The sequence below is a fragment of the Streptomyces sp. NPDC002138 genome, from assembly GCF_040296485.1.
Classification (GTDB): Bacteria; Actinomycetota; Actinomycetes; order Streptomycetales; family Streptomycetaceae; genus Streptomyces.
The window spans coordinates 56,837-169,894 of sequence record NZ_JBEOXE010000007.1; the positions used below are offsets into that span (position 1 = coordinate 56,837).

103 protein-coding genes, 1 tRNA gene and 4 pseudogenes (2 of these 108 only partly in view) are annotated in these 113,058 nt (G+C 72.8%); 40 read left to right on the plus strand and 68 right to left on the minus strand.

What is annotated here, in order from left to right; all coding sequences use genetic code 11:
- Nucleotides 1-757: the 3' portion of an ABC transporter ATP-binding protein gene (locus tag ABT084_RS06440; protein ID WP_351038686.1), read on the plus strand. The gene continues 128 nt to the left of window position 1, outside the view; only the last 757 of its 885 coding nucleotides appear in the window; its start codon lies off the left edge, out of view; the stop codon is at nt 755-757.
- Complete coding sequence (locus tag ABT084_RS06445; RefSeq protein WP_351038688.1) at nt 754-1,470, plus strand: ABC transporter ATP-binding protein; 717 nt, start codon at nt 754-756, stop codon at nt 1,468-1,470. Before ABT084_RS06440 ends, ABT084_RS06445 begins: the two co-directional genes overlap by 4 nt.
- Before the next feature lie 100 nt (nt 1,471-1,570).
- Here ABT084_RS06445 and ABT084_RS06450 read toward each other — a convergent pair whose 3' ends face one another.
- On the minus strand, nt 1,571-2,260 hold the full coding sequence (locus ABT084_RS06450) for an ANTAR domain-containing response regulator (RefSeq protein ID WP_351038690.1): 690 nt from the start codon (nt 2,258-2,260) through the stop codon (nt 1,571-1,573).
- 74 nt (nt 2,261-2,334) lie between these two features.
- On the opposite strand from ABT084_RS06450, the gene ABT084_RS06455 reads away from it, so the two are divergent.
- Nucleotides 2,335-2,409 (plus strand) — tRNA-Leu (locus ABT084_RS06455).
- A gap of 74 nt (nt 2,410-2,483) precedes the next feature.
- Here the strand turns inward: ABT084_RS06455 and ABT084_RS06460 are convergent.
- From ABT084_RS06460 to ABT084_RS06470, 3 genes are all read right to left on the minus strand, one after another.
- Entirely contained in the window at nt 2,484-3,119 is a 636-nt protein-coding gene (locus tag ABT084_RS06460) for a TetR/AcrR family transcriptional regulator (RefSeq protein ID WP_351038692.1), read from the minus strand.
- 578 nt (nt 3,120-3,697) lie between these two features.
- A complete protein-coding gene (locus ABT084_RS06465) occupies nt 3,698-6,238 on the minus strand; it encodes an MDR family MFS transporter (RefSeq protein ID WP_351038694.1) in 2,541 nt (846 codons plus the stop codon).
- Nucleotides 6,239-6,293: 55 nt separating this feature from the next.
- A complete protein-coding gene (locus ABT084_RS06470; protein ID WP_351038696.1) occupies nt 6,294-7,241 on the minus strand; it encodes an AraC family transcriptional regulator in 948 nt (315 codons plus the stop codon).
- A gap of 89 nt (nt 7,242-7,330) precedes the next feature.
- On the opposite strand from ABT084_RS06470, the gene ABT084_RS06475 reads away from it, so the two are divergent.
- Complete coding sequence (locus tag ABT084_RS06475; RefSeq protein ID WP_351038698.1) at nt 7,331-8,263, plus strand: NADP-dependent oxidoreductase; 933 nt, start codon at nt 7,331-7,333, stop codon at nt 8,261-8,263.
- Between the two features lie 80 nt (nt 8,264-8,343).
- Here the strand turns inward: ABT084_RS06475 and pyk are convergent, their stop codons facing one another.
- Together pyk and ABT084_RS06485 are read right to left on the minus strand one after the other, a co-directional pair.
- Nucleotides 8,344-9,771 carry a pyruvate kinase gene (gene pyk / locus ABT084_RS06480; RefSeq protein WP_351038700.1) on the minus strand — a complete coding sequence of 476 codons (1,428 nt, stop codon included), beginning with the start codon at nt 9,769-9,771 and terminating at the stop codon, nt 8,344-8,346.
- 145 nt (nt 9,772-9,916) lie between these two features.
- Nucleotides 9,917-10,675 carry an SIMPL domain-containing protein gene (locus ABT084_RS06485; RefSeq protein WP_351038702.1) on the minus strand — a complete coding sequence of 253 codons (759 nt, stop codon included), beginning with the start codon at nt 10,673-10,675 and terminating at the stop codon, nt 9,917-9,919.
- 140 nt (nt 10,676-10,815) lie between these two features.
- Between ABT084_RS06485 and ABT084_RS06490 the strand changes: the two genes are divergently transcribed.
- The gene (locus tag ABT084_RS06490; RefSeq protein WP_351038703.1) at nt 10,816-12,606 is read left to right on the plus strand and encodes a bifunctional metallophosphatase/5'-nucleotidase; all 1,791 of its coding nucleotides are present in this window, start codon (nt 10,816-10,818) and stop codon (nt 12,604-12,606) included.
- Between the two features lie 61 nt (nt 12,607-12,667).
- Here the strand turns inward: ABT084_RS06490 and ABT084_RS06495 are convergent, their stop codons facing one another.
- The 7 genes from ABT084_RS06495 to ABT084_RS06525 all read right to left on the minus strand — a co-directional run bounded on the left by ABT084_RS06495 (nt 12,668) and on the right by ABT084_RS06525 (nt 22,097).
- Entirely contained in the window at nt 12,668-14,080 is a 1,413-nt protein-coding gene (locus ABT084_RS06495) for a lysine N(6)-hydroxylase/L-ornithine N(5)-oxygenase family protein (protein ID WP_351038705.1), read from the minus strand.
- Complete coding sequence (locus tag ABT084_RS06500; protein ID WP_351038707.1) at nt 14,077-15,495, minus strand: pyridoxal phosphate-dependent decarboxylase family protein; 1,419 nt, start codon at nt 15,493-15,495, stop codon at nt 14,077-14,079. The genes ABT084_RS06495 and ABT084_RS06500 overlap by 4 nt, the downstream gene beginning before the upstream one ends.
- Before the next feature lie 118 nt (nt 15,496-15,613).
- Nucleotides 15,614-18,121: an aminopeptidase N gene (gene pepN / locus ABT084_RS06505; RefSeq protein WP_351038709.1), complete on the minus strand. Its 2,508-nt coding sequence runs from the start codon at nt 18,119-18,121 to the stop codon at nt 15,614-15,616.
- Between the two features lie 108 nt (nt 18,122-18,229).
- Nucleotides 18,230-18,550, minus strand: coding sequence for a chorismate mutase (locus tag ABT084_RS06510; protein WP_351038711.1), 321 nt, complete (start codon nt 18,548-18,550; stop codon nt 18,230-18,232).
- Between the two features lie 11 nt (nt 18,551-18,561).
- Entirely contained in the window at nt 18,562-19,758 is a 1,197-nt protein-coding gene (locus tag ABT084_RS06515; RefSeq protein WP_351038713.1) for a sensor histidine kinase, read from the minus strand.
- A 625-nt stretch (nt 19,759-20,383) separates the two neighbouring features.
- Nucleotides 20,384-21,055, minus strand: coding sequence for a response regulator (locus ABT084_RS06520; protein WP_351038714.1), 672 nt, complete (start codon nt 21,053-21,055; stop codon nt 20,384-20,386).
- A gap of 250 nt (nt 21,056-21,305) precedes the next feature.
- On the minus strand, nt 21,306-22,097 hold the full coding sequence (locus ABT084_RS06525; protein WP_502968848.1) for a serine protease: 792 nt from the start codon (nt 22,095-22,097) through the stop codon (nt 21,306-21,308).
- A gap of 218 nt (nt 22,098-22,315) precedes the next feature.
- Between ABT084_RS06525 and ABT084_RS06530 the strand changes: the two genes are divergently transcribed.
- The gene (locus tag ABT084_RS06530; protein ID WP_351038716.1) at nt 22,316-23,215 is read left to right on the plus strand and encodes a hypothetical protein; all 900 of its coding nucleotides are present in this window, start codon (nt 22,316-22,318) and stop codon (nt 23,213-23,215) included.
- A gap of 66 nt (nt 23,216-23,281) precedes the next feature.
- Here the strand turns inward: ABT084_RS06530 and ABT084_RS06535 are convergent, their stop codons facing one another.
- Together ABT084_RS06535 and ABT084_RS06540 are read right to left on the minus strand one after the other, a co-directional pair.
- On the minus strand, nt 23,282-23,455 hold the full coding sequence (locus ABT084_RS06535; RefSeq protein ID WP_351038717.1) for a hypothetical protein: 174 nt from the start codon (nt 23,453-23,455) through the stop codon (nt 23,282-23,284).
- A 57-nt stretch (nt 23,456-23,512) separates the two neighbouring features.
- Complete coding sequence (locus ABT084_RS06540; protein WP_351038719.1) at nt 23,513-24,226, minus strand: VOC family protein; 714 nt, start codon at nt 24,224-24,226, stop codon at nt 23,513-23,515.
- Between ABT084_RS06540 and ABT084_RS06545 the strand changes: the two genes are divergently transcribed.
- The gene (locus ABT084_RS06545) at nt 24,128-24,508 is read left to right on the plus strand and encodes an IclR family transcriptional regulator domain-containing protein (RefSeq protein ID WP_351038902.1); all 381 of its coding nucleotides are present in this window, start codon (nt 24,128-24,130) and stop codon (nt 24,506-24,508) included. The two genes, ABT084_RS06540 and ABT084_RS06545, sit on opposite strands and share 99 nt — an antisense overlap.
- Before the next feature lie 129 nt (nt 24,509-24,637).
- On the opposite strand, the gene ABT084_RS06550 is transcribed toward ABT084_RS06545, so the two are convergent.
- Nucleotides 24,638-24,901 (minus strand): 2Fe-2S iron-sulfur cluster-binding protein, encoded by a 264-nt coding sequence (locus ABT084_RS06550; protein ID WP_351038720.1) that lies wholly within the window; start codon nt 24,899-24,901, stop codon nt 24,638-24,640.
- 79 nt (nt 24,902-24,980) lie between these two features.
- Nucleotides 24,981-25,115, minus strand: a pseudogene (locus ABT084_RS06555) (hypothetical protein); the annotation flags it as partial.
- Between the two features lie 230 nt (nt 25,116-25,345).
- Here ABT084_RS06555 and ABT084_RS06560 point away from each other — a divergent pair.
- Nucleotides 25,346-25,738, plus strand: coding sequence for a VOC family protein (locus ABT084_RS06560; RefSeq protein WP_351038722.1), 393 nt, complete (start codon nt 25,346-25,348; stop codon nt 25,736-25,738).
- Between the two features lie 31 nt (nt 25,739-25,769).
- On the opposite strand, the gene ABT084_RS06565 is transcribed toward ABT084_RS06560, so the two are convergent.
- From ABT084_RS06565 to ABT084_RS06590, 6 genes are all read right to left on the minus strand, one after another.
- Nucleotides 25,770-26,030: a DUF397 domain-containing protein gene (locus ABT084_RS06565; protein WP_351038724.1), complete on the minus strand. Its 261-nt coding sequence runs from the start codon at nt 26,028-26,030 to the stop codon at nt 25,770-25,772.
- Nucleotides 25,990-26,838 carry a helix-turn-helix domain-containing protein gene (locus ABT084_RS06570; protein WP_351038726.1) on the minus strand — a complete coding sequence of 283 codons (849 nt, stop codon included), beginning with the start codon at nt 26,836-26,838 and terminating at the stop codon, nt 25,990-25,992. Before ABT084_RS06570 ends, ABT084_RS06565 begins: the two co-directional genes overlap by 41 nt.
- Nucleotides 26,839-26,949: 111 nt before the next feature.
- Complete coding sequence (locus ABT084_RS06575; protein ID WP_502968849.1) at nt 26,950-27,609, minus strand: DUF4360 domain-containing protein; 660 nt, start codon at nt 27,607-27,609, stop codon at nt 26,950-26,952.
- A gap of 40 nt (nt 27,610-27,649) precedes the next feature.
- Nucleotides 27,650-28,303, minus strand: a complete 654-nt coding sequence (locus tag ABT084_RS06580; protein WP_351038728.1) for a DUF4360 domain-containing protein — start codon at nt 28,301-28,303, stop codon at nt 27,650-27,652.
- An 817-nt stretch (nt 28,304-29,120) separates the two neighbouring features.
- Entirely contained in the window at nt 29,121-30,041 is a 921-nt protein-coding gene (locus ABT084_RS06585) for an SDR family oxidoreductase (protein WP_351038730.1), read from the minus strand.
- Nucleotide 30,042: 1 nt separating this feature from the next.
- A complete protein-coding gene (locus ABT084_RS06590) occupies nt 30,043-30,879 on the minus strand; it encodes an SDR family oxidoreductase (protein WP_351038731.1) in 837 nt (278 codons plus the stop codon).
- A gap of 56 nt (nt 30,880-30,935) precedes the next feature.
- On the opposite strand from ABT084_RS06590, the gene ABT084_RS06595 reads away from it, so the two are divergent.
- The 5 genes from ABT084_RS06595 to ABT084_RS06615 are packed head-to-tail and all read left to right on the plus strand — an operon-like array spanning nt 30,936 to nt 35,345.
- On the plus strand, nt 30,936-31,694 hold the full coding sequence (locus ABT084_RS06595) for an enoyl-CoA hydratase family protein (RefSeq protein ID WP_351038733.1): 759 nt from the start codon (nt 30,936-30,938) through the stop codon (nt 31,692-31,694).
- A complete protein-coding gene (locus ABT084_RS06600; RefSeq protein WP_351038735.1) occupies nt 31,691-32,554 on the plus strand; it encodes a CoA transferase subunit A in 864 nt (287 codons plus the stop codon). Before ABT084_RS06595 ends, ABT084_RS06600 begins: the two co-directional genes overlap by 4 nt.
- Nucleotides 32,551-33,321, plus strand: a complete 771-nt coding sequence (locus tag ABT084_RS06605) for a CoA-transferase subunit beta (protein ID WP_351038737.1) — start codon at nt 32,551-32,553, stop codon at nt 33,319-33,321. The genes ABT084_RS06600 and ABT084_RS06605 overlap by 4 nt, the downstream gene beginning before the upstream one ends.
- Nucleotides 33,321-34,370, plus strand: coding sequence for an NAD(P)H-dependent flavin oxidoreductase (locus tag ABT084_RS06610; RefSeq protein ID WP_351038739.1), 1,050 nt, complete (start codon nt 33,321-33,323; stop codon nt 34,368-34,370). The genes ABT084_RS06605 and ABT084_RS06610 overlap by 1 nt, the downstream gene beginning before the upstream one ends.
- A 30-nt stretch (nt 34,371-34,400) precedes the next feature.
- Nucleotides 34,401-35,345 (plus strand): tyrosine-protein phosphatase, encoded by a 945-nt coding sequence (locus ABT084_RS06615; protein ID WP_351038741.1) that lies wholly within the window; start codon nt 34,401-34,403, stop codon nt 35,343-35,345.
- Nucleotides 35,346-35,415: 70 nt separating this feature from the next.
- Here the strand turns inward: ABT084_RS06615 and ABT084_RS06620 are convergent, their stop codons facing one another.
- The 5 genes from ABT084_RS06620 to ABT084_RS06640 form a co-directional block, all read right to left on the minus strand.
- On the minus strand, nt 35,416-37,095 hold the full coding sequence (locus ABT084_RS06620) for a DEAD/DEAH box helicase (RefSeq protein WP_502968850.1): 1,680 nt from the start codon (nt 37,093-37,095) through the stop codon (nt 35,416-35,418).
- Nucleotides 37,096-37,195: 100 nt separating this feature from the next.
- Complete coding sequence (locus ABT084_RS06625) at nt 37,196-37,399, minus strand: cold-shock protein (protein WP_351038745.1); 204 nt, start codon at nt 37,397-37,399, stop codon at nt 37,196-37,198.
- 198 nt (nt 37,400-37,597) lie between these two features.
- The gene (locus tag ABT084_RS06630; RefSeq protein ID WP_351038747.1) at nt 37,598-38,755 is read right to left on the minus strand and encodes an acetyl-CoA C-acetyltransferase; all 1,158 of its coding nucleotides are present in this window, start codon (nt 38,753-38,755) and stop codon (nt 37,598-37,600) included.
- Nucleotides 38,756-38,775: 20 nt separating this feature from the next.
- Nucleotides 38,776-39,390, minus strand: a complete 615-nt coding sequence (locus tag ABT084_RS06635; protein WP_351038749.1) for a TetR/AcrR family transcriptional regulator — start codon at nt 39,388-39,390, stop codon at nt 38,776-38,778.
- A gap of 33 nt (nt 39,391-39,423) precedes the next feature.
- A complete protein-coding gene (locus ABT084_RS06640) occupies nt 39,424-40,212 on the minus strand; it encodes an SDR family oxidoreductase (protein ID WP_351038750.1) in 789 nt (262 codons plus the stop codon).
- 235 nt (nt 40,213-40,447) lie between these two features.
- Between ABT084_RS06640 and ABT084_RS06645 the strand changes: the two are divergent.
- From ABT084_RS06645 to ABT084_RS06655, 3 genes and pseudogenes are all read left to right on the plus strand, one after another.
- A pseudogene (locus ABT084_RS06645) lies at nt 40,448-40,699 on the plus strand (enoyl-CoA hydratase-related protein); the annotation flags it as partial.
- 92 nt (nt 40,700-40,791) lie between these two features.
- Nucleotides 40,792-41,937 (plus strand): acyl-CoA dehydrogenase family protein, encoded by a 1,146-nt coding sequence (locus ABT084_RS06650; RefSeq protein WP_351038752.1) that lies wholly within the window; start codon nt 40,792-40,794, stop codon nt 41,935-41,937.
- Complete coding sequence (locus tag ABT084_RS06655; RefSeq protein ID WP_351038754.1) at nt 41,937-42,926, plus strand: acyl-CoA dehydrogenase family protein; 990 nt, start codon at nt 41,937-41,939, stop codon at nt 42,924-42,926. Before ABT084_RS06650 ends, ABT084_RS06655 begins: the two co-directional genes overlap by 1 nt.
- Nucleotides 42,927-43,239: 313 nt before the next feature.
- Here the strand turns inward: ABT084_RS06655 and ABT084_RS06660 are convergent, their stop codons facing one another.
- The 6 genes and pseudogenes from ABT084_RS06660 to ABT084_RS06685 form a co-directional block, all read right to left on the minus strand.
- Entirely contained in the window at nt 43,240-43,611 is a 372-nt protein-coding gene (locus ABT084_RS06660; RefSeq protein WP_351038756.1) for a YrdB family protein, read from the minus strand.
- Nucleotides 43,612-43,633: 22 nt separating this feature from the next.
- Complete coding sequence (locus ABT084_RS06665; protein WP_351038758.1) at nt 43,634-44,380, minus strand: class I SAM-dependent methyltransferase; 747 nt, start codon at nt 44,378-44,380, stop codon at nt 43,634-43,636.
- Nucleotides 44,381-44,411: 31 nt separating this feature from the next.
- On the minus strand, nt 44,412-44,765 hold the full coding sequence (locus tag ABT084_RS06670; RefSeq protein ID WP_351038760.1) for a hypothetical protein: 354 nt from the start codon (nt 44,763-44,765) through the stop codon (nt 44,412-44,414).
- Nucleotides 44,762-45,370, minus strand: a pseudogene (locus ABT084_RS06675) (alpha/beta hydrolase). Before ABT084_RS06675 ends, ABT084_RS06670 begins: the two are co-directional and overlap by 4 nt.
- Nucleotides 45,371-45,544: 174 nt before the next feature.
- Complete coding sequence (locus ABT084_RS06680) at nt 45,545-46,273, minus strand: SDR family NAD(P)-dependent oxidoreductase (RefSeq protein ID WP_351038906.1); 729 nt, start codon at nt 46,271-46,273, stop codon at nt 45,545-45,547.
- Between the two features lie 12 nt (nt 46,274-46,285).
- A pseudogene (locus ABT084_RS06685) lies at nt 46,286-46,912 on the minus strand (LLM class flavin-dependent oxidoreductase); the annotation flags it as partial.
- Between the two features lie 21 nt (nt 46,913-46,933).
- Between ABT084_RS06685 and ABT084_RS06690 the strand changes: the two are divergent.
- From ABT084_RS06690 to ABT084_RS06700, 3 genes are all read left to right on the plus strand, one after another.
- Nucleotides 46,934-47,563, plus strand: coding sequence for a PadR family transcriptional regulator (locus ABT084_RS06690; RefSeq protein WP_351038762.1), 630 nt, complete (start codon nt 46,934-46,936; stop codon nt 47,561-47,563).
- A gap of 267 nt (nt 47,564-47,830) precedes the next feature.
- Nucleotides 47,831-48,559 carry a VWA domain-containing protein gene (locus ABT084_RS06695; RefSeq protein ID WP_351038763.1) on the plus strand — a complete coding sequence of 243 codons (729 nt, stop codon included), beginning with the start codon at nt 47,831-47,833 and terminating at the stop codon, nt 48,557-48,559.
- A 36-nt stretch (nt 48,560-48,595) separates the two neighbouring features.
- On the plus strand, nt 48,596-49,099 hold the full coding sequence (locus tag ABT084_RS06700) for a pyridoxamine 5'-phosphate oxidase family protein (RefSeq protein WP_351038765.1): 504 nt from the start codon (nt 48,596-48,598) through the stop codon (nt 49,097-49,099).
- On the opposite strand, the gene ABT084_RS06705 is transcribed toward ABT084_RS06700, so the two are convergent.
- Together ABT084_RS06705 and ABT084_RS06710 are read right to left on the minus strand one after the other, a co-directional pair.
- Complete coding sequence (locus tag ABT084_RS06705; protein WP_351038766.1) at nt 49,040-50,659, minus strand: DUF1906 domain-containing protein; 1,620 nt, start codon at nt 50,657-50,659, stop codon at nt 49,040-49,042. The genes ABT084_RS06700 and ABT084_RS06705 overlap by 60 nt on opposite strands.
- Nucleotides 50,660-51,119: 460 nt before the next feature.
- On the minus strand, nt 51,120-52,676 hold the full coding sequence (locus ABT084_RS06710) for an MDR family MFS transporter (protein ID WP_351038768.1): 1,557 nt from the start codon (nt 52,674-52,676) through the stop codon (nt 51,120-51,122).
- Between the two features lie 126 nt (nt 52,677-52,802).
- On the opposite strand from ABT084_RS06710, the gene ABT084_RS06715 reads away from it, so the two are divergent.
- Nucleotides 52,803-53,402 (plus strand): TetR/AcrR family transcriptional regulator, encoded by a 600-nt coding sequence (locus tag ABT084_RS06715; protein WP_351038769.1) that lies wholly within the window; start codon nt 52,803-52,805, stop codon nt 53,400-53,402.
- Nucleotides 53,403-53,962: 560 nt separating this feature from the next.
- On the opposite strand, the gene ABT084_RS06720 is transcribed toward ABT084_RS06715, so the two are convergent.
- The 3 genes from ABT084_RS06720 to ABT084_RS06730 all read right to left on the minus strand — a co-directional run bounded on the left by ABT084_RS06720 (nt 53,963) and on the right by ABT084_RS06730 (nt 61,069).
- The gene (locus tag ABT084_RS06720; protein ID WP_351038771.1) at nt 53,963-55,423 is read right to left on the minus strand and encodes a glutamate synthase subunit beta; all 1,461 of its coding nucleotides are present in this window, start codon (nt 55,421-55,423) and stop codon (nt 53,963-53,965) included.
- On the minus strand, nt 55,416-59,963 hold the full coding sequence (gene gltB / locus ABT084_RS06725) for a glutamate synthase large subunit (protein WP_351038908.1): 4,548 nt from the start codon (nt 59,961-59,963) through the stop codon (nt 55,416-55,418). Before gltB ends, ABT084_RS06720 begins: the two co-directional genes overlap by 8 nt.
- A 374-nt stretch (nt 59,964-60,337) precedes the next feature.
- Nucleotides 60,338-61,069 (minus strand): VIT1/CCC1 transporter family protein, encoded by a 732-nt coding sequence (locus ABT084_RS06730; RefSeq protein WP_351038772.1) that lies wholly within the window; start codon nt 61,067-61,069, stop codon nt 60,338-60,340.
- Nucleotides 61,070-61,349: 280 nt separating this feature from the next.
- On the opposite strand from ABT084_RS06730, the gene ABT084_RS06735 reads away from it, so the two are divergent.
- The 7 genes from ABT084_RS06735 (at nt 61,350) to ABT084_RS06765 (ending at nt 71,777) form a co-directional block, all read left to right on the plus strand.
- Entirely contained in the window at nt 61,350-62,360 is a 1,011-nt protein-coding gene (locus tag ABT084_RS06735) for an ADP-ribosylglycohydrolase family protein (RefSeq protein ID WP_351038774.1), read from the plus strand.
- Between the two features lie 2,069 nt (nt 62,361-64,429).
- The gene (locus tag ABT084_RS06740; RefSeq protein WP_502968854.1) at nt 64,430-65,554 is read left to right on the plus strand and encodes an ADP-ribosylglycohydrolase family protein; all 1,125 of its coding nucleotides are present in this window, start codon (nt 64,430-64,432) and stop codon (nt 65,552-65,554) included.
- Nucleotides 65,551-66,732, plus strand: coding sequence for an ADP-ribosylglycohydrolase family protein (locus ABT084_RS06745; protein ID WP_351038778.1), 1,182 nt, complete (start codon nt 65,551-65,553; stop codon nt 66,730-66,732). The genes ABT084_RS06740 and ABT084_RS06745 overlap by 4 nt, the downstream gene beginning before the upstream one ends.
- A 440-nt stretch (nt 66,733-67,172) precedes the next feature.
- Nucleotides 67,173-68,696 (plus strand): ADP-ribosylglycohydrolase family protein, encoded by a 1,524-nt coding sequence (locus tag ABT084_RS06750; protein WP_351038780.1) that lies wholly within the window; start codon nt 67,173-67,175, stop codon nt 68,694-68,696.
- Nucleotides 68,693-69,598 (plus strand): ribokinase, encoded by a 906-nt coding sequence (rbsK, locus tag ABT084_RS06755; protein WP_351038781.1) that lies wholly within the window; start codon nt 68,693-68,695, stop codon nt 69,596-69,598. The genes ABT084_RS06750 and rbsK overlap by 4 nt, the downstream gene beginning before the upstream one ends.
- Before the next feature lie 194 nt (nt 69,599-69,792).
- Nucleotides 69,793-70,959 (plus strand): CaiB/BaiF CoA transferase family protein, encoded by a 1,167-nt coding sequence (locus tag ABT084_RS06760; protein WP_351038910.1) that lies wholly within the window; start codon nt 69,793-69,795, stop codon nt 70,957-70,959.
- Nucleotides 70,956-71,777 carry an HpcH/HpaI aldolase/citrate lyase family protein gene (locus ABT084_RS06765; protein ID WP_351038783.1) on the plus strand — a complete coding sequence of 274 codons (822 nt, stop codon included), beginning with the start codon at nt 70,956-70,958 and terminating at the stop codon, nt 71,775-71,777. Before ABT084_RS06760 ends, ABT084_RS06765 begins: the two co-directional genes overlap by 4 nt.
- A gap of 78 nt (nt 71,778-71,855) precedes the next feature.
- Here ABT084_RS06765 and lgt read toward each other — a convergent pair whose 3' ends face one another.
- The 11 genes from lgt to hisI all read right to left on the minus strand — a co-directional run bounded on the left by lgt (nt 71,856) and on the right by hisI (nt 80,995).
- Nucleotides 71,856-72,896 (minus strand): prolipoprotein diacylglyceryl transferase, encoded by a 1,041-nt coding sequence (gene lgt, locus ABT084_RS06770; protein ID WP_351038785.1) that lies wholly within the window; start codon nt 72,894-72,896, stop codon nt 71,856-71,858.
- Between the two features lie 233 nt (nt 72,897-73,129).
- The gene (locus tag ABT084_RS06775; RefSeq protein WP_351038787.1) at nt 73,130-74,059 is read right to left on the minus strand and encodes a DsbA family protein; all 930 of its coding nucleotides are present in this window, start codon (nt 74,057-74,059) and stop codon (nt 73,130-73,132) included.
- Between the two features lie 96 nt (nt 74,060-74,155).
- The gene (trpA, locus tag ABT084_RS06780) at nt 74,156-74,986 is read right to left on the minus strand and encodes a tryptophan synthase subunit alpha (protein ID WP_351038789.1); all 831 of its coding nucleotides are present in this window, start codon (nt 74,984-74,986) and stop codon (nt 74,156-74,158) included.
- A complete protein-coding gene (gene trpB / locus ABT084_RS06785; protein ID WP_351038791.1) occupies nt 74,983-76,230 on the minus strand; it encodes a tryptophan synthase subunit beta in 1,248 nt (415 codons plus the stop codon). The genes trpA and trpB overlap by 4 nt, the downstream gene beginning before the upstream one ends.
- A 123-nt stretch (nt 76,231-76,353) precedes the next feature.
- Nucleotides 76,354-76,563 (minus strand): tryptophan biosynthesis modulator TrpM, encoded by a 210-nt coding sequence (gene trpM / locus ABT084_RS37955; RefSeq protein WP_502968855.1) that lies wholly within the window; start codon nt 76,561-76,563, stop codon nt 76,354-76,356.
- 10 nt (nt 76,564-76,573) lie between these two features.
- A complete protein-coding gene (gene trpC / locus ABT084_RS06790; protein ID WP_351038793.1) occupies nt 76,574-77,383 on the minus strand; it encodes an indole-3-glycerol phosphate synthase TrpC in 810 nt (269 codons plus the stop codon).
- Nucleotides 77,384-77,532: 149 nt separating this feature from the next.
- Entirely contained in the window at nt 77,533-78,021 is a 489-nt protein-coding gene (locus ABT084_RS06795; RefSeq protein WP_351038795.1) for a DUF2752 domain-containing protein, read from the minus strand.
- A gap of 52 nt (nt 78,022-78,073) precedes the next feature.
- Nucleotides 78,074-78,322, minus strand: coding sequence for an HGxxPAAW family protein (locus tag ABT084_RS06800; protein ID WP_351038797.1), 249 nt, complete (start codon nt 78,320-78,322; stop codon nt 78,074-78,076).
- A 112-nt stretch (nt 78,323-78,434) separates the two neighbouring features.
- A complete protein-coding gene (locus tag ABT084_RS06805; RefSeq protein WP_351038799.1) occupies nt 78,435-79,106 on the minus strand; it encodes a TIGR02234 family membrane protein in 672 nt (223 codons plus the stop codon).
- Between the two features lie 14 nt (nt 79,107-79,120).
- On the minus strand, nt 79,121-80,611 hold the full coding sequence (locus ABT084_RS06810) for an anthranilate synthase component I (protein WP_351038801.1): 1,491 nt from the start codon (nt 80,609-80,611) through the stop codon (nt 79,121-79,123).
- 15 nt (nt 80,612-80,626) lie between these two features.
- The gene (hisI, locus tag ABT084_RS06815; protein ID WP_351038803.1) at nt 80,627-80,995 is read right to left on the minus strand and encodes a phosphoribosyl-AMP cyclohydrolase; all 369 of its coding nucleotides are present in this window, start codon (nt 80,993-80,995) and stop codon (nt 80,627-80,629) included.
- A gap of 83 nt (nt 80,996-81,078) precedes the next feature.
- On the opposite strand from hisI, the gene ABT084_RS06820 reads away from it, so the two are divergent.
- Nucleotides 81,079-81,711 (plus strand): TIGR03085 family metal-binding protein, encoded by a 633-nt coding sequence (locus ABT084_RS06820; protein WP_351038805.1) that lies wholly within the window; start codon nt 81,079-81,081, stop codon nt 81,709-81,711.
- 153 nt (nt 81,712-81,864) lie between these two features.
- Here ABT084_RS06820 and ABT084_RS06825 read toward each other — a convergent pair whose 3' ends face one another.
- From ABT084_RS06825 to hisD, 9 genes are read right to left on the minus strand one after another with little or no spacing between them, the layout of a single operon-like run.
- Complete coding sequence (locus tag ABT084_RS06825) at nt 81,865-83,106, minus strand: MFS transporter (protein WP_351038807.1); 1,242 nt, start codon at nt 83,104-83,106, stop codon at nt 81,865-81,867.
- 29 nt (nt 83,107-83,135) lie between these two features.
- Complete coding sequence (hisF, locus tag ABT084_RS06830; protein WP_351038809.1) at nt 83,136-83,891, minus strand: imidazole glycerol phosphate synthase subunit HisF; 756 nt, start codon at nt 83,889-83,891, stop codon at nt 83,136-83,138.
- Nucleotides 83,888-84,283, minus strand: coding sequence for a RidA family protein (locus tag ABT084_RS06835; RefSeq protein ID WP_351038811.1), 396 nt, complete (start codon nt 84,281-84,283; stop codon nt 83,888-83,890). Before ABT084_RS06835 ends, hisF begins: the two co-directional genes overlap by 4 nt.
- The gene (gene priA / locus ABT084_RS06840; RefSeq protein WP_351038812.1) at nt 84,280-85,050 is read right to left on the minus strand and encodes a bifunctional 1-(5-phosphoribosyl)-5-((5-phosphoribosylamino)methylideneamino)imidazole-4-carboxamide isomerase/phosphoribosylanthranilate isomerase PriA; all 771 of its coding nucleotides are present in this window, start codon (nt 85,048-85,050) and stop codon (nt 84,280-84,282) included. The genes ABT084_RS06835 and priA overlap by 4 nt, the downstream gene beginning before the upstream one ends.
- A 20-nt stretch (nt 85,051-85,070) precedes the next feature.
- Complete coding sequence (gene hisH / locus ABT084_RS06845; protein WP_351038814.1) at nt 85,071-85,718, minus strand: imidazole glycerol phosphate synthase subunit HisH; 648 nt, start codon at nt 85,716-85,718, stop codon at nt 85,071-85,073.
- The gene (locus tag ABT084_RS06850; RefSeq protein WP_351038815.1) at nt 85,715-85,882 is read right to left on the minus strand and encodes a CG2302 family histidine operon protein; all 168 of its coding nucleotides are present in this window, start codon (nt 85,880-85,882) and stop codon (nt 85,715-85,717) included. The genes hisH and ABT084_RS06850 overlap by 4 nt, the downstream gene beginning before the upstream one ends.
- A gap of 2 nt (nt 85,883-85,884) precedes the next feature.
- A complete protein-coding gene (gene hisB / locus ABT084_RS06855) occupies nt 85,885-86,478 on the minus strand; it encodes an imidazoleglycerol-phosphate dehydratase HisB (protein WP_328298154.1) in 594 nt (197 codons plus the stop codon).
- On the minus strand, nt 86,475-87,590 hold the full coding sequence (locus ABT084_RS06860) for a histidinol-phosphate transaminase (protein WP_351038911.1): 1,116 nt from the start codon (nt 87,588-87,590) through the stop codon (nt 86,475-86,477). Before ABT084_RS06860 ends, hisB begins: the two co-directional genes overlap by 4 nt.
- Before the next feature lie 5 nt (nt 87,591-87,595).
- The gene (hisD, locus tag ABT084_RS06865; protein WP_351038818.1) at nt 87,596-88,927 is read right to left on the minus strand and encodes a histidinol dehydrogenase; all 1,332 of its coding nucleotides are present in this window, start codon (nt 88,925-88,927) and stop codon (nt 87,596-87,598) included.
- Nucleotides 88,928-89,084: 157 nt separating this feature from the next.
- On the opposite strand from hisD, the gene ABT084_RS06870 reads away from it, so the two are divergent.
- From ABT084_RS06870 to ybaK, 3 genes are all read left to right on the plus strand, one after another.
- A complete protein-coding gene (locus ABT084_RS06870) occupies nt 89,085-90,683 on the plus strand; it encodes an oxidoreductase (RefSeq protein WP_351038819.1) in 1,599 nt (532 codons plus the stop codon).
- A 64-nt stretch (nt 90,684-90,747) separates the two neighbouring features.
- Nucleotides 90,748-91,485, plus strand: a complete 738-nt coding sequence (locus ABT084_RS06875; protein WP_351038821.1) for an LON peptidase substrate-binding domain-containing protein — start codon at nt 90,748-90,750, stop codon at nt 91,483-91,485.
- 17 nt (nt 91,486-91,502) lie between these two features.
- Nucleotides 91,503-92,009, plus strand: coding sequence for a Cys-tRNA(Pro) deacylase (gene ybaK, locus ABT084_RS06880; protein WP_351038823.1), 507 nt, complete (start codon nt 91,503-91,505; stop codon nt 92,007-92,009).
- A 377-nt stretch (nt 92,010-92,386) separates the two neighbouring features.
- On the opposite strand, the gene ABT084_RS06885 is transcribed toward ybaK, so the two are convergent.
- The 4 genes from ABT084_RS06885 to ABT084_RS06900 all read right to left on the minus strand — a co-directional run bounded on the left by ABT084_RS06885 (nt 92,387) and on the right by ABT084_RS06900 (nt 96,371).
- Nucleotides 92,387-93,043, minus strand: coding sequence for a hypothetical protein (locus ABT084_RS06885; RefSeq protein ID WP_351038825.1), 657 nt, complete (start codon nt 93,041-93,043; stop codon nt 92,387-92,389).
- 34 nt (nt 93,044-93,077) lie between these two features.
- Nucleotides 93,078-93,887, minus strand: a complete 810-nt coding sequence (locus tag ABT084_RS06890; RefSeq protein ID WP_351038913.1) for an ABC transporter permease — start codon at nt 93,885-93,887, stop codon at nt 93,078-93,080.
- Nucleotides 93,888-93,895: 8 nt separating this feature from the next.
- Nucleotides 93,896-94,930 (minus strand): ABC transporter ATP-binding protein, encoded by a 1,035-nt coding sequence (locus ABT084_RS06895; RefSeq protein ID WP_502968851.1) that lies wholly within the window; start codon nt 94,928-94,930, stop codon nt 93,896-93,898.
- Between the two features lie 91 nt (nt 94,931-95,021).
- On the minus strand, nt 95,022-96,371 hold the full coding sequence (locus ABT084_RS06900) for an NYN domain-containing protein (protein ID WP_351038829.1): 1,350 nt from the start codon (nt 96,369-96,371) through the stop codon (nt 95,022-95,024).
- A 241-nt stretch (nt 96,372-96,612) separates the two neighbouring features.
- On the opposite strand from ABT084_RS06900, the gene ABT084_RS06905 reads away from it, so the two are divergent.
- Complete coding sequence (locus ABT084_RS06905) at nt 96,613-96,783, plus strand: hypothetical protein (RefSeq protein ID WP_351038831.1); 171 nt, start codon at nt 96,613-96,615, stop codon at nt 96,781-96,783.
- Between the two features lie 121 nt (nt 96,784-96,904).
- Here ABT084_RS06905 and dnaE read toward each other — a convergent pair whose 3' ends face one another.
- Nucleotides 96,905-100,447 (minus strand): DNA polymerase III subunit alpha, encoded by a 3,543-nt coding sequence (gene dnaE, locus ABT084_RS06910; protein WP_351038833.1) that lies wholly within the window; start codon nt 100,445-100,447, stop codon nt 96,905-96,907.
- Nucleotides 100,448-100,613: 166 nt separating this feature from the next.
- Here dnaE and ABT084_RS06915 point away from each other — a divergent pair, with 166 nt between their 5' ends.
- The 5 genes from ABT084_RS06915 to ABT084_RS06935 all read left to right on the plus strand — a co-directional run bounded on the left by ABT084_RS06915 (nt 100,614) and on the right by ABT084_RS06935 (nt 106,530).
- Nucleotides 100,614-101,939: a DUF2252 domain-containing protein gene (locus ABT084_RS06915; RefSeq protein WP_351038834.1), complete on the plus strand. Its 1,326-nt coding sequence runs from the start codon at nt 100,614-100,616 to the stop codon at nt 101,937-101,939.
- A 66-nt stretch (nt 101,940-102,005) separates the two neighbouring features.
- A complete protein-coding gene (locus ABT084_RS06920) occupies nt 102,006-102,695 on the plus strand; it encodes a hypothetical protein (RefSeq protein ID WP_351038836.1) in 690 nt (229 codons plus the stop codon).
- A 46-nt stretch (nt 102,696-102,741) separates the two neighbouring features.
- A complete protein-coding gene (locus ABT084_RS06925) occupies nt 102,742-103,536 on the plus strand; it encodes a DsbA family protein (RefSeq protein ID WP_351038838.1) in 795 nt (264 codons plus the stop codon).
- A gap of 140 nt (nt 103,537-103,676) precedes the next feature.
- On the plus strand, nt 103,677-105,338 hold the full coding sequence (locus tag ABT084_RS06930; RefSeq protein WP_351038839.1) for an alkaline phosphatase D family protein: 1,662 nt from the start codon (nt 103,677-103,679) through the stop codon (nt 105,336-105,338).
- A gap of 220 nt (nt 105,339-105,558) precedes the next feature.
- Entirely contained in the window at nt 105,559-106,530 is a 972-nt protein-coding gene (locus ABT084_RS06935; RefSeq protein ID WP_351038915.1) for a zinc metalloprotease, read from the plus strand.
- Between the two features lie 116 nt (nt 106,531-106,646).
- On the opposite strand, the gene ABT084_RS06940 is transcribed toward ABT084_RS06935, so the two are convergent.
- A complete protein-coding gene (locus ABT084_RS06940; protein ID WP_351038841.1) occupies nt 106,647-107,216 on the minus strand; it encodes a dienelactone hydrolase family protein in 570 nt (189 codons plus the stop codon).
- 68 nt (nt 107,217-107,284) lie between these two features.
- Here ABT084_RS06940 and ABT084_RS06945 point away from each other — a divergent pair, with 68 nt between their 5' ends.
- Nucleotides 107,285-108,331 carry a mechanosensitive ion channel family protein gene (locus ABT084_RS06945; protein ID WP_351038843.1) on the plus strand — a complete coding sequence of 349 codons (1,047 nt, stop codon included), beginning with the start codon at nt 107,285-107,287 and terminating at the stop codon, nt 108,329-108,331.
- Here ABT084_RS06945 and ABT084_RS06950 read toward each other — a convergent pair.
- Both ABT084_RS06950 and ABT084_RS06955 read right to left on the minus strand, forming a co-directional pair.
- Nucleotides 108,299-109,753, minus strand: coding sequence for a sensor histidine kinase (locus ABT084_RS06950; RefSeq protein ID WP_351038845.1), 1,455 nt, complete (start codon nt 109,751-109,753; stop codon nt 108,299-108,301). The two genes, ABT084_RS06945 and ABT084_RS06950, sit on opposite strands and share 33 nt — an antisense overlap.
- On the minus strand, nt 109,750-110,454 hold the full coding sequence (locus tag ABT084_RS06955) for a response regulator transcription factor (protein ID WP_351038847.1): 705 nt from the start codon (nt 110,452-110,454) through the stop codon (nt 109,750-109,752). Before ABT084_RS06955 ends, ABT084_RS06950 begins: the two co-directional genes overlap by 4 nt.
- A gap of 273 nt (nt 110,455-110,727) precedes the next feature.
- Here ABT084_RS06955 and ABT084_RS06960 point away from each other — a divergent pair, with 273 nt between their 5' ends.
- Nucleotides 110,728-111,597, plus strand: coding sequence for an IS5 family transposase (locus ABT084_RS06960; RefSeq protein WP_351038849.1), 870 nt, complete (start codon nt 110,728-110,730; stop codon nt 111,595-111,597).
- 64 nt (nt 111,598-111,661) lie between these two features.
- On the opposite strand, the gene ABT084_RS06965 is transcribed toward ABT084_RS06960, so the two are convergent.
- Nucleotides 111,662-112,507 (minus strand): IS5 family transposase, encoded by an 846-nt coding sequence (locus ABT084_RS06965; protein WP_351038851.1) that lies wholly within the window; start codon nt 112,505-112,507, stop codon nt 111,662-111,664.
- A gap of 469 nt (nt 112,508-112,976) precedes the next feature.
- Between ABT084_RS06965 and ABT084_RS06970 the strand changes: the two genes are divergently transcribed.
- Nucleotides 112,977-113,058, plus strand: the beginning of a protein-coding gene (locus ABT084_RS06970) for an IS5 family transposase (RefSeq protein WP_351038849.1). 788 nt of this gene lie beyond the right edge of the window; 82 of the gene's 870 nt are visible here — the first part of the coding sequence; its start codon is at nt 112,977-112,979; its stop codon lies off the right edge, out of view.

Sequence of the window (113,058 nt, forward strand, 5' to 3'; positions counted from 1 at the left end):
CGAGATCGTCGGCCTCATCGGCCCCAACGGCGCGGGCAAGACCACGTTCTTCAACTGCCTGACCGGCCTCTACATCCCCACCGAGGGTGAGGTCCGGTACAAGGGCACGGTCCTGCCGCCCAAGTCGTACAAGGTCACCGCGGCCGGGATCGCCCGTACGTTCCAGAACATCCGGCTCTTCAACAACATGACGGTGCTGGAGAACGTACTGGTCGGCCGGCACACCCGCACCAAGCAGGGACTGTGGTCCTCGCTGCTGCGGCTGCCCGCCTTCCACCGCGAGGAAGCGGCCACCCGCGAGAAGGCCCTGGAACTCCTGGAGTTCATCGGCCTCGCCCACAAGGCCGAGCACCTGGCGCGCAACCTGCCCTACGGCGAGCAGCGCAAGCTGGAGATCGCCCGCGCGCTCGCCAGCGACCCCGGTCTCATCCTGCTGGACGAGCCCACCGCGGGCATGAACCCGCAGGAGACCCGGGCGGCCGAAGAGCTGATCTTCGCCATCAGGGACCAGGGCATCGCCGTACTCGTCATCGAGCACGACATGCGCTTCATCTTCAACCTCTGCGACCGCGTCGCCTGCCTCGTCCAGGGCGAGAAGCTCATCGAGGGCACCGCGGCCGAGGTCCAGGGTGACGAGCGCGTCGTCGCCGCCTACCTCGGCGAGCCCTTCGAAGGCGCCCCCGGCGCCGAAGAGGTCGCGGAGGTCGAGGCGGCCGAGACGCACAGCACCACCAGCACGGACGGAGAAGCCAAGTGACCGCACTCCTCGAGGTCGAGGACCTCCGGGTCGCCTACGGCAAGATCGAAGCCGTCAAGGGCATCTCGTTCAGCGTCGAGGCCGGCCAGATCGTCACCCTCATCGGCACCAACGGTGCGGGCAAGACGACCACGCTGCGGACCCTGTCCGGCCTGATCAAGCCGCGCGGCGGCCAGATCCGCTTCAACGGCAAGTCGCTGAAGAAGACGCCCGCGCACGACATCGTCGCGCTCGGGCTCGCCCACTCCCCCGAGGGGCGGCACATCTTCCCGCGCATGACGATCGAGGACAATCTCCTCCTCGGTGCCTTCCTGAGCAAGGACAAGGCGGCGATCCAGAAGGACGTCCAGCGCGCCTACGAGCTGTTCCCGATCCTGGGAGAGCGTCGCAAGCAGGCCGCGGGCACCCTCTCGGGCGGCGAGCAGCAGATGCTGGCGATGGGCCGCGCGCTCATGTGCCGGCCGAAGCTGCTGATGCTGGACGAGCCGTCCATGGGCCTCTCGCCGATCATGATGCAGAAGATCATGGCGACCATCGCCGAACTCAAGGCGGGCGGCACCACGATCCTGCTGGTCGAGCAGAACGCGCAGGCCGCGCTCTCGCTCGCCGACCAGGGCCACGTCATGGAGATCGGCAAGATCGTCCTGTCCGGCCCGGGCCGCGAGCTGCTCGTCAACGAGGACGTCCGCAAGGCGTACCTCGGCGAGGACTGACCGACCCGGCACACCACGCGTGAGGCCCGCCCCGGATGTCCGGGGCGGGCCTCACGCGTTGCACGGCTGCGGCTGCGGTTGCGGCTGCCGGGGGGGCTGTTTACTCCTTGGCCGCCTCGGCGGCGTTCTTCTTCTCCTCGGCGTCCTCGATGACCGCCTCGGCGACCTGCTGCATCGACATGCGGCGGTCCATGGAGGTCTTCTGGATCCACCGGAAGGCGGCGGGTTCGGTCAGGCCGTACTGCGTCTGCAGGATGCTCTTGGCGCGGTCGACGAGCTTGCGGGTCTCCAGGCGGAGCGAGAGGTCGGCGACCTCCTTCTCCAGAGCGCGCAGTTCCGCGAAGCGGGACACGGCCATCTCGATGGCCGGGACCACGTCGCTCTTGCTGAACGGCTTGACCAGGTACGCCATGGCACCCGCGTCCCGGGCCCGCTCGACGAGGTCGCGCTGCGAGAACGCCGTGAGCATCAGCACCGGGGCGATGGACTCCTCGGCGATCATCTCGGCGGCGGAGATCCCGTCCAGGACGGGCATCTTCACGTCCAGGATGACGAGGTCGGGCCGGTGCTCGCGGGCCAGCTCCACGGCCCGCCGGCCGTCCCCGGCCTCGCCGACGACGGCGTAGCCCTCTTCCTCCAGCATCTCTTTCAGGTCGAGCCGGATGAGCGCCTCGTCCTCGGCGATGACGACGCGGGTCGTCAGCGGCGGGACATGCGACTGGTCGGCGTCGACGGGCGTGGGCGACGACTCGTGCTCGGCGGTCACGGAGGGCTCCTCGTTGCGGGGCATAACAGCTCCCCTGAGCCTACCTAGCTCCTGTAAGGTGGTGTCGCGCAGGGTTCGTTGAGTCCTTCGTTTCGTAGGCCCCAGTACTCCAACTGGTCAGAGAGGCCGCTCTCAAACAGCGGACAGTGTGGGTTCGAATCCCACCTGGGGCACTTTCCTTACATTCCATGGTCGCGCGATCTTCGCGGACCTTAGCTCAAACGAGCGAATCCGGCCGAGCTGCCGGTCACCCTGGGCTGTCGATTCGCCCACCCGTGAGTCCGTGGAGCACCGAGGCGACGTCCGCTCCGGCGTCGGCGGCGGCCGGGGCGGCCCCCGTGACGAGGAGCCGGTACCAGAACGGGCCGAGGACGAGGTCCGCGGCGCGGTCGAGGCCGGCTTCGGTGACCGGGGAGATCTCTTCGCGAGACGCGGCGCGGGCGAACAGCGCGCGGACGAGGTCGTGGCGGGTCCGGGCCCAGGCCTCGAACGGCGCCGCGGAGGCCGGGGCGAGCCGGGCCTCGGCCGCGAGGCCGCCGAGGGCGCGGGCACTGACGGGATCGCCTGCGGTGGCGTAGAGGCCGGCCAGGAACGCGGTGAGGTCGCCCGCGAGGGTGCCCGTGTCGGGTCCGGGTTCCGGGGTGTGGGTGAAGGCGTCCATGACGAGTTCGGGCTTGGTCTTCCACCAGCGGTAGACCGTGCTCTTGGCGACGTTCGCCCGCTTGGCGATGCCTTCGATGGTGAGCGCGCCGTAGCCGTTCTCCAGGAGGAGGGCGGCGGTGGCCTCGATGACGGACCGGTGGGCCTCCTCGTTGCGGAGGCGGCCACCGGTACGGGGTGCGGACTTGACGGACTTGGCGGGCTTGGCGGGAGTGGTTGACACGGCTTCACGATAGCCGCTACCGTTTATCGAAACGCTGCGTAGCGTTTCGATAGAAGCGTTTCGATGAGCAGACAGGGCTGAAGGACAGACACGGGGGGCTGAGCCATGGACGGAATCGTGATCGCGCGGGAGCGGGCACGGGAGCAAGAGCGTGCGCGGTGGCACTGGTACGGGGACACGGGCGAGGAGTTCGCCGACGCGGGGCTCGAGGTGCGGATCCCGAACTTCCCCGCGCCGTTCGCGCCGGACGCCGAGGGTGAGGCGGAGGCCGAGACGGAAGCGTGGCGGGAGGGCGCGGAGGCGGGGCCGCGACCGCACGGGTTACGGCGACTGCGGGCGGTCCAGGGGCAGGACACCTCGGCCGAGCGGGCGTTCGCGGGGGTGACGTCGGGCGCGGCCGGTGCGGTGGCCTCGGGCGAGGCGGGGTGCGGGGCGCCGAGACCGGCGTTCTGGCCGGCGCCGCGCGGGGAACAGGGGCTGCGGGCCGCTCGGGGGTCGCGGTCGCGGTGCCTCAGCGGCCGGAGTGAGGGACCACGTCGCCCTCCCGTGGCGCGGGGTCGGCCCACGCCACGGGAGGGTCAGGACAGACCGGAGTAGGACGGGGCGCGGTCCTCGGCGGACTTGGCCGTGATCAGCACGGCGGCGACCAAGGCCGCGAGCGCGGTGCTGCCGCAGGCCCACCAGAGGGTGCCGGTGTAGCCGCGCAGTACCTCTTGGCCGATCTGCGAGGGCAGGGTCGCCGCGGCGCGAGCGCCGTCCACCCGAATCGCGATCAGGGTGCTCAGCACTCCGGCGCCGATCGCCACGCCCAGCTGCTGCGCCGCGGAGACGGCTCCCGCCGCCCCGCCGGAGTGCTGGTCGGCGCCGTCGGTCGCGAGGGCCAGGAGCGCCGTGACGGCCAGGCCGGAGCCGAGGCCGACCAGGAGGATGCCCGGCAGGACCAGCGTCAGGTAGCCGCTGTCGGTGGTCAGACGGGCCAGGAGCAGCTGACCGACCGCCATGAGCACCAGGCCCGCCACGGTCAGGACCCGGGGTGTGGTGCGGTGCAGGAGACGGGCGGTGATCTGGGTGGAAGCGATGGCGTTCCCCGCGAACAGGGGAAGGAGGGACGCACCGGCCATGAGGGGGGCGTAGCCGTGGACGTACTGCAGGTAGAAGGTGACGACCGAGAGGAGGGCGAAGAGGCCGACACCGGCCAGGGCCATGGCGAGGAAGGCGCCGACGCGGTTGCGGTCCGGCGGGAGCACCGGGTTCGGGGTCCGGGCCTGCCACCCCACGAAGGCCACGAGCAGGAGGACGCCTCCCACGATCAGGAGCAGGATCCGGCGGGCGCCCCAGCCGTCCGGCGGGGCCTCGGCCAGGCCGTAGGTCAGGGCGGTGAGGCCGCCGGCGCCGAGGATGACGCCGAGCGGATCGGGGCGGGCTCCTGCGCCGCTCGGGCGGTCGTGCACCAGGGCGAGCGCGCCGATCACGGTGATCACGGCGAGGGGGACGGCGGCGAAGAAGGTCCAGCGCCAGGACATGTACTCGATGAGCCAGCCACCCGCGCACAGCCCGAGGACCGAACCGCTGCCGGCGACCGCGCCGTAGATGCCGAAGGCCCGACCGCGTTCCTTCGGATCGGGGAAGCCGTTGGCCACCAGAGACAGGGCGGAGGACATCAGCAGCGCGGCGAAGACGCCCTGCAGGGCGCGCGCCCAGACCAGCATGTCGGCATCGGCGGCGGCGCCGCCGATGGCGGAGGCCACCGCGAATCCGACCATGCCGACGATCAGCATCCGCCTGCGGCCGACGAGGTCCGCGAGGTGTCCGCCGATCAGCAACAACCCGCCGAAGGCCAGGGCGTAGGAGGTGCCCATCCCGCCCAGGTCCTTGGCCGGAAGGTTGAGCGCGGCCTGGAGGGACGGGAGGGCGAGGCCGAAGCTCGCCACCTGGAGCAGCACCATCAGCTGCGCCAGGACGAGGACGGCCAGGCCCCACCAGCGCTTGGGATGCGGGGGCGCCGGCTTGTCGAGGGAGAGCGGGGAGGGCGGGGACCAGGTGCCGGGGACCGGGGCCGGGGGCGGGCCGAAGCCCTGCCCGGGGATCAGGGGCGAGGGGGTGTGCGGAGCGTAGGCGGGCGGCGGGGGCAGCGGTTGCCCCTGCGGCTGGGCGGACGGGACCCGGGGGTCCGTGCCCGCCGAGGGCGTTTCCGCGGGGGGCGCCTCCGCGGGCGCCATGGCGGGGGCGAAGTCCAGCAGCTCGGCGGCGTGGCGGCCCAGTTGTGCCAGGACCGCGCCGGGCAGCCACTCCCCCGGCTGGTCGGTCGCCGTGCGCGCGGCCACCTGATCGGGGGTGGGCCGCCGGGCCGGATCCTTGTGCAGGCACGCGCGGACGAGGTCGACGAGCGACTCCGGTACACCGGTCAGGTCGGCCTCCTCCTCCGCGATCCGGAAGAGGTGGGCGTTCAGCCCGGTGTCGGTCGCGCCGAAGAGCAGCCGTCCGGTCGCCGCGTAGACGAGGACCGCGCCCAGGCAGAAGACATCGCTGGCGGGGGTGAGTTCCAGGCCGCGGACCTGTTCCGGCGACATGAAGCCCGGGGACCCGATCAGCATGCCGGTGTGGGTGTGCAGGCTGTCCCCGGTCAGGCTGTCCATCGCCCGCGCGATGCCGAAGTCGATGACGCGCGGGGCGTCGACGGTGATGAGGACGTTGGACGGCTTGAGGTCGCGGTGGATCAGACCCGCGTCGTGCACGGCCCGCAGGGCGAGGGCGAGGCGGTTGGCGAGGGTGTTGACCGAGTGCTCGGGCAGCGGTCCGAAGTCCTTGGCGACCACGGTCTGCAGGTCGGGGCCCGGGATGTACTGGGTGGCCACCCACGGGATCGCGGCCTCGGGGTCGGCGTCGAGCACGGCCGCCGTCCAACTGCCGCCCACCCGCCGCGCGGCGGCCACTTCGCGGGCGAAACGCTTGCGGAATTCGGGGTGCCCGGCGAATTCGGCCTGCACGACCTTCACGGCCACGGTCCGGCCGCCCTCGGAGCGCCCCAAATAGACCAGCCCCATGCCGCCCGCGCCCAGTCGGGCGATCAGTCGGTAGGGGCCTATGCGGGTCGGGTCTCCGGTGATCAGCTGGTCCACGGAAGAAAGATAGTCCAACTCTTCGACAGGACAACAGGATTGAGGGCGACAGGGCCTAGAGGCCCTGCCGTCGGTAGGCTCCGGGCGGGATGCCGTGCGCGCGTTTGAACGCGTTGGCGAAGGCGAATTCGGACGTGTAGCCCACGTGTGCGGAAACCGTTCTCAGCGGTGCGTCCGATGTCCGGAGCAGTCGCGCTGCCGTGGTCATCCGCCACCAGGTCAGGTAGGTCAGGGGTGGCTGGCCGACCAGCCGGGCGAAGCGCTTGGCGAAGGGCGCCCGGGAGAGCCCGGCTTCCGCGGCGAGCTTCACCACGGTCCACGGGGCCGCCAGGTCGCGGTGGATGGCATGGAGGGCAGCGGTGACCGGCGGGTCGTTCAGCGCGGCGGCCCATCCGGTGGTGTGGTCCCCGCGCAGGGGCCGTTCGTCGAACCAGATGCGCAGGATGTAGAGCAGCAGCGCGTCGAGGAGGGCGGGGACGGCCGCGTCCGTGCCCAGGCTCGGGGTCTCCAGCTCGGCGGCGAGCAGGTGCACCGCCGAGCCCAGTTCAGGACGGCGGCCCGGGTGCGCGGGCAGGTGGATCAGATCCGGGAGGGACAGCAGCAGCGGGTGGGCGCGGGACGGATCGAGTTGGTAGGCCCCGCAGAGCAACACGGTGACCGGACCCCCGTCTCCGCTTCTGTCGACGCTGTCCGAGGCGTAGGCGGCGTACGGCTCCGGTTGATCCGGGCCGCAGGCCGGGGCCGGGGCCACCGCCGGGGTCTCCGGGCTGTCGGTGAGGATGTGCCCCGTGCCGTGAGGGAGGAACACCACGTCCCCCGTGCCCAGCCGGACGGGTTCCGTGTCCGCGGGCAGCAGCCAGCAGGAGCCCCGCAGGACCACCTGGAAGCCCGCCGCCCCCGGTACGGAGGAGAACTCCTGTCCCCAGGGGGCATGCCATCGCACAAGCGCCGCCCGGGGTCGGCCGGTCCGCGTCACCGCGACCACATCGCTGAGCACGTCCATGCCCCGAGCCTACGGGTGCGAGACGATCGCGTAGGAACAGGGCCGCCTCACGCATGGATCGTCCTCAACCGTGCTCGTAGATTCGCCGCATGACGACGATGAAGAGCGCACGCATCCACGAGTTCGGCGATCCCTCCGTGATCCGCCACGACGCTGTTCCGCGCCCACGGCCCGACGTCGGTGAGGTGCTCATCCACGTCGCCGCGACCTCCTTCAACCCCACCGAGGCCGCGTTGCGGGCCGGTCTCCTGCGGGCGTTCCTTCCGGTGGACCTGCCGTACACGACCGGCTGGGACGTCGCCGGGACCGTGGCCGAGATCGGCGCGGGGGTGGAGGGGTTCGCCGTGGGCGACGGTGTCATCGGACGGCTCGACGGCGGGGGTGCGGCTGCCGAGTACGTCCGGGCGCCCGCCGCCGCGCTGACCGCGGCACCGGGGTCCGTCCCGCTCGCCCACGCCGCGGCGCTTCCCGTCGCCGGTCTGACGGCCTGGCAGGCGGTGTTCGAGCACGGGAGGGTAGCCGCCGGCCAGCGGGTGCTGGTCAACGGCGCGGGTGGCGGGGTGGGAGGCTTCGTGACGCAGCTCGCAAAGTACGCGGGGGCCGAGGTGATCGCCACGGCCGGTCCTCGGAGTACCGAGGCGGTGCTGCGGCAGGGCGCGGACCACGTCATCGACTACACCGCCCGGCCGGTGAGCGCCGCACTCGACGGCCCGGTGGACGTCCTGCTCAACCTGGTGCCGCTCGGCCCGCGGGACGCCGCGGCTCTGGCGTCGCTGGTGCGGCGGGGCGGGCGGATCGTGTCGATCGCCACCCCGATCGAGCAGCCCGTGGGCGCGGCGGTGAGCGCGACGCACATGGTCGCCCGCAACGACGTCGTGGACCTGGCGGCGCTCGTGGAACTCGTCGACGCGGGAACGGTCGGCATCGACATCAGCTCCGTACGCCCCCTGGCCGAGCTCGCTGACGTCCACCGCCTCGGCCAAGCCGGCAAGATCCGGGGCAAGGTCGTCCTCGTCCCGTGAGTCCAGATCGTCCCGTGAGTCCAGGACCCGCCGCCCGCCACGCGTGCGCGTGGCGGGTGGTGAGGCAGAGGCACGTCGGCCTAGCGGACGGCGGCGCCGATGTGGTGGATGCGGACGAGGTTGGTCGAGCCGGCGATCCCCGGGGGCGATCCGGCGGTGATGACGACCACGTCGCCGGGGACGCAGCGGCCGATGCGCAGGAGTTCCTCGTCGACCTGGGCGACCATCGCGTCGGTGGAGTCGACGTGCGGGCCGAGGAAGGTCTCCACGCCCCAGGTGAGGTTGAGCTGCGAGCGGGTGGCCTGGTCGGGGGTGAAGGCCAGCAGCGGGATGGGCGAGCGGTAGCGGGAGAGCCTGCGGACGGTGTCCCCGCTCTGGGTGAAGGCGACGAGGAACTTCGCGCCGAGGAAGTCGCCCATCTCGGCGGCCGCGCGGGCGACGGCGCCGCCCTGGGTGCGGGGCTTGTTCCGGTCGGTGAGCGGAGGCAGGCCCTTGGCGAGGATGTCCTCCTCGGCGGCCTCGACGATGCGGGCCATGGTGCGAACCGTCTCGATCGGGTACTTCCCGACGCTGGTCTCGCCGGAGAGCATGACGGCGTCGGTGCCGTCGATGACGGCGTTGGCGACGTCGGAGGCTTCCGCGCGGGTCGGGCGGGAGTTGTCGATCATCGAGTCGAGCATCTGCGTCGCGACGATGACGGGCTTGGCGTTGCGCTTCGCGAGCTTCACCGCGCGCTTCTGGACGATCGGGACCTGCTCCAGGGGCATTTCGACGCCGAGGTCGCCGCGCGCGACCATGATGCCGTCGAAGGCGGCGACGATGTCGTCGATGTTCTCGACGGCCTGGGGCTTCTCGATCTTGGCGATGACGGGGAGGCGCCGGCCTTCCTCGTCCATGATGCGGTGGACGTCCTCGATGTCGCGGCCGCTGCGGACGAAGGACAGCGCGATGACGTCGGCGCCGATGCGCAGCGCCCAGCGGAGGTCGTCGATGTCCTTCTCGGACAGGGCGGGTACGGAGACGGCGACGCCGGGGAGGTTCAGCCCCTTGTGGTCGGAGACCATTCCGCCCTCGACGACGAGGGTGTGCACGCGCGGTCCGTCGACCCCGGTGACCTCGAGGGTGACACGGCCGTCGTCGACGAGGATGCGCTCGCCGGTGGTGACGTCGTGGGCGAGGCCCTTGTAGGTCGTCCCGCAGGTGTGGCGGTCGCCCTCGTGGTCCTCGACGGTGATCGTGAACTCGTCTCCGCGTTCAAGGAGTACGGGTCCTTCGTGGAAGCGGCCGAGGCGAATCTTCGGACCTTGAAGGTCGGCGAGGATTCCGACGCTGCGGCCGGTTTCGTCGGAGGCCTTGCGCACCCGGTGGTAGCGCTCCTCGTGTTCGGCGTAGGTGCCGTGACTGAGGTTGAAGCGGGCAATGTCCATTCCGGCTTCGACCAGGGCTTTGATCTGGTCGTATGAGTCGGTGGCGGGGCCCAGGGTACATACGATTTTCGCTCGGCGCATGAGCTGAGCGTATGCCCCTACCGGGGAGTAGAGAATTGGTATCGGGTGTCCACTCAACAACCTTTGGGTAAAAGCTTGTTGACAATTATTGAATGTGCGCGGGGGTGCTCTGATGAGCACCCCCGGAGGCCCCTGCGGAGGCGTTCTAGAGCTGCGGAGGGGTCATCGTGAACCGGGCGTTCACCTGGGCGAAGACCGTCTGCCGCTGCGGTTCGAGATCGAGTGCGGGAGCGTGCTCCTCGGGGGCCGCGCCGTAGCCCATCGAGCGCATGGCGCCGGCCGGGGCGGCCATCAGGCGGGGGCCCGCGTCCTCGGCGCCGAGGTCCGCGAGTTCGACGAGGGCGGCGAGGCGGGCGCCGAGGGCCTCGGCGTATTCGCGGGCACGCTTGACCGCTTCGAGTACGGCCTGGCGGCGGGCCTGGCCGTGGGCCGGCGAGTCGGGGCGCAGGGCCCACCAGGGTCCGTCCACCCGGGTGAGGTCGAGGTCGGCGAGGCGGGTGGTCAGTTCGCCGAGGGCCGTGAAGTCTGCTAGTTCGGCAGTGATGAGGACCCGGCCGTGGTAGGCGCGGACGCGTTCGCCGCGGCCCTGCCGGGTGAGTTCGGGCGTGATCGAGAAGGCGCCGGTCTCGAGCTTCTCCACGGCGTCGCCGTAGCTCTTGACCAGGTCGAGGACCGCGTTGTTGCGCCGGGTGAGGTCTTCGAGGGCGCCCCGGCGGTCGCCGCCGCGGGCGCTGACCGTGATGCCGACGCGGGCGATCTCGGGGTCGACCTCGATGCGGGCCTCGCCGCGGACGGCGACCCGGGGGACGTCGGGGGTTCCGTAGGGCTGGTGGGCTCCGGAGGACTGGTGGGTGCCGTAGGGCTCGGAGGTTCCGTGCGTCTGGGGCGTTGCGTCGTCGCTCATGCTTTCACTCTCGCACTGTCACCCGTTCGGGGCTGGTCATCGGATCGAAACCTGACAGGGGTGTTGCGGTCGCTTCCGACGCGTCAGAATCTACGCGCGTTATCTACGCGCGTTGTTCACGCCTCACAAGGGGAGATGGCATGGCGTTCGACCGCAGGACTTTTCTGGGAACCACGGCCGCGACAGGGGCCGCGGTGGCGTTGACGGGGACCACGAGCACCCCGGCCGCGGCCGCGCAGGAGTCCCGGCCGCGTACCTACGCGTTCACGGTGATGGGGACCACCGACCTGCACGGAAACGTCTTCAACTGGGACTACTTCACGGACAAGGAGTTCGACGACAAGGCGCACAACGACGTCGGTCTGGCGAAGATCTCCACGCTGGTGAACCAGGTGCGCAAGGAGAAGGGCCGCCACAACACGCTGCTGATAGACGCGGGCGACACGATCCAGGGCACCCAGCTGTCGTACTACTACGCCAAGGTGGACCCGATCACGGCCCGTCGCGGTCCGGTGCACCCGATGGCGCAGGCGATGAACGCGATCGGTTATGACGCGGCGGCGATCGGCAATCACGAGTTCAATTACGGCATTCCGGTGCTGCGCAAGTTCGAGGAGCAGTGCGACTTCCCGCTCCTGGGGGCGAACGCGCTGGACGCGAAGACGCTGCGTCCCGCCTTCGCGCCGTACAGCATGCACCGGTTGTGTACCCCGCACGGTCCGGACGTGAAGGTGGCGGTGCTGGGTCTGACCAACCCGGGGATCGCGATCTGGGACAAGGCCAACGTGCAGGGGAAGATGACCTTCCCCGGCCTGGAGGAGCAGGCGGCGAAGTACGTGCCGCGGCTGCGCTCGCTGGGTGCGGACGTGGTGATCGTCTCGGCGCATTCGGGGTCGAGCGGCACGTCGAGCTACGGCGACCAGCTGCCGTACATCGAGAACGCGGCGGGTCTGGTGGCCGAGCAGGTGCCCGGCATCGACGCGATCCTGGTCGGCCACGCGCACACGGAGATCCCCGAGTACCGGGTGAAGAACAAGGCGACCGGTAAGGACGTCGTGCTGTCCGAGCCGCTCAAGTGGGGCCAGCGCCTGACCCTGTTCGACTTCGAGCTGTCGTGGTCGAAGGGCCGCTGGTCGGTGGAGAAGGTCGCGGCGCGGGTGCTGAACTCCAACACCGCGGCGGAGGACCCGAAGATCGTCCGGATGCTGTCGGACGAGCACCGCAAGGTGGTGTCGTACGTCAACCAGGTCATCGGCACCTCGCTGCAGGCGATGTCCTCGGCGGAGGGCCCGTTCAAGGACGTCGCGATCATCGACCTGATCAGCCACGTGCAGGCGGAGACGGTCAAGACGGCGCTGGCGGGCACGGAGTGGGCGGCGCTGCCGGTCCTCTCCCAGGCCTCCTGCTTCTCGCGGACCGCGGCGATCCCCGCCGGCCAGGTGACGATCAAGGACGCGGCGGGCCTGTACCCGTTCGAGAACACGCTGGAAGCGCGGCTGCTGACCGGCGCGCAGCTGAAGGACTACCTGGAGTTCTCGGCGCGGTACTACGCGCGGACGGCTCCGGCCGACCCGGTGGACCTGGCGAAGCTGACGAACGCGGAGAGCATCCCGGACTACAACTACGACGCGGTGTACGGCGTGACGTACGACATCGACATCGCGCAGCCCGCCGGTTCCCGGATCACCGGGCTGTCCTTCCAGGGCAAGCCCGTCGACCCGGCCGCCCAGTTCGTGCTGGCGGTGAACAACTACCGGGCCTCGGGCGGCGGAAACTTCCCGCACGTGCCGAAGGCCAAGCAGCTGTGGGCCAACTCGGAGGAGATCCGCAACACCATCATCCAGTGGGTGAAGGCGAAGGGCACCGTCGACCCGGCGCAGTTCGCCGCGGTGGACTGGCGGCTGACCCGGGCCGGCGTGCCGGTCTTCTAGTTCCTGTCAATGCGCCGGCCGGGGCGGGGGTGGCGTCCGGCCGTCCCCGCCCCGCCGCCCCTCAGGGGTGCTCGACGAGCGGCAGCAGCGCGCCGGGCACCCGCGGGCGGGCGGGCTCGCGCTGTTCGAGCCCGAAGGTGGTGAAGGCGGTGCGCGCGGGCTGGGGGTAGGGGTCCTTGCCGGTGAGGGTGTTGAGGATGGTCGCGCTGCGCCAGGCGGCGAGCCCGAGGTCGGGCGAGCCGACGCCGTGGGTGTGCCGCTCGCCGTTCTGGACGTAGACGGTGCCGGTCACGGTGGGGTCGAGCTTCATCCGGTAGCGGTCGTCGATGCGCGGGCGGCCGGAGGAGTCCTTGCGCAGGTACGGATCGAGCCCGGCGAGCAGCTGGCCGAGGGGGCGCTCGCGGTAGCCGGTGGCGAGGACGACGGCGTCGGTGGTGAGCCGGGAGCGGGTGCCCTGCTCCAGGTGTTCGAGGTGGAGCTCGACCTTGGTGGTCGCGACCCGGCCGGCGGTGCGGACGCTGACGCCGGGGGTGAGGACGACGTCGGGCCAGCCGCCGTGCAGGGTGCGCCGGTACAGCTCGTCGTGGATGGCGGCGATGGTGTCGGCGTCGATGCCCTTGTGGAGCTGCCACTGGGCGGGCAGCAGCTTGTCCCGTACGGGCTCGGGCAGATCGTGGAAGTAGCGGGTGTAGTCGGGGGTGAAGTGCTCCAGGCCCAGCTTGGAGTACTCCATGGGGGCGAAGGCGGGGGTGCGCGCGAGCCAGGTGAGGCGCTCGCGTCCGGCGGGGCGGGCGCGCAGCAGGTCCAGGAAGACCTCGGCGCCGGACTGGCCGGAGCCGATGACGGTGACGTGCTCGGCGCCGAGGATCCGCTGCCGGTTGTCGAGGTATTCGGCGGAGTGCAGGACGGGGACGGTGGGGGCTTCGGCGAGGGGGCGCAGGGGTTCGGGGACGTAGGGGGCGCTGCCGATGCCCAGGGCGAGGTTGCGGGTGTAGGTGCGGCCGAGCGCCTCGGCTTCGCCGTCGGCGTCGAGCTGGGTGAAGTCGACTTCGAAGAGGCCGCGTTCGGGGTTCCAGCGGACGGCGTCGACCTGGTGGCCGAAGTGGAGTCCGGGGAGCTGGCCCGCGACCCAGCGGCAGTAGGCGTCGTACTCGGCGCGCTGGATGTGGAAGCGCTCGGCGAAGTAGAAGGGGAAGAGGCGTTCCTTGTGCTTGAGGTAGTTCAGGAACGTCCAGGGGCTGGCCGGGTCGGCGAGGGTGACGAGGTCCGCGAGGAAGGGGACCTGGAGGGTGGCGCCGTCGATGAGGAGGCCGGGGTGCCAGGCGAAGTCGCGGCGCTGGTCGTAGAAGGCGGTGGCGAGGCCGTCCGCGAACTCGTGCTGCTGGAGGCCGTGGGCGAGGGCGGCGAGGGAGAGGTTGAAGGGGCCGATGCCGATTCCGACGAGGTCATGGGGTGCTTCGAGTGGCGCGGTCATCGGTGGGTGCTGCCTTCCAGGAGGGTCAGGAGGGTGGCGAGGTCCCCTGTGGTGGTGTGGGGGTTGAGCAGGGTGGCCTTGAGCCAGAGGCGGCCGTCGGCCGTGGCGCGGCCGAGGACGGCGCGGCCGCCGTGCAGAAGGGTGCGGCGGGTCTCGGCGAGCCGGGCGTCGTCCGTGGGGAGGGGGCGGAAGAGGACGGTGCTGAGGGTGGGGGGCGCGTGGAGCTCGAAGCCGGGGTGGGCGTCGATGAGGCCGGCGAGCTGCCGGGCGGCGGCGCAGGTGCCGTCGATGAGGCGGGCGAGGCCGTCGCGGCCGAGCGCGCGCAGGGTGACGGCGATCTTGAGGGCGTCGGGGCGGCGGGTGGTCCGCAGGGAGCGGCCGAGCAGGTCGGGCAGACCGGCTTCGGTGTCGTCGGTGGCGTTGAGGTAGTCGGCCTGATGGGCGAGGGGGGCCAGCAGGGCGGTGTCGGGGACGGCGAGGAGCCCGGCGGCGACCGGCTGCCAGCCGAGTTTGTGCAGGTCGACGGTGATGGAGCGGGCCCGGCCGAGGCCGTTCAGCAGGTGCCGGTGGCGGGGGCTGAGGGCGAGGAGCCCGCCGTACGCGGCGTCGACGTGGAGGTCGGCGCCGTGCCGCTCGCAGACGTCGGCGAGGGCGTCGAGGGGGTCGATGAGCCCGGCGTCGGTGGTGCCCGCGGTGGCGGTGACCAGGACGGGCCCGGGCCGCTCGCGGCGGGTCCGGGTGAGCGCGGCGTCGAGGTCGGCGGGGTCCAGGGTCCCGGTGGGGGTGGGGATCGCGGTGGCCGGGGGGAGGCCGAGGAGCCAGGCGGAGCGGGGGACGGAGTGGTGGGCGTTGGCCCCGTGCAGGACGGTCAGGGGGCCCGCGTGGCGTTCGCGGGCCAGCAGCAGGGCGAGCTGGTTGGCCTCGGTGCCGCCGGTGGTGACCAGGGCGTCGGGGTGCGGGGTGCCGTACAGCTCGGCCGCGAGGGCGCGGGTGAGGAGCGCTTCGATCTCGGAGGCGGCGGGGGCCTGGTCCCAGGAGTCCAGGGAGGGGTTCAGGGCGCTGGCCGCGAGGTCGGCCGCGACGGCGACGGCGAGCGGCGGCCCGTGCAGGTGGGCCGCGCACAGCGGGTCGGCGGGGTCGGCGGCGCCCGCGGCGAGGGTGTGGACGAGGGTGCGCAGGGCCTCGTGGTCACCGTGGCCGCGGGCGGGCAGTACGTCGCCCAGCGCGGCCCGGACCCGATCGGCGACGGCGTCGGGGCCGCCCGCGGGCAGGGGGCCGCCACGGGCCGCGGCGCCCGTGGCGAGGGCCTCCAGGACGGTGTCGAGGAGGGGCCGCAGCGCGTCGGCGCCCCCGCCGCCGCCCGCGAGCGGGGGCAGCGGGGGCGGGGTGCCGGTCGGTGGTGTCGTGCGGGTCATCACACGGGTCCTCACGGAAGCTGGGCGGGGCGCGGGGCGCGGCCCCGCCGGGCCCCCGCCCAGCACAACGATCCGACCCGAATGGGGTAACCGCCGGGGTTTGTCCGGTGGGTGATTTTCAGCCGGTGCGCACCCGCAGGGCGCGCGCGAGGTCGTCCAGCTGGTCGGTGAGCGTGCGCCGGAACTGCGGGATGATCTCGTCCTGGTCCAGGCAGGCCCGTCCGGCCTGGAGATTCTCCTGGTCGATGGCGTGCCCGGGGAAGGCGTAGTGACCGGCCGCCTTGGCGATGGCGGGCCCGCGGCGGGCGGTGAGGGCGATGGCCTCGGGGTAGAAGCGGGGCACGTAGGCGTGCAGGAGTTCGGCTTGTTCGGGCTGCCAGAAGCCCTGGGCGGTGGCGGAGAACAGGTAGTTGGACAGCGTGTCGTCGTGGAACATGCGCTCCCAGGCGGCCTGCTTGGTGTCGGCGTCGGGGAGCGCGGCGCGACAGCGGGCCGCGCCTTCCTCGCCGGTGGCGCTGGGGTCGGCGGCGCGGGCGGCGTCGATGTCCCGCTCGCCGACGGCGCCGAGGGTGGCGAGCCGGGCGAGGACGCGCCAGCGCAGTTCCGGGTCGAGTTCGGGTCCGCCGGGGACGGTTCCGTCGGCGAGCCAGGCCGCGATGGTGTCGGGCTGGGTGGCGCTGTCGATGAAGGTGCGGACGGCGGCGAGGCGCAGTCCGGGTTCGGCGCCGTCCTCGGTGCGCCGGATGAGGGCGCGGGTGAGGGAGGTGAGGGTGGCCAGCGCCCCGGCGCGCTCGTCGGCGGGCAGGTAGCGGTCGGCGATGTGGACGCGGGCGAAGCCGAGGACGCTCTGGACGATGGCGAGGTCGCCCTCGACGGGGAGGTGGGCGGCGGCCGCCTCCAGGTAGGCGGCGGGCGGGAGTTCGCCGTCGCGGACCATGTCGCGGGCGGCGTTCCAGACGATGCTGCGGGTGAGCGCGTCGGGGATGCCGGAGAGGGCGCGCCGGACGGCCTCCCAGGAGCCGGGGTCGAGGCGGACCTTGGCGTAGCTGAGGTCGCCGTCGTTGAGGAGGACGAGCGCGGGGCGGGGGCCGACGCCGGAGATGACCTCGCCGGTCGGCAGGTCGAGGTCGAGCAGCGCGCGCCGTTCGAGGATCCCGACGTCGCCGTGTACGTCGTCGTAGGCGCCGATGGTGATGTGGTGCGGGCGGCTGCCCCGGCGCTCGACGGTCAGGGTCCAGCCCTCGGCGCCGTCCTCGATGTGCGGGGTGAGGGTGTCGATGCCGGTGGTGCGCAGCCAGGTGTCGGCCCAGGTGTGGACGTCGCGTTCGGTGTGGGCGGCGAGGGAGTCCACGAAGTCGGCGAGGGAGGCGTTGGCGAACTTGTGGCGCTGGAAATGGGTGTTGATGCCGGCGAGGAAATCCTTCTCGCCGAGCCAGGCGACGAGCTGGCGCAGCGCGGAGGCGCCCTTCGCGTAGGAGATGCCGTCGAAGTTGAGGAGGGCGGAAGCGGTGTCGGGGACGGCCTCCGGGTCGGGTGCGACGGGGTGGGTGGAGGGCCGCTGGTCGGCGTCGTAGCCCCAGGCCTTGCGGGCGAGGCCGAAGTCGGTCCAGGCGCCGGTGAAGCGGGTGGCCTCGGTGAGGGTCTGGTAGCCCATGTACTCGGCGAAGGACTCGTTCAGCCAGATGTCGTCCCACCAGCGCAGGGTGACGAGGTCGCCGAACCACATGTGGGCCATCTCGTGGGCGATGACCACGGCGCGCCACTGGCGTTCGGTGTCGGTGACGGCGGAGCGGTAGATGTACTCGTCGCGGAAGGTGACCAGGCCCGGGTTCTCCATGGCGCCCGCGTTGAACTCGGGGACGAAGGCCTGGTCGTAGGAGTCGAAGGGGTAGGGCTCGGTGAACTTCTCGTGGTAGCGGTCGTAGCAGTCCGTGGTGATGCCGATGATCTCCTCGGCATCGGCGTCCAGATGGGGTGCGAGGGACCGGCGGCAGTGCAGGGCGAAGGGCAGCCCGGCGTGCTCGGTGCGGATGGTGTGCCAGGGGCCCGCGGCGACCGCGGCGAGATAGGTGGAGATGACGGGGGTGGGCGCGGACCGCCAGATTCCGGCGCCGTCCGCCTCGCGCTGCCCGGTCCGCTCGGTGATCCCGTTGGCGATGACGCTCCAGTGGCCGGGCGCGGTGACGGTGAACTCGAAGACGGCCTTGAGGTCGGGCTGGTCGAAGGCGGCCAGGACGCGCTGGACGTCGTCCATGAACAGCTGGCTGTAGACGTACGTCTCCCCGTCCGCGGGGTCGGTGAAGCGGTGGAGGCCCTCGCCGGTGCGCGAGTACCGCATCGCCGCCTCGACGCGCAGCTCGTGGGTGCCCTCGGCGAGCCCCGTGAGGGGGAGCCGGTTGCCGGTCAGCGAGGCGGGGTCGAGGGGGCTGCCGTCGAGGGAGGCGGAGCGCAGTTCGTCCGGCTTCAGCTCCACGAAGGTGTCACCGGCGGCGCGGGCGCTGAAGCGGATGACGGTGGTGGAGTCGAAGGTGTCGTCACCCCGGGTGAGGTCGAGGTCGACGGCGTAGTGGTGGACGTCGAGGAGGGCGGCTCGGGTCTGCGCTTCGTTGCGCGTCAGTGCGGACATGGGCCCATGCTGCCAAAGGGGCGGCGGCGTGCCACAGGGTTCCCCCGGCGCGTACCGACCCGCCGTGCGCCGGTGCCGTGCGCTGGCGCCGTGCGCTGGCGCCGTGCGTTACGCGTCGCCGTCTTCGCCCGCGGCGATCGTCTCGTGGTGGCGGATCACCTCGGCGATGATGAAAGTGAGGAGCTTCTCGGCGAAGGCGGGGTCGAGCTTGGCGTTCTCGGCGAGCTGGCGGAGCCGGGCGATCTGCCGGGCCTCCCGGTTCGGGTCGGCCGGGGGCAGCTGGTGCTTGGCCTTGAGGTGGCCGACCTGCTGGGTGCACTTGAAGCGTTCGGCGAGCATGTGGACCACGGCCGCGTCGATGTTGTCGATGCTGTCCCGCAGCCGGGCCAGTTCCTCGCGGACGTTCTCGTCGATGTCGCTGTTCGTCATGGTTCCCGAGCTTACGTGGCGGGCGGAATCCGTTCCTCGGCCGGTCGGCCAGTGAGACGGCTGGTGAAGGGCAGGATCGCGGTGACGAGCCAGCCGCCCTCGGGGGCGCGGCCGGCGCTCAGGGTGCCGCCCATGGCCTCGGCGCGTTCGGTCATTCCGGCGAGGCCGTAGCCGCCGCCGAGGGCCTGCTCGGAGAGCTTGGCGGGGCGGCCGCCGTCGTCGGCGACGCGGACTTCGAGGCCGGTGGGGACGGTGCGCAGGCCGACGCGGACGGCGGTGGCGGTGGCCGCGTGTTTGCCGATGTTGGTGAGGGCTTCGAGGACGATGCGGTGGGCGGTGGCGGCGACGTCGCCGGGGAGGGTTTCGGCGAGGCCCTGCTCGATGTAGAGGACGACGGGCGGGCCCGTGACGGAGAACCGGGCGGTGAGCCCGCGGATGTCGTCGAGACCGGCGACGGGGGCGGTGCCCGGGCCCGCGTCGTCCTCGCGGAGCACGGTGACGAGGCGGCGCATGGAGCCGAGGGCCTCGCCGCCGGCGGTTTCGATGCGGCCGAAGATCTCGGCGGCGCGTTCGGCGGTGACTCCGGTGAAGCGGGCGGCGCGGGCCTCGACGACGATGCCGGTGACGTGGTGGGCGACGAGGTCGTGGAGTTCGCGGGCCAGCTCCAGGCGTTCGGCGGTGCGGACGGCGATGACCTCCCGGCGGCGCTGGACGGCCTGGAGGCGCAGCAGGAGCGAGTAGGCGCTCACGACGACGGCGAGGACGGAGAAGAGGAGGGTGAAGCGGCCGGGGTCGGAGTCCCGGACGGGTACGGCCATGCACCCGAGGCCGAGGACCGGGCCGAGGACGGCCGCGGTGCGGGCGGGGGTGCGCAGGAGTACGCCGCTGAGCAGGACGAGCAGCGCGATGGCCTCGCCGGCGCCCCAGACGACGATGGGGTGGTTGACGAAGATCAGGAAGCCGGTGGCCGCCCAGGTGACGGCGGCGGCGAACCAGGCCCGGGCCACGAGCCCGACGCGCGGCCAGGGCGCGGCGCTGAGGCAGACGAGGACGCCGGACACGACGACGACGGCATGCGGCACGGTGGGCTGGCGGGCCAGCACGACACCCTCGAAACTGACGAGCCCGAGCAGCAGCACGGTCAGCCCGGCCCGGATCCGCCCGGCGGCATCCGGATGCCGCCGCGCCCAACTGGCAAGCGGACTCACGGGGCCCCCGCGACGCGCGCCCCACACCCCGACCGGGGCCCGCGTGCGGCACGCGGCGGGAGCCCCGGCCCGGGGCCACGTGCGCCACGCGGCGGTCGGCCTTCGCCGTGCCGCGGGAACCCGGGCCCAGGGGCGCCCGCGGCAAGCGGCGGGAGGCCCGGCCCGGGGGCGTCTGCGCCGCGCGGCGACATCTCCGGCCCGGGGGTGGCTCGGCGGGGAGGTCGGGAGCCCGGCACTGTCCTGGGCCGGGCGGGAGGCCGGAAGCCCGGCACACAGACGGCCGGAACTCGATGCCGGGAACCCGGCATGCGGACGGCCCGAGCCGCGCGATCCGGCGCAGCGACGGCCCGACCCCGAAGCCGGGGGCCCGGCAGGAAGGCGGACCGGGCCGCAAACCGTACGCCCGGCACGCCTGCGGACCGACCCGCAGGCCCCGCGACCCGCTCAGAGGCGGACCGGGCCGCAGGCCGTACGGCCGGCACGAAGGCGGACCGGGCCTCCGGCCCCGGGACTCGCTCCGAGGCGGGCCGGGGCGTAGGCCCCCAGGGGCCCGGTACGAGGGCGGACGCGGCGGGGGGCTGCGGGTGGCGGCCGGGACGGGGGCGGCCGGGACGGGGTGAGGGTGTCACGGGGTGCTGCTCGTCGCCAGGCCGCTTTCCCAGGCCCAGGCGGCGATCTCCACGCGGTTGCGGGCATCGAGCTTGGCCTGGACGTTCGCCAGGTGGGTCTTCACGGTGGAGAGCGAGACGTACAGCTCGGCGCCGATCTCGGCGTTCGTCATGCCGCGGGCGAGGCAGCGTACGACGTCCACCTCGCGCTCGGTCAGCGGTTCGGCGGGACGCCGGGCGGCCACCGCGGCCGGGGTGCGCGTACGGGTGGCCATGTCGCGCAGCAGCCGCACCGTGATCGCCGGTGAGACGAGGGAGTCCCCGACGGCCGCCGCACGGACCGCTTCAACCAGCATGGCCGGACTCGCGTCCTTGAGGAGGAAGCCCGACGCGCCGCCGCGGAGCGCCGCGTGGACGTACTCGTCGAGGTCGAAGGTGGTGACGATGACGATGCGCGGTGTGTCACGGCCGGAGCCGGCGAGCCGTCGGGTGACTTCCAGCCCGTCGAGGCGCGGCATCCGGATGTCGAGGAGCAGGACGTCCGGCCGGAGTTCCTCGACGGCGGCGAGGGCGGCTTCGCCGTCGACGACGTCGGCGAGGACCTCGATGTCGGGCTGGCTCTCCAGGATCATCCGGAACCCGGTTCTGACCATCTCCTGGTCGTCCGCGATGACCACGCTGATCGCCATGCGCTGCCTGCCCCACTGTCGCCCGTCGCCGTTGGACCCTTCCCATGGGACCGGCGCGCGTGTCGGACCGCAACCGCACGGCGGACCGCCGGAAGGCGCCCGCGGGGCCGGGACAGAGGTGGCCCCGCCCCGCGGTACCGCACTCGACGGTACGTACACACGGGGCACGGCGCCTCGTCCTTCCGGCCGCATCCCGCGCGGCCGGAAGGACGAGAACCGGCAGGACGAGAACCGGAAGGACGGGAAGGGGTCAGAGCGTGGCGGCCGCGGCGCGGATCGCGTTGGCGAAGGTGGACACCTCGCTGTAGACGCCGGGGTAGCCGGGCTCGGCGCAGCCCTGGCCCCAGCTCACGATGCCGACCTGGATCCAGGCTCCGGCGTTGTCGCGGCGGAACATCGGGCCGCCGGAGTCGCCCTGACAGGTGTCGACGCCGCCCTGGTCGAAGCCGGCGCAGATCTCGTCCCCGGGGACGAGGTCCCCGCCGTAGGCGGCCTGGCAGGCGGCGTCCGAGACGAACGGCACGGTGGCCTTCATCAGATAGCGCTGCTGGCCGCCGCCCTCGCGGGTGGCGCCCCAGCCCGCGACGGTGAAGGTGCCGTTGTTGAAGGCGGTCGTGTCGGCGATCTTGAGGGTGGGCAGGTTGATGGGCTTGGCGAGCTTGATGAGGGCCCAGTCCTTGCCCTTGCCGTTGTAGCCGGGGGCCTGGAGGACCTTGGTGGACTTGACCTTGACGGCGCTGGAGCTGTTGAGGTCGACGACTCCGGCGGTGGCGGTGATGGAGGTGTTGTTGCCGGATCCGTCGACGCAGTGGGCGGCGGTCAGCACGATCTGCGAGCTGTAGAGGGCGCCGCCACAGCCCATGGAGAGGCGGACCATGAAGGGGAATTCGCCCTGGGCGGCGCGGGTGCCGCCGACCACGGGGGTCGGGTCGGCGCTGGCGGAGCCGGGCTGGAGGCTGACGGCCGCGAGGGCGACCGCCGCGACGGCGAGGGTGCGCCGGACGAAACGGTTGAGGTTCCTGGGATGCAACACAGTCGGCACGCTGCCTTTCGTGGGGGGTGGGGCGGTGCGTGGGTGCGTCGCGCACGCCGCCGCGGGGACGGCGGACGTGACGGGTCCATGTCACATCCCGACCCGCGCGGACACAAGAAGGCCGATTCGGCCAAGGTCACGCGGGACCCGCGTCCGGAGGGGGACGGATGACACACGTACCGATGCCACGCGTACCGATGACACGCGTACCGATGACACGCGTGCGGATGAGACACGACGGCGGCCGCAACAGCCCCATCGAGCACGGCTTCCCGCACCTGGACACCGTCCGCGCCGCGCTCACCGCCCTGCACCGGCGCCTGTCGACCGACGGCGTCCGCGCCTACGCGGCGAGCTTCGCCCCCGCCGACGCGGCCTTCCCCGACACCGACGACCTGCACCTCGGCGCGCAGCGGGTGGCCTCCGCGATGGTGCGCCACCTGCGGCTCCCCGACGCCCGGATGATCATCAGCTTCCGGCCGATGGAGCACGCGGCGCATGTGGAACTCACCGCCGGCCCGGAGTACTTCATCGAGGTCAACGACCGCTTCCGCACCCACCGGCGCGATCTGGCCGCCGCCCTCGCGCACGAGGTCACCCACGTGCTGCTGCACCGGCTGGACCTGACCTTCCCGGCCACCGCCGACAACGAGGTCCTCACCGACACCGCCGCCGCCTACCTGGGGGCCGGATGGCTGCTGCTGGACGCCTACCGCGAGGACGCGCTCACCCACCAGAAGCTCGGCTATCTGACCCCGGAGGAGTTCGGGTACGTCCTCGCCCGGCGCGGGGAGCTGCTCGGCGAGGACCTCTCCCCCTGGTTCACCAGCCCGCAGGCGTACGAGGCGTACGTGCGCGGGCGCGAGGTCGCCCGCCGGGACTGGCGCCGGGCGCCCCTGGCCGGTGCGGGCCTGCTGGAGCGGCGGCGTTACGCGAAGGACCGCCGGGCCGGGGCCGCCGACCCGGGGCCGGGGGCGACGTACCGCTTCGAAGCGGGCCCGGGCGGGTCCGGGCAGCGGGTCAGCTTCCCCTGCCCGGTGTGCGGGCAGCGGCTGCGCGTCCCCGTGCGGGGCCGGCTGCGGGCGCGCTGCGGCCTGTGCGCCACGGTGCTGGAGTGCGACACCTGAGCCGGAGCCCCGGCCCGGCCGGGGTCACCTGCCCCGCAGCCTCCCCGCACCCGCACCCGCACCCCGTCACGCGTCCGAGCACCCGCAGCCACAGCCGTCGCCGCCCCCGCCGCAGCCGTCCTCGTCGCCCGGCCCCCTCAGGGGTGCGCTGCCGCGGCCACGGTTCGCCAGCCAGCCCAACACGAAGAAGGCGACGAGGGACGCCAGGACCCCCCACACGATGATGGCGTTCGTGCTCATGTGCCGGGTGTGCCCGGTCGCACGGGCCGGAACACCGCCCTCCGCAGATGCCCCCCCTCAGCGCACCTCCGCCGCGATGGCGTTGACCGCCGCCCAACCGAAGGCCATGGCGGGCCCGATGGTCGTCCCCGGCCCCGGACACGTCTCCCCCATCACCGCGGCCGAGCAGTTCCCCGAGGCGTAGAGACGCTCGACCATGAAGTGGACGATGCCGGGCGGCAGCGCGCCGGGGTAGGGGCCGAGGGTGTGGTGGCGGCGGTTGGGGCTGAGGAAGTGCATCCAGTGGACGTCCTTCCCGGGCGCTCCGGTCGGCACGGCGACCGGGGGCAGCCGCATCGAGTCCCGCAGCTGGAAGCCGAGGAGGTGCTCGTAGAAGTCCAGGGTGGCCTCGGTTTCGGGCGCGGGCAGCACCACGTGCCCGGGGCCGAGGTCCGCCCCGCCCGGCGCACCGGTCACGAAGCGGTTCCCGTACCGGGCGGCCAGCGGGCCGTGGTCCTGGGCCTGCCCTGGACCTGCGGTGCTCGACGGCACCGAGGTGGTGCGCCTGGAGCGGATCGGCGGCCCGGAGGACGCGGCCGTGCCCTCCCGGGTCGGCGGCCGGATGCCCGCGTACTGCCCGCGTCCGGCAAGGCGATCCTCGCCTTCAGCGACCCGGGCGCGCTGGAGCACGTACTGGCCCAGGGCCTGCGACCGCGCACCGCGCGCACCCTCACCCGGCCGCTCGCCCTGCGTACGGAGCTGGCGGCGGTGCGGGAGCGGGGGGTGGCCCACGACCGGGAGAAGAGCTTCCGGGGGATCTCGTGCGTGGCCGCGCCGCTGCGGGGCGCGGGGCGGCGGTGGCCGCGGTATCGGTGTCCTCGGCGGGCTCGGCGGCCTCGGCGGGCTCGGCGGGCTCGCGCTGGAGCGAGCGCGAGCACGCGCGGCTGGGTCCCCCGGTGCTGGCGTGCGCGCGGTCGGTGTGGCGGAAGTTGTACGGTCCCGGGCGCGCGGGCCGCTCGGCGCCACCCCCGAGCCTGCGGCCGGGGGTCTCGGAACAGGCGATGGACAACATGATGGGCCGGCTGCGGTTCAGCGAGTGGATGTAGTGGGTAGTGATACCCCATCGCATGAGACGGGACCGGACCCGACCTCCCGCCAGGGGGCCGGGTCCGTCCCATGTGCCGGGTCCGCGCCCCGCCGCCGTCAGCCCGCGTAGCTGATCCGGATCCGGGCGCCGGGCGGCCCCAGGGGCACCGTCTGGCAGACCAGGACGTGGCCCTCGGCCAGGTCGTCGCGGTCCAGGACCTCGTTGCGGAGCATCGTCACCTCGCCCTCCACCACCCGGCAGGCGCAGGCGCTGCAGGCGCCTTCGCGGCAGGAGTACGGCGCCGGCACGCCCGCGGCGAGCAGCGCGGCGCGGGCCCCGATGCGCGGGCAGAGCGCGGCGCTGTCCCCGGTCCACTGCACCTGGGTGTGCGCGGCGCTGAACTTCGGCCTGCTCGTCGGTCATCCCGGGGAGCTTTCGCACGATCGTCCCGTACATGAGCAGGAAGCTGTTCTCGTCGACCGGGTAGTGGCAGTTGATGAGCACCGATTCCAGCTCGACGCCGCCGCCGACATCGCCCCACAGCTTGTCGATCATGCAGGAGGGCCCCGTAGTCGGGCTCGTCCACGCCATCATGGCCTGCGTGACCGGGGACGAGAGCCCGACCTTGTGCCCGGTGACGCGGGCGCCGTCCTCTTCGGTGCGGCGCCGGATGTTGTGGGGCTGGATCTCGTACGCGTCCTGCGTCCCGATCCCCTCGAACAGCTCGCTCAGCGGCCGTACGGGCTCCCGCCGCGCCCGGTCACATTCGCCCACCGGGATCCGTCAGTGAGGTGGCACCGACCGACCGATCGAAGGACATCACGATGCTGACCAACGTCATGTACGTCACGCTCTACGTCACCGACCAGGACCGCGCGCTGAGTTTCTACACGAAGCAGCTCGGCCTGGAGAAGCGCATCGACTTCCCGGGGCCCGACGGCCGCTTCCTCACCGTGGCCGCACCGGGCAGCCCGGTGGAACTCATCCTGTGGTCGCACGCGGCGGCCGCGGGCCGGCCCGCCGAGGCGGTTCCGAACGCCACGCCCGGCCCGGTCATCCTCGAATCGGACGACCTGCTGGAGGACTTCAAGGTGTGGCGCGACCGCGGCGTGACCTTCGACCGGGCGGAACCGGAGTCGTACCCGTACGGCGTCCGCATCGAGGCCGTTGACCCGGACGGCAACCTCATCTCCCTGCGACAGCGCGGCGGCAACTGACGTCGCCTGACCGCCCCCGGGGGCGCGAGCGCTAGAGCGCCCCGACGAAGGTCGCGAAGGCGGTGCGGCCGACGGTGAACACGGGGCCGTTCGGGACCTTGGAGTCCCGAACGGCCACGAGGTGGGGTTGGGGGGCGACTTCTACGCAGTCGCCGCCGGTGTTTCCGCTGTACGAAGCCTTGCGCCAGGCGGCATCGCCGATGGGGGCGCACTCGACGCAGTCGCCCCCGCTGCTGCCGCTGTACGAGGACTTACGCCACTGCGCGCCCGCCAGGTACTGGTTGGTCTCCATAACGTTCCTCCATCACGCGAGCGATGAGCGCCGCCGACTCCCGGGGGGACAGGGACTCGGCCTGCAAGCGAGCGTATCCGACCGAACGCTCTTTGATCACTTGCGGATTAGCGGTCATATGACCGGAGTCGTAGCTCTCGCTGTAGTGAAGGTCAGGGTCGCCATCAAACCGCAGCAGGTTGAACGAGCCCATCATTCCCGTGTGCTGACCGGCCGCGAAGGGCAGCACCTGAACGTCCACCCACTGCCGGTCACGCAGGCTCAGCAGGTGGGTGAGTTGGTTCCGCATGACCTCGCGGCCACCGATCTCCCGGTACAGGACCGCCTCGTCCAGCACCACCCACAATGCCGCCGGGTCCTCCCGATCCAGGATCCGCTGCCGGTCCATCCGGGCCGCCACGGCAACGTCGAGGGTGTCCGGGTGCTCGACGCCGAGAACCGCCCGCGCATAGGCGTCCGTCTGGAGCAGGCCGTGGACCAACTGACACTGGTAGGTGGAGATATAGGCGGCCCGGGCCTCCATTTCGGCGTACGCCTGGAACCAGGACGGCAACTGACTCCTCAGCACCAACCCCACCAGGCGGCTGAACTGGCCATCGGTCCCCAGGGCCGCATCCACGCGTTCCGAGAAGTCCCGGGTCGGGACCCTCCGGGTGGTCTCGATCTGCCCGATGAGGGACCCGGTGCAGTAGATGATCTCGCCGAGCTCCGCCTGCTTCAGCCCGGCGGCTTCACGGCAGCGCCGCAGCTCGAAGCCGTAGTAGTCCAGCGGGGAGGCGCTGGGATCGAGGTCACGGATGAGGACCATGGGCGGTCACCCCCAAGTACACGCCGTGCGGCGTACGTTCCGGTCGACGACCGAGCGTAACGAACCCACCGCACCCCGGTACCGGAAACGGGGCAACCGCCCACGCACGGGCTACCCCCTCGGCGTCGGGCAGACCTGCCAGGCGAGGTGGTACAGCGTGTTCACGCTCGCGTCCGTGGAGTCCATGGCCATGAAGCTCGTCGCGCCCGGGGCGGACGTACCGGCGTTCACCCGCAACTCGGTGTTGATGTTGAAGTTGCGCTGCTCGCCGCAGGGGGCCCAGACCAGGTCGGCGTACTCGGTCTTGTCCGTCGTCTGCCAGTTGTCGTCGAGCGGGCCGGTGAACTGGTGGGTGCGCTGGGTCGTCTGCGGCATTCCCTGGAAGTAGTAGCCCGCCCGTTCCTGCCCGGTGGCCCCGCGCTGGAGGCTGCCGAAGCCGCGGTAGTCGGCCTGGACGATGGCGTAGGTGAAGCCGGAGGGGACGTGTACGCGCAGGTTGAGCTGGCAGTTCTTGCGGAAGGCGGTGGGCGGGGCGCCGAGGCCGACTTGGGCGAGGTACTCGCTGTAGGTCACCGTGAAGGCCGTGTTGTCGGGGGCGACGGCGATGGCCGCGGTCCCTTCCCGGCAGCCGGAGCCGTTGACGGTGGCGAGTTCGATCACGATCTTGTCCGGCGGGACGGTGATGGGGCCCGCCTGGGCCGGGGCGGCGGTGACGAGCAGGGCGGCGGTCGCGCCGAGGGCGAGCAGGACTCGGGACAGGGAAGGAGACATCGTTGTCACTCCTGACCGTTCGGTGGGTGGTGCGGAGGGGTCAGACGGCCGGACACTGCTTCCACTCGAAGTGGTAGACCGTGCTGACGCTGCCGTCCGTCGAGTCCATGCTCATGAAGCTCAGGGTCTGGGGGCTGGACGAGCCCGCGTAGACGCGCAGTTCGGTGTTGACGTTGAGGAGGCGGTCCTCGCCGCAGGCGGCCCAGACCAGGTCGGCGTAGCCGGTCTGGTCGCTCGCCTGCCAGTTGTCCGAGTACGGGCCGCCGAACTGGTGGGTCGTACGGGCCGTCTGCGAAGCGCCCTGGAAGTAGTAGCCGGCGCGCTCCTGGCCGTACGCCCCGCGCTGGAGGCTGGCGAAGCCGCGGTAGTCGGCGCGGGCGATGGCGTAGGTGAAGCCCTGGGGGACGTGGACGCGGAGGGCGAGCTGGCAGTTCTTGCGGAAGTCGGTGCCGGAGGAGCCGGCGCCGGTCTGGGCGAGGTAGTCGCTGTAGGTGACGGTGAAGGCGGTGTTGTCGGGGGCGGCGGCAACGTCGGCCGTGCCTTGGGGGCACCCGGAGCCGTTCGCCCCGACCACCTCGACGGTGACCCGGCCGGGTGGGACGTACGCGCTGTCCGCCTGGGCGGTGGCGGTGGGGACGGCCACGGCCGTCAGGGTCAGGGCGGCGGCCCCGAGGGCCAGTCTGCGCAGGTGCATGGGCGGTGCTCCGTCCGGTGGATGCGAATCCGGATTCGGAATACGGATCCGAATTGGGCATGCACATGCCACCACGCCCCCACCGACCCGGTAACCACGCGATACGGCCAACACCCCCGCCCCCGGGCCCAACTGGCCGGAACCCCCGCCTCCGCTCCCCCTCCCGGCCCCCCCACCAGCCGGGCCGCCCGCCCACCCGGACCCATCCGCCCCCGGATTGTCCGGAACCCGTTCGGGCCATGGTGGCAACCTCGTCGTGAGGGCCACGCCGACGGTCGCGGCGAGTCCGACGATGGTGACGACGGCCGCCGACCACGTCCGAAGCATGGCCGCGAGCCAAATCCAGCCCGCCCGCCGCTTGAGGGCCCGCCGGAGGCGACGTCCACGCCCACCCCCTCACGCACCGGGCGCGCCCCTCCCCTCCGGGGGCGCCTCAAGCGCCGGCGGGGCTGGGGTGGCCACCCCGGGCCCAGCCAAATCCAGCCCGCCCGGGGAACGATCCCAGCCCGCCCGGCGATTGAGGGCCCGCCGGAGGCGACGCGAACCCGCACCCCCTCACGCACCGGGCGGCTCTCCCTCCGGGGGCGCCTCAAACGCCGGCGGGGCTGGGGTGGCCACCCCGGGCCCAGCCAAATCCAGCCCGCCCAGGGGGAACGATCCCAGCCCGCCCGGCGATTGAGGGCCCGCCGGAGGCGACGCGAACCCGCACCCACCCCTCAAGCGCCGGGCGGCTCTCCCTCCGGGGGCGCCTCAAGCGCCGGCGGGGCTGGGGTAGCCCGCCCGGCGTTTGAGGGCAGCGGGCCCGGGGCGCCCGCCCCTACTCGGCCCCGTACACCGGCAGCGGGGGCTGCGTCGCCGACAGGAGTTTCGCGGCCGCCTCGCCCGCCTCCGCCGGGGTCCAGCGGGCCGCGCGGTCGGCGGTGGGGCCCGGGCGCCAGCCCTCCATGACCGTGATCCGGCCGCCCTCCGCCTCGAAGACCCGGCCCGTGACCCCGGCCGAGGCATCCGAACCCAGCCACACCACCAGCGGGGACACGTTCCCCGGGGCCATCGCGTCGAAGCCCCCGGCGGGCGGGGCCGCCATGGTGTCCGCGAAGGTCCGCTCCGTCATCCGGGTCCGGGCCGCCGGGGCGATCGCGTTCACCTGAACTCCGTACCGGCCCATCTCCGCCGCCGCGACCAGCGTCAGCCCCAGGACCCCCGCCTTCGCCGCGCTGTAGTTGCCCTGACCCACCGAGCCCAGCAGCCCCGCCCCGGACGAGGTGTTGACGACCCGGGCCGCCACCTCCCGCCCCGCCTTCGACGCGGCCCGCCAGTGCGCCGCCGCGTGCTTGAGCGGCAGGAAGTGGCCCTTCAAGTGCACCCGCATGACCGCGTCCCAGTCGTCCTCGTCCAGGTTCACGAGCATCCGGTCCCGCAGGAACCCCGCGTTGTTGACCAGCGTGTCGAGCCGCCCGAAGCTGTCGAGCGCGCACGCGACCAGCGAGGACGCGCCCTCCGCCGTCGCGATGTCCCCGCCGTGGGCCACCGCCTCACCGCCCAGCGCCCGGATCTCCGCCACCACGGACGCCGCCGGACCGTCCGCCTCCGGCAGCCCGTCGAGGCCGACCCCGAAGTCGTTGACGACGACCCGAGCGCCCTCCGCCGCGAAGGCCAGCGCGTGGGCCCGGCCCAGCCCCCGCCCCGCACCCGTCACGATCACTACCCGGTCTTCTGCGAGGCCCATACCCGTACCCATCTCAGTTCTCCTTGTTGGCGGTCGCGGCGTCCAGGAAGGCGGGGCGTTCGCCGCCGCCGTGCACGAGCAGGCTCGCGCCGCTCACGTACGCGGCCCGGCCGGAGGCCAGGAAGACGGCCGCCTCGCCCACGTCGGAGGGTTCGGCGAGGCGCCCGAGCGGGACGGTGGCGCCGACGGCCGCGATCCCGCTCTCGTCCCCGTAGTGCAGGTGGGACAGCTCGGTGCGCACCATGCCCAGCACCAGGGTGTTCACGCGTACGTCGGGTGCCCACTCGACGGCCATCGAGCGGGCCAGGTTCTCCAGCCCCGCCTTGGCCGCCCCGTATGCGGCCGTGCCCGGCGAGGGGCGCGTACCGCTGACGCTCCCGATCATGACGACCGAGCCGCCCGCCACCCGCAGCGCCGGGTAGGCGGCGAGCGAAGCGGTCAGCGGCGCGGTCAGGTTGAGGGCCACGACCCGCGCGTGCCACTCCGCCTCGCCCTCCCTCTCGCCCTCCCTCTCGCCGTCCCTCTCGCCCTCCCTCTCACCGTCCCTCTTCCCCTCCCTCTTCCCCTCCCCGAGCAGCCGGTAGGGCGTGCCGCCCGCGTTGTTGACCAGGCAGTCCAGGCGCCCGTACCGCTCGGCGACCTCGGCGAAGAACTCCCCCACCGCACCCGCGTCACGCAGGTCCACCGCCCGGAAGAGGGCCGCGCGGCCGTCCGCCACCACCGGTTCCTCCGGTGGCCGCCGGGCGCACACCACCACCCGCGCGCCCGCCGCGAGGAACGACCGCGCGATCCCGGCGCCGACGCCCCGGGTGCCACCGGTGACGACGACGACCCTCCCGTCCAGCTCCATAGGCTGCTACCTTCCTCCCCTAACAAACGTTTGGTGGAAAGGTAGCTGATCCGCCCATGGGTGTCTCCACCTCAAGCCCCGGCAAGGGCATCGCACTCGTCACAGTCGACTTCCCACCGGTCAACGCGCTGCCCGTGCAGGGCTGGTACGACCTCGCCGACGCGCTGCGCGCCGCGGGCCGCGACCCCGAGGTCCGCTGCGTGGTCCTGGCCGCCGAGGGCCGCGGCTTCAACGCGGGCGTCGACATCAAGGAGATGCAGCGCGACACGGCGCACGGCGGCCACGGCGCGCTCATCGGCGCCAACCGCGGCTGTTACGAGGCCTTCGCGGCCGTGTACGAATGCGAGGTCCCGGTGATCGCCGCCGTGCACGGCTTCTGCCTGGGCGGCGGCATCGGCCTGGTCGGCAACGCGGACGCGATCGTCGCCAGCGACGACGCCACCTTCGGGCTGCCCGAGCTGGACCGGGGCGCCCTCGGCGCGGCCACCCACCTGTCCCGGCTGGTCCCCCAGCACCTGATGCGCGCCCTCTACTACACCTCGCGCACCGCGACGGCCGCGGAACTGCACGCGCACGGCTCGGTCTGGAAGGTGGTCCCGCGGGACGCGCTGCGCGCGGCGGCCCTGGAGCTCGCCGCCGAGATCGCGCTCAAGGACGGCTATCTGATCCGCCTGGCCAAGGCGGCCATCAACGGCATCGACCCCGTGGACGTCCGGCGCAGCTACCGCTTCGAGCAGGGCTTCACCTTCGAGGCCAATCTCAGCGGGGTCGCCGGCCGGGTCCGCGACACCTTCGGAGGCGAGGAGCGCGCATGAGCGACAAGACCATGACCCCCGACGAGGTGGTCGGGCGGCTGCGCAGCGGGATGACCGTCGGGATCGGTGGCTGGGGCTCGCGCCGCAAGCCGATGGCCCTGGTCAGGGCGCTGCTGCGGTCCGAGGTCAGCGACCTGACCGTCATCTCCTACGGCGGCCCGGACGTCGGGCTGCTGGCCGCGGCCGGGAAGATCCGCAAGCTGGTGGCCGCCTTCACCACCCTGGACTCCATCCCCCTGGAACCGCACTTCCGGGCCGCCCGCGAGCGCGGCGCCTTCGAACTCACCGAGATCGACGAGGCCATGTTCATGTGGGGCCTGACCGCCGCCGCGAACCGGCTGCCGTTCCTGCCCGTCCGGGCGGGCCTCGGCTCCGACGTGATGCGGGTCAACCCCGAGCTGCGCACGGTCACGTCCCCCTACGCCGACGCCGAGGAGTTCGTCGCCGTCCCCGCGCTGCGCATGGACGCGGCCCTGGTGCACGTGAACCGCGCCGACCGTGCGGGCAACGGCCAGTACCTGGGCCCCGACCCGTACTTCGACGACCTCTTCTGCGAGGCCGCGGACACGGCGTACGTCTCCTGCGAGCGGCTCGTCGAGACCGCCGAGCTGACCCGCGAGGCGGCCCCGCAGACCCTGCTGATCAAGCGGCACGCGGTCACCGGGGTCGTCGAGACCCCGCACGGCGCGCACTTCACCACCTGCGCCCCCGACTACGAGCGCGACGAGCCCTTCCAGAAGGCGTACGTCACCGCGGCCGCCGACCCGGCCGCCTGGGCCGAGTTCACCGCGCGCTTCCTGTCGGGCGGCGAGAAGGCCTACCAGTCCGCCGTCCAGGCCTGGCACGAGGAGCAGAAATGACCACAGCGACCACCGCGGGGGCGGCGGCGACCGGTGCGGCGACCCGCGCCGACTACTGCGTGATCGCCTGCGCCGAGGCCTGGCGGGACAACGGCGAGGTGCTCGCGAGCCCGATGGGCCTGATTCCGTCCCTCGGCGCCCGGCTCGCCCGCCGCACCTTCTCCCCCGACCTGCTGCTGACCAACGGCGAGGCGTTCCTGGTCGGCGCGGACGGGTCCACCGAGGGCTGGCTGCCCTACCGCCAGCACCTGGCCATGGTCACCGGCGGCAAACGGCACGTGATGATGGGCGCGAGCCAGATCGACCGGTTCGGCAACCAGAACATCTCCTGCATCGGCGACTGGGAGCAGCCCGCCCGCCAGCTCCTGGGGGTGCGCGGCGCTCCCGTCAACACCCTCAACAATCCCGTCAGTTACTGGGTCCCCAAGCACTCCTCGCGGGTGTTCGTGGAGCGCGTGGACATGGTCTCGGGCGTCGGCTACGACCGCGCGGCCGCGGCGGGCCCCTCCGCGAGCCGCTACCACCGCATCCCGCGCGTGGTCACCAACCTCGGGGTGTTCGACTTCGAGACCCCGGACCGGTCGATGCGGATCGCCTCGCTGCACCCGGGCGTGACGCTCGAGGAGGTCCGCTCGGCGACCGGCTTCGACCTCACCGGGGTCACGGGCCCGGTCGCGTACACCCGCGAGCCGAGCGGGGCCGAACTGCGCCTGATCCGCGAGGAACTCGACCCGCGCGCCACCCGCCTGCGCGAGGTGCCGGCGTGATGGAGACCGCGCTCACCCGGCTCGTGGGAATCGAGCACCCGGTCGTCCAGACGGGCATGGGCTGGGTCGCGGGCCCGCGCCTGGTGTCCGCCGCCGCGAACGCGGGGGCGCTGGGCATCCTGGCCTCCGCGACGATGACCATGGACCAGCTGCGGGCGGCGGTGCGCGAGGTCAAGTCCCGTACCGCGGCGCCCTTCGGGGTCAATCTGCGCGCGGACGCCGGGGACGCGGCCGAGCGGGCCCGGCTGATCATCGACGAGGGGGTCCGGGTCGCGTCCTTCGCGCTGGCGCCCTCCCAAGAGCTGATCGCGCGGCTCAAGGACGCGGGCGTGGTGGTGATTCCGTCCATCGGCGCGCGGCGCCACGCGGAGAAGGTCGCGGCCTGGGGCGCGGACGCCGTCATCGTGCAGGGCGGGGAGGGCGGCGGGCACACCGGGGACGTGGCCACGACCGTGCTGCTGCCGCAGGTGGTGGACGCGGTGGACATCCCGGTGATCGCCGCGGGCGGCTTCCACGACGGGCGCGGCCTGGTCGCCGCCCTGGCCTTCGGGGCGGCGGGCATCGCGATGGGCACGCGCTTCCTGCTGACCTCCGATTCGACGGTCCCGGACGCGGTCAAGGCCCGCTACCTCGCGGCCGGGGTCAAGGACGTCACGGTGACGACGGCCGTGGACGGCCTGCCGCACCGGATGCTGCGCAGCGAGCTGGTGATCGCGCTGGAGCGGGCGGGCCGGACCAGGGCGCTGGCCAAGGCGGTCCGGCACGCGGCGTCGTTCCGGCGGATCTCGGGGCTGAGCTGGCCCCAGATGGTCCGTGACGGGCTCGCGATGAAACACGGCAAGGACCTGTCCTGGAGCCAGGTCCTGCTCGCCGCCAATACCCCCATGCTCCTCAAGGCGTCCATGGTCGAGGGCCGTACGGACCTCGGAGTCATGGCATCCGGCCAGGTCGCGGGCGTGATCGAGGACCTTCCGTCCTGTGCGGAACTCGTCAGCCGCGTCATGGCCGAGGCGCACGCAGTGCTCCGCGCCCTGCCTCCGGCAGGGTGATCCCCCTTCTCCCTCTCAGGAGTCGCACCGATGAGCCGTGCCCGCATCCGCCTGGCGGCGACCGGAGTGCTTCTCTCCGCGCTCGCCGTCGGCACCCTTCCCGCCGCCGCGTACGCCGCGCCGACGGCGGCCTCCGCCACCACGGCCCGGCACCAGCAGCAGCAGCAGCAGCAGGCGGAAACGATCCGCCAGATCCCGCTCCAGGGCGCGGTCAACGTCCGTGACCTCGGCGGGTACCGCACCCTCCTCGGCGGTCAGGTCCGCCAGGGGCTGGTCTACCGTTCCGACGCGCTCGGCAAGCTGACCGACGCGGACCTCACCACGGTCTCCGGTCTCGGCCTCACGAAGGTCGTCGATTTCCGCATCCCGATGGAGCTGCAGTACGACGGGGCCGACCGGCTGCCCGCGGGACCGGCCTCCACCTCGCGCCCGGTCAGCGACCTCGGCCTGTACGGGACCCTGGTGGGCGCGATCGCCACCGGCGACCCGGTCAAGCAGGAGCAGATGCTCGGCGGCGGCCGCGCCGAGGCGTACATGCGCGACATCTACCGCACCTTCGTCACGAGCCCGGACAGCCGGGCGCGGTTCGCGACGACCCTGCGGGAGATCGCGGACGGCGCGCAGGGGCCGCTGCTGTACCACTGCACCTCCGGCAAGGACCGGACGGGCTGGATGAGTTACGTGCTCCTGCGGGCCCTGGCCGTCCCGCAGAGCACGGCCGAGCGGGACTATCTGGCCTCGAACACCTTCCGGGCCGCGTACGACGCCCAGGTCCGGGCGGGCCTCAAGCAGTCCGGCCGGATGCAGAACCCCGACCTGCTGATACCGCTCCAGGAGGTCCGCCAGGACTACCTGGACGCGGCGACGCATCAGCTGGAGGCCGACTACGGCGGCTTCTACGGCTACCTGACGGACGGCCTCGGGCTGGACCTGCGGACCCTGGCGAAGCTCCAGGCGAAGCTGGTCCGGCCGTAGGGACGCGAAAACGCCGGGCAGCGCGCTGTGCGCTGCCCGGCGTCGTCGTCCGTACGCGTGCGGGTGCCGATCAGGCGCTGGGGCGGCCCGAACCGGCACCGCCGCCGGTCGCGCGGCGACGGCCCTGGCCGAAGCCCTGGCTCGCGCCCTGGGCGCCACCGGTGCGGGTGCGGCCGGCGGAGCCGCCCGCCGCGCCGGAACCACCGCTGCGACGGCCCTGGCCCGCGGCCGAACCGCCGGAGGTCGCGGAGACCCCGGCCGTGCCGCGGGCGCGGCGCGGACGCTCGCCCGAGCCCGAGGCGGCACCGGCGCCGCCCTGCGGGGCGCCGGAGCGACGGCGCGCACCCTGGCCACCGCTCTTGGTACCGGTGCGCGGCTTGGCCGGAGTGGGCTGCGGCACCTCCATCACGACGGGGATGCCGGAGGGCACGCGGGCGCCGGTGAGGCGGACCAGTTCCTCGTCCGAGGAGCGGATCTGCGCGGTGCGGGGGTTGATGCCCGCGTCCGACATGAGCCGGGTCATCTCGCGCTTCTGCTCGGGCAGGACCAGGGTGATCACGCTGCCGGACTCACCGGCGCGGGCGGTACGGCCACCGCGGTGCAGGTAGTCCTTGTGGTCGACGGGCGGGTCCACGTTGACGACGAGGTCGAGGTCGTCGATGTGGATGCCGCGGGCCGCGACGTTGGTGGCGACCAGCGCGGTCACCTCGCCCGTCTTGAACCAGTCGAGGGTGCGGTTGCGCTGCGGCTGCGAGCGGCCGCCGTGCAGGCCGGAGGCGCGGACGCCGTCCGCGAGGAGCTTCTTGACCATGCGGTCGACCCCGCGCTTGGTGTCGACGAACATGATCACCCGGCCGTCGCGAGCGGCTATGCGCGTGGCCACGGCCTTCTTGTCGGTCTCGTCCATGACGTACAGGACGTGGTGTTCCATCGTCGTGACGGCGCCGGCCGACGGGTCGACGGAGTGCGAGACCGGGTCGTCCAGGAACATCTTGACGAGCTTGTCGACGTTCTTGTCCAGGGTCGCGGAGAAGAGCATCCGCTGACCGCCGGGCTCGACCTGCTTGAGCAGCGCGGTGACCTGCGGCATGAAGCCCATGTCGGTCATCTGGTCGGCTTCGTCGAGGACCGTGATCGAGACCTGGTCGAGCGTCGCGTCGCCGCGCTCGATGAGGTCCTTCAGACGGCCGGGGGTGGCGACGAGGACCTCGGCGCCGCGGCGCAGGGCGCCGGACTGCCGGTTGATCGACATGCCGCCGACGACGGTGGTGATGCGCAGGTTCACGGCGGTGGCGTACGGCGTCAGCGCGTCCGTCACCTGCTGGGCCAGCTCGCGGGTCGGTACGAGGACCAGCGCGAGCGGCGCCTTCGGCTGGGCGCGGCGGCCGGCCGTGCGGGCCAGCAGGGCCAGGCCGAAGGCGAGGGTCTTGCCGGAGCCGGTGCGGCCGCGGCCGAGGAGGTCACGGCCGGCGAGGGAGTTCGGGAGGGTGGAGGCCTGGATCGGGAACGGCTCGGTGACGCCCTGGGCTGCGAGGGTCTTCAGCAGCGCGGCGGGCATGTCGAGGTCCGCGAAGGCGGCCACCGGGGGGAGGGCCGGCGCGATCGGGTCCGGCATGGTGAATTCCTGCGGCCGGGCAGGCTGGGCGGAACCGCCCTTGGGCCGGCCGCCGCCAGCCTTCGGACGTCCCTGAGCAGCACCCCGACCCCTGACGGGACGGCGGCTGGGACGTGCGGAGCTGGAGCTGGTCATGCGGGAAAGCCCTCCTGGAACCGGCAAAAAACAAGCGACGGAACAACACACAAGCCGGGGCCCGCACCTCACGGTGCGGACCCCGGCCGTGCGAAGAGCGTCAGGCAGGCAGGATGTTCTCGGCCTGCGGGCCCTTCTGACCCTGGGTGACCTCGAAGGACACGCGCTGGCCCTCCTGGAGCTCACGGAAGCCCTGGGTGGCGATGTTCGAGTAGTGCGCGAAGACGTCCGGACCGCCGCCGTCCTGCTCGATGAAGCCGAAGCCCTTTTCGGAGTTGAACCACTTCACGGTGCCTTGAGCCATTTTAAATCTCCTGAATAGGTGGCAAGGGCCCCATCCGGAAGATGCCGGAAACAAAATAAGCGCCTGCGGAAGCAATCCCGTCAGGCGCACATAAAGTTCATGGGTACCACAACTGCAACGTCTCCAACGTACCACACGACGGCCGGGGATCTTGGCCAGAAGTGCGTGTGATCCCCGTCGTCGTGTCGTGGCCGCGGTTCAGAGGCGCTCGATGATCGTCACGTTGGCCTGACCTCCGCCTTCGCACATCGTCTGCAGTCCGTAGCGGCCCCCGGTGCGCTCCAGCTCGTGCAGGAGCGTCGTCATCAGCTTGACGCCGGTGGCTCCGAGCGGGTGCCCCAGGGCGATGGCTCCGCCGTTCACATTCACCCGATCGGGATCCGCCCCGGTCGCCTTGAGCCAGGCGAGGACCACCGGCGCGAAGGCCTCGTTGATCTCGACCAGGTCGATGTCGTCCAGGGACAGGCCGGTCTTCTTGAGCGCGTAGGCCGTCGCGGGGATCGGCGCGGACAGCATCCGGATGGGGTCCTCGCCGCGGACCGACAGGTGGTGGATGCGGGCCCGGGGCCTCAGGCCGTGCTCCTCGACGGCCCGCTCCGAGGCGAGCAGCATCGCGGCCGCGCCGTCGGAGACCTGGGAGGAGACGGCCGCGGTGATGGTGCCGCCGTCCACGACGGGCTTCAGCCCCGCCATCTTCTCCAGGGTGGTGTCCCGGCGCGGGCCCTCGTCGGTGCGGACGTCCCCGTAGGCCACGGTCTCGCGCGCGAAGCGCCCCTCGTCGATCGCGCGCAGGGCCCGCTGGTGGGAGCGGAGCGCGAACTCCTCCATGTCGGGACGCGAGATCCCCCACTTCTCCGCGATCAGCTGCGCGCCGTGGAACTGGTTCACGGGGGCGTCGCCGTAGCGGGCGCGCCAGCCCCGCGAGCCCGCGTAGGGGCCTTCGGTGAGGCCGAGCGGTTCGGCGGCCTGCCGGGAGGCGAAGGCGATCGGGATCATCGACATGTTCTGGGTGCCGCCCGCGACCACCAGGTCCTGGGTGCCGGACAGGACGCCCTGGGCGGCGAAGTGGACGGCCTGCTGGGAGGAGCCGCACTGGCGGTCGACGGTGACGCCGGGGACCTCCTCGGGCAGGCCCGCGGCCAGCCAGGCGGTCCGGGCGATGTCTCCGGCCTGCGGGCCCACGGTGTCGAGGCAGCCGAAGACCACGTCCTCGACGGCGGCCGGGTCCACCCCGGACCGCTCCATGAGCGCCGTCAGGACATGCGCGCCGAGGTCGGCCGGGTGGACCCCGGACAGCCCTCCCCCGCGCCGCCCCACGGGGGTGCGTACCGCGTCGACTATGTAGGCCTCGGGCATCGGGACTCCTCGGTGAGGGTTCAGGTACGGAGCGCGATCCCGTCCAGGACCATCGAGAGGTACTGGCGGGCGATCTCCTCGGGGCTGTGCTGGCCGCCCGGCCGGTACCAGGACGCCGCCACCCACACCGTGTCGCGCACGAAGCGGTAGGTGAGGCGGATGTCCAGGTCGGCGCGGAAGACCTCGGCGGCGACCCCCCGCTCCAGCGTCCCCAGCCACGCCTTCTCGAATTTGACCTGCGAGTCCGAGAGGTAGTGGAAGCGGGGCTGCGCGGACAGGTGCCGGGATTCCTTCTGGTAGATCGCGACGGCGGCGCGGTGCCGGTCGATCTCCCGGAACGATTCGGTGACGAGGGCCTCGATGGTCTCCCTGGGGCCGAGTCCGGCGTCGAGCACGGTGTCGTAGCCCTGCCACAGCTCGTTCAGGAAGGTCGAGAGGATCTCGTCGAGCATCGATTCCTTGGAATCGAAGTGGTAGTAGAGGCTGCCGGCGAGCATCCCGGCGGCGTCGGCGATCTTGCGGACGGTGGTGGCGTTGTAGCCCTGGGCGGCGAAGACCTCCGCGGCGGTGTCGAGGAGCTCCCTCCGGCGTTCCGGCGAGGCCGTCACCTGCTGCTTCTTCTGGTTCGTTGGCACGCGCCCATTGTGGTCCCAGTGGTCCTCGTGGTCCTACGCGTGCCGGCTGCTGACCGAGACCGTCTCGCCCGTCATGTACGACGAGTACCCGCTGGCCAGGAACACGATGACGTTGGCGACCTCCCAGGGCTCGGCGTAGCGCCCGTACGCCTCCCGCGCCGTCAGTTCCGCCAGGAGTTCCTCGCTGGTGACCTTCACCAGGTGCGGGTGCATGGCCAGGCTCGGGGCGACCGCGTTGATCCGTACGCCGAATTCCGCGGCCTCCAGGGCCGCGCAGCGGGTCAGGGCCATCACCCCGGCCTTGGCGGCGGCGTAGTGGGCCTGGCCGGCCTGGGCGCGCCAGCCGATGACGGAGGCGTTGTTGACGATGACCCCGCCGCCGCCCGCCGCCCGCAGGGAGCGCAGGGCGGCGCGGGTGCAGCGGAAGGTGCCGTTCAGGGTGACGTCGAGGACCGCGGTCCACTGCTCGTCGGTCATGTCGACGAGGGCGGCGGTGCCGCCCAGTCCGGCGTTGTTGACGACGACGTCCAGGCCGCCGTGGGCGGCCTCGGCGAGCGCGAAGAGGGCCTGGACCTGCTCCTCGTCGGTCACGTCACAGGGCAGGGAGGTGACGCGGTCGGCGCCGAACTCGGCGGCGAGGGCGTTCTCGCTCTCCTTGAGGCGGCGGGCGTGGGCGTCGCTGATGACGACGCGGGCCCCCTCCTCCAGGAAGCGGCGGGCGGTGGCCCCGCCGATCCCGGCCCCGGCCGCCGCGGTGATCACGGCCGAGCGGTCCTTCAGCAGGCCGTGCCCGGCGACGTAGCGGGGAGCGGTGGCGTTCATGCCCGAACCTCCTGGGGAAGGCCGAGGATCCGCTCGGCGATGAGGGTGCGCTGGATCTCGCCGGAGCCGCGTAGATCGTGTCGGTCCGGGCCGGCTCGACGAGGGCGTCCGGCTCGCGGCGGAAGCCGACCTCACTCCCGGAACTCGGTGCGGAACTCCTCGACGCTGCTCGTGGCCATACGTTAACCTACCAAACACTTGTTAGGGAAGGTCGCTCGTGAAGGATGGAAGCCGGATGCCCGCCCAGCCCACCGCCGACGAGGCCGAGACGGTGCTCTACGAGCGCCGCGGCCCGGTCGCGTACGTGACGATGAACCGCCCCCGCTACCGCAACGCGCGGAACAGCGCGATGACCTGCGCCCTGGACTCCGCCTTCTACCGCGCCGCGGACGACCCGCGGGTCAAGGCCGTCGTCCTCGGCGGCGCGGGCGAGCACTTCTCGGCGGGCCACGACATCGGCATGGTCAACCGGGTCGTGGAGCGGGCGGAGTCGGCGGCCGAGATCGCGCACAACGCCGGGACGGCGGCCGACGCGCTCGGCGCAATGGACATCGCGGCGATGAAGGAGGCGACCGGCTGATGGACTTGACCCACACGCCCGACGTGACGGAGTTCCGGGCCGAGGCCCGGGCCTGGCTGCGCGCGCACGTCCCGGACGAGCCGCTGCCCTCGCTGGAGACGGCGGAGGGCTTCGCGGCGCACCGGGAGTGGGAGGGACGGCTGGCGGCGGACCGCTGGTCGGTGGTGTCGTGGCCCGAGGAGTACGGGGGCCGGGGCGCGGACATCGTGAAGTGGCTGGTCTTCGAGGAGGAGTACTTCGCCGCCGGGGCGCCCGGGCGGGTCTCGCAGAACGGCATCAACCTCCTCGCGCCCACGCTCTTCGACCACGCGAGCCCCGAGCAGCGGGCCCGCGTGCTGCCGCCGATGGCGAGCGGCGAGGTGATCTGGGCGCAGGCGTGGTCGGAGCCGGAGTCCGGTTCGGACCTGGCGTCGCTCACGTCGCGCGCGGAGCGCACGGAGGGCGGCTGGCTGCTGTCGGGGCAGAAGACCTGGTCCTCGCGGGCGGCGTTCGCGGACCGCGCCTTCGGCATCTTCCGCACCGAGCCGGGCACGCCGAAACCCCACCAGGGCCTGACCTATCTGATGTTCGACCTGCGGGCGCCGGGGGTGACGGTGCGGCCCATCGGGCGCCTGGACGGGAAGCCCGCCTTCGCGGAGCTGTTCCTGGACGGGGTGTTCGTGCCGGACCAGGACGTGATCGGTGAGCCGGGGCAGGGCTGGCGGATCGCGATGTCGACGACGGGCAACGAGCGCGGGCTGACCCTGCGCTCGCCCGGCCGCTTCCTGGCGGCGGCGGACCGGCTGACGGCGCTGTGGCGGGAGCGGGCGGAGCCGGCCGACACGGCGCTGCGCGACCGGGTGGCGGACGCGGTGATCGGGGCGCGCGCCTACGAGCTGTTCACCTGGGCGAACGCCTCGCGGTTCGCGGCGGGCGAGACGATCGGCGCGGAGTCGAGCCTGAACAAGGTGTTCTGGAGCGAATACGACATCGCCCTGCACGAGTGCGCGCTGGACCTGCTGGGCGCGGATGCGGAGCTGGCGGACGGCCCGTGGGCGGAGCCGTGGCTCTTCTCGCTGGCCGGGCCGGTCTACGCGGGCACCAACGAGATCCAGCGCGACATCATCGCCGAGCGGCTGCTCGGCCTCCCGAAGGGCCGCCGCTGATGCGCTTCCTGCCGACCGACGAGCAGTCGGACTTCGCCCGAACCCTGCGCGCGCTGCTGGGCGCCTCGGACGTGCCGGCCGTCGTACGGTCCTGGTCCGCCGGGGCGTACGGGCCGGGCCGGGCGCTGTGGACCCGGCTCGCGGACACCGGGCTGTTCGCGCTGGCCGCGCCGGAGCCGGAGCCGTACGGGGGCCTTGGCCCGCTCCCGGTGGAACTGGCCCTGGGTTTCGTGGAGCTGGGGCGCGCGGCGGTGCCGGGGCCGCTGGCGGAGACGGTGGCGGTGGTGGTGCTGCTGTCGGAGCTGGGGGACGAGGCGGTGGCGAAACGGTTCGTGCCCGGGCTGGTCTCGGGCGGGGCGTTGGCGACGCTCGTGCTCCCGGACGGGGGTCCGTACGCCGTGGACGCCGGGGCGGCCGACCACGTCTTCGTCGTCTCCGCCGCGGGGGAGCTGCGCCTGGCCGCCGGGCCGGGGGCGGAGCTGGCCTCCCTGGATCCGGCCCGGCGCCTCTCGCGGCCCGCCGCCGGCGGGGAACTGCTGGCCGCGGGTCCCCACGTCACGGCGGCGGCCGCGACCGCCTTGCCCTGGGCGCGGCTGCTGACGGCGGCGCAGAGCCTGGGGGTGGGCGAGGCGCTGCTGGCGCGGACGGTGGAGTACACGAAGCAGCGCACCCAGTTCGGTGCGGCGATCGGGTCGTTCCAGGCGGTCAAGCACCGGCTGGCGGACACGCTCATCGGGCTGGAGTTCGCGCGGCCGCTGGTGTGGGCGGCGGCCGTGAGTCTGGTGCCCTGGGAGATCGCGGCGGCGAAGGTCGCGGCCGGTGAGGCCGCGTACCGGGCGGCCCGGACCGCGCTCCAGCTCCACGGTGCGGTCGGCTACACGGAGGAGCTGACCCTCTCCCTCTGGCTCCGCAAGGCCCGCCCCCTCCGCGACACCTGGGGCACCCCGTCCACATGCCGAGCAGAGATCCTGCCCCGAGGCGCCGCCTAGCCCCGGCCGACCCCAACCCCAGCCCGGTCCGCCCCAACCCCAGCCCGAGCCGGCCCAACTCCAGCCCGAACCGGCCCAACCCCAGCCCGGGCCGGCCCAACCCCAGCCCGGGCCGGCCCAACTCCAGCCCCGCCGGCGTTTGAGGCGCCCCCGGAGGGCCACGGACTCACACCATGCCCACGCACGTCGCCTCCGGCGGGCCCTCAAACGCCGGGCAGGCTGACTTCAGCCAACCCCAGCCCCGCCGGCGATTGAGGCGCCCCCAGAGGGACCACCCACCCGCACCGCGCCCGCCCACGCAGCCTCCGGCGGGTCAGGGGTGGGTGCGGTGGTAGGTGGCGGCCGTGGTGTTGAGGAGGGTGGCTACGGCGAAGCAGGCGGCGGCCACCCCGTGCCCCAGCCCCAGAAGCGCAAGCGCCCCGGCCCCGAACACCACCGCCTTGACCGCGAGTTGCACGGCCAGCGGCACACGCAGGCGGGCCTTCGGCGCCGCAAAGGCCCCCCACAGCACCGCGGCCCCCAGCGGAGCGCCCACGGCCAGCGCCACGGCCCCGCCCACCGGCAGGGACCGCGTGGCCCCCCACCACCCCAGCAGCACGAGGGCCGCGACTTCCAGCAGGAAGGCGAGGCCCTCGTTGACGAGGAAGAGCGGGTGGGCGGCCCGGCGCCGCGCGGTCGAGGACATGCGGCACACGATGACCCGCGGATCAGGTCCGGGCAAGACACAGGGTGGTCACGTATTCCTCCACCACCGCCCCGTCGGGGAACCGGCCGAGCAGCAACGCACGCTCTGCGCCGAAGAACTCCCCGGCCCGCCCCTCCCCCAGCACCAGGAAGGCCGAGTGGCTCGCCAGGTTCGCCAGATGCGCGTCCACCGGAATCCGCCGCGACCACCGCACCGCGCGCCTCGTGAAGTCCAGCCCCTCGGGCAGGTCGCGCGGCGCGATTCCCGGCTCGGCGGCCAAGAGGCCGGCGATGCGCCGGTCCTGGTCGCCGATCCAGGGGACGGTGTGGTCCAGGTCGTTCCACCACAGGGCCAGCGCCCCACCGGGCCGCAGCACCCGGCGGGCCTCCGGCACCGACCGGACCGGGTCGGTCCAGTGCCACGCCTGGGCGTAGGTCACCAGGTCGAACGCCCCGCCGGCCAGCGGCAACCGGTCCCCGTCCCCCCGCACCAGCGGTATCCCGGGGTGCGCGCGCCGCAGCTCCGCCGCCATCCCGTCCCCCGGCTCGACGGCCAGGACGTGGGCGCCGCGCGCGTGCATCAGGCCGGTGGCGATGCCGGTGCCCGCGCCGACGTCCGCGACCCGCGCCCCCTCCAGCGTCCGCCCGGCCAGCTCCTCGACCGCGTCGAACAACTCGGCGGGATAGCCCGGCCGATGGGCGGCGTACTGAGCGGCGGCGGCGTCGAAGGATCGCGCACGGGCCCGGACATGGCTCTGGGAAGCGGTCATCCCCCCATTATTCGGACCTCATTCGCGGAGCTCATGCGCGGAATTCGTGCACGACCTCGATCCGCCCGACGATATGGGCGTTCAGCTCCGCCAGCTCCTCGGCCGGAACCCACAGCTCCAGGATCGTCTTCCCGCCCGCCTGTTGGACCGGGTACCGCGCCAGGAACTCCGTGTCCACCTCGAACCGGGTCACGAACCCCGCCCCGTCGTGCTTCACGTTCCAGTCGCGGGCGATCCGGATCGCGTAGTCCTCGTTCAGCACCGGATAGAAGATCGGCTGCTCGGGCAGCCGCGGCGGCCAGGCCCGCCAGTCGGCGGCCGCCACCAGCTCCAGCTCCACGGGCCCGGTCGGCCGCCACAGGGTCGTCGTCGCATGCGTCGTCATCCCGCGACCCTAGCCACCCACTCCGCCGCCCCCGCCAGGGCCTGCGCCGAGGCAGGGAGCGGGGTGCCCAGCCCGCCCAGGTCCGGTGCGGCCAGGGGCGAGGCCAGCGGGTGCCCGGGGTCGGCGGCCGGGGGCAGGTACCGCTCCCAGGACCAGCTCATGTGCGCGGCCGTGTGGAAGTGGTCGCGGGCGTACGTCTCCACCGACCGGGAGGCCATCGAGGCGTCCAGCGGCGAGCAGGGCCGACAGCTGCGCCGCCATCAGCCCGGGCGCCCGCAGCGCCGTCACAGCGGCAGGTTGGCCCCGCTGGAATCCCCCGCCACCACCACCCGGGCGGGGTCGCAGCCCAGGGCGCCCGCCCTCCCCCGGGCCCACAGCAGGACGGTCAGGGCGTCGTCGGGCGCCGCCGGCCAGGGGTGTTCGGGGGCGAGCCGGTAGTCCGCCGAGACCATCACCGCCCCCGAGCGCGCGGCCGGCGTCCTGCACAGCGCGTCGTACGTGCCGGGGCCGCACATCACCCGGCCCCCACCGTGGAAGTACACGACCAGCGGGCGTCCGCCCCGCCCCCGGCGCCGGGTCGTAGACGCGCACCGGCACCCCGTCAGCCACCGTGCCGTGGACGGCGGCCACCGCCGGCCCGGGCGTGGCGGCGGCGGCCCCCGCGGCGGCCGCGGCCCGCAGCGCGCCGACGTCCCCGGGCGGCGGAAAACCCTCCGACATCGCCGCGCAAACCGCCCGCGCCCGGGGCGAGAGCCCCTCGGGGCCCGCGGGACGCCCGCTCATCCGGTGGTCATCCCGCCGTCGACGGTGAACTCCGTGCCCGTGACATAGGCCGAGGCGTCCGAGCACAGGAACGCCACCAGGGCGCCGACCTCCTCCGGGCGCCCCATCCGCCCCAGCGGCAGGTGCGACCAGTCCCGGCCCTCCACCGCCTTCGCCACCATCGGCGTGTCGATCGCCCCGGGGTGCACGGAGTTGACCCGGATCCCGTCCCCGGCCAGGTCCAGGGCGGCCGACCGGGTCAGCCCGCGCAGGGCGAACTTCGTGGAGCCGTAGGCCGCGTGGCCGGGTATCCCGACCAGCCCGGCGGTGGAGGAGATGTTCACGATCGACCCGCCCCCGGCCGCGCGCAGCAGCGGGGCCACCGCCTGGATGCCGAGGAAGGGGCCCAGCAGGTTGACCCGGAGCAGCGCTTCGAACCCCTCGGCGCTCTGCTCCTCCACGTGGGCCGTGCGCCACAGGGCCGCGTTGTTGACCAGGGCGGAGATCTCTCCGTACGCGGCCACCGCGGCCCGCGTCACCCCGGCCCAGCTCTCGGCGTCGGCCACGTCGTGGCGTACGTACAGCCCCTGGTCGCCGAGGGCCGCCGCGACCTCGCGGCCCTCCTCCTCGCGGATGTCGGTGACGACGACCCGCGCGCCCGCCTCCGCGCACAGCCGGGCCCCGGCCGCGCCCTGGCCGCGCCCGGCGCCGGTGATGACGACGACCTTGCCGTCCAGCGAGATCAGTCCTCCCACGGGTCAGCCCTCCAGCGCGCGGAAGTGCGGGATGACCTTCTCGCCCCACTGGCGGATGGTCTCCATACAGGCCTCCTGCGGGACGGTGCCCATCTGGATCAGGCACATCACCTCATCGACACCGATCTCGCGGAGCTGCTCGACGTACGCGATCGCGGTCTCGGCGCTGCCGTAGGCATGGTGGGCGTTGTAGGTGCCGGTGTCCACGGGCCGGGCGGGGATGTCCGCCTCGTGCAGCCGGGCGACGAGCTCCTCGCGGCCCTGCTCCAAGGCGGCCGCGTGCTGCTCGGCGCTCTCGTCCTCGGCGTAGCCGGTGGGCGCGGGCGCGTTCCCGTACCAGTGCGCGATGGACTCGGCGAAGAAGCGCTGGCCGCGGGTGCCCAGGCGCAGGGCGCGCTCGGCGTCGTCGAGGACGATGGTCGGGCACAGGGCGGACAGGTGGTCGTTGACCTCGTCGGAGACGAACCGCTCGCCGCCGCGGGTGGCGATGGCCTCGTCGTAGACCTTGCGCATCGCGCGGAGCATCGCGCGGACGTCGTCGGCGCCGGCGAAGCCCACCACCAGCGCGCCGATGCCGAGTTCGGCCGCCGGCTCGAGGGTGTCGTGCGGGGAGCAGGCCATGAAATCGGGACCGGTCGTAAACTGCGGTCCGTGGCAGACGAGACGAACAGGCGCGCGCTTCCCGCGACCGGCTGGGCGGTGCTCGGGCTGCTCTCCTTCGGGGAGGAGCTGTCCGGTTACGACCTGAAGAAGTGGTCGGACTGGTCGCTCGAGTTCTTCTACTGGAGCCCCTCCTTCAGCCAGATCTACAGCGAGCTGAAGCGCCTGGAGAAGGCCGGTTACGCCTCCTCGCGGCTGGTCGCCCAGGAGACCGGCACCCGCGACAAGCGCGTGTACCGGATCACCGGCGAGGGCATGGAGGCCGTGCGGGAATGGGCCCGCGAGGCCCCGGTCGACCCGCCCGTCCTCAAGCACGGGCCGATGCTGCGGCTGTGGCTGGGGCACCTGCTGGAGCCCGAGCAGATGCGCGACGTCCTGGGACGGCACCAGGAGTTCGCGGAGAAGATGCGGCTGCGGGCCGTCGCCGACGTCGAGGGCGCCAAGGACGAGGCGGCGTGGGCGTACCCCACGCTCACCCTCAAGTGGGCCGAGCGCTACTACGCCTCCGAGCGCGACCTCGCCGCCGCCATGCTGGACGACATCGAGGCCCTGGAAGCGGCGCGGGCGGCTGCCGGGGAAGCGCCCCCGGCCGACGCGGGCTCCGCCGGCAACGCCCCGTAGGCGCGCCGGAACTCACGGAGCTGGTCCTGGAGCGGACCCCGGCCGCGCTGGTCGGCGCCGAGGGGGCGGGGAGCGGATCCTGGCCCGGATCCGGGCCCGGGTGCGGGACCTGGGCATCACCGCGCTGGCCGCCGAGCAGGTGGGAGCGGCCGCGCGGGCGGACGCCGCGCCCGGCCCGCGGCGGCGGGCGGGACGGACGGGGCAGGGGGCGGATCCGCCGGGCGCACGGCCGGATCCGGCGGGGGCGGGCTGACGTACGCTCGGGCCATGACCGGCAGCGCGATCAACCTGCGCACGATAGAAGAAACCGCTCCGGCGCTCGTCAGCCTGTACAAGAGCGCCGGGGTCTCGCTGCGCAAGCACGGCCTCGACGGCGAACGGGCGGCGGTCTACCTGGTGCTGGACTACTCGGGTTCCATGCGCCCGTATTACGCCGACGGCACCGTGCAGGCGTTCGCGGACCGGGTGCTCGGGCTGTCGGCGCACCTGGACGACGACGGCGTGGTCCCGGTGGTCTTCTTCTCGACGGAGGTCGACGCCGTCGAGGAGATCCCGCTGGAGCGGCACGCGGGCGCGGTGGGCCGGATCGTGGCGGGGCTCGGGCACATGGGCAAGACGGCCTACCACGCGGCGATGGACGCGGTCATCGACCACTACCTGGACAGCGGATCCACCGCGCCCGCCCTGGTGGTCTTCCAGACGGACGGCGGTCCCGTGAACAAGCTCGCGGCGCAGCGGTACCTGTGCAAGGCGGCCCGGATGCCGCTGTTCTGGCAGTTCGTCGGCTTCGGCAACACCCGCAGCACCCAGTTCGACTTCCTGCGCAAGCTGGACGAGCTGCCGGTGCCGCAGGCGCGCGTGGTCGACAACGCGGGCTACTTCCACGCCGGGCAGGACCCGCGGGCGCTGCCGGACGCGCGGTGGTACGACCGGCTGGTGGCGGAGTTCCCGTCGTGGCTGGCGGCGGCCCGCGCGGCGGGCATCGTGCGCGCCTGAGCGGGGTTTCTCCGCGGCAGGCGCTTTCATGGCGGTATGACGACGAACAACTGGGAGCACTTCGCGCAGGCCGAGCCGGAACTCGCCGCGGTGGTCGAAGCCCGCTTCGGGAAGTACGCGCACCACGTCCTGGCGACCCTGCGCAAGGACGGCTCGCCGCGGCTCACCGGGCTGAACACCAGCTTCCGGGGCGGTGAGCTGTGGCTCGGGATGATGCCGGGGTCCATGAAGGCACGGGACCTGCGGCGCGACCCGCGGTTCGCGCTGCACACCAATCCGGGCGCGGACGAGTCGATGCCGGACGGGGACGTACGGATCTCCGGGCGGGCCGTGGAGATCCTGGACCCGCCTGAGCTGCACCGCTACGCCGAGGAGTCGGGCGAGCCGGTGCAGCCGTCCCATCTGTTCCGCGTGGAGCTGTCGGAGGTGGTGCACACCGGGATCGACGGGGACGACCTGGTGGTCCGCGTCTGGACCCCGTCAGGAGGACTGCGCACGATCCGCCGGGGGAACGACGACGAGCCCGCTCGGGAGGACTGACAGGGGGTCCAGGTCGAGGTCGGAATCGGCGTCGGGGTCGGGGGCCGGCTTCGGAGTCGGGGCGGGCTTCGCGACGGGCTTCGGAAGCGGGGCGGGCTTCGGGGCCGGGTCCACGGCGGGCCCGGCGCCGGGCGTGATCCCGGGCGTGGTCCCGGGCGTGGTGGTCCCGGGCGTGGCGCCGAATCCCGGGAGCGCGATCGCCGCGGGGTCGACGTCGACCCGGTTGCGGTCGATGTTGATCGTCACGCCGTCATAGGTCTCGTCGTGGTCGCCCTGGTACTGGTGCGCGCGCCGGCGCCCCTTCCACTGGCCGGTGCCCGCGGGCAGGCCCATGTCGGAGTCCGCGACCGCGGAACGCCCGTTCCAGGCCGCCGCCCACACGATGTCCGGGACGGCCTGCCCGGTGCGCGCGTAGGCGGCGCTGAGCGCCTTCATCCCCGAACCGGCCGCGAGGTAGGCGGCGGCGCGGTAGCCGAGGGCGTGCAGCCGCTGGGTCCAGGCGCCGATGTAGGCGACGACGGGTCCGTCCCAGGTGGCGCGGTCGGTGTAGTTCTCCAGGTCGTTGTAGAGGACGGTGCCCGCCCCCAGGCCCAGGGAGCGGGCGGCCGAGGCGGCGCCGTCGGCGGCCGTCCGGCCCTGCTCGGCCGCGGTGTCCGGGTCGGTGGACAGTCCGGTGGACCCGCTGTTCCAGGGCTGGCGGCCCACCCAGATCGGCATCAGGTGCCAGCCCGTGGCGCTCTGCCGCCGGACCCAGTCGGCGGTGAGCTGCGGCTGGGCGCAGGCGCGGGAGCCGCCGCCGATGTAGATGCCGACGGCGCCGAACGGGGACTCGTCCCACCAGCCGTCCATGGTGGCCTGGCGCGGCGCGGTACAGGCGTCGAAGCCCTCGCCGGCGTAGGCCCCCGGGGTGACCACGGCCCCCGGCGCGGGCACGGGTCTCGGCGCGGGCCGGGGCGCGGGGGCGACGGGACGGGTGGCCGGGGGCCCCGGGTGGCCGCCGACCGGCCGGGCGCTCTCGATCACCGCGCGGACGACGGCGGGCGTGTCGCCGAAGGAGGCGGTGGCCATCACCCCGGACTGGGCGAAGGAGTAGCGGAGTTCGTTGCTGGGCGTCCGGGGGGAGGCGGCCGGGATCGCGGTGCCGACCGGGACGTCGACGGTGGGGATGTCGGCGCGCTGCGGAGCGCCCTGTACGGGCTCCAGGTGCAGGGTGTCGGCGCGCTCGACGGCGGCCCGGCCCGCGCAGTCGCGCTGCGGCCCGGCGTGGCCGACGTACAGCGTGGGCAGGTCCAGGCGCACGCAGGCGTCGGGGTGGCGGTCGAGGTCGACGATCCGCCAGGTCGCGGGGAGGGTGAAGCGCAGGCCCCGGTAGTCGTAGTGGCCGGGGGCGGGCCCCTCGTCGGCGGCGGCGCCGGGGGCGAGCGCGCCCAGCCCCGCCCCGCTCAGCGCGAGGGCGACGCCACAGGCGGAGGCCAGCAGGCGGCGCAGTCCCCGGGGGCGCCGGAGCGCTCCGGAACCGGACCCGGACCCGGACCCGGCACCACATTCAGTACTCGACATGACATTTGACATGACATTCGGCATGGCACGCGGCATGACGCTGTGTATACAGGCGCCGCAGCCCCGCGGAGACCTGGCGAGGCCGCGGCGGCCCCGCTAACTACCCGCCTGGTCCTGGAAGGCGGGCAGCTCGAAGAGGCGCTGCCTTCCCGTGTCGCCCATCAGCTCGACCAGCGGCAGGACGCGTTCCCCAGGTCGCGCGCGTCGACCCCGGGGACGAGCGCGTCCAGCCCGTCGTCACCCAGCGTCGCCGCGGCACGGCGGTGACCTGCTCGCGGAAGCGGCGCACCTCCGGGGCGGCAGCGCCTCCAGGAACCGCGGCGCCCCCGCATCTCGCGCCCCACCGCCGCGCGTCCGCCCGGCGCCTCGCCCGACCCGGGCCTGACCCCGCGGCCACCTCGCACGCGGAGGCCCGTGCACCCCGAGCCGGGGCGTACGGGCCTCCGCGCCACCTGCCCCCTCAAGCGGTCGCGGCCGGGGCCGGGGCGGCGACGGGCTTCGGGTCACCCGCGCCGGCACCCGCGCCGGCGCCCGCGCCCGGCTTGCCGCGCAGGGGTACCTCGCGGATGAAGAGGGCCGCGCCGAACGCCACGGCGCACAGGCAGGAGGCCACCAGGAAGATCTGCTGCGTTCCGGTGGCGACGGCGTGGAGGTAGCCGTCACGGACGTCCTGCGGCAGCCGGGCCAGGTCGGCGGCGGTGATCCCGCCGCCCTCGGCGGAGCCGGACCCGCCGGGCAGGTGCGCCGCGGTGGCGCGGGCGAAGAGGGAGCCGAAGACGGCGACGCCGAGCGAGCCGCCGATCGTACGGAAGAGGGTGACCCCCGCGGAGGCCACGCCCATGTCGCGCATCTCGACGCTGTTCTGCGCGATGGTCGTGGTCATCTGCATCAGGAAGCCCAGCCCGATGCCGACCAGCACCATGTAGACGCCGGCGAGGGTGCGGGAGGTGCCGGTATCCATCGTCGCGAGGAGGCCCGTACCGAGGGTGAGGAAGCCCGCGCCGAGGATCGGGAAGATCTTGTACTTGCCGGTGCGGGACATCACCTTGCCCGCGACGTTCGACACCAGGGCGATCGGGACCATCAGCGGCAGGAGCAGCAGGCCGGAGTTGGCGGCCGAGGCATGCTGGACGCTCTGCTGGAACAGCGGCAGGTAGAGGGTCGCGCCGAACATGACCGCACCCGCACCGAAGATCATCACGGAGGCGAGGCGGAAGTTCCGGTCGGCGAAGACGCGCAGCGGCAGCACCGGTTCGGCGGCCCGCTTCTGCGAGGCGAGGAAGAGCGTCAGGCCGACGACGAAGGCGGCGAAGAGACCGAGCACCTGCCAGGAGCCCCAGGCGTACCGCCCGCCCGCCCAGGTCGCGGCCAGCACGATCGAGGTGATGGTGGCCGTCATGAGCGCGATGCCGGGCCAGTCGATACGGGCCTTCGCGCGGACGGCGGGGAGTTTCAGCAGCACGGCGCACCAGACCAGGGCGAGCAGGCCCAGCGGGATGTTGACGTAGAAGGCCCAGCGCCAGCCCATGTGATCCGCGACGAACCCGCCCGTCAGCGGGCCGCCGACGGTTCCGATGGCCATGACGGAGGCGGTCATCCCCTGGTAGCGGCCGCGCTCCCGCGGCGGCACGAGGCTGCCGATCAGCGCGAAGGCGAGGGCGGCGATACCGCCCGCGCCCAGGCCCTGGACGGCACGGAACACGATCAGCTGGCCCATGGACCGGGCCGCACCGGACAGGGCCGAACCGATGAGGAAGACGACGATCGAGGCGAGGAAGATCTTCTTCCGGCCGAAGAGGTCGCCGAGCTTGCCCCAGACGGGCGTGGAGGCGGCGGTGGCGAGTGCATAGGCGGTGACCACCCACGAGATGTGGGCGAGACCGCCGAGGTCGCCGACGATCGTCGGCATCGAGGTGCCCACGACGGCGTTGTCGAGCATGGCGAGCAGCATCGCGAGCATGATGCCGAGCATCGTGAGCCGGATGCTCCTGTTCTCGCCCTGGGGTGCGGCGGGCATGACGGATCACTCCTTCCAGGGAGTGCTGAGGTGCGGGGTGGGATGCCCTCAGAAAAGCACACCGATTTAAAAAGTGCAACGAATCAACTTTTCCATCGAACCAACCCAACAAGGTAGGCTGCCCCCATGACCGACCCGACCCCCGCCCCTTCCGCAGGCCGCCGCGAACGCAAGAAGGCCGCCACCCGCCAGGCCCTCGCCGACGCGGCCCTCGAGCTGTTCCTGGCCCACGGCTACGACCAGGTGAGCGTGAAGGACATCGCGGAAGCCGCCGACGTCTCGACCACCACCCTCTTCAAACACTTCTCCGGCAAGGAGGCGCTCGTCTTCGACATGGACGCCGAACGGGAGGCCCTCCTCGTTTCCGCCGTCCACGACCGGGCCCCGGGCCAATCAATTCCAGCGGCCCTGCGCGCGTGCCTCACGGCGATGCTCGACCCCCACGCCGACGACCCCGCCCGGGCGGACTTCGTCCGGCTGATCGAGAGCACCCCGGCCCTGAGCGCGTACGCCCGCCGCATGTGGATGCGCCACGAGAGCGCCCTGGCTCGCGCGATCGCCGTCGAGACCGGCGCCCCCGAGGACGACCCCCTGTCCGCGGCCCTGGCCCGCTTCGCCCTCCAGTCCCACGACCTGGTCCACGGCCCCGGCGCCCCCCACACGAGCATCGACAGCGCCTTCGACCTACTGGAACACGGCTGGACGGCCGCGAACGCGAACCGCTAGCCGCGGCCGGAATGCGTTGAGCAGAGGAGCGCAGGACCGCATGAGCGAAGGCCAGTGGGCCAGTGCGTCGTTGCCGTACCTGACGCCCCGTGAGCAGGGGGAGCCGGACGCGTGGACCGCCGAGGCCGCGGCCCGCGGGCGCTCGGGCGGGCAGCGCATCCTGTACGCCGGGGAGCAGCCCGCGCCGGACGAGGTCGCGCGGATGCTCCGCCTCCCCGCCGGGGAAGGAGTCGTACGCGCGGTCCGCGGGCATGGCCATCACATCGGCCTGGAGGGGCCCGACCCCGGACATGCCACAGCACCCGCCTCCCTGGTCGGGGACTGGCGGGTGCCGTGTCAGAGTTCCGTACGCCGTTGTACGGACCGCATTTGGCCCTCCCGCAGACGGGAAGGGGTACCGCCGCTCCCGAGCCGCGCCCACGACCGACGGCCGGAGGCCGACGCAGCCGGGCGAAGCCCGCAAGGCCGCCCACGGCCGGACGGTGCAAGCCCGGCGTCAAGAAACAGTGCCGTACGCCGTTGTACGGACCGTTTGGGGCCCTCCCGCAGGAGGGGCCGGGTCACACCATCAGCGAGCGGTCCGTCGGCTTGACCGGGTACGGGAGGGTGCTCGCGCCCGTCAGGTAGCGGTCCACGCCGCGCGCCGCGGAGCGGCCCTCGGCGATGGCCCACACGATCAGGGACTGGCCGCGGCCCGCGTCGCCGGCGACGAAGACGCCGTCCACGTTGGTCGCGTACGACGCGTCCCGCGCGACGTTGCCGCGCGCGTCCAGCTCCAGGCCGAACTGGTCCACCAGGCCGTTGGCCTGGTCGGTGCCGGTGAAGCCCATCGCGAGGGTGACCAGCTGCGCCGGGAGGACGCGCTCGGTGCCCTCCTTCTGGACGAGCTTGCCGTCCTCGAAGGCGACCTCGACCAGGTGCAGCGACTGCACGTTGCCGTCCTCGTCGCCCTCGAAGTGGGTCGTGGAGACGGAGTAGATCCGCTCGCCGCCCTCCTCGTGGGCCGAGGTGACCTTGTACAGCATGGGGAACGTCGGCCACGGCTGGCCGGCGGGCCGGTCCTCGGAGGGACGCGGCATGATCTCCAGCTGCGTGACCGAAGCCGCGCCCTGGCGGTGGGCGGTGCCCACGCAGTCGGCGCCGGTGTCGCCGCCGCCGATGACGACGACGTGCTTGCCCGCGGCGGTGATGGGGGGCGAAACGAAGTCGCCCTCCTGCACCTTGTTCGACAGCGGCAGGTACTCCATCGCGAAGTGGATGCCGTTCAGGTCGCGGCCCGGGACCGGCAGGTCGCGGGAGACCGTGGCACCGGCCGCGATGACGACCGCGTCGTAGCGGCGGCGCAGGCCGTCCGCCGGGATGTCCCGGCCGACCTCGACGCCCGTACGGAACTTGGTGCCCTCCGCGCGCATCTGCTCGATGCGGCGGTTGATGTGCACCTTCTCCATCTTGAACTCGGGGATGCCGTACCGCAGCAGGCCGCCGATGCGGTCCGCGCGCTCGTACACGGCGACCGTGTGACCGGCCCGCGTCAGCTGCTGGGCGGCGGCGAGTCCCGCCGGGCCCGAGCCGATGACGGCGACGGTCTTGCCGGACAGGCGGTCCGGGGGCTGCGGGGTGACGTCGCCGTTGTCCCACGCCTTGTCGATGATCGAGACTTCGACGTTCTTGATGGTGACGGCGGGCTGGTTGATGCCGAGCACGCACGCCGACTCGCACGGAGCCGGGCACAGCCGCCCGGTGAACTCCGGGAAGTTGTTCGTGGCGTGCAGGCGCTCGGACGCGGCGGTCCAGTCCTCGCGGTACGCGAAGTCGTTCCACTCGGGGATCAGGTTCCCGAGCGGGCAGCCGTTGTGGCAGAACGGGATGCCGCAGTCCATGCAGCGACCGGCCTGCTTGCTGATGATCGGCAGCAGCGAGCCCGGGACGTAGACCTCGTTCCAGTCCTTCAGCCGCTCGGCGACGGGACGGGAACAGGCGGTCTCGCGGGGGGTGGTGAGGAAGCCCTTCGGGTCAGCCATGGGTCGCCGCCTCCATCATCTTCTCGGTGGTCTCGGACTCGGAGAGTCCGGCCCGCTCAGCGGCGTCCTTGGCGGCGAGCACTGCCTTGTACGTGGTGGGGATGATCTTGCTGAAGCGGCCCACCGAGACGGACCAGTCAGCGAGGAGCCTGGCGGCCACGGTCGAGCCGGTCTCCTCCTCGTGGCGGCGCACCACATCGTGCAGCCACTGCTTGTCGGCGTCGGACAGGTCGGTCTCGACCGCGCCCGCGTTGCCGACGTTGACGTTGCAGGCGTCGAGGTCGATGACGTACGCGACGCCGCCCGACATGCCGGCCGCGAAGTTGCGCCCGGTCTCGCCCAGCACCACGGCCTGGCCGCCGGTCATGTACTCGCAGCCGTGGTCGCCCACGCCCTCCGAGACGACCAGCGCACCGGAGTTGCGGACGCAGAAGCGCTCGCCGGTGCGGCCGCGCAGGAACATCTCGCCGCCGGTCGCGCCGTAGCCGATGGTGTTGCCCGCGATGGTCGAGTACTCCGCCAGGTGGTCGGCGCCGCGGTCCGGGCGGACCACGATCCGGCCGCCGGAGAGGCCCTTGCCGACGTAGTCGTTGGCGTCGCCCTCCAGGCGCAGCGTGATGCCGCGCGGCAGGAACGCGCCGAAGGACTGACCGGCCGAACCCGTGAAGGTGAGGTCGATGGTGTCGTCGGGCAGGCCCGCGCCACCGAACCGCTTGGTGACCTCGTGGCCGAGCATGGTGCCGACGGTCCGGTTGATGTTGCGGATCGCGACCTGGGCGCGGACCGGAAGGGCGGCTTCGGCGCTCGGGGCGTTCAGCGCGTCGGCGGCCAGCCGGATCAGCTCGTTGTCGAGGGCCTTGGCCAGACCGTGGTCCTGCTCGATGACCGCGTGGCGCACCGCGCCCTGGGCCAGCTCGGGCACGTGGAAGAGCGGGTCCAGGTCGAGGCCCTGGGCCTTCCAGTGCGCGACGGCCTTGGTGGTGTCGAGGAGTTCGGCGTGGCCGACGGCCTCCTCGATCGTACGGAAGCCCAGCTCGGCGAGCAGCTCGCGCACCTCCTCGGCGATGAACTCGAAGAAGTTCACGACGAATTCGGGCTTGCCGGAGAAGCGCTCGCGCAGCACCGGGTTCTGCGTGGCGATGCCGACGGGGCAGGTGTCGAGGTGGCAGACGCGCATCATGACGCAGCCGGAGACGACGAGCGGCGCGGTCGCGAAACCGAACTCCTCGGCGCCGAGCAGCGCGGCGATGATGACGTCGCGGCCGGTCTTCAGCTGGCCGTCGGTCTGGACGACGATGCGGTCGCGCAGGCCGTTGAGCAGCAGCGTCTGCTGGGTCTCGGCGAGGCCGAGCTCCCAGGGGCCGCCCGCGTGCTTGAGCGACGTCAAAGGAGACGCGCCCGTACCGCCGTCGTGGCCGGAGATCAGGACGACGTCCGCGTGCGCCTTGGAGACACCGGCGGCGACCGTGCCCACGCCGACCTCGGACACGAGCTTCACGTGGATGCGCGCGGCCGGGTTGGCGTTCTTGAGGTCGTGGATCAGCTGAGCCAGGTCCTCGATGGAGTAGATGTCGTGGTGCGGCGGCGGGGAGATCAGGCCGACGCCCGGGGTGGAGTGCCGGGTCTTGGCGACCCACGGGTAGACCTTGTGGCCGGGCAGCTGGCCGCCCTCGCCGGGCTTGGCACCCTGCGCCATCTTGATCTGGATGTCGTCCGCGTTGACCAGGTACTCGCTGGTGACGCCGAAGCGGCCGGAGGCAACCTGCTTGATCGCCGAGCGGCGCGCCGGGTCGTACAGGCGGTCCGGGTCCTCGCCGCCCTCACCCGTGTTGGACTTGGCGCCCAGCTGGTTCATCGCGATGGCGAGGGTCTCGTGGGCCTCGCTCGAGATGGATCCGTACGACATGGCGCCGGTGGAGAAGCGCTTGACGATGTCGGCGACCGACTCGACCTCGTCGATGGAGATCGACGGGCGGGCACCGGGGCCCTCGCTCTTGAAGCCGAAGAGGCCGCGGAGCGTCATCAGCCGCTCGGACTGCTCGTTCACCCGGTCGGTGTACTGCTTGAAGATGTCGTACCGGCGGTTGCGCGTGGCGTGCTGGAGGCGGAAGACCGTGTCCGGGTCGAACAGGTGCGGCTCGCCCTCGCGGCGCCACTGGTACTCGCCGCCGATGTCCAGCGCGCGGTGCGCCGGGGCGATGCCGGAGGCCGGGTACGCCTTGGCGTGGCGCGCGGCCACCTCCTTGGCGATGACATCCAGACCGGCGCCGCCGATCTTGGTGGCGGTGCCGCTGAAGTACGTACCGACGAAGTCCTCGTCGAGGCCGATGGCCTCGAAGACCTGGGCGCCGCGGTAGGAGGCGACCGTGGAGATGCCCATCTTGGACATGACCTTCAGGACGCCCTTGCCGAGCGCGTAGATCAGGTTCTTGATGGCCTGCTCGGGCTCCAGGCCGGAGAGGAAGGTGCCCGCGCGCAGCAGGTCCTCGACCGACTCCATGGCCAGGTACGGGTTGACCGCGGCCGCGCCGTAGCCGATGAGCAGGGCGACATGGTGGACCTCGCGGACGTCACCGGCCTCGATCAGCAGGCCCACCTGGGTGCGCTGCTTGGTGGCGATGAGGTGGTGGTGGACCGCGGAGGTGAGCAGCAGCGAGGGGATCGGCGCGTGCTCGGCGTCGGAGTGCCGGTCCGACAGGACGATCAGGCGGGCGCCGTTCTCTATGGCGGCGTCGGCCTCGGCGCGGATCTCCTCGATCCGCGCGGCGAGCGCCTGGCCACCGCCCGAGACCCGGTAGAGGCCCGAGAGGGTGGCGGCCTTCATGCCGGACATGTCGCCGTCGGCGTTGATGTGGACGAGCTTGGCCAGCTCGTCGTTGTCGATCACCGGGAAGGGCAGCGTGACGCTGCGGCACGACGCGGCGGTCGGCTCCAGCAGGTTGCCCTCGGGGCCGAGGGAGGACAGCAGCGAGGTGACGAGCTCCTCGCGGATGGCGTCCAGCGGCGGGTTGGTGACCTGCGCGAAGAGCTGGGTGAAGTAGTCGAAGAGCAGCCGGGGGCGCTCGGAGAGGGCCGCGATCGGGGAGTCCGTGCCCATGGAACCGAGCGGCTCGCCGCCGGTACGGGCCATCGGCGCCAGGATGATCTTCAGCTCTTCCTCGGTGTACCCGAAGGTCTGCTGGCGGCGCGTGACCGAGGCGTGGGTGTGCACGATGTGCTCGCGCTCGGGGAGGTCCTCCAGCTCGATCTCACCGGTTTCGAGCCATTCGGCGTACGGCGCCGCGCCCGCGAGGCCGGACTTGATCTCGTCGTCTTCGATGATCCGCTTCTGCGCGGTGTCGACGAGGAACATCTTGCCGGGCTGGAGGCGGCCCTTGCGGACGACCTTGGCCGGGTCGATGTCGAGGACGCCGACCTCGGAGCCGAGAACGACGAGGCCGTCGTCGGTGACCCAGTAGCGGCCCGGGCGCAGACCGTTGCGGTCGAGAACCGCGCCGACCTGGGTGCCGTCGGTGAAGGTGACGCAGGCGGGGCCGTCCCAGGGCTCCATCAGCGTGGAGTGGTACTGGTAGAAGGCGCGGCGGTCCGGGTCCATCGAGGTGTGGTTCTCCCACGCCTCGGGGATCATCATCAGCACGCTGTGCGGGAGCGAACGGCCACCGAGGTGGAGCAGCTCCAGGACCTCGTCGAAGGAGGCCGAGTCGGAGGCGTCAGGGGTGCAGATCGGGAAGATCCGCTCCAGCGCGCCCTCGCCGAAGACCCCGGAGGCCAGCTGGGACTCGCGGGCCTTCATCCAGTTGCGGTTGCCCTTGACCGTGTTGATCTCGCCGTTGTGCGCGACGAAGCGGTACGGGTGGGCGAGCGGCCAGGACGGGAAGGTGTTCGTCGAGAACCGCGAGTGGACCAGGGCGAGCGTCGAGGCGAATCGGCGGTCGGAGAGGTCCGGGAAGAAGGGCTCCAGCTGGCCGGTGGTCAGCATGCCCTTGTAGACGATGGTGCGGGCGGAGAGCGACGGGAAGTACACGCCGGCCTCGCGCTCGGCGCGCTTGCGCAGCACGAAGGCCTTGCGGTCCAGCTCGATGCCGGTGCTCCCGTTGCTCACGAAGAGCTGGGAGAACGCCGGCATGGTGGCGCGGGCGCCGTTGCCGAGCAGGTCGGGGGCGACGGGCACCTCGCGCCAGCCGAGCACGGTGAGGTGCTCCTCGGCGGCGATGGCCTCGATCCGCGCGACGGCCTGTGCGGAGTCGTCGGCGGGGAGGAAGGCGATGCCGACGGCGTACGCCCCGGCCTCGGGGAGGTCGAATCCGGCCACCTCGCGCAGGAACGCGTCGGGGACCTGGCTGAGGATGCCGGCGCCGTCACCCGAGTCGGGCTCGGAGCCGGTGGCGCCGCGGTGCTCGAGGTTCCGCAGTACGGTCAGCGCCTGCTCGACCAGCGTGTGGCTGGCCTCGCCGGTGAGGTTGGCCACGAAACCGACGCCACAGGCGTCGTGCTCGTTGCGCGGGTCGTACATGCCCTGCTGGGCGGGGCGACCGTCCATGGGCGACCAGGCGGTGGTGCTGGGGCCGGTCGCGGAGTGCGTGGATGCGGAACGCATCGGGACTCCCGTCGTCGTCGTGGCATATGCATAGCCGAGGGACGACGTTGGCCCTCTGCGAAATTTCGTGCAGGTTACATGATGACGGCAATCCCGGGAACCGGATATCGCGTTCCAGCATGCGGACAATGCACGAATGAGAAAGAGGGGACCTGCGCGGGCGAATGCGCGGGGCGGAAGTCCCGTGTGGGCTGGGCATCATTGCCCAGCCGCCTTAGCCTTCTTGCCCACCGGACACACGATCGAAACCGATCGAAACCGGCGAGTAATGAACTACTTATGCTGCTGTCTGCATAGTGTCTCATCCTCCGCGGCGGTCAGCCTACGACGCCACCGATCCACGTGCCCAGGATGTACGTCACACCCGCGGCCGCGCCACCCAGGACCAGCTGGCGCAGTCCGCTGTACCACCACGACCGCGCGGTGACCCGCGAGACGACCGCACCGCACAGGAACAGACCCACCAGGGCCAGCAGCACCGCGGGCCACAGCGCGGTCGCGCCGAGCAGGTACGGCAGGACGGGCAGCAGCGCGCCCAGCGCGAAGGCGCCGAAGGACGAGACCGCGGCGACCAGCGGCGACGGCAGGTCGTCCGGGTCGATGCCGAGCTCCTCGCGGGCGTGGATCTCCAGCGCCTGCTCCGGGTCGCGCGACAGCTGCATCGCGACCTCGCGGGCGAGGGCCGGCTCGACGCCGCGCGAGACGTACAGCTCGGCCAGCTCCTCCATCTCGTCGACGGGGTGCTTGCGCAGCTGCTGACGCTCGACGTCGAGCTCGGCGAGGACCAGCTCGCGCTGCGAGGCGACCGAGGTGTACTCGCCGGCCGCCATCGAGAAGGCGCCGGCGGCCAGGCCCGCGAGCCCGGTGATGACGATGGTCTGCGTCGCGACCGCACCGCCCGCCACACCGGTCATCAGGGCGAGGTTGGAGACGAGTCCGTCCATGGCACCGAAGACGGCCGGGCGCAGCCAGCCACCGTTGACGTCACGGTGGGTGTGGTTGTCGCGGTGGGCCTCGTGCAGCGGTGCTTCGGTGTCGATGATGGACATGTGGCTCGTCTCCCCTGTGCGTGCGAATGGGTGCGCGCGAGCACGGCACGGGTATGCCCGGGCCATGTGCAGGCACCCACTCCCCCTGAACACCTCGAAACTACGCACGATTTCTGGGCGCCGCCAGCAAGGTAGGCCGTACTTACCAGGGCTTTCGCCTCTCGGCGACCGGGTGACGGGAGGGTTGCGGGGGTGTTTCGCGGCAACCGACAAACCCGATGCCATGGCACAAATCCCCCATGGGCTCATGATGAGTTCCACCAAGTGGAGAGGCGCGCCCATGGAGCTGATCGCATCCGGTCCGCAGTCGCATCGGGACTCGCATCCGGAGGCTCTGCTGGGCAGGGCGAGGGGTGCGCTGCTCGGCCTCGCGGTGGGTGACGCGCTGGGCGCCCCCGCGGAGAACATGAAGCCGTCGGAGATCCGGGCCAAGTGGGGCCGTATCGAGGGGTTCGTGTCGGACGACCCGGCCGGTACGGACGACACCGAGTACGCGATCTTCTCGGGCCTGCTGCTGGCCCGGCACGGATCGGCGCTCACGGTCGCGCACGTCGAGCGGGCCTGGCACCACTGGATCGCGGACCTGGACGAGGGCCCCTTCCGGGGTGCGGGCTTCTCGGAGCGCGGCACCCTGGAGAACCTGCGGCGGGGGCTCGCCGCGCCGATCTCCGCGCAGCACCGGCACGCGTGGTCGGACGGGCTGGCCATGCGGGCCGCGCCCTTCGGGGTGTTCGCGGCCGGACGCCCGGCCGAGGCGGCCCGGCTCGTCGCGATCGACGGCTCGGTCAGCCACGACGGCGAGGGCATCTACGGCGGCCAGGCCGTCGCGGCGGGCGTGGCGGCGGCCATGGCGGGCGGCTCCCCCGCCTCGGTGGTCTCCGCGGCCCTGTCCGTCATCCCCTCGGACTCCTGGACGGCCCGCTCCCTGCGCCGGGCCGTGACCGCCGCCCCGCGCGGCGAACGGGCCGTGCGCTCCGCGGTGGTGATCGGCGGCTACCCGTGGACGGACCTGGCGCCGGAGGCGGTGGGCCTGGCGTTCGGCGCCTTCGCCTCGTGCGGCGGTGACTTCACCGGCTCCGTCCTGACCGCCGTCAACATGGGCCGCGACGCCGACACCACGGCCGCCGTCGCGGGAGCCCTCGCCGGCGCCCTCTCGGGAGCCGCCGCCATCCCCGCCGCGTGGTCCTCGGTGATCGGCCCGGTCCGGGGCAGCTGCCTGCCCTCGATGCGGGGCCACCACGTCCTGGACATCGCGGACCTCCTCACCCCGGAAACCGAGCCCGCCAGATGACCCCACCACCACCGTCGCTGCCGCCGAGCGCGGTTCCTGTTCCGGGGACCGGGGGCACGCCCACCGAGGCGGCCCCGGGCCCTGGGGGTGCGCCCGCCGAGGCGGCTTCGCGCGCTGGGGGTGCGCCCACTGAGGCAGCTCCCACGGGCGCTCCCACGGCTCCGACCCCGGCCTCGGACCCGATCTCGGACCGGGAACCCGCTCCCGCGCCCCGGGCCCGGGTCGCGGGGGGCGCGACCGGCGGCCCGGGAGCCGGGCCTCACCCCGGCCCGGCGCTCGACCCGGGGCTCGACCTCGCCGTCGTGGAGCGGCTGGGAGCGGGCCCGGAGCTCGTCCTCACCGTCGCCGAGCGGCCGGGCACGGGCCCGGAGCTCGTCCTCACCGTCACGGAGCCGCCGGGCGCGGGGCAGGGGCTCGTACTCACCGTCGCCGAGCGGCCGGGCACGGGCCCGGGGCTCGACCTCGCCGTCACGGAGCCGCCGGGCACGGGGCAGGGGCTCGGCCTCACCGTCGTGGAACCGTCGGGCACGTGCCCCGGGCTCGACCTCCCTGCTGCGGAACCGTTGGGCACGGGCCCGGGGCTCTACCCCGCCGCCGCGGAGGCGCCAGGAACCGGGCCGAGAGCCGGGCATCCGGCGGACGACGGCCCCCGAGGGGGCACCGGTCCGGGACCGGCCGTCCGCGCGGGAGCCGCTCCCGTAGGCCCCGGCCCGAACCTCAACCTCGCCGTCACGAAGCGGCTGGGCCCGGGGCCGGGAGCGCGCCCGGGGCTCGACCTCACCGTCGCGGAGCCACCGGGGGCCGGGACTCCGGCGGACGGCGGTCCCGGCGCTGGCACCGGTCCCGGGCTCTACCTCGCCGTCGCGGAACCGTCGGGCGCGGGCCCGGGGCCGGTCTTCGCCGTCGCGGAGCTGCCGGGAGCCGGGCCGGGAGCGGGGGCTCCGGCGGACGACGGTCCCCGCGCGGGCTCCGATACGCGACCAGGTGCCGTCGCCGCGGCCCCCGATGGCGCGCGTCCCCCAGGGGCGGGCCTTCACCCCGGGGCGCCGGCCCCGGCAGCCCCGGAACCGGCTCCCTGTTCCGGAGCTGCGGAACCGGCCCACGCCCACCCCTCGGGCACCTGCCTGGAACCGGCCCCGGCGGATGGTGGTCCACACGTCCCGGCCGACGCGGTGGCCACCCCGGGCGCCGACCGGGCTCAGAGACCCGGGCCACCGGCACCGGCACCGGCCGACGCGCGCCCCGCGGTGGCCCGCTCCGGGGGCGGGGACCAGGCCCCGACCGTTGGCCAGCCCCGGACCGAGGCCCCGCCCGGCGGTGCTGCTCCCGCGCGCGCGGGAGACCGTACGCCCGGGGCCGCGGGCACCTCAGCGACCGGATCCGGGGCGGAAACCGGTCCCTTGGCCGTCGCCGGATCCGGGCCGGCATCCGGCCCCTTGCCCGAAGCCGGGGCCAGACCCGGAAACGGCCCCCTGGCCCAAGCCGAGGCCGGCCCCGGGGCCACCGCCCTCGTGCACGGGACCGAGGTCGTGGCGTGGCCCCCCACGGACGCCACCGCCTCGGCGCCCCAAGCCGAGGCCGACCCCCAGGGCCCAGCGAAAGCCACACCCCTCATGCCCCGGGCCGACCCCGAAGCCGACACCCAGGGCCCCACGCAAGCCACAACCCTCGCGCCCCGGGCCGACACCCAGGGCCCCGCACAAGCCACACCCCTCATGCCCCGAGCCGACGCCAAGGCCTGGCACCCAGCAGCCTGGTCCGAGGCCATGACCCAGGGCCCAGCGAAAGCCACAGCCCCCGTACCCCGGGCCGACCCCGAAGCCGAGGCCCAGGCCCCCACGCAAGCCACACCCCTCATGCCCCGGGCCGAGGCCCAGGCCCCCACGCAAGCCACACCCCTCATGCCCCGGGCCGAGGCCCAGGCCCCCGTGCAAGCCGCAGCCCTCGTCCCCCGGGCCGACGCCCGGGCCTGCCCCCCGGCCGCCCGGGGCGAGGTCGAGAGGCGGGGCCGGGCGGAGGCCGCCGAAGGGGCCGGGGCCGAGCCGCCTGGCAGGGACGGGGCGCGGCGGATCGAGGGGCTGCTCCTCGGGCTGGCCGCGGGCGACGCGGCCGGGTGGCCCGCAGCCCGGCACCGAGCGATCCGCATGCCCGAATGGACCCGCCGCCTCACCCGCGAACTGGACACCTTCGCCGAGCAGAACGCCACCACCACCCTCCCCGTCCCCATCGCCCTCAACCAGCCCCCCGAACCCCTGCGCCTCGGCCCGAGCGACGACGCCGAGTGGGCGGCCTTCGCCGCCGAGTCCGTGCTCACCGCCGCCGGCGCCCTGCTCAGCGACCTGAGCCGGTCCCGCCGGATGCGGGCCGCGATCGACCTGGCCTGGAACGCCCTGGCCAGCGAGGTCGCGGCGGCCGCCGAGCGGGCCCCCGAGGTCGAGTCGGCCGTACTGCCCCTGCGCGCGCGGATCTCCGTACGCGCGGGCCTCGGCAATCTCGCCGCCGGCCTGCGCCCGCCCGCCACCGGCCACGACAACCCGCACTACTTCGACGACGCCGCCTGCATCCGCGCCTGCGTCCTCGCGGTCGTCCACCCCGGGGACCCGGCGGCGGCCGCCGACCTCGCCGAGTTCGACGCCCGCTACACCCAGGACGGCGACGGCGTCCACGGCGCCCGCGCCATGGCCGCCGCCATCGCCACCGCCCTCGCGGGCGCGGGCACCGACGCCGCCGTGGACGCCGCGCTAGGACAGCTGCCCGCCTCCACCGAGATCGGCCGCAACGCCCGGCACGCCGTCGGACTCGCCCGCGCGAACCCCGACGGCGGCGCCTTCGCCATCGTGCCGCTGCTGGAACACCAGATCGTGGACCACGTCTACAGCTACGGCATCGCCGCCGCCGAGACCGTCCCCGTCGCCCTCGCCCTCGCCACGGCCGCCCGCGGCCGCATCGCAGAAGCGGTACCGGCGGCCGCCTGCCTGTCCCGGGTCGCGGACTCGGCCCCCGCCCTCGCGGGGGCGCTGACCGGCGCGCTCGGCGGCGGCGACTCGATCACCTCGGCCTGGCGGGACGCCTGCCGCACCCTGTCCGGCTGCGCGCTGCCCCGCCTCGCCGGTACCGACCTCGTGGAACTCGCCGCCCTGCTCGCGCGGACGGAACTCACCTCACCCAAGACCCAGGGGATGATTCGGACATGACGCAGCCACAGACGCGGACCCGGGCCATGCCCGTGTCCCTGACGCTGGAGGACCGGGCGGCCGGCTGCCTGGTCGGCGCCGCCGTGGGGGACGCGCTCGGCGGCCCGGTGGAGGGCTGGTCCCCGGACCAGATCGTGGAACGGCACGGTGGCCGGGTGCACGGCATCGTCGGCCCCTGGTACGAGGACTGGCGCACCGCGCGCCCGATCGCGCCGTACCACAAGGGCGACGGCCACGTCACGGACGACACCTTGATGTCGCATGCGCTGGTGCGCGTCTACGAGGCGGTACGCGACCACCTGGACGCCTACGCGGTCGCCGACCACCTCGTCCCCGACCTCATGTCGCGGCCGCGCTGGATCCCCGAACTGGAGGCGGAGGCCCTGCCCCTGCAGCGGATCTTCCTCGCCGAGAAGTGGATCGTGGCCCGGCTCCACTACGGGCACGTGGACCCGCGCGAGGCCGGCAGCGGCAACATCGTCAACTGCGGGGCCGCGATGTACATGGCGCCGGTCGGCATCGTCAACGCGGGCAATCCGGCGGGCGCGTACGCGGAGGCGCTGGACATCGCGGGTGCCCACCAGTCCTCGTACGGGCGCGAGGCCGCCGGGGTGTTCGCGGCGGCGGTCGCGGCGGCCTGCGTGCCGGGGGCGGACGCCGCCTCGGTGGTCGCCGCGGCGCTCACCCTGGCCAAGGACGGCACCCGGGCCGCGATCGAGGCGGTGGCCGAAACCGCGTCCCTGCACCGGGACTTCGAGTCGGCGCTCGCGCCGCTGCGGGCGGCGGTGGCCCCGTACGACTCGGTCGGCCCGGACTACCGCGCGCCCTCGCTCGGCGCCCGGCGGCCGTCCCGGCTGCACGCGATCGAGGAACTGCCGGTGGCGCTGGGGATGTTGCTGGTCGCGGAGGGGCGGTACGAGGCCGCCGTGCTCGGGGCCGTCAACTACGGGCGGGACTGCGACTCCATCGCCACGATGGCCGGGGCGCTGGCCGGAGCCCTCGGCGGCGAGGCCGCGGTGCCGCGGCCCTGGGCGGAGGAGGTCGCGCGGGCCAGCCGCCTGGACCTGCACGCCCCGGCGGCGGCCCTGGCCCAGGTCGCCCGCGAGGTCTTCACCCTGGACCGCACCCGCCGCGCCACCCACGAGTCGGCCTTCACCCAACTCACCACCCCCCGATGACCCCACCCCCCACCCCACTCCGGACCCCGCCCACCGGGCCGGACGCGACCCCGGCCCCCGCCCCCGGCCGGGGCGCGGCCGCAGGGCCGGATACGCGCTCCCCCGCAACCCCGCCCGCGGAGCCGAGCACGGCCGCAGTGCCAGGCGCGGTCCCCACCCCGGCCTCGCCCGCACCCCCACCCGCAGCGCCACGCGCGGCCCCGGCCCCCGCCCACGACCCGGGCGCAGCCGTGGCCCCGAGCACGCACCCGGCCCCCGCCGACGGCCCGCGCACGCTCGCGGCCTCGCGCCCCGGCGCGGTACGGGGCCCGACCCCGGCCTCGCCTCCGGCCGGGGCGGCGGGATCGGGGGCCATCCCGGACCCGACTCACGCCTCGGCCCCCGGCACCTGTCCCCCGCCCCCGGGGCCTACGGCGGCGTGCGGGGCCGGGTCCGTCCGGTTGACCTGGGCGCAGCCCGAGGATCTGGTCGGGCACGAGCTGCGCCAGGCCGAGGAGGACGGGCGGGGCCCGGCCGCGGAGCCGGTGCGGCGCGCCTGGCTGGCGGCGGGCGGACACCCGGCCCCCGACCGGGCCGGAGCCTCCGCCACCCCCGCCCCGCCGGACCTCCGCGCCCTCGCCGACCGCCTCCTGACCGAACTGGCCGCCCTCCCCCGCCCCTTGTCGGCGAACGAGCCGGAATCCTGGCCCGCCATCACCGCCACCTGGGCCCCCCACGGCCCCGAACCCCGCCCCGCTGTCGAACCCGCCCCCGGACCCACGACGGCCCCGCGCCCCGCAGCCGCGCCCGGCCCAAGCCCCGCACCCCGGGCCGCGTGCGCCCCCGACCCCGCAGCCGCCCCCCGGCCCCACCCCCCGGCACCGCCGGAGCCCCCGGCCCCAGCCGAGGCGGCCCAGGCACCCCCCGACCCCCGCCTCGCGCGGCTCGAGGCCGCTTGGCTGGGGCGGGCCGTGGGGTGTGTGCTCGGGAAGCCCGTCGAGAAGCTGCCGCTCGACGGGATCCGGGCGCTGGCCCGGGCCGCCGGGAACTGGCCGCTGGACGACTGGTTCACCGCCGAGGGCGTCCCCGCCGAGCTGCTCGCCGCGTACCCCTGGAACCGCCGCTCCGCGCCCACCTCCCTCGCCGAGAACATCGACGGCACCCCCGAGGACGACGACCTCAACTACCCCCTGCTCAACCTGCTCCTGCTCCAGCGCCACGGCAAACGCTTCACCACCGCCGACGTCGCCCGGCTCTGGCTCGACGAGCTGCCCGCCGGGCGGACCTTCACCGCCGAGCGGGCCGCGTACCGCAATCTGCTGCTCGGCCTGGAGCCCCCCGAGACGGCCACCCACCACAACCCGTTCCGCGAGTGGATCGGCGCCCTCATCCGCGCCGACGTCCACGGCTGGACCAACCCGGGCGACCCGGCCGCCGCCGCGGCCCAGGCCTACCGGGACGCGGCCCTCACCCACACCGGCAACGGCGTCTACGCCGCCCTGTTCATCGCCGCCGCCACCGCCGCCGCGGCCTCCGGCGGAGCCGACGTGCACGGCGCCCTCGCCGCCGGACTGGCCGTCGTACCCCCGCGCTCCCGCCTCGCCGAGGCGGTCCGCTTCGCCGTACGGGAAGCGGCGGCGCACCCCCGCTTCGACGACGTGGTCGACTTGCTGCACCACCGCTACGGCCACTACCACTGGGTGCACGCCGTCCCCAACACCGCCCTGATCACCGCGGCCCTCACCCACGCCGACGGCGACTTCACCCACTCCATCTGCCGCGCCGTGTCCGGCGGTTGGGACACCGATTCCAACGGCGCGACCGCCGGCGCGCTCGCCGGTCTCCTCGCCGGCTCCCCCGACCGGCTCCCGCACCGCTGGACCGCCCCCCTCAAGAACCGGCTCGCGACCAGCGTCCCCGGCTTCGACGGCATCGGTTTCGACGCCCTCGCCCACCTCACCGCACAGGAGGCAGCACCCTCATGACGGCCATCGCCGTGCTCGGCAGCACCAACATGGACCTCGTCGCCTACGTCCCCAAGGCCCCCCGCCTCGGGGAGACCGTCACCGGCCGCGAGTTCCGCACCGTCCCCGGCGGCAAGGGCGCCAACCAGGCCGTCGCGGCCGCCCGCAGCGGCGGGGAGGTGACGATGATCGGGGCGGTCGGCGCGGACGCGTTCGGCGTACGGCTGCGCTCCGCGCTCTCGGCCGCCGGGGTCGAGACGGCCGCGCTGCGCACCGTCGAGGGCGCCAGCGGCACCGCGCACATCACCGTGGACGACGAGGGCGGCAACTCGATCATCGTGATCCCGGGCGCCAACGCCCGCGTCACCGGCCTGGAGGCGGGCGACGAGTCCCGGATCGCCGCCTGCGACTCCCTCCTCCTCCAGCTCGAACTACCGCTGCCCGCCGTCCTGGCGGGCGCCCGAGCCGCCCGCGCGCACGGGGTGCGTACGATCCTCACGCCCGCCCCGGCCCAGCCCCTGCCCGCCGAACTCCTCGCCGCCACCGACCTGTTGGTGCCCAACGAGCACGAGGCGGCCGCCCTTACCGGCCAGACCGACCCGCTGCGGGCCGCCGATGCGCTGCTGCACGACGTACCCGCGGTGGTGATCACGCTCGGCGCGGCCGGGGCGCTGCACGCGGCGCGCGGGCAGGCGCCGTACACCGTGCCCGCGCCCCGGGTCCGGCCCGTGGACACCACCGCGGCCGGGGACACCTTCGTCGGGGCACTCGCCGTGGCGCTCGGCGAGGGACGCACCATGCGTGCGGCCCTGGCCTGGGCCTCGGCGGCGGCCGCGCTGTCCGTGCAGCGGGCCGGGGCCCAGGACTCGATGCCGTCGCGCGCCGAGACGGACGCCTTCGCGGGCACCGGACCCCGGCCGTGAACGCGCACGCCGGCACGAACGCCAACGCTGACGCGAACGCCGACGTGAACGCGAACGCCAGCGCGAACGTGGACAGGGACGTGGACGTGACCTCGCCCGGGCCCGAGCCCGGACCCGCTCCCGAGCCCGGACCCGCCCCCGGGTCCAGGCTCCGGCCCGCGGCCCCCGCCAGGACCGGCGGCCCCCTCGCCGGGCTGCGCGTCCTCGACCTCGCCACCCTCTTCGCCGGACCGCTCGCCGCCACCCTGCTCGGCGACTTCGGCGCCGACGTGCTCAAGGTCGAGCACCCGCGCCGCCCCGACCCCTCCCGCGGGCACGGCCCGGCCAAGGACGGCATCGGGCTGTGGTGGAAGCTGCTGGGCCGCAACAAGCGGACGATGACCCTCGACCTGTCCACGCCCGGCGGCCGGGAAGTGCTGCTGCGGCTCGCCGCCGCGTCGGACGTGATCATCGAGAACTTCCGTCCCGGCACCCTGGAGAAGTGGGGGCTGGGCTGGCCCGAGCTGTCCGCCGTGAACCCCCGGCTGGTGCTGACGCGGGTGACCGGCTTCGGCCAGTTCGGCCCGTACGCCCACCGGCCGGGCTTCGGCACCCTCGCCGAGGCCATGAGCGGCTTCGCCGCCATGACCGGGGAGCCCGACGGACCGCCGACCCTGCCGCCCTTCGGGCTCGCGGACTCCATCGCCGCGCTGACCACCGCGTACGCCGTGATGGCCGCCCTCGCGGGCCGCGACCGCACCGGCCGGGGGCAGGTCGTGGACCTGGCCATCATCGAGCCGATCCTGACCGTCCTCGGCCCGCATCCGCTCTGGTACGACCAGCTCGGCTACGTACAGCCGCGCACCGGCAACCGGTCCACGAACAACGCACCGCGCAACACCTACCGCAGCGCGGACGGCCGCTGGCTCGCCGTCTCCACCTCGGCCCAGTCGATCGCGGAGCGCGTGATGCGGCTGGTCGGGCGGCCGGACCTGATCGAGGAGCCGTGGTTCACGACGGGCTCGGGGCGGGCCGCGCACGCGCCCGTGCTGGACGAGGCGGTCGGCTCCTGGATCGCCCGGCACAAGGCGGACGAGGTGGTCGCGGCCTTCGAGGAGGCGCAGGCCGCGGTCGCGCCGGTCCACGACGTACGGGACGTGATGACCGATCCGCAGTACGCGGCCCTGGACACGCTCACCGAGGTGGACGATCCGGATCTGGGCCCGCTGCGCATGCAGAACGTCCTCTTCCGGCTCTCCGAGACGCCGGGGTCGATCCGCTGGGCGGGCCGCGCGCACGGCGCGGACACCGAGGCGGTGCTGGCCGAACTGGGCTTGTCCGGAGCGGAGATCGACGTCCTGCGGACCGAGGGAGCGCTGTGATCCTGACCTGGCTGTACGTACCCGGGGACCGCCCGGAGGTGGTCGCGAAGGCGCTCCGCTCCGGCGCGGACGCGGTGATCGTGGATCTGGAGGACGCCGTACCGGTCTCCCGCAAGGAGTACGCCCGCGCGGCGACGGCGGAGCTGCTCCGGGACCGGCCGCAGGCGCCGGTGTTCGTCCGGGTGAACGCCCTGGACACGCCCTGGGCGGGGGCCGACCTCACCGCGCTGTCCGGGCTGTGCGGCCTCTCGGGGCTGCGGCTGCCCAAGATCAGCGCGCCCGAACAGATCGGCGCGGTCGCGGACCGGACCGGCGGGGTGGCGCTGTACGCGCTGCTGGAGTCGGCGCTGGGCGTGGAGCGCGCGTACGAGATCGCCCGCGCCCACCCCGCCCTGCGCGGGCTCTCCCTCGGCGAGTCGGACCTGCGGGCGGACCTCGGTGTGAGCGCGGACGCGGGACTCGACTGGCCGCGCTCCCGGGTGGTGGTGGCGGCCCGGGCGGCCGGGCTGGCGCCCCCGCCGCAGTCCGTGTTCCCGGACATCCGCGACCTGGAGGCGCTGGCCGAGTCCTGCGTCCGGGGCCGGGCGCTCGGGTTCCTGGGCCGGGCCGCGATCCACCCGCGCCAGCTCCCGGTGATCGAGCGGGCCTACCTGCCCTGCGCGGCGGAGGTGGAGGCGGCCGAGCAGATCGTGGTGGCGGCGCGGCGCGCCCCGGGCGCCCAGGCCCTCCCGGACGGCCGCTTCGTGGATCCGGCGGTGCTGGCGGGGGCGGAGCAGATCATGGCCCTGTCCCGGCGGGAGTCCCGGGTGCTGTCCTGATCCCACGTGCGAGTGCTCCGCCGGATCGGGATCCGGCGGAGCACGGTGACGCGGGTGAGCCTGTGGCTCAGGAGCGGGTCAGAGCTTCTTGACCCCGGGCTTCGCGTCCTCGGCCTTGTCCTCGGCCTGGGCGTCGTCCTTGGCGTTGTCCTCGGCCTTGGCGTTGTCCTCGGCCTTCGCCATGTCCACAGGCTCCGTCGTGTCCACAGGCTCCGTCGTGCCCGCGGACGCCGTCGTGGCCCCGGACGCCGTCTTGGCCTCGATCTCAGCTTTGCCCTCGGGCCCGGCCTTGTCCTCAGGGGTGGTGCGGACCGGCTCCACGATCTCCTCGCGGCCCGGGCGCAGCCGCGCCGACAGGATCAGGTAGGTCACGGCGGCGATGAAGACCACGATGGCCGTCCACACGTTGAGCCGCAGGCCCAGCACGTGGTGCGCCTCGTCGACCCGCATGTACTCGATCCAGCTGCGGCCCACGCAGTACGCGGCGACGTAGAGCGCGAAGGCCCGGCCGTGTCCCAGCGTGAAGCGGCGGTCGGCCCAGATCACCAGGGCGGCGACACCGAGGCACCACAGCGACTCGTACAGGAAAGTCGGGTGGTAGGTGCCCGCGACCCGGTTCGGGCCGTCGCTGATCTTCAGCGCCCACGGCAGGTCGGTGGCGCGGCCGTACAGCTCCTGGTTGAACCAGTTGCCCCAGCGGCCGAAGGCCTGGGCCACCGCGATACCGGGCGCCAGCGCGTCCGCCCAGGCCGGCAGCGGGATGCCGCGCAGGCGGCAGCCGATCCAGGCACCGACCGCGCCCAGCGCGATCGCACCCCAGATGCCGAGGCCGCCTTCCCAGATCTTGAAGGCGTCGACCCAGTTGCGGCCCTCGCCGAAGTAGAGCTGGTAGTCGGTGATCACGTGGTAGAGGCGTCCGCCGACCAGGCCGAACGGAACCGCCCACACGGCGATGTCCGCCACCGTGCCGGGCTGGCCGCCGCGCGCTACCCAGCGCTTGTTGCCGAGCCAGACGGCGACGAAGACGCCGATGATGATGCAGAACGCGTAGCCGCGCAGCGGAATCGGTCCGAGATGGACGACACCGGTCGACGGGCTTGGGATGTAGGCAAGTTCCATGGCAACCCAGACGCTACCTTGCCGGGCGGTGGGCACCGCAACCCGCCCGGCAAGCTGCCGTCAAATCGACACCTGCCGATCATCCGGCGGGCACGGACCCCGGAAGCCATGGCCCGCACGGTCGGCCACAGGACCAGCCCCCGGGCCGGCCCCGGGACCAGCCCCCGGGCCGGCCCCGGGGGGCGACCCCCTCGGCCGCCCCCGAAGTCAGCCCGCGCTGCCGACCCGCCGGCTCACCCCTTGGCACCCGCCGAATTCCGCGCCGAGGGTCGCGCCGACGCCCCCGCTGACGCCCCCGCCGAGGGCCGCGCCGAGACGCCTGGCGAAGCCTCCGCCGAGGCCCCGTCGGACGGCTCCGCCGGGGCGCCCGCCCCGGCGGCCGCGGTGACCTTCGCCTTGAGCTTCTCCGGGGTGAGCGGATTGGCCTGGTCGGCGAAGATGTCCTTGCCGTCGAGCAGGATCGTGGGTGTCCCGCGGAATTTCTCCGCCTTGAACGCCGCATGCGACTTGGCGACCCAGCTGTTGTGGGTCCCGTTCTCGACGCACTGGCGGAAGGCGGGGGTGTCGAGGCCGTCCACCTTGCCCGCCAGCTCGATCAGCCTGGCGTTCTTGCCGTAGGCGTCGTCGACTTCCTTCGGCTGGTTCTCGAAGAGGACGTCGTGGTACGCGGGGAACTTCCCCGCGTCCTGGGCGCAGGCCGCCGCATTGGCGCCCTTCTGGGAGCCGCTGCCGCCCATGTTGCCGTCGATCAGGGTGACGAGGTGGTACTCGACCTTGAGCTGCCCCTTCGCCACCAGGTCGTGGACCGTGGCGCGGTAGGAGTCCTCGAAGGCCTTGCACGCCGGGCAGCGGAAGTCCTCCCAGACGGTCAGGGTCGACTTGGCGGAGTCCTTGCCGGTCTGGATCGCGAGGGCGTCCTTACCCGTCGCGCCCGACGGGGCCACGACCGGGCCGGCCTTGTCCTTGGCCGAACCGCTCTTGCCGGCATTGGCCGCGAGCAGACCGACGACGGCCGCGAGGCCGAGCACGCCGACGACCGCGGCGGACACCACCATGGTCCGTCGGCGCTTGTCCTTGGTCTTCTGCCGCTCGCGCTCCACCAGGAGTCGCTCGCGGGCGGTTCGTTTCGCATCGCGGTTCACACCGTCGTTCTTGTCGCTCACGTCCCGCCAAACGAAGCGGGGAGGCACTCTCGTGCCTCCCCGCTCCCACTTCCACTCGAACGGGCTACAGAACCCCCGCCCGGGAACAGTCGTGCGTCAGCTCCGGCGTACGCCTGCCGCAAGCTCGGCCGCCAGCGCGCGGACGGCCTCCAGGCCGGCCGGCAGGTCCGGGGCGTCCAGGAGGAGCTTGACGAAGGCCGAGCCGACGATCACGCCGTCCGCGAAGACCGCGACTTCCTTGGCCTGCGCGGCGTTGGAGACGCCCAGCCCGACACAGACCGGGAGGTCGGTGGTCTTGCGGGTACGGGCCACCAGGTCCTGGGCCTGCTCACCGACCGAGACCCGGGTCCCGGTGACGCCCATCAGCGAGGCGGCGTACACGAAGCCGGAACCGGCCGCCGTGATCGTGGCGAGCCGCTCGTCCTTGCTCGAGGGAGCGACGACGAACACGGTCGCCAGACCGTGCTTGTCGGCGTGCTCACGCCACAGCGCCGACTCCTGCACCGGCAGGTCCGGCAGGATGCAGCCCGCGCCGCCCGCCGCCGCCAGCTCGGCCGTGAACCGCTCCACGCCGTACCGGTCGATCGGATTCCAGTACGTCATGACCAGCACCGGCGCGCCGGTCGCCTCGTGCGCCTCCCGGACCGTGCGCAGGACGTCGGCGATCTTCACACCGCCGCGCAGGGCGATGTCATCGGCGGTCTGGATCACCGGCCCGTCCAGGACCGGGTCACTGTGCGGCAGCCCGACCTCGACCACGTCCGCACCGCCCGCGATGACGGCCTTGACCGCCTCGATCCCGCCGTCCACCGTCGGGAAACCCGCCGGGAGGTAGGCGACGAGCGCCGCCCGGTCTTCCGCCTTCGCCTTCGCGAGGGTCTCGCTCAGCAGCCCGATGTTGCCCTGACCCGCAGTCGTGGTGCTCACTTGCTCTCCCCCTCGGTGCCGTCGTAGAGGCCGAAGTAGCGGGCCGCCGTGTCCATGTCCTTGTCACCGCGACCGGACAGATTGACGATGATCAGACCGTCCTTGCCCAGCTCCTTGCCCAGCTCCAGCGCACCCGCCAGGGCGTGCGCCGACTCGATCGCCGGGATGATGCCCTCCGTGCGCGACAGGAGCCGCAGAGCCTGCATCGCCTGGTCGTCGGTCACCGCCCGGTACTCGCCCCGGCCCGAATCCTTCAAGAACGCGTGCTCCGGACCGATACCCGGGTAATCCAGACCCGCCGAGATCGAATACGGCTCGGTGATCTGACCCTCCTCGTCCTGGAGGACGTAGGAGCGGGAACCGTGCAGGATCCCCGGCTCACCCGCGCTCAGCGTCGCCGCGTGCTCACCCGTCTCGATGCCATGCCCCGCCGGCTCGAAGCCCACCAGACGCACCCCCGCATCCGGGATGAACGCGTGGAACAAGCCGATCGCGTTCGAACCGCCACCCACACACGCCGCCACCGCGTCCGGCAGACGCCCCGCGCGCTCCAGGATCTGGCGGCGGGCCTCCACACCGATCACCCGGTGGAAGTCACGCACCATCGCCGGGAACGGATGCGGACCCGCGACCGTACCGAACAGGTAATGCGTACGGTCGACGTTCGCGACCCAGTCACGGAACGCCTCATTGATCGCGTCCTTCAACGTCCGCGAACCCGACTTCACCGCGATGACCTCGGCACCCAGCATCCGCATCCGCGCCACATTCAGCGCCTGCCGCTCGGTGTCGATCTCACCCATGTAGACCGTGCACTCCAGGCCGAACAACGCACACGCCGTCGCCGTCGCCACACCGTGCTGACCCGCACCCGTCTCCGCGATCACCCGCGTCTTGCCCATGCGCTTGGTCAGCAACGCCTGACCCAGCACATTGTTGATCTTGTGCGAACCCGTGTGGTTCAGATCCTCACGCTTGAGATACACCGTCGCCCCGCCCGCGTGCTCCGCGAACCGCGGCACCTCCGTCAGCGCACTGGGACGACCCGTGTAATTCACCAGCAGGTCGTTCAGCTCCGCCGCGAACGCCGGGTCGACCTTCGCCTTCTCATACTCGGCAGCGACCTCATCCACCGCGGCGACCAACGCCTCGGGAATGAACTTGCCACCGAAATCACCGAAATATCCCTCGGCGTTGGGGACGGAACCCTCGGGGTCCGGAACGAAGAACTCACTGGACGGCATGCCAGTACTCCTACGGAAGCAATCGGGATGGATGACCGTATTGCGCCGGAGGCCCCACGCGGGCGTCCGGCTCCAGCGCGGCCGTGACAGGCGGCGGGGAGTCCGGATCGGGGCGTGGGACGGCTAGGACGCGGCTCCGCGACGCCATCGCATGCCGTTGACCTGGCCGGGCTCGGCCCCGATCACGTACCGGACCCGCCGCCCGCGCACGCGCCGGGCAGGGGCGCGGCAGCCGCGGGGGCGGCAGCCGCGCGCCAGGGGCGCGTGGGCCGACGGCACGCCGGCCAGGCCGGGAAGGCCTGGGCGGGTGCGGACGGCACGGGCGGACGGGATCACGGCGGGGTCAGCTCCGCCCGTGACGCAGGGCGGGGTGGGCGCCGGCGGCGACCAGGTCGGCCACGGCGGCCTTCGGGTCACGGCCGGTGACGAGGGATTCGCCCACGAGGACGGCGTCGGCGCCCTCGTTCGCGTAGGCGATGAGGTCGTGCGGTCCGCGGATGCCGGACTCGGCGACCTTCACGATGTGGGCCGGGATCTCGGGGACGACCCGCTCGAAGGTCGAGCGGTCCACCTTGAGGTCCTTGAGGTTTCGCGCGTTGACGCCGATGATCTTGGCGCCGGCGGCGACCGCGCGCTCGGCTTCCTCCTCGTCGTGGACCTCGACGAGCGGGGTGAGACCGATGGACTCGGCCCGCTCGATGAGGGAGACCAGGGCCTCCTGGTCCAGGGCCGCGACGATCAGCAGCACGAGGTCGGCGCCGTAGGCGCGGGCCTCCCACAGCTGGTACGCGGTGACGATGAAGTCCTTGCGCAGGATGGGAACGTCCACCCGTGCGCGGACGGCTTCCAGGTCCGCGAGCGAACCGCCGAAGCGGCGCTCCTCGGTCAGGACGGAGATGACGGCGGCGCCGCCCGCCTCGTAATCGGCGGCCAGGCCGGCCGGGTCCGCGATCGCGGCGAGCGCACCCTTGGACGGGCTGGAGCGCTTCACCTCGCAGATCACCTTGACGCCCTCGCCACGAAGGGCGGCGACGCCGTCCTTGGCCTGGGGCGCCTTGGCGGCACGCTCCTTGAGCTCGTCGAGGCTGACGCGCGACTGCCGTTCGGCAAGGTCGGCGCGGACCCCTTCGATGATCTCGTCGAGCACACTCACGCGAGCGGCCCCCTTCCGGGTCGGTCGACTTGGTTCAAGGTCAGCAATCAAATGGTATCCGCAGGAGGCCTTGACCTCTGCACACGGCCGAAGACGTCCCAGGGACTGGACATTCGGAATCTGATCTTCAAACGGGCGCCGTACGGGCCTCAGGGAGCCAGCGCCGACCCGAAGGGCAGGTTCCGGACAACGGCGAAAATCAGTGCCGCGGTCCCGAGCCCCCACCAGTACAGCGGCTTGAGGGCCAGACGCGGGGTCGGCCCGCCGCGGTAGGCGCGAATCAGCCACAGGATCATGAATCCCGCGAAGACGAAGTACCCGGTCACCGCCATGGCATTTGCGCCGAGAGCAGTGAGCAGATCGCCGTGGGCGAACGCGTGGGCGCTGCGCAGGCCGCCGCAGCCGGGGCACAGGATCCCGGTCAGCCGGAACAGCGGGCAGACCGGGTAGTGGCCGGGTTCGTACGGGTCCACGGTGGCGACGTACCCCAGGGCCGAGGCAGCCACGGCGAGCGTGAGCGCCGGCGCGGCCAGCCGCCGGGCCCGGGTGGGGGCGGCGGGCGGGAACCCGGGCGGGGCGACCGGCGCCGGGGTGGCGGGGGTGCGTGAGGCGTCCACCCGCTGATTGTGGCCGGTCATGACAAAAGGCGCAGCCCGACAGGGCCACGCCTTTCGAATCCGCTTCCGGACATCAGGCCTTCGCGGCCTTGGCGGCGGCGATGACCTTGGCGAGGTCCTCGTGGACGGGCTTCGGCGCGCCCATGCCCGCCGCCTTCATCGCCATGCCCACGACTCCGCCGAGCGCCACGACGACCAGTCCGGCGATGAAGCCGATCGGGTTCGCCAGCACCATGAACGCGCCGGAGATGCAGAAACCGATGAAGGCGATGATGACACCGGTCCAGGCGGCCGGGGTGTGTCCGTGGTCTGTGCCCGCCATGAGTTGCTCCTCGTTGCTCTGCCGGGCGCGTCTGTTATCGACCGCCCGGACGTCATTGCCATCATTGTCCCGCACCCCGGATGCCCTTCGCGCCCGGGGGGTGAGCAGGCTTTCAGCGCCCGCTCGTGGGGTCCTCGCCCCGGTCCAGCGCCTTCCACAGGTCCTCGGGCCGGTCGGGGTCCACCGTCGGCGCCTTGCGGGGCCGCGGCGTCCCGTCGCGCTCGTAGCGGCCGCCCATCGCGGGCCAGCCGCGGCCGAAGCGCAGGGCCAGCAGCCCGGCGGCCAGGATGAGCAGGGCGCCCGCCGCCGTCACGTACGGCCAGGCCGTATGCGTGAGCGCGGCCGCGTGGGCCGCGGTGTCCGCGGTCGTACGGGCCGCCGCGTCGTCCAGGGCCGCGCGGTCGCCCGCCCCGGCCAGGGCGGCGAGGATCGCGCCGAGCCCGCTCAGGGCGAGCAGACCGGAGACCAGCAGGCGGCCGCGGCCGCGTACGGCGAACACCGCGACCAGGGCCGCGAGCGCCACGATGGCCAGGGCCGCGGGGACCCCGGTGACCGCCCGCCCGTCGGCCGACAGCGGCAGCTCGCCGCCCCCGGCCGCCGCGGCGGTGCCGCGCGCCCAGGTGCGGCCGGAGGCCAGCAGGACGACGGTGGCGCCGAGCGCGCCGAGCAGCAGGGCCGCGGCGACACTGCGACGGCTGCCGCCGCCGCGCGCGGCGGCCGCATCGGCTTCCGGGTCGGCGGCGGGATCGGTTCGGGGTGCGGGTACGGCGCTCACGCACCCCACTATCCCCTACCGCTTCAGGCGGAGTGGAGCCGGTTCGCCGCTCCGACCGCGCGCAGCACCGCGGCGGCCTTGTTGCGGCACTCGGCGTCCTCCAGCTCGGGCACGGAATCGGCGACGACCCCGGCCCCGGCCTGCACGTACGCCGTGCCGTCGCGCAGCAGCGCGGTGCGGATGGCGATGGCGGTGTCGGCGTCCCCGGCGAAGTCCAGGTAGCCGACGCAGCCGCCGTACAGCCCGCGGCGGGAGGGCTCCAGCTCCTCGATGATCTGCATGGCGCGCGGCTTGGGCGCGCCCGAGAGGGTGCCGGCCGGGAAGCAGGCGGTCAGCACGTCGAAGGCGGTGCGGTCCTCGGCGACCCGGCCGGTGACGGTCGAGACGATGTGCATGACGTGCGAGTACTTCTCGATGCTCATGAAGTCGACGACCTCGACGCTGCCCGGTTCGCAGACCCGGCCCAGGTCGTTGCGGCCCAGGTCGACCAGCATGAGGTGCTCGGCGCGCTCCTTGGGGTCGGCCAGCAGTTCCTCGGCGAGGTCGTGGTCCTCCTGCGGGGTGGCGCCGCGGTGCCGGGTGCCGGCGATGGGGTGGACCATGGCCCGCCCGTCCTCGACCTTGACCAGGGCCTCGGGGCTGGACCCGACGACGTCGAAGCCGTTCTCGAAGCGGAAGAGGTACATGTACGGGGACGGGTTGGTGGCGCGCAGCACCCGGTAGACGTCCAGCGCGGAGGCGGTGCAGGGGGTCTCGAACCGCTGCGAGGGCACGACCTGGAAGGCCTCGCCCGCGCGGATGCGCTCCTTGATGTCCTCGACGGCCGCCTGGTACTTCTCCCCGCCCCACAGGGCCGAGTACGCGGGCAGCTCGGAGGCGGGCAGCGGCGCGGGCGCGTACGGCGCCGGGCGGGCGAGGTCGGCCTCCATCGCGTCGAGCCGGGCGACCGCGTCGGCGTACGCCTCGTCGACACCCGTGTCGAGGTCGTTGTGGTTGATCGCGTTGGCGATCAGCAGGACCGTGCCGTCCCAGTGGTCGAGGACCGCGATGTCCGAGGTGAGCAGCATCGTCAGCTCGGGGAGTTCAAGGTCGTCGCGGGTGCTCTCGCCGATCCGCTCCAGGCGGCGGACGATGTCGTAGCCGAGGTAGCCGACCATGCCGCCGGTGAAGGGCGGCAGGCCGCCCGACAGGTCGCGGGGGGTGTGCAGGGCCTCGACGGTGGCGCGCAGCGCGTCGAGGGGGTCGCCGCTGGTGGGCACGCCGACGGGCGGGGTGCCGATCCAGTGCGCCTGGCCGTCCCGGACCGTCAGGGTCGCGTCGCTGCGGACGCCGACGAAGGAGTACCGGGACCAGGAGCGGCCGTTCTCGGCCGATTCCAGCAGGAAGGTGCCCGGGCGTTCGGCGGCCAGCTTGCGGTAGAGGCCGACCGGGGTGTCCCCGTCGGCGAGGAGTCGGCGGCTGACGGGAATGACGCGGCGGTCGCTCGCGAGCTTGCGGAACGTCTCAAGATCCATGGCGTGGGACCTTACCTATTCGGCTTCGGCGGTGAGGAGGACATCGGCGTCGAAGCAGGTGCGGTCGCCGGTGTGGCAGGCCGCGCCGACCTGGTCGACCCGGACGAGCACGGTGTCGGCGTCGCAGTCGAGGGCGACGGACTTCACGTGCTGGAAGTGGCCGGAAGTGTCCCCCTTGACCCAGTACTCCTGGCGGCTGCGGGACCAGTACGTGCAGCGGCCGGTGGTCAGCGTGCGGTGCAGGGCCTCGTCGTCCATCCAGCCGAGCATGAGCACCTCACCGGTGTCGTACTGCTGGGCGATGGCGGGCACCAGACCGTCCGCGGAGCGCTTGAGGCGGGCGGCGATGGCGGGGTCGAGGGAGGACGTACTCATGTGAGCCATTGTGCCGGGCGGGAAGGGGGATCAAGGGGGACTGTCCGCCTGATGAGCAGCGTGGGGCGGGTTCCGGCCGTAGGCTGGCTGGCATGTCTACCCATGCGAAGCGTGAACGACTGCTGCTGGCGGACCTGTTGGAGTCGGCCGGACCCCAGGCACCGACGTTGTGCGACGGCTGGCTGACGCGGGAGCTGGCGGCGCACGTGGTGGTGCGGGAGCGTCGGCCGGACGCGGCGGGCGGGATCCTGCTGAACGTGCTGAAGGCGCGGCTGGACAAGGCGATGGCCGAGTACGCGGCCAAGCCGTACGAGGAACTGATCCAGCTGATCAGGACCGGGCCGCCGAGGATGTCGGTGTACTCGCTGAAGCAGATCGATGAGGCGGCGAACGCCGTGGAGTTCTACGTCCATGCGGAGGACGTGCGGCGGGCGCAGCCGGACTGGACGCCGCGTGAGCTGGACCCGGTGTTCTCGGACGCGCTGTGGTCGCGCCTGGAGAAGCTGGCCCGCCTGGCGGGGCGGCGGGCGCCGGTGGGTCTGGTGCTGCGGCGGCGCAACGGGCAGACGGCGGTGGCGCACAAGGGCACGCCGGTGGTCACGGTGACGGGGGAGCCGGGTGAGCTGACCCTGTTCTGCTTCGGCCGCCAGGATGCCGCGCGCGTCGACCTGTCCGGCGAGAAGGACGCCGTGGCCACCCTGACCACGGCCCGCCTGGGCCTCTGACCCCGCCCGCGCCGACCACGCCTCCGGCGGGCCCTCAAACGCCGGGCAGGCTGAACTTTGCCGGGCCGGGGCCGCCGGCAAAACCCAGCCCCGCCGGCGTTTGAGGCGCCCCCGGAGGGCAGGCAGCGCCGCACCCTTGGACGGCCGGGGGTGCTACGCGAAGGTGAGTTCCGCTTGGCGGACCAGGGGGGCCGTGGTGCCGGCTATGGCTCCCGCCATGCTCAGCACGCCGCCCGCGAGGAAGACGGGGACGATGCCCCAGAGGGATACGGCCAGGCCGAAGGCCGGGTAGGCCAGGGGCGCCAGCCCCACGGCGGTGAAGGCCATCACCGAGCTGACCCGCCCCAGGTACGCGGGGTCCGTCGACGCCTGGATCAGGGCGACGGCCAGCCCCCCGCAGATCCCGCACACCAGACCCCCCGCCACCGCCAGCCCCACCGCGAACCGCAGGCTCGGGGCCAGCGCCAGAGCCCCGATGGCCGCCGAGCCGACGAGCAGGGTGAGGTTCTGGACGGCCCCCGCCCTGGGCACCCGTGGCACCACCGTGAGCAGCAGTGCACTGCAGGCCGCACCGACCCCGAAGGCGCCGATGATCCAGCCGACCCCCGACGGCCCCCAGCCGCGCTCCCCGGCCAGCAGGATCAGGCCGACGGTGAGCGGGGCCGACGTACCGAGCTGACTCAGCGCCCCGGAGAGCATCAGGGGCCCGATCACCCCGTGGCGGCGGATGTAGCCGAGGCCCGAGCGGAGCTGCCGCCAGGGCGATTCCGGCGCCGCGGACTCCAGGCCCGCCCGATCCACGCCCGCCGGATCCAGGCCGACGGCGCCCCCCTCCGGCAGCGGCGCGATCCGCACCGCCAGCAGCAGGACCAGGGAGACCCCGAACAGGGCGGAGGCCACCGCGAAGGCGGCGCCGGGTCCGCCCAGGCCCATCGCGATCCCGGCCACCGGCGGCCCCGCGGTGTGACCCACCCGTTCGACGAGGCTCCGCAGCCCCTGCACCCGGACCAGCTGCCCGGGCCCCGCGACCCGCGGCGGCAGCGCCCCCACGGCCGGCAGGAAGAGCGCGTCGACCGCGCCGAAGACCAGGGCGACGGTGACGAGCGCCCCCAGCCCGGGCGAGGCCAGGGCGACCACGACGGCCAGCACCAGGACCACCACGCAGCGCACCGCGTCCGAGGAGATGACCACGAGCCGGGGCCCGAAGCGGTCGGCGATCACTCCCCCGCCCAGCATGAGCAGGGCGCGCGGTACCGCGCCCGCCGCCATCACCAGGCCGACCTCGGCCGGCCCGGCGGCCCGCGCCGCCGCCCAGCCGAGGGCGAGGAAGTAGATCGCGTCCCCGATCAGCGAAGCGGCGTAGGCCCCCAGCCAGCGCCAGACGTTCCCGTTCAACCAGTCCCCCCTCGACCGGCCGGGGCCGTTCAGCGAACCGGGTGCCCGGCCCCCCGCAGCGCGTCCTTGACCTGGCCGATGCGCAGGTCCCCGAAGTGGAACACCGAGGCCGCGAGCACCGCGTCCGCGCCCGCGGCGACGGCCGGGGCGAAGTCGGACAGTTTGCCCGCGCCGCCCGAGGCGATCACCGGGACGGTGACGTGCCTGCGTACGGCCGCGATCATCTCGGTGTCGTAGCCGTCCTTCGTACCGTCGGCGTCCATCGAGTTCAACAGGATTTCCCCGGCGCCGAGTTCGGCGGCCCGGTGGGCCCATTCGACGGCGTCGATGCCGGTGCCGCGGCGGCCGCCGTGCGTGGTGACCTCGAAGGTGCCGGTCTCGGTGCGCCGCGCGTCGACGGACAGCACGAGGACCTGGCGGCCGAAGCGCTCGGCGATCTCCTGGATCAGCTCGGGGCGGGCGATGGCGGCGGTGTTGACGCCGACCTTGTCCGCGCCCGCGCGCAGCAGCTTGTCCACGTCGTCCGCGGTGCGCACACCGCCGCCCACGGTGAGCGGGATGAAGACCTGTTCGGCGGTGCGGCGCACCACGTCGTAGGTGGTCTCGCGGTTGCCGGAGGAGGCGGTGATGTCGAGGAAGGTCAGCTCGTCGGCGCCTTCGGCGTCGTACAGCTTGGCCATCTCGACGGGGTCGCCGGCGTCGCGCAGGTTCTGGAAGTTGACGCCCTTGACGACCCGGCCGTTGTCCACGTCCAGGCAGGGGATCACCCGTACGGCGAGGGTCATGCGGTCTCTCCTCGGTAGGCCTCGACCTCGACCTCGACGACCAGGCTCGGGTCGATGAAGCCGGACACGATGATCATGGAGGCGGCGGGGCGGACGGCGTCGAACAGCTCCTTGTGGGCGCGGCCCACCTCGTCCACGTCCCGGGCGTGCGTGATGTACATCCGGGTGCGGACGACGTCCTCGGGGCCGAGGCCCGCCTGGGCGAGCGCCTCGAACGCGACCTTGAAGGAGTTCACGGTCTGGTCGTACGGGCCGCCCGCGGCGATCTGGCCGCCCACCACGGAGGTGCAGCCGGAGACGAGGACCAGGCCGTTGGGGAGGGCCACCGCGCGGGAGTAGCCGACGGCTTCCTCCCAGGGGCCGCCCGAGGAGATCCGGCGTACGTCGCTCACAGGGCCACCGCCTTGAGCGCCTCTTCGAGGGTGAAGGCCTTGGCGTACAGGGCCTTGCCGACGATCGCGCCCTCGACGCCCAGCGGCACCAGCGCGGCCAGCGCCCGCAGGTCGTCGAGCGAGGAGATGCCGCCGGAGGCGACGACGGGCCGGTCGGTCGCGGCGCAGACGTTCTTCAGCAGCTCCAGGTTGGGGCCGGTCAGCGTGCCGTCCTTGCCGATGTCGGTGACGACGTAGCGGGCGCAGCCCTCGGAGTCCAGGCGCGCGAGGGCCTCGTAGAGGTCCCCGCCCTCGCTGGTCCAGCCGCGGCCCTTGAGGGTCGTACCGCGTACGTCGAGCCCGACCGCGATCTTGTCGCCGTGCTCGGCGATGACCTTGGCCACCCAGTCGGGGGTCTCCAGGGCGGCGGTGCCGAGGTTGACCCGGGTGCAGCCGGTGGCGAGGGCCGCGGCGAGCGTGGCGTCGTCGCGGATGCCGCCGGAGAGCTCGACCTTGATGTCCATGGCGCCGGTGATCTCGGCGACCAGGGCGCGGTTGTCGCCCGTACCGAAAGCGGCGTCGAGGTCGACCAGGTGCAGCCATTCGGCGCCGGAGGCCTGCCAGGCCAGGGCGGCCTGGAGCGGGGAGCCGTAGGAGGTCTCGCTGCCGGACTCGCCGTGCACCAGGCGGACCGCCTGGCCGTCGCGGACGTCGACGGCGGGGAGCAGTTCGAGCGTGCCCGCCGGGGTCGCCGGGGTCTCCGGGGTCTCCGGGGTCTCCGGGCTCACGGGGTTCTCCAGGTTCGCCATCAGAGGGTCTCGATCCAGTTGGTGAGGAGCTGGGCACCGGCGTCGCCGGACTTCTCGGGGTGGAACTGGGTGGCCCACAGGGCGCCGTTCTCCACCGCCGCGACGAAGGGCTCGCCGTGCGTGGCCCAGCTGACGCGGGGGGCGCGGATCAGCGGGTTGGTGACCTCGAGGGTCCAGGAGCGCACCGCGTAGGAGTGCACGAAGTAGAAGCGCGCGTCGTCGTCGAGCCCGGCGAAGGCCTGGCTGTCGGCGGGGGCGTCGACGGTGTTCCAGCCCATGTGGGGGACGATCGGGGCCTTGAGGGGCTCGACCGTGCCGGGCCATTCGTCGAGGCCCTCGGTCTCCACGCCGTGCTCGATGCCGCGCTCGAAGAGGATCTGCATGCCGACGCAGATGCCCATGACCGGGCGCCCGCCGGAGAGCCTGCGGCCGATGATCCAGTCGCCGCGGACCTGCTTGAGGCCGCGCATGCAGGCCTCGAAGGCGCCGACGCCGGGGACCAGGAGGCCGTCGGCGTCCATGGCCTTGTCGTAGTCGCGGGTGATCTCGACGTCGGCGCCGACGCGCGCGAGGGCGCGCTCGGCGGAGCGGACGTTGCCGAAGCCGTAGTCGAAGACGACGACCTTCTTGGTGGGCTTCTTGATCATTCCCAGATTCCTTGGATCCGCAGGATTCCGGCTGCCAGACACATCACGGAGCCGATGGCGAGCAGGATGACGACCGACTTGGGCATCTTCTGCTTCTGGAAGGAGTAGACGCCCCCGGCCAGGAACAGGCCGAGGACGATCAGGATGCTGTTGAGCCCGTTCACGGTTAGAGGGCGCCCTTCGTGGAGGGAAGGATGCCGGCGGCGCGCGGGTCGAATTCGGCGGCGTAGCGCAGGGCCCGGGCGAGGGCCTTGAACTGGCACTCCACGATGTGGTGGGCGTTGCGCCCGTACGGGACGTGGATGTGCAGGGCGATCTGGGCCTGCGCGACGAACGACTCGAAGATGTGCCGGGTCATGGTCGTGTCGTACGACCCGATCATCGGCGCCATGTTCTCGGGCTCGGTGTGCACCAGGTAGGGGCGGCCCGACAGGTCGACGGTGACCTGGGCGAGGGACTCGTCCAGCGGGACCGTGCAGTTGCCGAAGCGGTAGATGCCGACCTTGTCGCCGAGGGCCTGCTTGAAGGCGGCGCCCAGCGCCAGCGCGCTGTCCTCGATGGTGTGGTGGCTGTCGATGTGCAGGTCGCCCTCGGTCTTGACGGTGAGGTCGAAGAGGCCGTGGCGGCCGAGCTGGTCGAGCATGTGGTCGTAGAACCCCACACCGGTGGACACGTCGACTTTGCCGGTGCCGTCGAGGTCTATCTCGACGAGGACCGAGGTCTCCTTGGTGGTCCGTTCGACCCGTCCGATGCGGCTCATGCCTGCTGCTCCTTCTTCAGTGCGCGAACCGCTTCCAGGAACGCGTCGTTCTCGGCCGGGGTGCCCGCGGTGACCCGCAGCCATCCGGGTACTCCGTTGTCCCTGACCAGGACACCCCGGTCGAGGATCTGCTGCCATGCGGTGTGGGAGTCCGCGAACGTCCCGAACTGCACGAAGTTCGCGTCGGACGCGGTGACCTCGTAGCCGATGGCCTTCAGTTCGGTGACCAGCCGGTCGCGCTCGGCCTTGAGCTGCTCGACGTAGCCGAGCAGGGTGTCGGTGTGCTCCAGCGCGGCCAGTGCGGTCGCCTGGGTGACGGCGGACAGGTGGTACGGCAGGCGCACCAGCTGTACGGCGTCCACGACGGCGGGGTGCGCCGCGAGGTAGCCCAGGCGCAGTCCGGCGGCGCCGAAGGCCTTGGACATGGTCCGGGAGACCACCAGGTTCGGGCGGCCCTCGAGCAGCGGCAGGAGCGAGTCCCGGTGGCTGAATTCGACGTACGCCTCGTCGAGGATCACCAGGGACGGGCGGGCCTCCTGGGCGGCCTCGTAGAGGGCGAGGACCGTCTCGGCCTCGACCGCGGTGCCCGTGGGGTTGTTGGGCGAGGTGATGAAGACGACGTGCGGGGCGTGCTCCGCGATCGCCTCCGTTGCCGCGTCCACGTCGATGGTGAAGTCCTCGCGGCGCGGGCCGGAGATCCAGTCGGTGCCGGTGCCGCGGGCGATCAGGGCGTGCATCGAGTAGGAGGGCTCGAAGCCGATCGCGGTGCGGCCGGGTCCGCCGAAGGTCTGCAGCAGCTGCTGGAGGACCTCGTTGGAGCCGTTGGCGGCCCATACGTTCTCCCGCGCGAGCGGGTGCTTGCCGGTGCGGGTGAGGTAGGCGGCCAGCTCGGTGCGCAGCTCGACGGCGTCCCGGTCGGGGTAGCGGTTGAGGGTGCGGGCGGCGTCGGCCACGCGCTCCGCGATCCGCGCCACGAGCTCCTCGGGCAGCCCGTAGGGATTCTCGTTGGTGTTGAGCTGGACGGGTACGTCGAGCTGCGGGGCGCCGTAGGGGGTCTTGCCGCGCAGCTCGTCCCGGATGGGGAGGTCGTCGATGCCCAGGGGGCCGGTCACGGGGGTCACTGGGTGGGCACCTTCCATCCGAACCGCGCCTTGAGCGCGGCGCCGTGCGCGGGCAGGTCCTCGGCCTCGGCGAGGGTGACCACGTGGTGGGTGACCTCGGCGAGGGCGTCGCGCGTGTAGTCGACGATGTGGATGCCGCGCAGGAAGGACTGGACGGACAGGCCCGAGGAGTGGCAGGCGCAGCCGCCGGTGGGCAGCACGTGGTTGGAGCCGGCGCAGTAGTCGCCGAGGGAGACCGGGGACCAGGGGCCGACGAAGATCGCGCCGGCGTTGCGGACCCGGGCGGCCCAGGCGGCCGCGTCGGCGGTCTGGACCTCCAGGTGTTCGGCGCCGTACGCGTCGACCACCTTGAGGCCGTCCTCCAGGCTGTCGACCAGGACGATCGCGGACTGGCGGCCCGCGAGGGCGGGCTTGATCCGGTCCTCGATGTGCTTGGTCGCGGCGACCTGCGGTTCCAGCTCGCGCTCGACGGCGGCCGCGAGCTCCTCGGAGTCCGTGACGAGGACGGCGGCGGCCAGCGGGTCGTGCTCGGCCTGGCTGATCAGGTCGGCGGCGACGTGCACGGGGTCGGCCGTGGAGTCCGCGAGGACCGCGATCTCGGTGGGGCCGGCCTCGGTGTCGATGCCGATCTTGCCGGTGAAGTAGCGCTTGGCGGCGGCGACCCAGATGTTGCCGGGGCCGGTCACCATGTTCGCGGGGGCGCACCCGTCCGGGCCCGAGGTGCCGTACGCGAACATCGCGACGGCCTGGGCGCCGCCGGCCGCGTACACCTCGTCGATCCCGAGCAGCGCGCAGGCGGCCAGGATCGTGGGGTGCGGCAGGCCGCCGAAGTCCGCCTGCGGCGGGGACGCGAGCGCGATCGACTCGACGCCCGCCTCCTGGGCCGGGACCACGTTCATGATCACGGAGGACGGGTACACCGAGCGGCCGCCGGGCGCGTAGAGGCCCACGCGCTCCACGGGGACCCACTTCTCGGTGACGGTGCCGCCGGGGACGACCTGGGTGGTGTGCTCGGAGCGGCGCTGGCGCGCGTGCACGATCCGGGCGCGCCGGATCGACTCCTCCAGGGCCGCGCGGACGGCCGGATCCAGCTCCTCCAGGGCGGCCTTGAGGGCCTCCTCGGGAACCCGGATCCGCTCCAGCGTGACCCCGTCGAACTTCTGCGCGTACTCGATCAGCGCCGCCGTGCCACGATGATGGACGTCCTCGCAGATGGGCCGCACCTTGTCCAGGGCGGCCGCTACGTCGAACTCGGCACGGGGCAGCAGATCGCGCAGGGCGCCACCCTCGGGGAGGGTGTCACCGCGCAGGTCGATACGAGAGATCACGTTCCAATTCTCTCAGACGTCATCTCGCCACCGTTCGTCCGTATCACTGGCTGATACGCGCCCCGGGTGTCACCTGCGTCCCCTAGCGTTCGGCGGTGGGTGTCCCCCGCGTGCGACCGCACGCGGGGATCGGGGGAAGTCAGCGGAGGGGGCGGTCGTGGCCGAGCCACGTCCCGGCGAAGAGCCGGCGGACCTGACGGGGCCGGAACGCCGGATGTGGAGCGCGTTCCGCACCGGCAACGTCTGCGACCTGAGCGCGCGGAGCATCGACGAGGACGATCCGCACGGGGAGCGCACTTGGGGGCCGGGGCGCAGCGTCCGGGCGCGGGTGGTGGCGCTGCTGCTGCTCCACGGGCCGCCGCCGGTGCCGGGCCGGGTGTCCTCGCTCAAGCTGCGGGGCGCGCGGATCACCGGGCGGCTGGACCTGTCCGGGGGCCTGGTCGATCCGTTCGTCGAATTCCAGTCCTGCCGCTTCGACAGCGAGGTCCAGCTGTCCGAGACGCGGCTGGGCACCCTGCGCGTGGTCAACTGCGCGGTGCCCCGCCTCGACGCGGCCCGGCTGCACACCGCGGGGGACCTGCACCTGCTGCGCTGCCGGGTGGCCCGCGGGATCCGGCTGACCGACGCGCAGATCGGTACGGACCTGCTGATCAGCGAGCTGGTCGCGCAGCGGGACAACCGGGGGCGGGCGATCGCCGCGGACGGGATGTCGGTGGCCCAGGACTTCCAGGCCGATCTGCTGGAGACGTACGGGGAGGTCAGCCTGCGCGGGGCCAAGATCGGAGTGTCGATGAGCCTGCGCGGGGCCCGGCTGAGCAATCCGTACGGGCGGCTCGCGCTCAACGCGCCCACGCTGACCGTCGAGCGCACCCTCTACCTGACCTCGATCGCCCTGACGAGCGGGAGCGGTGACCCGGGCGCGACTCCCCCGTACGGGTGGGGCCAGACGCCCACGCGCGGCGGCCGCGCCCGGCGCTTCGAGTGCCGGGGCGGGCTGCGGCTGGACGACGGGCGGTTCGGGGACGCGGTGGACTTCTTCGGCGCCCGGTTCCTGCTCACGGAGGAGCAGGAGATCTCGCTGCGCCGGATCCAGACGCCGGAGCTGCGGTTCGTGGGCGAGCAGCCGGAGCGCGGCCGGGTCGTGGTGTCCGGGGCGAAGGTGGTCAAGCTGGTCGACCAGTCCACGAGCTGGCCCGCCGCGCCGGGCGCCGTCTCGATGCAGGGGTTCGTGTACGAGACCCTCGCGCCCCGCGGCCACTTCCCGCTCGCCCGCCGCCTGGCGTGGGCGGAGGCCTCCTGCGCCGAGTACTCCCCGGAGCCGTACGAGCGCCTGGCGGCCGTACTGCGCGCGAGCGGGGAGGACGCGGACGCGCGGGAGGTGCTGCTGGCCAAGATGCGCAGGCGCCGGGCCACGCTGCCGCCCGCGGCGAAGGCGTGGGGGCACCTGCAGGACTGGACGATGGCCTACGGGTACCGGCCCGGGCGGGCCGCGCTGTGGATGGCGGTGCTGTGGGCGGCGGGCACCGTGCTGTTCTCGCTGCACGATCCGCAGCCGATCAAGGCGGACGAGCATCCGCAGTGGAGCCCCGCGCTGTACGCCCTGGACCTGCTGCTTCCGGTCATCGACCTCGGCCAGCAGGGGCAGTGGCTGCTGAAGGGCGGCTGGCAGTGGGCGGCCTCCGTGCTGGTGCTGCTGGGGTGGGTGCTGGCGACGACGGTGGCGACCGGGGCGTCCCGGCTGCTGCGGCGCGGGTGACCGGGGGCTACGCGGTGGGCGGACAGGGTGACGGGGGTGGCCGCCCGGCCACTACCCTGAGGCCGTGACCACCGTTCGCCTGCCCCTCTTCCCGCTCAACACGGTGCTGTTCCCGGGACTCGTCCTCCCGCTGAACATCTTCGAGGAGCGTTATCGCGCCATGATGCGCGAACTGCTGAAGTCGGGCGAGGAGGAACCGCGCCGCTTCGCCGTCGTGGCCATCCGCGACGGCCGTGAGGTGGCGCCCACCGCGCCCGGCCTGCCCGACCAGAGCGCCCTGCCGGAGCGCGGCCCGGCCGCGGGCTTCGGTGCGGACCCGATCCAGGCCTTCCACCGGGTGGGCTGCGTCGCGGACGCGGCGACGATCCGGGAGCGCGAGGACGGCAGCTTCGAGGTGCTGGCCACGGGGACCACCCGGGTCCGGCTGTTGACCGTGGACGCGACCGGGCCCTTCCTGGTGGCCGAGCTGGAGGAGCTCCCCGAGGACGCGGGCGAGAGCGCGGGCGCGCTGGCCGAAGGGGTGCTGCGGGCGTTCCGCTCGTACCAGAAGCGGCTCGCCGGGGCCCGGGAGCGTTCGCTGACCGGGGCCGAGCTGCCGGACGACCCGTCCGTGGTGTCGTACCTGGTGGCGGCGGCCGCCATGCTGGACATCCCGTCCAAGCAGCGGCTGCTCCAGGCGCCGGACACGGCGACGCGGCTGGCGGAGGAGCTGACCCTGCTGCGGTCGGAGACGGCGGTCATCCGGCATCTGCCGTCGCTGCCTATGGTCGACCTGACGCGTACGCCCACGAACCTGAACTGACGGCGGGACCGAGCGGTATGGCGAAGAAGACGAAGCAGGCCGGAGCGTCGGTGGCGGGGACTCCGGCGGTGGTGGCGCTGGCCGCCGCGGGCGTGGAGTTCCGTACGCACGCCTACGAGCACGATCCCGCGCACCCGTCGTACGGCGAGGAGGCCGCGCAGGCGCTGGGGGTGTCCCCGGAGCGCGTGTTCAAGACGCTGGTCGCGGAGGTGGACGGGCAGCTGACGGTGGCGGTGGTCCCGGTGGCGGGGAGCCTGGACCTCAAGGCGCTCGCGGCCGCGGTGGGGGGCAAGCGGGCCGCGATGGCGGACCCTGCGCTGGCGGAGCGGACCACGGGGTACGTGCGGGGCGGGATCTCGCCCCTGGGTCAGCGCAAGCGGCTCCGTACGGTCCTGGACGCGTCGGCGTCGGCGCACGCCACGATCTGCGTCTCGGCCGGGCGCCGCGGCCTGGAGGTGGAGCTCTCCCCCACCTCCCTGACCACCCTGACGGCGGCCACGCTGGCCCCGATCGCCCGCCCCTGACCCGGTTGCGGCTGCCGTTCCCTCCGGGAGCGCCTCAAACGCCGCAGCACCCCAGCCCCGCCGGCGTTTGAGGCGCCCCCGGAGGGGACTCGCAGCCGCAGGCGGCCGGCTTCGCCAGGCCAGCCCGGCCGCTTCCGCCCGGCGCCCTCCAGGGGGCGGCGGGGCTGGGGGTGGTCCGCTCCGACGCAGCCCGCGGCCCCGCCGCCCTCCGGGGGCGCCTCAAACGCCGGCGGGGCTGGGTATGCCACGGGTGCCCCGCGCCGCGATGGCCGGCCCGTACGAGTCGACCGCCCTCCCGGGGGCGCCTCAAACGCCGCAGCACCCCAGCCTCGCCGGCGATTGAGGCGCCCCCGGAGGGGACTCGCAGCCGCAGGCGGTTACGGGGTCGGGTCCGACGGGGTGTGGACGTGGGGCGGGGGGTACGTGGTCCAGGGGGACGGGGGGGACGGGTCGCGCGGGGTGAACAGGGCCGTCAGGGCCAAGTGCACCGCCACCGCCGCCATCGGCCACGCCAACAGCACCGCGTACGCCAGCAACTGCAGCGGAGCGTCGAAGGGAACCCCTTCACCCACCTGCTTCGCCCGGGCGACCACATCGTCGGACGGCCCGAGCCAGAGCCCCACCCGCCACCCCACCAGCGCCGCGAAGACCGAGCCGAGGCCGAGCCCGACGACCAGCGCCACGCCCCCCGCGCGCCGCCACAGGAACGTCGCGGCCGCACTCACCGCACCCAGCCCCACGGACAGCAGCAGGAACGTGCCGTCGGACCCGATCCGCGCCTCGCTCTCGGTGTCCTTGAGGAACACGGCCTGCCCGTTGGAGACGTACTGGAGCCGCGGCGAGAGCCACACCCACAGCAGTCCGAGCAGCACCCCGGCCACCCCCACCAGCAGGGCGACGGCGGCGCCGTCCCGGACCTCGGCGGCGGTCACCACCGGCGCTCCGGTGGCTGCGGGCGCGTCGAGCACGTGCTCGTCGAGCACGGGCGGCTCGAAGGGGTCTCGGGGCGGCGGCGGGGTCACGGCTTCGGTCACCCCCACATCGTGCCAGGTGACACCCGGCCCGGCGTCAGCGGACCGCCGCCCGCCGGTACGCCTTGGTCGCGACGGCCAGCGAGACCACCCCGACCGCCCCGCACACGGCGAGGTCGAGGCCGACGGCGGCCCAGTCCGGATGCGGGGCGAACGTACGGGCGAAGGCCTCCACGCCGTAGGTCGACGGCAGCAGGTCCCGCGCCCACACGATGACGTCCGGCATCCGCTCCGGCGGCAGCACGCCCAGCAGCAGCGCCGCCGACATGCCCAGCTGCCCCGCCAGGGTGGCCAGCTCCTGCCGGGGCGCCAGCAGGCCCAGCGCGGCGCCCAGCCCGGCCAGCGCGGCCCCGGCCAGCGGCACCACGGCGGCCAGGATCCACAGCCCGCTCATCGGCAGCCCGAACAGCACGCACCCGAAGACGGCGGTGACCAGCGTCCCGGGCAGCGTGAAGGAGGCGTACGCGGCGGCCGCGCCCAGCACCACGGCGGCGGGCGGCACCGGCAGGGTGGCGTAGTGGTCGAGCCCGCCGCTCGCGCGCAGCTGGCCGAAGTACTGGGCCAGCAGGTTCAGCGCGACGAAGGCGACCACGAGGACTGACGATCCCGCGACCACGGCCCGCGCCTCGGAGCCACCGCCGCCGTCGACCACGCCCCGCATGAGGATCATGATGCCGACGGACTGGAAGGTCGCGACGAACAGCAGCGGGATCCGGGAGACCCGGGCCCGGGAGAGCTGCGCCTTGTAGACGGCGGCCAGCGACGGGAAGAAGCGTGCCCGGGGGGCCAGCGGCGCGGGCCCGGCGGACTCCGCGGTGGCGCTCGCGGGGACGACGGCCGTGAGCAGGGGGTTGGTCACGATTTCACGAGGCCCTTCGTACGCCCGCCCAGGGCGAGGTAGACGTCTTCCAGGCTGGGCGTGGCCAGGGTGAAGTCGTCGAGCGCGGCGAAGGCCGGCCCGCCGGTGACGGCGGCCACCGCCGTCCGTGCCGCGTCGGCGCCCAGGCGCAGGGTCCAGCGCCGCCCGGATTCCTCGGCCCGCTCGCGCAGCGCCGCGACCTCGGGGACGTGCAGCGGGGCGCTCTCGCGCCACACCAGGTCGAGCCGGACCTCGTCGGAGACCTCGGCCTTGAGTCCGGCCGGGGTGTCGCAGGCGATGACCCGGCCCTGGTCGATGACGGCGACCCGGTCCAGGACCGTTTCGGCCTCGATGACGTTGTGGGTGACCAGGAGGACCGTCGTGCCGTGTTCGGCGCGCCGCCGGTCGACGGCGCTCCAGACGGCCCGGCGGGCGACCGGGTCCATGCCGGTGGTGGGTTCGTCGAGGACCAGCACGGGCCGCTGCCCGACCAGGGCGGCGGCGAAGCAGGCGAGCCGCCGCTGGCCGCCGGAGAGCTTCTTCAGCGGCCGGGCGGCGATCTCGGTGAGGCCGAGTTCACCGAGTACGGCGTCCCGCTCGGCCCGGGCCTCGCGCAGGCCGAGCCCGCGCAGCCGCCCGGTCGTCTCGGCGGCCAGGGAGACGGTCAGCTCGTCCAGGGCGGTGGATTCCTGCCCCAGGTAGGCCAGCAGCCGCGAGGCCCGCTCGGGGTGGCGGACGAGGTCGTGGCCGAGCAGGGTCACGGTGCCGGAGTCGGGCCGAAGCAGTCCGGTGAGCTGGCGCACGAGGGTGGATTTGCCCGCGCCGTTGGGTCCGAGCAGGCCGAAGATCTCACCGCGGCGGACGTCGAGGCTGATCCCGTCGCTCGCGCGGACGGCGGGCAGGGCCGGTGCCCCGCGCCCGCCCCGCGCGGCGGGGTAGGTCTTGACCAGGTCACGCACGGCGCAGACGACATCCCCCGGTCCCGACGCCACGGAACGTGTCCGTCCTGCCTGTGCTGTGCCCGTATTCACGAGGCAGCAGCCTACGGGGTTCCCGCCGGGCCGCCGCCCCCGGGGCGCGGCGGCCGGGCGCGGCGGCCGGAGCCGGGCGCGAGCGCGGGGTTCACTCGCCGCCGGGGGTCACCGTCGCGCCGCTCGGGGCGGGCGCGGCGGCGTGCGCGGTGGCGCCCGGGACCGTGGGCTGCGCCGTGCCGGCCTGCTCGGCGGCGGCGCGGACGTCGATCTCCCGCCAGAACCCGGCCCGGATGGCGTAGCGGTCGTGTTCGTCGATCTGGTCGTCCTTGTGCGCGAGCAGTCCGAAGCGGGCGGCGTAGCGCAGCAGCTCGCCGTCGATGCGGTGCGGGATGCGCGGGTACATGGTGGACAGCTTGTGCAGGTGGACGGTCTCGGGGAGGCGTTCCATCCAGCGGCGGGCGAAGACCTGGCCGACCTCGAAGGGGTCACCGCCGACGGTGGTGATGTCCTCCTCGCGGTCGGCCCAGCGCTGCTCGGCGCTGGTGAGCTGGGCGAGGGTGGGCAGCGAGGCGGTTTCGGCGGGCTCGCCGAGCGGCCCGGCCCGGTCGATCCAGCCCTTGTCGGAGGACCAGCGCAGGGCGCTGCCCGGCGCCTGGGCGCCCGGTGAGGCGTGGTGCCCGTTCGGGCCGTGGGCGGGGCCGGTGCTCTGGCTGGGTGCGCGCAGGACGGCGAGGTCCTTGGGGGTGGGCACGGGCCGCCCGGGCGCGACCGGCTGGGTGGGTCCGGCCGGGCCGGCGCCGGGGGCGGCGCTCTCCTCCCCGGCGCTCCGGCTCCCGGGGGCGGAGCCGTTGCGGGTGGCTTCGGCGAGGGCGGCCTCGGGCAGCGGGGCGGAGAGGATCGCGGCGATCTCGGGGCGCGGGGCGGGCGGCGGGGCGCACAGTCCGGCGAGGTCCCGGGCGCGGACGGCGCGGGTGATCCAGGTGCGGTCGAGGACCCGGCGTTCGTCGGCCTCGGCGACGAGGTCCTCGGACTGGTTGTAGTCCCCGTCGGCGGCCTGGACGGCCCAGAGGTGGACGGCGACCCCGTGTTCCTTGGCGGACATCAGGCCGGGCAGCAGGTCGCCGTCGCCGGTCACCAGGACCACGTCCGAGCAGGCCCGGTTGCGGGCGAGTTCGGTCAGCTCGGCGTGCATGGCGGCGTCCACGCCCTTCTGCGCCCAACGGCCGTCGCTGCGGGTCAGGGCGCCGAGCCGGACGGTGACCCGGGGCATGACGCGCAGCCGCCGGTGTTCCGGCTGCGGTACCCGGTCGGGGGCGCCGTCGAACCAGTAGATGCGCAGCAGGGGCTGCTCGGTGTCGGCCTCGGCCCGCTCGCGCAGGCCCTGGATGAGGGCGGCATGGTCGACGGTGATGCGGGAGCGCGAGGGCTCCCCTGCGAGGAGACTCGCGGCGGCGCCCAGCAGATAGCCGGCGTCCACCAGGACGACGCAGCGGTCCACGCTTCCACCCTCTTCCCTGGGGGTCCCGCCCGGCCGAGCGGGGGGACGGTCTGGGTTTTCCCCGAGTCTGCCCGAACGCAAGGGCGTTGACGGCCGGAACTCGATCATCGGCGTGGCGGATCTCACGGCGGGCGCGGGAGGGGCGTCAACTACGCGCAGTAATGATCCAAAATGCGGGCCTTCGGACGGTATGTGAGGGTGAAGGCGGTCCTGGCCCCTAGACCCTCACGGAGGTTCCACCATGGCCAAGAACAAGAAGCAGAACCGCGACCAGAAGTCCTCGGCGCCCGAGCGGGGCTCCGATCAGGCCAAGAGCTCGTCGATGACGGATCAGGCCGAGCAGCGGATTTCGCAAGCGACCCCCGCGGACATGGCCCGCAAGGGCCGGGAGAAGCGCTTCGGCCACAACTGACGCCTCCGTGGGCGGCATGTGAGAGGGCGCGTCCGGGATCTCTCCCGGGCGCGCCCTTTCTTCACGTACGGCGATCAGCGCCGCCGGGCCGCCGACGCCGGAGCGGGTGGCGGCGGCGCCGTTATCCGGCCAGGCAGGACGGGCCGAGCAGGACCTTCAGGTCGCCGAAGAGGGCGGGGTCGGGCTGCACCCGGTGCTTGTCGAGGCGCAGCACGGTGGTGGTGCGCGGTCCCTGGAGCTTGATCCGGACCTCGGTGTTGCCCTTGTGGTGGCGCAGGATCTCGCCGAGACGGGTGACCATCGGAGGGGTGACCTTGACGGTCGGGATGGTCAGGACGACCGGCGCGTTGGTCCCGGCGGAGGAGAGGTCGGGGACCATCATCTCCATCGCGACCAGACGGGGGACGTCCTCGCGCTTGTCGAGGCGGCCCTTGACGAAGACGACGGTGTCCTCGACCAGCTGGGTCGAGACGAGCTGGTAGGTCGCCGGGAAGAACATGCATTCGATCGAACCGGCGAGGTCTTCGACGGTGGCGATCGCCCAGGCGTTGCCCTGCTTGGTCATCTTGCGCTGGAGGCCCGAGATGATGCCGCCGATGGTGACGACCGCGCCGTCCCCGTGCTCGCCGCCGGTGAGCTGGGAGATGCCCGCGTCCGTCTTGTCGGAGAGCACGTGCTCCAGGCCGAAGAGCGGGTGGTCGGAGACGTAGAGCCCGAGCATCTCGCGCTCCTGGGCGAGCAGGTAGGACTTCTCCCACTCGACGTCGGAGAACTCGACGTCGAGGCCGAAGCCGGGCTCGTCGCTCGCGCCCTCGTCACCCATGCCGCCGAACAGGTCGAACTGTCCCTCGGCCTCCTTGCGCTTGACCGCCACCACGTTGTCGATCATCGGTTCGTGGTGGGCGACCAGGCCCTTGCGGGTGTGGCCCATCTCGTCGAAGGCCCCGGCCTTGATCAGGGATTCGACGGTCCGCTTGTTGCAGACCACGGCCTCGACCTTGTCGAGGAAGTCGGGGAAGGAGGAGTACTTCCCCTTGGCCTTCCTGGTCTTGATGATCGAGTCGACGACGTTGGTGCCGACGTTGCGGACGGCGGTGAGCCCGAAGAGGATCACGTCGTCGCCCTGGGCCGCGAAGTTCGGCTCCGACTCGTTCACGTTCGGCGGGAGCACCTTGATGCCCATGCGCCGGCACTCGTTCAGGTAGATCGCGGACTTGTCCTTGTCGTCCTTGACCGAGGTGAGCAGGCCCGCCATGTACTCGGCCGGGAAGTTCGCCTTGAGGTAGGCGGTCCAGTAGGAGACCAGGCCGTACGCGGCCGAGTGGGCCTTGTTGAAGGCGTAGCCGGCGAAGGGCACCAGGACGTCCCAGAGCGCCTTGATCGCCGCGTCGCTGAACCCCTTCTTCCGGGCCCCCTCCTCGAAGATGACGAAGTTCTTCGCCAGCTCCTCGGGCTTCTTCTTGCCCATCACGCGGCGCAGGATGTCGGCCTCGCCGAGCGAGTACCCGGCGATGATCTGGGCGGCCTTCTGGACCTGCTCCTGGTAGACGATCAGGCCGTAGGTGACCGCGAGGACCTCTTCGAGCGGCTCCTCCAGCTCCGGGTGGATCGGGGTGATCTCCTGCTGCTTGTTCTTGCGCAGCGCGTAGTTCGTGTGCGAGTTCATGCCCATCGGGCCCGGCCGGTACAGGGCCGAGACGGCGGAGATGTCCTCGAAGTTGTCGGGCTTCATCAGGCGCAGCAGGGAGCGCATGGGCCCGCCGTCGAACTGGAAGACGCCGAGGGTGTCACCGCGGCCGAGCAGTTCGAAGGTCTTGGGGTCGTCGAGCGGCAGGCCGAGGAGATCGATGTCGATCCCCTTGTTGGCCTTCACCATCTTGACGGCGTCGTCCATGATCGTGAGGTTGCGCAGGCCGAGGAAGTCCATCTTCAGCAGGCCGAGCGACTCGCAGCTCGGGTAGTCCCACTGGGTGATGGTGACGCCGTCGGTGTGCCGGACCCAGACGGGCACGTGGTCGGTGATCGTCTCGCTGGACATGATCACGCCGGCCGCGTGCACGCCCATCTGGCGGACCAGGCCCTCGACGCCCATGGCGGTGTCGATGACCTTCTTCACGTCGGGCTCGTTCTCGTACATCCCGCGGATCTCGCCGGCCTCGCCGTAGCGCGGGTGCTTCGGGTCGAGGATGCCGGAGAGCGGGATGCCCTTGCCGAGGACGTCGGCGGGCATGGCCTTGGTGAGCCGGTCGCCCATGGCGTAGGGGTAGCCGAGGACGCGCGCGGAGTCCTTGATCGCGTTCTTGGCCTTGATGGTGCCGTAGGTGCCGATCATGGCGACCTTGTCGGCGCCGTACTTCTCGGTCACGTACCGGATCACCTCGACGCGCCTGCGCTCGTCGAAGTCGATGTCGACATCGGGCATGGAGACGCGCTCGGGGTTCAGGAACCGCTCGAAGATCAGACCGTGGGTGATCGGGTCGAGGTCGGTGATGCCCATGGCGTAGGCGACGATCGAACCGGCCGCGGAGCCACGGCCCGGGCCCACCGCGATGCCCTGGTTCTTGGCCCACATGATGAAGTCGGCGACCACGAGGAAGTAGCCGGGGAAGCCCATCGAGATGATCGTGTCCATCTCGTACTCGGCCTGCTTCATCCGGTCGTCCGGGATGCCTCCGGGGTAGCGGCGCTGCATGCCGCGCATGGTTTCCTCGCGGAACCAGGTGACCTCGGTGTAGCCGTCCGGGATGTCGAACTTCGGCATCAGGTTCCGGAACTGGAACATGCCCTCGGTGTCGATCTGGTCGGCGACCAGCTTCGTGTTGGCGCAGCCCTCCTGCCAGGCGTCCGAGGAGTCGATGGCGTACATCTCGTCCGTGGACTTCAGGTAGTAGCCGGTGCCGTCGAAGCGGAAACGGTCCGGGTCGGAGAGGTTCTTGCCGGTCTGGATGCACAGCAGGGCGTCGTGGGCGCCCGCCTCGCTCGCGTAGGTGTAGTGCGAGTCGTTCGTCACCAGCGGCGGGATGCCGAGCTTCTTGCCGATCTCCAGCAGCCCGTCGCGGACCCGGCGCTCGATCTCGATGCCGTGGTCCATGAGCTCCAGGAAGTAGCGCTCCTTGCCGAAGATGTCCTGGTATTCGGAGGCCGCCTTGAGGGCCTCGTCGAACTGGCCGAGGCGCAGTCGGGTCTGGAGTTCGCCGGAGGGGCAGCCGGTGGAGGCGATGAGCCCCTCGGACCACTGGCTGATGGTCTCCTTGTCCATGCGGGGCCACTTGGTGAGCCAGCCCTCGGCGTAGGCGTCGGAGGACAGCCGGAAGAGGTTGTTGAGGCCGGTGGCGTTCGCCGCCCAGATGGTCTTGTGGGTGTAACCGCCGGAACCGGAGACGTCGTCGCGCTTCTGGTGCGGCTGGCCCCACTGGATCCTGCGCTTGTTGCGCCGGGACTCGGGGGCGACGTACGCCTCGATCCCGATGATCGGCGTGACGCCGGACTTCTTCGCGGTGTGGAAGAAGTCATAGGCCCCGTGCAGGTTGCCGTGGTCGGACATGGCGATGTGGGACATGCCCATCTCGTTGCACGCGTTGAACATGTCCTTGAGCCGCGCGGCACCGTCCAGCAGCGAGTACTGGGTGTGGACGTGCAGGTGCGTGAACGGCGTTTTGGTCACGACGGCAGACCTCCGGGGGAAGTGAGGGGGCAGCCTCGAAGTCTACGTCGACCCGGTAAAAGATCGCGGGCACCGACGGGTACGGTCATCCGTTGCAGGACCAAGGACGCTGTCCGGAAACCGACCGGCAGCGCCGAACCACCCGCGCCACCTGGAGGCACCCGCCATGGCGGTCACCGAGACGACGAACGAGCAGCGCGCCGAACAGATACTGGACGTGTTCGACACCGCTTTCGGTGAGCTGCTCGCGGCCGACCCCGCCGCCTTCCAGGTCAAATTCCGCAAGATGGCGGCCTCGGCCTTCGCCTTCTACCGGGGCACGGCCTGCCTGTTCTACGCCGATCTGGAGCGGGAGCGGCACGGCGGTCCGTACCTGGACGAGCAGACCGGCCGGGTCTGGATCCACGGCGATCTGCACGCCGAGAACTTCGGCACGTACATGGACTCCAACGGCCGGCTGATCTTCAACGTCAACGACTTCGACGAGGCGTACGTCGGCCCCTTCACCTGGGACCTCAAGCGCTTCGCGGCCTCCGTCGCCCTGATCGGCTACACCAAGGCGCTCAGCGACGAGCAGATCACCGGCCTGGTGCGGACGTACGCCGCCGCCTACCGGGAGCGGATCCACGCCCTGGCCACCGGCGCCAAGAACGACGAGGTGCCGTCCTTCACCCTGGACACGGCCGAGGGCCCGCTGCTGGGGGCGCTGCGCGCGGCCCGGGCCCGGACCCGTTTCTCGCTGCTGGACTCGATGACCGAGATCCGCGACTTCGAGCGCCGCTTCACCGAGGGCGGCGGGGCGATCGAGCTGGACGCCGCCACCCGGTACAAGGTGCTGGCCGCCTTCGACGGGTACCTGGAGACCCTGCCGGAGGAGTCCCTGGTGCGCCCGGACTCCTACCGGGTCAAGGACGTCGTCGGCCGCCGGGGCGTGGGCATCGGCTCGGCGGGGCTGCCCTCCTACAACATCCTGCTGGAGGGGCACAGCGACGCCCTGGAGAACGACGTCGTGATCTACCTCAAGCAGGCGCAGACCCCGGCCGTGTCGCGGCACGTGACCGACCGGGCGGCGCGCGAGTACTTCCTGCACGAGGGCCACCGCACGGTGATCTCCCAGCGCGCGCTCCAGGCGCACGCCGATCCGTGGCTGGGCTGGACCGAGCTGGACGGCTCGGGGCAGCTGGTCGCGGAGGTCTCCCCGTACGCGGTGGACCTGGACTGGTCGGACATCGACGACCCGGAGGAGATCGCGGCCGTGGTCGCGGACCTGGGCCGGGCGACGGCGACCATGCACGCGGCGGCCGACGCGGCCGAGAGCGGGCAGTCGCTGGTGCCCTTCTCCACCGAGCGGGCGATCGACGCGGCGATCGCGGCCGACGAGGAGGGCTTCGCCGCTCTGCTGGTCGATTTCGCGCACGCCTACGGAGCCCGGGCGCGCGCCGACCACCAGATCTTCGTGGACCTCTTCCGCAATGGGCGGATTACCGCCTGAACGTCCGCTTGTGTGCGGGGGGCCACAGTCCCCCGCACACAGGGACGCATGGCACACTCGGCCGCAATGGACATATCAGAGGCAGGGCCACGAGGGCTGCGGGCGGCGCTGTTCAGCGCGCTCGTCGTGCTGCTCTCGGCCGGCTCGCACGTCCTGATGTCCCGGGTGCCGCTGCCGCCCGCGCTGGTGGCCGGGGCCTTCACCGCCGTCTTCGGACTGGCCTTCGTACTGGCCGGGCGCGAGCGCGGCTTCGGTGCGATCGCCGGGCTGCTGGTCCCGCTGGAGCTGGCCGCCGACACAGCCTTCACCGCCGCCCAGCACTTCTGCTACGGCCCCGCGGGCGGCCCGGTCGACGGTCCGCTGCGCGCGCTGGGGCTGGCCGAGCTGTGCGGGGGCACCCCGGTGGGCGGCCCGCTGACCGAGGTCACCGGGGCCGCTCCGGATCCCGCCCTGCTGCTCGCCTCGCCCGCGCCCTGGACGCCCTGGCTGCTGCTCGGGGCGCACGTCTCGGTGGGGCTGCTGGCCGCGCTGTGGCTGCGCCGCGGGGAGCGGGCGCTGGGCCGGCTGCTGCGGGTGGTCGCGGTGCGCGCCTTCCGGCCGCTGCTGCTGGCGGTGGCCTCGGGCGGCGCCGCCCCGCCGTCCGCGCGGCCCGCGCCGCGCACGGCACGTCCGGGCGCGGGGGCCCGTACGCGCTTCCCCGTGCACTCCGTGGGACGGAGGGGACCGCCCCGTCCGGCGCCGCTGTTCGGCGTCTGACCCAGGCAGTCCCCCATCCGACCCGCATCACCCCACGGAGTACCCCATGAGTTCTCGCAACAGCCAGGCCAACAAGGCAGCCGCCCGCGAGAAGCTGCGCGCCGAGCGCGAGCGCCAGGCGAAGAAGGACAAGGCCCGTCGGCAGTTCATCGTGGCGGGCGCGGTCGTCGCCGCCCTCGCCCTGGCGGGCGGGATCGGCTACGCGGTCGTCCAGAACACCAAGCCGACCGCCTGGGAGGCCGCGGCCACGGCCACGCTGGTCAAGCCGAAGAACACCACCGGCGACAACGGCACGACCGTGGTCATCGGCAAGGCCGACGCGAAGAAGACCCTGGAGCTGTACGAGGACTCGCGCTGCCCGGCCTGCGCCCAGTTCGAGCAGAGCTCCGGCGCCCAGGTGAAGAAGGACGTCGACGCGGGCAAGTTCAAGCTCCAGTACTTCGGCGCGACCTTCATCGACAACATGTCCTCCGGCGAGGGCTCGAAGAACGCCCTCAGCGCGCTGGGCGCGGCGCTCGACGTCAGCCCCGAGGCGTTCCTGGAGTACAAGGCCGCGCTGTACTCGACGGCGAACCACCCCGACGAGCGCGACGACGCCTTCGCCAAGGACGCGGCCCTGCTGAAGATCGCGGACCAGGTCCCGGCCCTCAAGGGCAACGCGGCCTTCAAGAAGGCGGTCGAGGACGGCACCTACGACCGCTGGGCGCTGGAGATGTCGAAGGCGTTCAACAAGTCCGGGGTGACGGGCACTCCGACGCTGAAGATGGACGGCAAGAAGATCGAGACCCCGCAGACGGTCGACGCGTACAACACGGCGATCGACGCGGCGCTGAAGGGCTGATCAAGGGCGCTGATCAAGGGCTGATCAACGGCTGATCCCGCGACGGCGGGACCAAAGGGCGGGCGAACTCCCAGAGTTCGTCCGCCCTTTGCCTGTCCAGCACTGTTTTCTGGCCTTACTGGCCAGTAATCTGACCGCCCGTGACCAGTCTTCTCCCCTCCTCCGCCACCGAGCCGCGCCGCCGTACGGTCGTCAAGGCCGCCGCCGGTGTCGCCGCGCTCGCCCCCTTCGCCGCGACGGCCGCCCTGGGAAGCGCCGCCCACGCCGCCGAGAACGCGCCGCTCTTCCTGCACGGCGTCGCCTCGGGCGACCCGCTGCCCGACGGCATCCTGCTCTGGACCCGCGTCACCCCCACCGCCGAGGCCGTCCCCGGCTCCGGCCTCGGCCCCGCCACCCGCGTGGACTGGGAGGTGGCCGAGGACCGGGCCTTCTCCCGGATCACCGCGAGCGGCTCCGTCACCGCGACCGCGGCCGCCGACCACACCGTCAAGGCCGACGTGCGCGGGCTGCGCCCGCAGACCACCTACTGGTACCGCTTCACCGCGGGCGCCACCATCTCCCCCGCCGGGCGGACCCGCACCGCCCCGGCGAACGAAGCCCAGGTGCCCGGCGTCCGCTTCGGCGTCGTGTCCTGCGCGAACTGGGAGTCCGGGTACTTCTCGGCCTACCGGCACCTGGCCGCCCGTACCGACCTGGACGCGGTGCTGCACCTGGGTGACTACATATACGAGTACAAGACCGGGGGGTTCCCGGAGGCGAAGTACGTGGTGCGTCAGCACGAGCCGCTGCACGAGATCCTCACCCTCGCCGACTACCGCACCCGGCACGGCAAGTACAAGACGGACGCGGACCTGCGGAACCTGCACGCCGTCCATCCGGTGATCGCGATATGGGACGACCACGAGTTCGCCAACGACGCCTGGTCGGGCGGGGCCGAGAACCACACCCCGGGCACCGAGGGCGACTGGGCGGCCCGCGCCGCCGCCGCGAAGCAGGCCTACTTCGAGTGGATGCCGGTCCGCACCTCCACCGAGGGCACCGTCTACCGTCGGCTGCGCTTCGGCGGCCTCGTCGACCTGCTCCTGCTGGACCTGCGCACCTTCCGCTCGCAGCAGGCCACCGTCGGCAGCGGCAAGGTCGACGACCCGGAGCGCACCATCACCGGCCGGACCCAGCTGGACTGGCTCAAGTCGGGGCTGGCCTCCTCGCAGGCGGCGTGGAAGCTGGTCGGCACCTCGGTGATGATCTCGCCGGTGGCCTTCGGCTCGCTCCCGGCGCACCTGCTGGAGCCGCTGGCCGAGCTGCTGGGGCTGCCCAAGGGCGGGCTCGCCGTCAATGTCGACCAGTGGGACGGGTACACGGACGACCGGGCGGAGCTGCTGGGCCACCTGAGCGGCCGGAACATCAAGAACACGGTGTTCCTGACCGGTGACATCCACATGGCCTGGGCCAACGACGTGCCGGTGACGGCGGCGACGTACCCCTTCTCCAAGTCGGCCGCGGTCGAGTTCGTGGTGACCTCGGTGACCTCGGACAACCTCGACGACATCCTGCACGTCCCGGCCGACACCGTCTCCCTGGTGGCCGAAACGGCCGTGAAGGCCGCCAACCGCCATGTGAAATGGCTGGACATGGACGCTCACGGGTACGGGGTTCTGGACGTGACCGCCGAGCGGTCGCAGATGGACTACTACGTGATCTCGGACAAAACCAAGCAGGACGCGACCACGTCCTGGGAGCGGTCCTACCGGACGCTGAACGGTACCCAGAAGGTGGAGCGGGCAGACCGGCCCGTTCGCTGACAGACCGTCAATTTTCCTGTGAGCGGGGGTTTTCGGCCACGTTTCGGAAGCCCCCGCTCCCCTGAAGCAACAAATCTTTTACTTTCAAGCATTGACTCAAAGATGACATGCGCACGTAAGCTTCGCGCCAGCGTGAGGAAATACCTCCGCCCCCACCACGCTACGAGGAGCCAACGTGCGCGCTGCTGCCCGCATATCCCCCCTTCTCCGCCGCCGCCTCATGGGCACGGCCGTCCTCGCCGGAACCCTGGCCTTCGCGCCGCTGACCGTCCCCACCACGGTCGCCGCCGCCTCGCCCAAAACCCCCGCCGAGGTCTGCGCCGACCAGGGCTCCGGCGCCGCCGCCAACGCCCGTGTGACGCGCCCCCAGGCGAAGCACGCGTCCGACCCCAACGAGGTGTCGGACGCGCAGGTCAAGGCCATGGACGCCGACCTGAAGTCGAAGCTGGGCCTGGCGGCCGCCACCGCCAAGGCGGAGCAGCTCGACGGCCTGCGCGCGAGCGCCGGCGCCGTCGCCGCGACGACGACCATCCCGGTCTACGTCCACGTGATCACCAACGGCTCCGCCGGACAGCTGACGTCCGCCCAGATCAACAGCCAGATCGCGGTCCTGAACGCCGCCTACGCGGGCCAGGGCAGCGGCAACGTCGACTCCGGCTTCCAGTTCTCGCTGGCCGGCACCGACACCACGAACAACGCGACCTGGTACACCGTCTCCGACGGCACCAAGGCCGAGAAGGACATGAAGAACGCCCTGCGCAAGGGCGGCAAGAACGCGCTGAACCTCTACACCGCCAACCTCGGCGGCGGGCTGCTCGGCTGGGCCACCTTCCCCAGCTCCTACGCCTCGCAGCCCACGATGGACGGCGTGGTCATCCTCAACAGCTCCATCCCCGGTGGCTCGGCCACCAACTACAACCAGGGCGACACCGCCACCCACGAGGTCGGCCACTGGCTGGGGCTCTACCACACCTTCCAGGGCGGCTGCTCGGGCAGCGGTGACTCGGTCTCCGACACCCCGGCCGAGTCCAGCGCGGCGTTCGAGTGCCCGACCGGGCGCGACACCTGCACCGCGAGCGGCGTGGACCCGATCCACAACTTCATGGACTACACGTACGACTCGTGCATGTACCAGTTCACCGCGGGCCAGGTGGCCCGCATGAAGAGCATGTGGACCGCCTACCGCGGCTAGTGGCACAGCGGTGACGGGGCACGGTCCGGCATCCGCCGGGCCGTGCCCCCTCGTCGTGAACGACGGCTTCCGTTGTCTCCCCCATCGCGCGGAACCCGACCGCCGCGCGGGACGCCCTAAAGGCTGTCGAGGAACGCGAGGGCCGCCTTCCAGGTCTGGTCGGCGGCCTCCTCGTCGTAGTCCGGCAGGTCCGGGTCCGTGTAGAGGTGGCCCGCGCCCGGGTACCGGTGGACCTCGACGTCCGCGCCCGCGCGCTGCATCCGCAGGTACCAGGCGGTCAGCCAGTCGTGCGGCTCGAAGGGGTCCGGGTCCGCGAGGTGCAGCTGCACCGGCAGCTCGTCCACGGCCGCGTCGTCGGCGATGTCCGAGGTGCCATGCAGGAGCAGCAGCCCGCGCGCCTTGTCGTCGGCGAAGGCGAGGTGCTGGGCGATCGAGCCGCCGAAGGAGAAGCCGGCGTAGACCAGACCGCTGTCGGAGAAGGGGGCCGCCGCCAGGACCGCCCGCTTGAGCAGCTCGTCGCGGCCGATCTCCTCCTGGTGGGCCATGCCCTCCTCGACCGTCTCGAACGTCCGCCCCGCGAAGAGGTCGGGGACCTGCACCTCGTGCCCGGCGGCGCGCAGCCGCTCGGCGGCGGCGTGCACCGCGGGCCGCAGTCCGTACGTCGAGTGGAAAAGCATGATGTTCATGAGGCAATCGTGCCAGCTCCGCGGGCTCCCGCCCACGGGAGGCCGACCGGCTCCGCTACGGTCGGGGCATGGAGACCGTACTGCGCCCGCTGATCGTCGTCGGCGGCTCGGTCGTACTCACCCTGCTCGCCGGGTGGCTGCTCGACCTGCTGCTGCGCCGCGCCGACGCCCGGCACCGGGAGACCCCGCTGTGGGGTCTGCTGCGCCGCTGCCGCCCGCCGTTCCTGCTGCTGCTGTGGGCGGCCCTGCTGCGGGCCTCCTACCCGCAGGCCAAGGTGCTGGAGGAGCACCGGGACGGCGTCGGCCGCGCCCTCGACCTGGTGCTGATCGGGGCGGCGGCCTGGCTGCTGGTGCGGATCGCAACCGCGGCCGTGGAGTCCGTGTACGCGCGCTACGCCGCCGGGGCCACCGACCAGGCCCGGGTCCGCCGGGTCCGTACCCAGGTCACGCTCATCCAGCGGGCCGTCACGGCGATGGTCGTCGTGCTGGCCGTGGCCGCGATGCTGCTGACCTTCCCGACCATGCGGACGGTCGGCGCCTCGATGCTGGCCTCGGCGGGCGTCGTCGGCATCGTGGCGGGCATCGCGGCGCAGTCCACGCTCGGGAACCTCTTCGCCGGGCTGCAGATCGCCTTCGGCGACACCGTGCGGATCGGGGACACGGTCGTCGTGGACAAGGAGTGGGGGAAGGTCGAGGAGATCACCCTGACCTTCCTCGTGGTGCGGACCTGGGACGAGCGGCGGATCACGATGCCGGTGTCGTACTTCACCGGGAAGCCGTACGAGAACTGGTCGCGCGGCGGTGCGGAGATGACCGGGACGGTCTACCTGCACCTGGACCACCGGGCGCCGGTCGCCCTGATGCGGGAGAAGCTCCAGGACATCCTCAAGGAGCACCCCGAGTGGGACGGCCGCTCCAGCGGCCTGGTCGTCACCGACACCACCCCGCACACCATCCAGGTCCGCGCCGTGGTCACCGCGAAGGACGCCGACGACATCTGGACCCTGCGCTGCGCGGTCCGCGAGCGGCTGATCGCCTGGCTGGCCGCGGAACACCCGTACGCCCTCCCCCGGATCGCCACCTCACCGGCCGCCGAGTCGCCGGCCGAAGGTTAGCCGGAACAGCGCCCCGCCACCCGGGGCCCGCCGCGCCTCCAGCTCGGCGCCGTGCGCGCGGGCGATCTGGCGGGCCATGGCGAGGCCGAGGCCCGAGCCGGGCAGGGCGCGGGAGGCGTGCGCGCGGTAGAAGCGGTCGAAGACGTACGGGAGGTCCTCGTCCGAGATGCCCGGGCCGTGATCGCGTACGGTCAGCTCCGGGCGGCCGTCGGGAGCGGTCAGCCCGACCTCCACCGGCAGCCCCGGCGGGCTGAACTTGGCCGCGTTGTCGAGGAGGTTGGCCAGCAGCCTGCTGAGCCGGGCCGGGACGCCGGGAACCGTGCCCCCGGCCCCGCGGACCCCCTCGTCCACCCGGAGGACGAACGGGACGGCCGGCCAGTGCGTACGGGCCGCCGCCACCCCGTGTTCCAGCAGCGCGGCGAGGCGCACCTGTTCCACCAGGGGCTGTGGCTCCTCGTCCCGGGCCAGCTCGATCAGGTCGTTGACCAGCCCGGTCACCTCCCGCAGCTGACGGCCCAGCGCCCCGGCGGCCCGCTCGCGCTGCTCGGGGGTCAGCCGGTCGGCCCGGGCCAGCAGTTCGGCGTTGGTCCGCAGCGCGGTGAGCGGGGTGCGCAGCTCGTGCGAGGCGTCGGCGACCAGCCTGCGCTGGGCGGTGACGGACTGCTCCAGCTCGCCCAGCATCGTGTTGAAGCTGTCCGCGAGGCGGGTGATCTCGTCCTCCCGTCCCGGTGGCGGCAGTTCGATCCGGTGCCGGGGGTCGCGGGTCGCGGCGATCCGCGCCGCGGTGGCGGTGAGCCGGGTGACGGGCGCGAGCCCGGTGCGCGAGACCCCGTACCCGAGGGCGGCCGCGAGCAGCACCCCGGCCGCGCCCGTCAGGAGCAGCAGGTGGGCGGCGTCCGTGATGCCCGCCTCGACGGTGTCGGCGCGCAGCGCGACCTGCAGCGCCCGCCCGTCCGCGAAGTCGGTGGTCAGCATCCGGGCGGGGAACCCGGCCACCTCGATGTCCGTGTAGTAGGGCGCCCGCTCGCCCGCGGCGACCTCCCGGGCCCGCGCGCCGACCGGCAGCAGGAACCCCTGCGCCGGGTCCCGGCCCGGGTCCCGCGGCACCACCTCGGCGCAGGCGGGCGCCGCCAGGAAGCGGCACTGCCCGGCCAGGGTCCCGGGCCCCGCCCCGGGGTCGCGCTGTGCGGCGAGCCGGGCGGACTGGGTGAGGCTGAGGTCGAGCTGGTGGTAGAGCGCGGAGCGCACGACGGCGAAGGCGGCCCCGCACACCCCCAGCGCGACGAACGCGACGGCCGCGGTGACGGCGAGCGCCAGCCGGGTCCGCAGCGGGCGGCGGCGCCGCCAGGGCGCGCCGAGCTCGCGCCGGCCGCCCCGCCCGGGCCCGGGCCCGGGCCCGGGCTTGTTGCTGGGGGCGCTCACGCCGCGTCCAGCCGGTAGCCGACCCCGTGCACCGTGTGGACCAGCCGGGATTCGCCCGCCGCTTCCAGCTTCCGGCGCAGGTAACCGACGTACACGGCGAGGGAGTTGGAGTCCGGCCCGAAATCGCGCCCCCAGACCAGCTCCAGGATCAGCTCGCGCGGCAGCACCTGGCCGGGGTGGCGCAGCAGCAGTTCGAGCAGGGCGGCCTCGGTCCGGCTGAACTCCAGGCTCCGGCCGCCCCGGTGCCCGGTCCGGGTCGCCGGGTCCAGGACGAGGTCGGCGTAGCCCAGCTCGCCGGAGCCCGCGCCCGCGTCCGGCGCGGCCCGCCGCAGCAGCGCCCGGACCCGGGCCACCAGCTCGTCCAGGGCGAACGGTTTGACGAGGTAGTCGTCCGCCCCCGCCTCCAGCCCGTCGACCCGCTCGCTGACCGAGCCGAGCGCGGTGAGGACGAGTACGGGCGTACGGTCGCCCAGAGCCCGCAGCCGACGGCACACCGCGAGCCCGTCGAGCACCGGCATCATCACGTCGAGCACGAGCGCGTCGGGCTGCCAGCTCCCGACCTCGGCCAGCGCGGCCAGCCCGTCGGCGGCCCCGCGCACCTCGTACCCCTCGACCGCGAGGCCGTCCTCGACGGCGGCCCGCACCTCGGGCTCGTCGTCCACCACCAGAATCCGCTGACCGCCACTCGTCTGACCACTCATGGAACAAAGGGTGCCAAAGGGTTCTGAGAGTTCCTCTTAGAGGTCGTTTTAATCTTTCTTGGGTCGTTATCGACTGACTTGAGGACGGCTGGATGGCGCTGCAGGAGAGTCAGCAGGTGTGGCTGCGCCCGATGAGGTCTGAGGGGTGACGAATGAGGCGAGAAGCTGCTCTTGCCCGTCTCATCCCATGATGCCCGGCGAGCGGAGCCGGGTGCTTCCATCGTCATCCCTGTGCGCCTGGGCACACTCGGTCCGGCGCGGTACGCCGGAAGCATGGAGAAGCGACGTCCGTATCCGAGTGATCTGTCCGATGCCCGCTGGGAGTTGATCGAGCCAGTGCTGTCCGCCTGGCGTTTCGAGCGCCGCGGCAGGGCTCTGGACTTCGGCCGGCCTCCACGGCATGACCTGCGCGAGATCATGAACGCGATCCTCTACGTGGACCGCACCGGCTGCCAGTGGGCCTACCTCCCGCATGACTTCCCGCCACACCAAAGTGTCTACGGCTACTTCGCCAGATGGGCTGACGAGGGGGTGTTTGCCCAGCTCAACGGGGTCCTACGGCGCCTCCTGCGTGAGAAGGAAGGGCGGAACGCGGAGCCTTCGGCATGTGTGATCGACGCCCAGAGCGTCAAGACCTCCACCAGCGTTCCCGCCGCCAGCCAGGGCATCGACGCCGGCAAGAAGATCGCGGGCCGCAAACGAAGCATCGTCACCGACACGCTCGGCCTCCTCCTCACGGTGCTGGTCACCGCGGCCAGCGTGCAGGACTCCGTCGCCGGCACCCGCCTCATCGACCAGGTCGCCGCCGAACATCCCGCAATCCGCAAGGTCTGGGTCGACGGCGGCTACCGCCAACACCTCGTCGAACACGCCGCCACCCTCGGCATCGACATGGAGATCACCACCCGTACCCCCGGGACCAGGGGCTTCACCCCCATCCCCAAGCGGTGGGCGGTCGAGCGGACCTACGGCTGGCTCATGCTCCACCGACGCCTGGCCCGCGACTACGAAACCCTGCCCACCCGCTCCGCAGCCATCATCCAGCTTGCGATGACCGACCTCATGGCCCGCCGCCTCACCGGCGAGAACACCATCTCCTGGCGCGACCCAAAGAAGCCACTAAAACAGCCCATCCCTGGATGAAACAACGGATCAAAACGACCTCTTAGAGGACGTCTGGTTCGTGTAGTTCATGGGTGATTATGGTTTATGCGTCTCGCCAGGTTGGGGTGGTTTCGCCGGTTGCGCGTTTGGCGAGGGTGGAGATGGCGGCGAGGCGGATCATGCTTTCGGAGTGTTCGGGTTTGGTTTCGTAGTCGCGGGCGAGTCTGCGGTGCTGCATGATCCAGCCCAGGCTGCGTTCCACGACCCATCGGCGGGGTAGGACGGAGAAGCCCTTGACCTGGGTGTTTCTAGGGACGACGTCGACGTCGATGCCGAGTTTCGCGCCGTGTTCGACGGCCTGGTTCTTGTAGCCGGTGTCGGCCCAGACTTTGGTGATGCTTGGGTGGGCGGCTGCGGTGCGGGTGAGGAGCTGTTTGCCGGCTTCGTTGTCGGAGACGCTGGCCGCGGTGACCATGACCAGGAGTAGTAGGCCGAGGGTGTCGACGACGATGCTGCGTTTGCGGCCCACGATCTTCTTTCCTGCGTCGATGCCCTGGGTATTGAGGGGCACGGTGTGGGCGGTCTTGACGGACTGTGAGTCGATGACGCAGGCCGTTGGCTGGGGGTCGCGGCCTTCTTTCTCGCGGACCAGGCGGTGTAGACGGACTCCGAGTTGCTCGATGGTGCCGTCTGCGGTCCAGGCGGTGAAGTAGGAGAAGACGGTGGTGTGGGCGGGGAAGTCGTGTGGCAGGTAGCGCCAGGGGATGCCGGTGCGGTTGACGTAGAGGATCGCGTTCATGACTTCACGCAGGTCAGCGGCCTTGCGCCCGATGTTGAGGGAGGTCTTCTGCCGCTCGGCTCTCCAAGCGTTCAGGACCGGTTCGATCAGGGCCCAGCGGGCGTCGGACAGATCGGAGGGGTATGGCTTGCGGGCCGGCTGTGCAGTCATGACGCTACTGATACGGTCCGTAGCTCGCGGAGGGCTGTGCCGTTGCTCGACCCGGCGCCACCAAGTCCGGCATTTTCGAACCGGACAGGAGCTTTAGTCGTAAACCTGGGCGACGCGCCCGACTGGAAGCCGGACAGGCCGGGTACGAAATCGGCGGAATCGCTAGCGAATGCTGCTTCTCGGACTCTCCACAGACGGCATCAAACCGGGCTTCAACGGACAGAACATCCACTTAGAGGTCGTTTTAATCTTTCTTGGGTCGTTATCGACTGACTTGAGGACGGCTGGATGGCGCTGCAGGAGAGTCAGCAGGTGTGGCTGCGCCCGATGAGGTCTGAGGGGTGACGAATGAGGCGAGAAGCTGCTCTTGCCCGTCTCATCCCATGATGCCCGGCGAGCGGAGCCGGGTGCTTCCATCGTCATCCCTGTGCGCCTGGGCACACTCGGTCCGGCGCGGTACGCCGGAAGCATGGAGAAGCGACGTCCGTATCCGAGTGATCTGTCCGATGCCCGCTGGGAGTTGATCGAGCCAGTGCTGTCCGCCTGGCGTT

Coding starts and splice junctions, on each gene's coding strand:
- ABT084_RS06720 (WP_351038771.1), bottom strand. CDS start 55,423: ATGGCTGACCCGAAGGGCTTCCTCACCACCCCCCGCGAGACCGCCTGT.
- ABT084_RS06490 (WP_351038703.1), top strand. CDS start 10,816: ATGGCGTTCGACCGCAGGACTTTTCTGGGAACCACGGCCGCGACAGGG.
- ABT084_RS06735 (WP_351038774.1), top strand. CDS start 61,350: ATGGAGCTGATCGCATCCGGTCCGCAGTCGCATCGGGACTCGCATCCG.
- ABT084_RS06510 (WP_351038711.1), bottom strand. CDS start 18,550: ATGACGAACAGCGACATCGACGAGAACGTCCGCGAGGAACTGGCCCGG.
- gltB (WP_351038908.1), bottom strand. CDS start 59,963: ATGGACGGTCGCCCCGCCCAGCAGGGCATGTACGACCCGCGCAACGAG.
- ABT084_RS06935 (WP_351038915.1), top strand. CDS start 105,559: ATGGGCACGGCCGTCCTCGCCGGAACCCTGGCCTTCGCGCCGCTGACC.
- ABT084_RS06940 (WP_351038841.1), bottom strand. CDS start 107,216: ATGAACATCATGCTTTTCCACTCGACGTACGGACTGCGGCCCGCGGTG.
- ABT084_RS06915 (WP_351038834.1), top strand. CDS start 100,614: ATGGCGGTCACCGAGACGACGAACGAGCAGCGCGCCGAACAGATACTG.
- ABT084_RS06630 (WP_351038747.1), bottom strand. CDS start 38,755: ATGCCCGAGGCCTACATAGTCGACGCGGTACGCACCCCCGTGGGGCGG.
- ABT084_RS06475 (WP_351038698.1), top strand. CDS start 7,331: ATGACGACGATGAAGAGCGCACGCATCCACGAGTTCGGCGATCCCTCC.
- ABT084_RS06565 (WP_351038724.1), bottom strand. CDS start 26,030: ATGGAGACCAACCAGTACCTGGCGGGCGCGCAGTGGCGTAAGTCCTCG.
- ABT084_RS06820 (WP_351038805.1), top strand. CDS start 81,079: ATGTCTACCCATGCGAAGCGTGAACGACTGCTGCTGGCGGACCTGTTG.
- ABT084_RS06585 (WP_351038730.1), bottom strand. CDS start 30,041: ATGGGTACGGGTATGGGCCTCGCAGAAGACCGGGTAGTGATCGTGACG.
- ABT084_RS06520 (WP_351038714.1), bottom strand. CDS start 21,055: ATGGCGATCAGCGTGGTCATCGCGGACGACCAGGAGATGGTCAGAACC.
- ABT084_RS06655 (WP_351038754.1), top strand. CDS start 41,937: ATGCGCTTCCTGCCGACCGACGAGCAGTCGGACTTCGCCCGAACCCTG.
- ABT084_RS06595 (WP_351038733.1), top strand. CDS start 30,936: ATGGGTGTCTCCACCTCAAGCCCCGGCAAGGGCATCGCACTCGTCACA.
- hisH (WP_351038814.1), bottom strand. CDS start 85,718: ATGATCAAGAAGCCCACCAAGAAGGTCGTCGTCTTCGACTACGGCTTC.
- ABT084_RS06905 (WP_351038831.1), top strand. CDS start 96,613: ATGGCCAAGAACAAGAAGCAGAACCGCGACCAGAAGTCCTCGGCGCCC.
- pepN (WP_351038709.1), bottom strand. CDS start 18,121: ATGTCCGCACTGACGCGCAACGAAGCGCAGACCCGAGCCGCCCTCCTC.
- pyk (WP_351038700.1), bottom strand. CDS start 9,771: ATGCGCCGAGCGAAAATCGTATGTACCCTGGGCCCCGCCACCGACTCA.
- ABT084_RS06665 (WP_351038758.1), bottom strand. CDS start 44,380: ATGACCGCTTCCCAGAGCCATGTCCGGGCCCGTGCGCGATCCTTCGAC.
- ABT084_RS06650 (WP_351038752.1), top strand. CDS start 40,792: ATGGACTTGACCCACACGCCCGACGTGACGGAGTTCCGGGCCGAGGCC.
- ABT084_RS06560 (WP_351038722.1), top strand. CDS start 25,346: ATGCTGACCAACGTCATGTACGTCACGCTCTACGTCACCGACCAGGAC.
- ABT084_RS06700 (WP_351038765.1), top strand. CDS start 48,596: ATGACGACGAACAACTGGGAGCACTTCGCGCAGGCCGAGCCGGAACTC.
- ABT084_RS06575 (WP_502968849.1), bottom strand. CDS start 27,609: ATGTCTCCTTCCCTGTCCCGAGTCCTGCTCGCCCTCGGCGCGACCGCC.
- ABT084_RS06705 (WP_351038766.1), bottom strand. CDS start 50,659: ATGTCGAGTACTGAATGTGGTGCCGGGTCCGGGTCCGGGTCCGGTTCC.
- ABT084_RS06670 (WP_351038760.1), bottom strand. CDS start 44,765: ATGACGACGCATGCGACGACGACCCTGTGGCGGCCGACCGGGCCCGTG.
- hisF (WP_351038809.1), bottom strand. CDS start 83,891: ATGACCCTCGCCGTACGGGTGATCCCCTGCCTGGACGTGGACAACGGC.
- ABT084_RS06920 (WP_351038836.1), top strand. CDS start 102,006: ATGGACATATCAGAGGCAGGGCCACGAGGGCTGCGGGCGGCGCTGTTC.
- ABT084_RS06625 (WP_351038745.1), bottom strand. CDS start 37,399: ATGGCTCAAGGCACCGTGAAGTGGTTCAACTCCGAAAAGGGCTTCGGC.
- ABT084_RS06615 (WP_351038741.1), top strand. CDS start 34,401: ATGAGCCGTGCCCGCATCCGCCTGGCGGCGACCGGAGTGCTTCTCTCC.
- ABT084_RS06640 (WP_351038750.1), bottom strand. CDS start 40,212: ATGAACGCCACCGCTCCCCGCTACGTCGCCGGGCACGGCCTGCTGAAG.
- ABT084_RS06590 (WP_351038731.1), bottom strand. CDS start 30,879: ATGGAGCTGGACGGGAGGGTCGTCGTCGTCACCGGTGGCACCCGGGGC.
- ABT084_RS06800 (WP_351038797.1), bottom strand. CDS start 78,322: ATGGCGGGCACAGACCACGGACACACCCCGGCCGCCTGGACCGGTGTC.
- ABT084_RS06695 (WP_351038763.1), top strand. CDS start 47,831: ATGACCGGCAGCGCGATCAACCTGCGCACGATAGAAGAAACCGCTCCG.
- ABT084_RS06495 (WP_351038705.1), bottom strand. CDS start 14,080: ATGACCGCGCCACTCGAAGCACCCCATGACCTCGTCGGAATCGGCATC.
- ABT084_RS06605 (WP_351038737.1), top strand. CDS start 32,551: ATGACCACAGCGACCACCGCGGGGGCGGCGGCGACCGGTGCGGCGACC.
- ABT084_RS06570 (WP_351038726.1), bottom strand. CDS start 26,838: ATGGTCCTCATCCGTGACCTCGATCCCAGCGCCTCCCCGCTGGACTAC.
- ABT084_RS06600 (WP_351038735.1), top strand. CDS start 31,691: ATGAGCGACAAGACCATGACCCCCGACGAGGTGGTCGGGCGGCTGCGC.
- ABT084_RS06485 (WP_351038702.1), bottom strand. CDS start 10,675: ATGAGCGACGACGCAACGCCCCAGACGCACGGAACCTCCGAGCCCTAC.
- ABT084_RS06945 (WP_351038843.1), top strand. CDS start 107,285: ATGGAGACCGTACTGCGCCCGCTGATCGTCGTCGGCGGCTCGGTCGTA.
- rbsK (WP_351038781.1), top strand. CDS start 68,693: ATGACGGCCATCGCCGTGCTCGGCAGCACCAACATGGACCTCGTCGCC.
- trpB (WP_351038791.1), bottom strand. CDS start 76,230: ATGCCGTCCAGTGAGTTCTTCGTTCCGGACCCCGAGGGTTCCGTCCCC.
- ABT084_RS06810 (WP_351038801.1), bottom strand. CDS start 80,611: ATGGATCTTGAGACGTTCCGCAAGCTCGCGAGCGACCGCCGCGTCATT.
- ABT084_RS06580 (WP_351038728.1), bottom strand. CDS start 28,303: ATGCACCTGCGCAGACTGGCCCTCGGGGCCGCCGCCCTGACCCTGACG.
- ABT084_RS06795 (WP_351038795.1), bottom strand. CDS start 78,021: ATGACCGGCCACAATCAGCGGGTGGACGCCTCACGCACCCCCGCCACC.
- ABT084_RS06955 (WP_351038847.1), bottom strand. CDS start 110,454: ATGAGTGGTCAGACGAGTGGCGGTCAGCGGATTCTGGTGGTGGACGAC.
- ABT084_RS06925 (WP_351038838.1), top strand. CDS start 102,742: ATGAGTTCTCGCAACAGCCAGGCCAACAAGGCAGCCGCCCGCGAGAAG.
- ABT084_RS06500 (WP_351038707.1), bottom strand. CDS start 15,495: ATGACCCGCACGACACCACCGACCGGCACCCCGCCCCCGCTGCCCCCG.
- ybaK (WP_351038823.1), top strand. CDS start 91,503: ATGGCGAAGAAGACGAAGCAGGCCGGAGCGTCGGTGGCGGGGACTCCG.
- lgt (WP_351038785.1), bottom strand. CDS start 72,896: ATGGAACTTGCCTACATCCCAAGCCCGTCGACCGGTGTCGTCCATCTC.
- hisI (WP_351038803.1), bottom strand. CDS start 80,995: ATGGCTCACATGAGTACGTCCTCCCTCGACCCCGCCATCGCCGCCCGC.
- hisB (WP_328298154.1), bottom strand. CDS start 86,478: ATGAGCCGCATCGGACGGGTCGAACGGACCACCAAGGAGACCTCGGTC.
- ABT084_RS06715 (WP_351038769.1), top strand. CDS start 52,803: ATGACCGACCCGACCCCCGCCCCTTCCGCAGGCCGCCGCGAACGCAAG.
- ABT084_RS06745 (WP_351038778.1), top strand. CDS start 65,551: ATGACGCAGCCACAGACGCGGACCCGGGCCATGCCCGTGTCCCTGACG.
- ABT084_RS06620 (WP_502968850.1), bottom strand. CDS start 37,095: ATGACCAGCTCCAGCTCCGCACGTCCCAGCCGCCGTCCCGTCAGGGGT.
- ABT084_RS06660 (WP_351038756.1), bottom strand. CDS start 43,611: ATGTCCTCGACCGCGCGGCGCCGGGCCGCCCACCCGCTCTTCCTCGTC.
- ABT084_RS06710 (WP_351038768.1), bottom strand. CDS start 52,676: ATGCCCGCCGCACCCCAGGGCGAGAACAGGAGCATCCGGCTCACGATG.
- ABT084_RS06530 (WP_351038716.1), top strand. CDS start 22,316: ATGAGACACGACGGCGGCCGCAACAGCCCCATCGAGCACGGCTTCCCG.
- ABT084_RS06960 (WP_351038849.1), top strand. CDS start 110,728: ATGGAGAAGCGACGTCCGTATCCGAGTGATCTGTCCGATGCCCGCTGG.
- ABT084_RS06470 (WP_351038696.1), bottom strand. CDS start 7,241: ATGGACGTGCTCAGCGATGTGGTCGCGGTGACGCGGACCGGCCGACCC.
- ABT084_RS06450 (WP_351038690.1), bottom strand. CDS start 2,260: ATGCCCCGCAACGAGGAGCCCTCCGTGACCGCCGAGCACGAGTCGTCG.
- ABT084_RS06535 (WP_351038717.1), bottom strand. CDS start 23,455: ATGAGCACGAACGCCATCATCGTGTGGGGGGTCCTGGCGTCCCTCGTC.
- ABT084_RS06730 (WP_351038772.1), bottom strand. CDS start 61,069: ATGTCCATCATCGACACCGAAGCACCGCTGCACGAGGCCCACCGCGAC.
- ABT084_RS06610 (WP_351038739.1), top strand. CDS start 33,321: ATGGAGACCGCGCTCACCCGGCTCGTGGGAATCGAGCACCCGGTCGTC.
- ABT084_RS06965 (WP_351038851.1), bottom strand. CDS start 112,507: ATGACTGCACAGCCGGCCCGCAAGCCATACCCCTCCGATCTGTCCGAC.